This window comes from Sphingobacterium micropteri, from assembly GCF_014692515.1.
Taxonomy (GTDB): domain Bacteria; phylum Bacteroidota; class Bacteroidia; order Sphingobacteriales; family Sphingobacteriaceae; genus Sphingobacterium; species Sphingobacterium micropteri.
Genome location: NZ_JACOIK010000006.1, coordinates 173,015 through 288,357 on the forward strand (window position 1 = coordinate 173,015; position 115,343 = coordinate 288,357).

General features: G+C 42.8%; 77 protein-coding genes (2 of these 77 running past the window's edge). 32 read left to right on the forward strand and 45 right to left on the reverse strand.

Annotation, left to right across the window (positions count from 1 at the left end; genetic code table 11):
* The 3 genes from H8B06_RS09855 to H8B06_RS09865 form a co-directional block, all read right to left on the reverse strand.
* Nucleotides 1-507 carry the 5' portion of a rhomboid family intramembrane serine protease gene (locus H8B06_RS09855; protein WP_190994114.1) on the reverse strand. 216 nt of this gene lie to the left of the window's left edge, so only the first 507 of its 723 coding nucleotides appear in the window; the start codon lies at nucleotides 505-507; its stop codon lies off the left edge, out of view.
* A gap of 25 nt (nucleotides 508-532) precedes the next feature.
* Nucleotides 533-2,425 carry a DNA mismatch repair endonuclease MutL gene (gene mutL / locus H8B06_RS09860; RefSeq protein ID WP_190994115.1) on the reverse strand — a complete coding sequence of 631 codons (1,893 nt, stop codon included), beginning with the start codon at nucleotides 2,423-2,425 and terminating at the stop codon, nucleotides 533-535.
* A 129-nt stretch (nucleotides 2,426-2,554) separates the two neighbouring features.
* Nucleotides 2,555-3,175, reverse strand: a complete 621-nt coding sequence (locus tag H8B06_RS09865) for a DKNYY domain-containing protein (RefSeq protein WP_190994116.1) — start codon at nucleotides 3,173-3,175, stop codon at nucleotides 2,555-2,557.
* A gap of 134 nt (nucleotides 3,176-3,309) precedes the next feature.
* Here H8B06_RS09865 and H8B06_RS09870 point away from each other — a divergent pair, with 134 nt between their 5' ends.
* Nucleotides 3,310-4,887, forward strand: a complete 1,578-nt coding sequence (locus H8B06_RS09870) for a TPM domain-containing protein (RefSeq protein WP_190994117.1) — start codon at nucleotides 3,310-3,312, stop codon at nucleotides 4,885-4,887.
* Nucleotides 4,888-4,904: 17 nt separating this feature from the next.
* On the opposite strand, the gene H8B06_RS09875 is transcribed toward H8B06_RS09870, so the two are convergent.
* The 6 genes from H8B06_RS09875 to H8B06_RS09900 are packed head-to-tail and all read right to left on the reverse strand — an operon-like array spanning nucleotide 4,905 to nucleotide 13,908.
* Entirely contained in the window at nucleotides 4,905-9,734 is a 4,830-nt protein-coding gene (locus tag H8B06_RS09875; RefSeq protein ID WP_190994118.1) for a DNA repair ATPase, read from the reverse strand.
* A gap of 4 nt (nucleotides 9,735-9,738) precedes the next feature.
* Entirely contained in the window at nucleotides 9,739-11,859 is a 2,121-nt protein-coding gene (locus H8B06_RS09880; protein ID WP_190994119.1) for a flotillin family protein, read from the reverse strand.
* Nucleotides 11,860-11,871: 12 nt separating this feature from the next.
* Nucleotides 11,872-12,555, reverse strand: a complete 684-nt coding sequence (locus H8B06_RS09885; RefSeq protein WP_190994120.1) for an OB-fold-containig protein — start codon at nucleotides 12,553-12,555, stop codon at nucleotides 11,872-11,874.
* Complete coding sequence (locus H8B06_RS09890) at nucleotides 12,548-12,805, reverse strand: PLDc N-terminal domain-containing protein (protein WP_190994121.1); 258 nt, start codon at nucleotides 12,803-12,805, stop codon at nucleotides 12,548-12,550. The genes H8B06_RS09885 and H8B06_RS09890 overlap by 8 nt, the downstream gene beginning before the upstream one ends.
* Nucleotides 12,806-12,809: 4 nt before the next feature.
* Entirely contained in the window at nucleotides 12,810-13,505 is a 696-nt protein-coding gene (locus H8B06_RS09895) for a PspA/IM30 family protein (RefSeq protein ID WP_190994122.1), read from the reverse strand.
* Nucleotides 13,506-13,518: 13 nt separating this feature from the next.
* The gene (locus tag H8B06_RS09900) at nucleotides 13,519-13,908 is read right to left on the reverse strand and encodes a type III secretion system chaperone family protein (RefSeq protein ID WP_190994123.1); all 390 of its coding nucleotides are present in this window, start codon (nucleotides 13,906-13,908) and stop codon (nucleotides 13,519-13,521) included.
* 90 nt (nucleotides 13,909-13,998) lie between these two features.
* Here H8B06_RS09900 and H8B06_RS09905 point away from each other — a divergent pair, with 90 nt between their 5' ends.
* Nucleotides 13,999-14,658 (forward strand): helix-turn-helix domain-containing protein, encoded by a 660-nt coding sequence (locus H8B06_RS09905; RefSeq protein WP_190994124.1) that lies wholly within the window; start codon nucleotides 13,999-14,001, stop codon nucleotides 14,656-14,658.
* A 41-nt stretch (nucleotides 14,659-14,699) separates the two neighbouring features.
* Here H8B06_RS09905 and uvrA read toward each other — a convergent pair whose 3' ends face one another.
* On the reverse strand, nucleotides 14,700-17,549 hold the full coding sequence (uvrA, locus tag H8B06_RS09910; RefSeq protein WP_190994125.1) for an excinuclease ABC subunit UvrA: 2,850 nt from the start codon (nucleotides 17,547-17,549) through the stop codon (nucleotides 14,700-14,702).
* A 145-nt stretch (nucleotides 17,550-17,694) separates the two neighbouring features.
* Between uvrA and H8B06_RS09915 the strand changes: the two genes are divergently transcribed.
* A complete protein-coding gene (locus tag H8B06_RS09915; RefSeq protein ID WP_190994126.1) occupies nucleotides 17,695-18,735 on the forward strand; it encodes a DUF2157 domain-containing protein in 1,041 nt (346 codons plus the stop codon).
* Between the two features lie 206 nt (nucleotides 18,736-18,941).
* The gene (locus H8B06_RS09920; protein ID WP_190994127.1) at nucleotides 18,942-19,772 is read left to right on the forward strand and encodes a hypothetical protein; all 831 of its coding nucleotides are present in this window, start codon (nucleotides 18,942-18,944) and stop codon (nucleotides 19,770-19,772) included.
* A gap of 62 nt (nucleotides 19,773-19,834) precedes the next feature.
* On the opposite strand, the gene H8B06_RS09925 is transcribed toward H8B06_RS09920, so the two are convergent.
* The 3 genes from H8B06_RS09925 to H8B06_RS09935 form a co-directional block, all read right to left on the reverse strand.
* Nucleotides 19,835-20,251: an OsmC family protein gene (locus H8B06_RS09925; protein ID WP_190994128.1), complete on the reverse strand. Its 417-nt coding sequence runs from the start codon at nucleotides 20,249-20,251 to the stop codon at nucleotides 19,835-19,837.
* A 67-nt stretch (nucleotides 20,252-20,318) separates the two neighbouring features.
* A complete protein-coding gene (locus H8B06_RS09930; protein WP_190994129.1) occupies nucleotides 20,319-21,620 on the reverse strand; it encodes an SGNH/GDSL hydrolase family protein in 1,302 nt (433 codons plus the stop codon).
* Nucleotides 21,621-21,622: 2 nt separating this feature from the next.
* The gene (locus H8B06_RS09935; protein ID WP_223857594.1) at nucleotides 21,623-22,849 is read right to left on the reverse strand and encodes an OmpP1/FadL family transporter; all 1,227 of its coding nucleotides are present in this window, start codon (nucleotides 22,847-22,849) and stop codon (nucleotides 21,623-21,625) included.
* A gap of 127 nt (nucleotides 22,850-22,976) precedes the next feature.
* Between H8B06_RS09935 and H8B06_RS09940 the strand changes: the two genes are divergently transcribed.
* On the forward strand, nucleotides 22,977-24,152 hold the full coding sequence (locus tag H8B06_RS09940) for a trans-sulfuration enzyme family protein (RefSeq protein WP_190994130.1): 1,176 nt from the start codon (nucleotides 22,977-22,979) through the stop codon (nucleotides 24,150-24,152).
* 68 nt (nucleotides 24,153-24,220) lie between these two features.
* On the opposite strand, the gene tpx is transcribed toward H8B06_RS09940, so the two are convergent.
* Nucleotides 24,221-24,718: a thiol peroxidase gene (tpx, locus tag H8B06_RS09945; protein ID WP_190994131.1), complete on the reverse strand. Its 498-nt coding sequence runs from the start codon at nucleotides 24,716-24,718 to the stop codon at nucleotides 24,221-24,223.
* 115 nt (nucleotides 24,719-24,833) lie between these two features.
* On the opposite strand from tpx, the gene H8B06_RS09950 reads away from it, so the two are divergent.
* Nucleotides 24,834-26,732, forward strand: a complete 1,899-nt coding sequence (locus H8B06_RS09950) for an alpha-L-fucosidase (protein WP_190994132.1) — start codon at nucleotides 24,834-24,836, stop codon at nucleotides 26,730-26,732.
* A 116-nt stretch (nucleotides 26,733-26,848) separates the two neighbouring features.
* On the forward strand, nucleotides 26,849-28,324 hold the full coding sequence (locus H8B06_RS09955) for a hypothetical protein (protein WP_190994133.1): 1,476 nt from the start codon (nucleotides 26,849-26,851) through the stop codon (nucleotides 28,322-28,324).
* A 73-nt stretch (nucleotides 28,325-28,397) separates the two neighbouring features.
* On the opposite strand, the gene H8B06_RS09960 is transcribed toward H8B06_RS09955, so the two are convergent.
* From H8B06_RS09960 to H8B06_RS09980, 5 genes are read right to left on the reverse strand one after another with little or no spacing between them, the layout of a single operon-like run.
* Nucleotides 28,398-29,357 carry a D-2-hydroxyacid dehydrogenase gene (locus tag H8B06_RS09960; RefSeq protein ID WP_190994134.1) on the reverse strand — a complete coding sequence of 320 codons (960 nt, stop codon included), beginning with the start codon at nucleotides 29,355-29,357 and terminating at the stop codon, nucleotides 28,398-28,400.
* A gap of 16 nt (nucleotides 29,358-29,373) precedes the next feature.
* Nucleotides 29,374-30,843 carry a glycine--tRNA ligase gene (locus H8B06_RS09965; RefSeq protein ID WP_190994135.1) on the reverse strand — a complete coding sequence of 490 codons (1,470 nt, stop codon included), beginning with the start codon at nucleotides 30,841-30,843 and terminating at the stop codon, nucleotides 29,374-29,376.
* Nucleotides 30,844-30,901: 58 nt separating this feature from the next.
* A complete protein-coding gene (bcp, locus tag H8B06_RS09970; protein ID WP_190994136.1) occupies nucleotides 30,902-31,369 on the reverse strand; it encodes a thioredoxin-dependent thiol peroxidase in 468 nt (155 codons plus the stop codon).
* 45 nt (nucleotides 31,370-31,414) lie between these two features.
* Nucleotides 31,415-33,148, reverse strand: a complete 1,734-nt coding sequence (locus H8B06_RS09975; RefSeq protein ID WP_223857595.1) for a M23 family metallopeptidase — start codon at nucleotides 33,146-33,148, stop codon at nucleotides 31,415-31,417.
* A gap of 10 nt (nucleotides 33,149-33,158) precedes the next feature.
* Nucleotides 33,159-33,770, reverse strand: coding sequence for a fumarylacetoacetate hydrolase family protein (locus tag H8B06_RS09980; protein WP_190994137.1), 612 nt, complete (start codon nucleotides 33,768-33,770; stop codon nucleotides 33,159-33,161).
* Between the two features lie 250 nt (nucleotides 33,771-34,020).
* Here H8B06_RS09980 and H8B06_RS09985 point away from each other — a divergent pair, with 250 nt between their 5' ends.
* The gene (locus H8B06_RS09985) at nucleotides 34,021-34,659 is read left to right on the forward strand and encodes a DUF6266 family protein (protein WP_190994138.1); all 639 of its coding nucleotides are present in this window, start codon (nucleotides 34,021-34,023) and stop codon (nucleotides 34,657-34,659) included.
* 82 nt (nucleotides 34,660-34,741) lie between these two features.
* On the opposite strand, the gene nrdF is transcribed toward H8B06_RS09985, so the two are convergent.
* The 4 genes from nrdF to H8B06_RS10005 form a co-directional block, all read right to left on the reverse strand.
* Entirely contained in the window at nucleotides 34,742-35,725 is a 984-nt protein-coding gene (gene nrdF, locus H8B06_RS09990) for a class 1b ribonucleoside-diphosphate reductase subunit beta (RefSeq protein ID WP_190994139.1), read from the reverse strand.
* Nucleotides 35,726-35,862: 137 nt separating this feature from the next.
* Nucleotides 35,863-37,968, reverse strand: coding sequence for a class 1b ribonucleoside-diphosphate reductase subunit alpha (gene nrdE, locus H8B06_RS09995; RefSeq protein ID WP_190994140.1), 2,106 nt, complete (start codon nucleotides 37,966-37,968; stop codon nucleotides 35,863-35,865).
* The gene (gene nrdI, locus H8B06_RS10000) at nucleotides 37,928-38,335 is read right to left on the reverse strand and encodes a class Ib ribonucleoside-diphosphate reductase assembly flavoprotein NrdI (protein ID WP_130141868.1); all 408 of its coding nucleotides are present in this window, start codon (nucleotides 38,333-38,335) and stop codon (nucleotides 37,928-37,930) included. The genes nrdE and nrdI overlap by 41 nt, the downstream gene beginning before the upstream one ends.
* A gap of 26 nt (nucleotides 38,336-38,361) precedes the next feature.
* Nucleotides 38,362-38,595: a glutaredoxin family protein gene (locus H8B06_RS10005; protein WP_130141867.1), complete on the reverse strand. Its 234-nt coding sequence runs from the start codon at nucleotides 38,593-38,595 to the stop codon at nucleotides 38,362-38,364.
* A gap of 631 nt (nucleotides 38,596-39,226) precedes the next feature.
* Here H8B06_RS10005 and H8B06_RS10010 point away from each other — a divergent pair.
* From H8B06_RS10010 to H8B06_RS10085, 16 genes are all read left to right on the forward strand, one after another.
* Entirely contained in the window at nucleotides 39,227-40,777 is a 1,551-nt protein-coding gene (locus H8B06_RS10010; RefSeq protein WP_223857596.1) for a DUF6377 domain-containing protein, read from the forward strand.
* Nucleotides 40,778-41,091: 314 nt separating this feature from the next.
* Nucleotides 41,092-42,981 carry an RICIN domain-containing protein gene (locus H8B06_RS10015; RefSeq protein WP_223857597.1) on the forward strand — a complete coding sequence of 630 codons (1,890 nt, stop codon included), beginning with the start codon at nucleotides 41,092-41,094 and terminating at the stop codon, nucleotides 42,979-42,981.
* A 9-nt stretch (nucleotides 42,982-42,990) separates the two neighbouring features.
* Nucleotides 42,991-45,351, forward strand: coding sequence for an alpha-L-rhamnosidase-related protein (locus H8B06_RS10020; RefSeq protein WP_190994142.1), 2,361 nt, complete (start codon nucleotides 42,991-42,993; stop codon nucleotides 45,349-45,351).
* A 63-nt stretch (nucleotides 45,352-45,414) separates the two neighbouring features.
* Complete coding sequence (locus H8B06_RS10025; protein WP_190994143.1) at nucleotides 45,415-46,797, forward strand: SGNH/GDSL hydrolase family protein; 1,383 nt, start codon at nucleotides 45,415-45,417, stop codon at nucleotides 46,795-46,797.
* Between the two features lie 19 nt (nucleotides 46,798-46,816).
* Nucleotides 46,817-49,366, forward strand: coding sequence for a glycoside hydrolase family 38 N-terminal domain-containing protein (locus H8B06_RS10030; protein WP_223857598.1), 2,550 nt, complete (start codon nucleotides 46,817-46,819; stop codon nucleotides 49,364-49,366).
* A 20-nt stretch (nucleotides 49,367-49,386) separates the two neighbouring features.
* A complete protein-coding gene (locus H8B06_RS10035; protein WP_190994145.1) occupies nucleotides 49,387-51,729 on the forward strand; it encodes a GH92 family glycosyl hydrolase in 2,343 nt (780 codons plus the stop codon).
* Nucleotides 51,730-51,736: 7 nt separating this feature from the next.
* The gene (locus H8B06_RS10040) at nucleotides 51,737-54,433 is read left to right on the forward strand and encodes a glycoside hydrolase family 2 protein (RefSeq protein ID WP_223857599.1); all 2,697 of its coding nucleotides are present in this window, start codon (nucleotides 51,737-51,739) and stop codon (nucleotides 54,431-54,433) included.
* A gap of 4 nt (nucleotides 54,434-54,437) precedes the next feature.
* Nucleotides 54,438-56,723 (forward strand): GH92 family glycosyl hydrolase, encoded by a 2,286-nt coding sequence (locus H8B06_RS10045; protein WP_190994146.1) that lies wholly within the window; start codon nucleotides 54,438-54,440, stop codon nucleotides 56,721-56,723.
* 31 nt (nucleotides 56,724-56,754) lie between these two features.
* Nucleotides 56,755-58,482 carry a RagB/SusD family nutrient uptake outer membrane protein gene (locus H8B06_RS10050; RefSeq protein WP_190994147.1) on the forward strand — a complete coding sequence of 576 codons (1,728 nt, stop codon included), beginning with the start codon at nucleotides 56,755-56,757 and terminating at the stop codon, nucleotides 58,480-58,482.
* A 13-nt stretch (nucleotides 58,483-58,495) separates the two neighbouring features.
* Nucleotides 58,496-58,939, forward strand: coding sequence for a DUF5004 domain-containing protein (locus H8B06_RS10055; protein ID WP_190994148.1), 444 nt, complete (start codon nucleotides 58,496-58,498; stop codon nucleotides 58,937-58,939).
* 5 nt (nucleotides 58,940-58,944) lie between these two features.
* Nucleotides 58,945-59,934, forward strand: a complete 990-nt coding sequence (locus tag H8B06_RS10060) for a DUF4961 domain-containing protein (protein ID WP_190994149.1) — start codon at nucleotides 58,945-58,947, stop codon at nucleotides 59,932-59,934.
* A 46-nt stretch (nucleotides 59,935-59,980) separates the two neighbouring features.
* Nucleotides 59,981-63,061: a SusC/RagA family TonB-linked outer membrane protein gene (locus H8B06_RS10065; protein WP_223857600.1), complete on the forward strand. Its 3,081-nt coding sequence runs from the start codon at nucleotides 59,981-59,983 to the stop codon at nucleotides 63,059-63,061.
* Nucleotides 63,062-63,080: 19 nt separating this feature from the next.
* The gene (locus H8B06_RS10070) at nucleotides 63,081-64,766 is read left to right on the forward strand and encodes a RagB/SusD family nutrient uptake outer membrane protein (RefSeq protein WP_190994150.1); all 1,686 of its coding nucleotides are present in this window, start codon (nucleotides 63,081-63,083) and stop codon (nucleotides 64,764-64,766) included.
* A 27-nt stretch (nucleotides 64,767-64,793) separates the two neighbouring features.
* Nucleotides 64,794-67,838, forward strand: a complete 3,045-nt coding sequence (locus H8B06_RS10075; protein WP_190994151.1) for a SusC/RagA family TonB-linked outer membrane protein — start codon at nucleotides 64,794-64,796, stop codon at nucleotides 67,836-67,838.
* Between the two features lie 61 nt (nucleotides 67,839-67,899).
* Complete coding sequence (locus H8B06_RS10080; RefSeq protein ID WP_190994152.1) at nucleotides 67,900-69,051, forward strand: prolipoprotein diacylglyceryl transferase; 1,152 nt, start codon at nucleotides 67,900-67,902, stop codon at nucleotides 69,049-69,051.
* Between the two features lie 11 nt (nucleotides 69,052-69,062).
* Nucleotides 69,063-70,616, forward strand: coding sequence for a S41 family peptidase (locus tag H8B06_RS10085; RefSeq protein ID WP_190994153.1), 1,554 nt, complete (start codon nucleotides 69,063-69,065; stop codon nucleotides 70,614-70,616).
* Nucleotides 70,617-70,722: 106 nt separating this feature from the next.
* Here H8B06_RS10085 and H8B06_RS10090 read toward each other — a convergent pair whose 3' ends face one another.
* The 21 genes from H8B06_RS10090 to H8B06_RS10190 form a co-directional block, all read right to left on the reverse strand.
* Nucleotides 70,723-71,028, reverse strand: a complete 306-nt coding sequence (locus H8B06_RS10090) for a helix-turn-helix transcriptional regulator (RefSeq protein ID WP_190994154.1) — start codon at nucleotides 71,026-71,028, stop codon at nucleotides 70,723-70,725.
* Complete coding sequence (locus H8B06_RS10095) at nucleotides 71,000-71,374, reverse strand: type II toxin-antitoxin system RelE/ParE family toxin (RefSeq protein WP_190994155.1); 375 nt, start codon at nucleotides 71,372-71,374, stop codon at nucleotides 71,000-71,002. The genes H8B06_RS10090 and H8B06_RS10095 overlap by 29 nt, the downstream gene beginning before the upstream one ends.
* 75 nt (nucleotides 71,375-71,449) lie before the next feature.
* Nucleotides 71,450-72,688: a threonine ammonia-lyase IlvA gene (gene ilvA / locus H8B06_RS10100; protein ID WP_190994156.1), complete on the reverse strand. Its 1,239-nt coding sequence runs from the start codon at nucleotides 72,686-72,688 to the stop codon at nucleotides 71,450-71,452.
* Nucleotides 72,689-72,694: 6 nt separating this feature from the next.
* The gene (locus tag H8B06_RS10105) at nucleotides 72,695-73,060 is read right to left on the reverse strand and encodes a YraN family protein (RefSeq protein ID WP_190994157.1); all 366 of its coding nucleotides are present in this window, start codon (nucleotides 73,058-73,060) and stop codon (nucleotides 72,695-72,697) included.
* A gap of 3 nt (nucleotides 73,061-73,063) precedes the next feature.
* Entirely contained in the window at nucleotides 73,064-74,218 is a 1,155-nt protein-coding gene (locus tag H8B06_RS10110; protein ID WP_190994158.1) for a 2-isopropylmalate synthase, read from the reverse strand.
* Between the two features lie 38 nt (nucleotides 74,219-74,256).
* Nucleotides 74,257-75,330 (reverse strand): 3-isopropylmalate dehydrogenase, encoded by a 1,074-nt coding sequence (leuB, locus tag H8B06_RS10115; RefSeq protein WP_190994159.1) that lies wholly within the window; start codon nucleotides 75,328-75,330, stop codon nucleotides 74,257-74,259.
* 14 nt (nucleotides 75,331-75,344) lie between these two features.
* The gene (locus H8B06_RS10120) at nucleotides 75,345-76,802 is read right to left on the reverse strand and encodes an ATP-binding cassette domain-containing protein (protein ID WP_190994160.1); all 1,458 of its coding nucleotides are present in this window, start codon (nucleotides 76,800-76,802) and stop codon (nucleotides 75,345-75,347) included.
* A gap of 5 nt (nucleotides 76,803-76,807) precedes the next feature.
* Nucleotides 76,808-77,410: a 3-isopropylmalate dehydratase small subunit gene (leuD, locus tag H8B06_RS10125; protein ID WP_190994161.1), complete on the reverse strand. Its 603-nt coding sequence runs from the start codon at nucleotides 77,408-77,410 to the stop codon at nucleotides 76,808-76,810.
* A 10-nt stretch (nucleotides 77,411-77,420) separates the two neighbouring features.
* Nucleotides 77,421-78,818 carry a 3-isopropylmalate dehydratase large subunit gene (gene leuC, locus H8B06_RS10130; RefSeq protein WP_190994162.1) on the reverse strand — a complete coding sequence of 466 codons (1,398 nt, stop codon included), beginning with the start codon at nucleotides 78,816-78,818 and terminating at the stop codon, nucleotides 77,421-77,423.
* Between the two features lie 94 nt (nucleotides 78,819-78,912).
* On the reverse strand, nucleotides 78,913-80,394 hold the full coding sequence (ilvC, locus tag H8B06_RS10135; protein ID WP_190994163.1) for a ketol-acid reductoisomerase: 1,482 nt from the start codon (nucleotides 80,392-80,394) through the stop codon (nucleotides 78,913-78,915).
* A gap of 37 nt (nucleotides 80,395-80,431) precedes the next feature.
* Nucleotides 80,432-80,899, reverse strand: a complete 468-nt coding sequence (locus H8B06_RS10140; RefSeq protein WP_190994164.1) for a DinB family protein — start codon at nucleotides 80,897-80,899, stop codon at nucleotides 80,432-80,434.
* A 14-nt stretch (nucleotides 80,900-80,913) separates the two neighbouring features.
* Nucleotides 80,914-81,504 carry an acetolactate synthase small subunit gene (ilvN, locus tag H8B06_RS10145; RefSeq protein WP_130141845.1) on the reverse strand — a complete coding sequence of 197 codons (591 nt, stop codon included), beginning with the start codon at nucleotides 81,502-81,504 and terminating at the stop codon, nucleotides 80,914-80,916.
* Nucleotides 81,505-81,515: 11 nt separating this feature from the next.
* Nucleotides 81,516-83,258 carry a biosynthetic-type acetolactate synthase large subunit gene (gene ilvB, locus H8B06_RS10150; protein WP_190994165.1) on the reverse strand — a complete coding sequence of 581 codons (1,743 nt, stop codon included), beginning with the start codon at nucleotides 83,256-83,258 and terminating at the stop codon, nucleotides 81,516-81,518.
* Between the two features lie 24 nt (nucleotides 83,259-83,282).
* Nucleotides 83,283-84,983 (reverse strand): dihydroxy-acid dehydratase, encoded by a 1,701-nt coding sequence (gene ilvD, locus H8B06_RS10155; protein WP_190994166.1) that lies wholly within the window; start codon nucleotides 84,981-84,983, stop codon nucleotides 83,283-83,285.
* Nucleotides 84,967-85,857 carry a branched-chain amino acid transaminase gene (locus tag H8B06_RS10160; protein ID WP_190994167.1) on the reverse strand — a complete coding sequence of 297 codons (891 nt, stop codon included), beginning with the start codon at nucleotides 85,855-85,857 and terminating at the stop codon, nucleotides 84,967-84,969. The genes ilvD and H8B06_RS10160 overlap by 17 nt, the downstream gene beginning before the upstream one ends.
* Before the next feature lie 320 nt (nucleotides 85,858-86,177).
* Entirely contained in the window at nucleotides 86,178-86,426 is a 249-nt protein-coding gene (gene atpC / locus H8B06_RS10165) for an ATP synthase F1 subunit epsilon (protein ID WP_130141841.1), read from the reverse strand.
* 13 nt (nucleotides 86,427-86,439) lie between these two features.
* The gene (atpD, locus tag H8B06_RS10170) at nucleotides 86,440-87,942 is read right to left on the reverse strand and encodes a F0F1 ATP synthase subunit beta (protein ID WP_130141840.1); all 1,503 of its coding nucleotides are present in this window, start codon (nucleotides 87,940-87,942) and stop codon (nucleotides 86,440-86,442) included.
* Nucleotides 87,943-88,085: 143 nt separating this feature from the next.
* Nucleotides 88,086-90,578 (reverse strand): phosphocholine-specific phospholipase C, encoded by a 2,493-nt coding sequence (locus H8B06_RS10175; RefSeq protein ID WP_317170884.1) that lies wholly within the window; start codon nucleotides 90,576-90,578, stop codon nucleotides 88,086-88,088.
* A 34-nt stretch (nucleotides 90,579-90,612) separates the two neighbouring features.
* Nucleotides 90,613-92,076 (reverse strand): SusD/RagB family nutrient-binding outer membrane lipoprotein, encoded by a 1,464-nt coding sequence (locus tag H8B06_RS10180; protein ID WP_190994168.1) that lies wholly within the window; start codon nucleotides 92,074-92,076, stop codon nucleotides 90,613-90,615.
* 31 nt (nucleotides 92,077-92,107) lie between these two features.
* The gene (locus H8B06_RS10185) at nucleotides 92,108-95,353 is read right to left on the reverse strand and encodes a SusC/RagA family TonB-linked outer membrane protein (protein ID WP_223857601.1); all 3,246 of its coding nucleotides are present in this window, start codon (nucleotides 95,351-95,353) and stop codon (nucleotides 92,108-92,110) included.
* Nucleotides 95,354-95,786: 433 nt separating this feature from the next.
* The gene (locus H8B06_RS10190; RefSeq protein ID WP_190994169.1) at nucleotides 95,787-96,383 is read right to left on the reverse strand and encodes a hypothetical protein; all 597 of its coding nucleotides are present in this window, start codon (nucleotides 96,381-96,383) and stop codon (nucleotides 95,787-95,789) included.
* A 328-nt stretch (nucleotides 96,384-96,711) separates the two neighbouring features.
* Here H8B06_RS10190 and H8B06_RS10195 point away from each other — a divergent pair, with 328 nt between their 5' ends.
* From H8B06_RS10195 to H8B06_RS10215, 5 genes are read left to right on the forward strand one after another with little or no spacing between them, the layout of a single operon-like run.
* Nucleotides 96,712-99,462: an alpha-d-galacturonidase gene (locus tag H8B06_RS10195; RefSeq protein ID WP_190994170.1), complete on the forward strand. Its 2,751-nt coding sequence runs from the start codon at nucleotides 96,712-96,714 to the stop codon at nucleotides 99,460-99,462.
* A 10-nt stretch (nucleotides 99,463-99,472) separates the two neighbouring features.
* Complete coding sequence (locus H8B06_RS10200; protein WP_223857602.1) at nucleotides 99,473-101,011, forward strand: MGH1-like glycoside hydrolase domain-containing protein; 1,539 nt, start codon at nucleotides 99,473-99,475, stop codon at nucleotides 101,009-101,011.
* A complete protein-coding gene (locus H8B06_RS10205) occupies nucleotides 101,008-102,591 on the forward strand; it encodes a glycoside hydrolase family 28 protein (RefSeq protein ID WP_190994171.1) in 1,584 nt (527 codons plus the stop codon). The genes H8B06_RS10200 and H8B06_RS10205 overlap by 4 nt, the downstream gene beginning before the upstream one ends.
* 4 nt (nucleotides 102,592-102,595) lie before the next feature.
* Complete coding sequence (locus H8B06_RS10210; RefSeq protein ID WP_190994172.1) at nucleotides 102,596-105,388, forward strand: glycoside hydrolase family 95 protein; 2,793 nt, start codon at nucleotides 102,596-102,598, stop codon at nucleotides 105,386-105,388.
* Between the two features lie 18 nt (nucleotides 105,389-105,406).
* Nucleotides 105,407-108,901 carry a malectin domain-containing carbohydrate-binding protein gene (locus H8B06_RS10215; RefSeq protein WP_190994173.1) on the forward strand — a complete coding sequence of 1,165 codons (3,495 nt, stop codon included), beginning with the start codon at nucleotides 105,407-105,409 and terminating at the stop codon, nucleotides 108,899-108,901.
* A 347-nt stretch (nucleotides 108,902-109,248) separates the two neighbouring features.
* Here H8B06_RS10215 and H8B06_RS10220 read toward each other — a convergent pair whose 3' ends face one another.
* Entirely contained in the window at nucleotides 109,249-110,124 is an 876-nt protein-coding gene (locus H8B06_RS10220) for an AraC family transcriptional regulator (protein WP_165293483.1), read from the reverse strand.
* Between the two features lie 536 nt (nucleotides 110,125-110,660).
* Between H8B06_RS10220 and H8B06_RS10225 the strand changes: the two genes are divergently transcribed.
* The 3 genes from H8B06_RS10225 to H8B06_RS10235 all read left to right on the forward strand — a co-directional run.
* Nucleotides 110,661-111,332: a DUF3826 domain-containing protein gene (locus tag H8B06_RS10225; protein ID WP_190994174.1), complete on the forward strand. Its 672-nt coding sequence runs from the start codon at nucleotides 110,661-110,663 to the stop codon at nucleotides 111,330-111,332.
* 79 nt (nucleotides 111,333-111,411) lie between these two features.
* Nucleotides 111,412-114,657 (forward strand): SusC/RagA family TonB-linked outer membrane protein, encoded by a 3,246-nt coding sequence (locus tag H8B06_RS10230; protein WP_223857603.1) that lies wholly within the window; start codon nucleotides 111,412-111,414, stop codon nucleotides 114,655-114,657.
* Between the two features lie 21 nt (nucleotides 114,658-114,678).
* A protein-coding gene (locus H8B06_RS10235; protein WP_190994176.1) for a RagB/SusD family nutrient uptake outer membrane protein crosses the window boundary here: on the forward strand, nucleotides 114,679-115,343 show its start. 1,348 nt of this gene lie beyond the right edge of the window; the window shows 665 of its 2,013 coding nt (coding positions 1-665); its start codon is at nucleotides 114,679-114,681; the stop codon falls past the right edge of the window.

Consider the following 115,343-nt stretch of genomic DNA (forward strand, 5'->3'; position numbering starts at 1 on the left):
CGCTAGGAGTAATCCGTATATGGCACCGGATGCACCGACTAATGGTGTTCTATAAATAGAAGCCAGTGTCTGGAGTTCACTCTGGGTGATGTCGAGATTTGTACTCACATATCCACTTACCATATCAAATCGCAGGTGGTCCGCCACGCGTATCGTTCCGGCTATATTATATACTTCGGCTGCCTGTACACCATATTGGAGGATGAGGGCTCCGAAGCCACAAATCAAATAAAAGTTTAGAAAGCGTTTAGATCCCAATACCTGTTCGATAATCGGTCCGAACATCACCAAGGAAAACATGTTAAAAAAAATATGCGCAAACCCTTGGTTGTCGTGCATAAACATGTACGTAACAACTTGCCAAATCTCAAAGAACGGAGAATCAGGATAATACACGCCAAACAGCAGAGGTGCCTGCGCGAAAATAAGGGAGCCAATAAAACACACCACGTTGATGATGAGCAAGTTTTTGACGACGGGTGTTAAATTCGATAAGATGTTATTCATATACTATACTATAGGTCGTAAATGTTTAGTTTTTATTAAATCGTTCCAGGAGTTCCTGTAATGTAATCGTCACGACAATCGGCTTGCCGTGTATCGATATACTCGGTGATTGGGTCGCGAAGAGCTTATCTATCAACTCAGACATCTCTTGGTTGTTCAATGCTGTTCCCGGTTTGATAGCCGCATTTTTTGCAAGGCTACGTGCTAAGTTTTCTCTTTTATTAAGTTGTAATTCGTCCTTATTGTTTTTGAAATCTTCCAAAAGCTGCTCCAAAATTTTTGTTTCATTGATGCCCTGTCCTAAATCGGCAGGAATACCATCGACAATAAAGGTTGTCTTCCCGAAAGGCCGAACTTGAAAACCTAGTGTTTGGATTTCAGGCAAAATATCTTCCATCAGTGCAAAATCTGCTGGGCTTAACTCTACTGTTTGTGGGAACAAACTCTGTTGACTACTACCTTGGTTATTTTCCAACTGCTCCATGTAGTGCTCAAATAGGATGCGTTCATGTGCTGCCTGCTGATCTATCAGCATGAAACCTGAATGAATCTGTGAGACGATAAAACGGTTGTGCAACTGGTAAAATTGCTTAACGCCGTCTTGGGAAGTCGAAGACGACACCTCGCGTTCTGTTGAAGGTCTGTCTAAAGATGGTTGTTCGTCCTGATGTAGCGATAATTGTTCCGCTGTATCTCGTTGGGTAATTTGATATAAGGAGTCCCAGTTCTGCGGGATCCCAATTTTTTTCTCCAGACCGGCCGCGTAATTGGAGGCACGGGAACTGCTCGAAGAAGATGACTTCGTATCTTCGAAAGGATTGAAGTTGGGGTTAAAAGAAATAGTCGGTACTTGAATCTCTTCGAGCGGTTTATTGGTGATGAGATTAGTAAAGCTTGTTTCTTGATTGAAATCTAATGTCGGCGTAATGTTATAACGGCCTAACGAGCGCTTAACTGTCGACCGCAAAATCGCATACATCGCTTTGTCATCCTCGTATTTAATTTCTGTTTTCGTTGGGTGGACGTTGATGTCGATTTTGGAAGGGTCTATCTCGATAAACAATACATACAATGGATAAGTATCTGCTGGAAGTATATCCTCGTAGGCATTCATCAACGCATGATGGAGGTAAGGGTCTTTGACAAAACGCTTATTGACAAAGAAAAACTGTTCACCACGGGTCTTCTTTGCAAATTCTGGTTTGCCAATAAATCCGTTAACCGTAATGATGGTGGTGTCCTCTTCCACGGGCACAAGACGTTGATTATAGTTGTTCCCGAAAAGGTGGACTATACGTTGTTTTAAGGTCTCCGATGGCAAATGAAAGAGTTCATTGCCATCACTATGTAGACTGAAAAATATTTTCGGATGCGCTAAGGCTATACGTTGAAATTCGTCTATGATATGGCGCATTTCAACAGAATTGCTTTTCAGAAAATTTCGACGGGCAGGGATGTTATAAAAAAGATTCTTTACCGAGATACTCGTTCCCGCAGGTAGCGCTTCAGGTTGTTGGCTGATCACTTTCGAGCCCTCTATTTGTATAATCGTACCCAATTCATCTTCCACACGTCGGCTTTTCAGCTCTACCTGTGCAATGGCGGCAATCGAAGCCAGGGCTTCTCCACGAAAACCCATTGTTCTGATTGCGAATAAATCTTCTGCTTGGCGTATTTTGGATGTTGCATGCCTTTCAAAACAAAGGCGGGCATCCGTGATGCTCATGCCACAGCCATTGTCGATTACTTGTATGAGGGATTTTCCAGCGTCCTTGACAATAAGTTTAATTTTATCCGCTCCCGCATCGATTGCATTTTCAATAAGTTCTTTTACCGCAGAAGCTGGGCGTTGCACCACTTCTCCTGCAGCAATCTGATTGGCAACCGAATCCGGCAGTAACTGTATAATATCTGACATACAAGAGCAAAGTTACAAAAATTTTGTGTGTCATGACCCGACGAGGACGTCTCAAAAGGTAATAAATCGTTAAAAAAAGCGTCATACTTTCTCGCAATGAAGGTGATCGCCTACTTTTGATATGCCGTCTTAATCTTTAATCACGCTGCCCCGATAATATGTATTCCAATTATCTTTTGCGTAACCATCTTTCATAACAGTAAACGAAGATGCCGTTGCATCTTTTAAAGGGATGCCCCTATAAAACACTGTCCAGTTATCTTTTGCATATCCTCCACCGAGAATTTTGAAGGAAGAAGCTGAAGCTTCTTTGATTTTTTTACCGTCGTAAAAAACGGACCACGCGTCTTTGGTATATCCACCGCCCAATTTGGTGTAAGTCGATGGCGAAATATCGTCTACCTCCCGCCCCCGTCGATAGATCCGCCAAGAATCCTTGCCATATCCATCCTTCGTATATTGAAAGGAACTAGCGGAGGCATTTTCCAATAACATTCCTCTGTAATACACGCGCCAATTGTCCTTGGCATAACCTCCACCGAGATATTTGAAGGAAGAAGCGGAGGCGTCTTTGACAACTTTTCCTCGATAATATACACGCCAGTTGTCCTTGGCATAACCTCCTCCTAATATACCGTTTTTTTGTGTGTAAGAAACGATGTGAAAGAAGTTAGTCGAAACTTCTGTCTCTATGGCAATAGCGTTGTTAAAAAAAAGATATAATGGTAAAAGAGTAAACAGTTGTTTCATAATAAGTCAACGTTAAATGAGTTGTTACTGTGATAGACAGAAAGATTGGGCTAGGGTTTAATATATTTCCGTATTAATATAATCTTTGGTTTCTGTCAAAATTTTTAACATATTCGAAATAAATATACAGATCTATGAAACGTTATACCTCGTTGTGTCGGCGGCATATTTCTCTTTTACTTTTAGCCGTATTTTTTGTGTCGAGCGGTTTGGGCCAGCATTTATATACGGTCGAGACATTGCCCAGTCCGAAGGAAGTTGGACAAGATTTTTATGTCAGCAATCCAGACGGCATGCTATCTTCTGCAACGGTAGACCAATTAAATAGACTTTCTACCGATATAGAACATGCTTCGGGCGCGGAGTATGCGGTGGTAGTGGTCAATGATTTTGAAGGATACGATGTGTTTGAATTTGCACTGAAACTATTCAATACGTGGGGGATAGGCAAGCACGGACAAAATAATGGTCTGCTATTATTTATTGCCAAGGATCGAAGAGAATACCGCTTTATTTCCGGATATGGCATGGAAGCCATCTTTCCAGATGTCTATTTACATCGTATCGGTGAGAAATATCTTGTTCCTCATTTTAAGGCAGGGGATTATGATCAAGGCGTGTTGGATGCATCCCAAGCGATTCAACAAGCATTGACGGCTCCTGATGTACGGGCTGAACTACAACGCATGATGCCGGAAGCAACGCCGTTTTTCAGCAGACGAAATCCCTATTTTGTCAATTCCATGGGGATTATACTACTATATGTAGCACTGTATTATTGGGTGCATCGTGCTGGGCGGACGGGATTGAGAAAGGAATGGATGCATTCGCAAGATGACAAAACGAAGTTTAAGGCCAAATTTAGTAAAAAAGGAAAGGGTGGGTGTAGTAACTGGTTTGCCTATTTAGCCTTAGGTGGTTTGGCAACAATATTCACGATGTTGTTTGTCATGATGATTTTTGCTTTTGTGATAGGAGATATCGAAAGTATGTTTCAACCGGCTACTCTTCCTTATGTTTTTGCTATTTGGGGAAGTTATACGGTGGCATTTAAGATCTGGGAAGCGCGTAAGGTTATTAAGGAAAGCTATCAAGATGAGGAGAATAAACTCAAAGCGTTACAGCATTTTCAGCTACGTACATTGATCCCATACGTGGCAAGTCCGTTGATGTTGTTTAGCTTTTTTATGTTTCGACAGAAGTGGAAAGATAGCCGGGTACGTTTTGTGCCGCCGGATGATTCCGGTGATTGGAAACGTGTAGATCGCGATGAGGTGGTATGGAAGGTATGGAAAAGCTATCTGAGTGAAGGACAGTTAAAGGAAGAGAGCTTAGGTTCTCGTGCTTACGAAGTATGGATCAACAAAAAGACCAAAGAGAAAAAAGTATTAGGTTGGCCAGGGAAAAATGCAAAAACTTACGCAAAATGCCCTTCTTGTGGATTCTATATGTATGAAAAAAATAAAAGGGGCAAAATATTGAAAGTAGCAACGTATAATGCCAGCGGGCTACAGGAGGTGTATGACCAATGTCGGCATTGTAAACGCAAAGAGGATAAACGCCCCCGTGTGATTCCGAAGTTAGTGCGAAGCTCCGGCGGCGGTAGCTCCAGCTCTGGTGGAGGCGGTTTTAGTGGCGGCTCCTCTAGTGGCGGTAGTGGTAGTTTTGGAGGCGGTTCATCGGGAGGCGGTGGTGCAGGGGGTAGGTGGTAGAGATAGAATGGCAGAGGTTAACCCCTGCCGTTTTGTATAGCCTTAATGATCCCTTCTAGGTTCTCATTAAATTCTAAAAGTTGTGCAAAAACCTTATCGTCCTTTGCCAGTCCACCATGCTTGTTGTTCTTGCGGAATATTTCCTTGATGTCTTCCCAACGTTTCTGCTCGTCGGGGCGAATCAATCCGGCGAGTTCTTTTAATTTCAGCAGATTGCTCTCGGTGTCGCTCGTCAGCGTTTGTGATTCACTTTCATAGTGTGCCAATAACGTTTGGTTGATCTCTTCATTGTTCATCATGGGGATGATCTGTGCCACCAATTTGCTCATATTTCGGTAAGAACCCTGTATCTTGAAAGGAGGCTCGGTGCGGTAGTTATCCTGCATCGCTGCACTTTGGATATAGCTTTTGTTGACCTTGATTACGGTATCGCGAATTTTTATCACGTGGCGTAGCACGGTGATGAAATCGTCGATTTCTTGTTTCAGATAAACCCCTTCCAACTCCGGAATCTGCTCGGCACCGGATTGTACGTAGTCAACAAGCGCATAAAAATCCGGGAACGATTTTCCGGCAATCTTCGCCAGATAGCTATTTTCAATAGCCGCATTTTCCACCAAGCTTAGATTGAACAAGTGTTCCGTATCACCAATAACATCACCGAGATTATACACATCTGCCCGGTTGGCAAGCATGTCGGGAATCTGAAATTTAGAACCACTCTCCGTATAGGGATTACCCGCCATAACAATGCAGAAGCGCTTGCCACGCAGGTCGTAGGTTTTGCTTTCACCATCAAAAATACCGTCGATCTTACGTTGCCCATCTGCCAATGAGATGAATTTCTGTAGAAATTCCGCACTTAAATGCTGTATGTCATCCAGGTACAACATCACGTTGTCCGCCATCTCAAAAGACAAGTTTATTTTTTTAAGTTCCTCGCGCTCGCCCGATGTCTTGGCTTCTACAGGATCAATAGAGCTGATCGAATGTCCGATCGTCGGGCCGTTTACTTTTACAAAATGTAAGCCCATCGTTTTGGCGAGGTATTCCATCAATGTCGTCTTACCATAGCCCGGCGGAGAGATCAGCAAAAGCATGCCCATACGTGCGGTGCGTTTGTTGTCTCCCGCTGCGCCTAATTGTTTTGCCAGATTGTTGCCAATGAGTGGGAAATAGACGTCGTTAATGAGTTTGTTCCTAACGAAAGACGTCAACACCTTCGGTTCAAATTCGTTTATTTTCAATTCTTTTTCATACGATTTGCTGATTTGTTCTTTCAGTTGGGAAAAAGCTACGAAGCGAGGGACGTCTACGGTTACGAAAACACGCATTTTTTGCATAAAGGCATGATAGTTTAGGTGTAATGAACCATCCTCCAACAAGACATGGTTACCTTTCAGTTGTTCCAATGTTACGCTAAATTGTCCGAATACAAGATAATAATCATCTTGCGGGAACAGTAACGCAGCGGCGGTTTCTTCCATTATCGGTTGATATGCCTCAGGTTTTTCAGTTTGGTCTACGAAAGCGTGTAGCCAGTTTAGTATAAGTAGATAACGATCGGTATTGTCGAAATGTTCGTTTTGAAAATCTTGTTCAAAATCAGCATATATTTTTTTGTTTTCCAAATCACGGACAAACTCCTGCCGGAGATGATCAGCTTGTTCACTTAACGTCAGTTTACCATAAGTGGTGAATGTCTGAAAGAGATAAGTGGCAACCATATGTGGTGCATAAACGGATAGATCGAGATATGTTTCCCATGATGAAAATTGCGCAGCAATCTCATCGATAATAGATTGGTAGTGATTAGAAGTAGGGAAAGCTTTCCGTATAGCTCGCCCCGATTGGATGAGGTATTGTAGCCGCTCCCGCTTGTCTTTTGATAAGCTGTGCCAAAACAACTGCGCAATCGCACGCAATGGGCTCTCAAAACATAATAATTCGAGTTTATCGTCTAATTGCTGGACGGCTTTGAAAATTTCTAATGCGTCGGTATTATGAACGCCTTTGATGTAGCCCTCCGAATAGTTTCGTTCGATATGGTTTGCAATATGGGCTTCTGCATTAAATTGTCCGGTAGTTTGCGATGTTAAGAAGGCTTGGTATGCAAGGTATTCGGCGCGATAAACGCGTTTGTTCTCCGATAAGAGTTCCTGTTCCCAGATGTCGTGATAATCTTGCAGTTCGTTATTTTTTACCTTTTGATAGAAGCTGGTGCCGGTTAGGTGGAAATAGAGTTCCTCGTTGCGACGAACAAGCGTAAGGCTGAGCGATTGCTTATTGACCGTGAATTTGTGTGTGCCGAGCGCAATGATGTTATCGCCGTCCACATACAGTTCGGTTTTATCCCGCAATGTCCGCAAGGCATCTTCCTGTGATTTTTTTAACAGGTTTTCCAGGTTTTCGGCTTTAGAAATATCGTTTAGGCTTTTTAGCTCAGCAACAAGCTGCCTAACCTTGTCTATCATGAGGTCGGCTGCATAAAAGCTCTGTATTTCTGCCCGGCTCTGAAAGGTAGCCGATTTGTTTTCGATATTTTTTAATACACGTAGACCGATCTGCTCTAAAGAACCTGTTCGTTTATTGATCTGCTCGACTAATTGCTCGCGCCGGATATTGAAGGCCTTGATAACATCATCCCGTTTATCGGCTATTTTTAAGGCAAAATCATCGAAATCAGCAAATTTGCTTTCCAGTTCTTCCAATTGAACTAGTATTTTGCTATAATATTCTTCTACCTTATCAGCGGAAGTCGACAATTCCAAATAATTCGTGACCGATTGCTCCAACAGAGTCATTTGTGCTGAAAACTCGGCGATAGCTTCTTTGCCCTGCAACGATTGGAGTTTGCGTGTCAGTTGTGCACGCACTTCGTTTAAAGAAGCGAAGATAATCGATATTTTTTCTACTATCTGTGTGGTTTGTGTCGCGTCTTCGATCTTGAGGCTATGCAGAATATCGATCAAAAGCTCCAGCTCGTTGGCAATAGTCAAGTTACCTTCTTCAATGGGTTTCGCGTCAAACGCTTTTTCTATGGCCGTGACCTGTTGTTTTTGTCCTTCTACACGTTGTTCGTACGGGCTGAGCGCTTCTTTACGTAACAGGAAAGCGACCGTATTTTGTGAAAGCTCGTCGGTTATTTGATGTAGTGCTTCCTGTAATGCTTCGACGCGATCTAAGGCAATGTATTTGACATTTTTAAGTTCAATGGCTTCGCCGAGCAAGCGTCGAGCGTCTGCTAATTGATGTACCAACTGATCCAATTGTTCTACGACCGTGCTGTTGATGCCAAATTGCAGCTGCTCAAGTTTTTCTTCCAGCGCCTGTATGCGCTCTTCCGCGTGTTTGCGCTGCGCTTGCACTTTTACAAACTCATCGATCGCGGTATTGGCAATTTCTTTTATTTCTGTCAGCGGCGTGCCAAGACTGGCCAACGCTTCGTCCTGAATCCAGAAATACGAGTCCAGTAGGTTGCTGGATTTTTTGAGGATATCTTCGTATAGACCCTCGTAGCTATCTTCTTTATGGACTAATTGGATGACTTCCTGTGCCTCTGCCATGGCCTGCACGACCTGTTTGTTGCCGACTTTATATAATGGATGGTTCTTTTTTGCTTCGTTTTCCTGAAGCATTTCCATATAAGGCGTTTCCCATATTTGCACCTGGTGATGACGTGTAGCTTCGGCTTCCGTTCGGAAATAGATGAGGCTCCCGTCGTTAAAGATCGTAAATCCGTTGCAGATAATAGGCGTTTCCACGGCCTGCTGGATGATGTTGTACGATAGCAGTATAAAGGTGTTCGTTTCTTTCTGACTAAAGATATACAGGAAATCTTCACCATTTGGTGAAGCGATTTTCCGCAGAAAAGTCATATTGTCTGCGTTGCCCTCAAAGATTTTGTGGGTGCCATTTTGGAGGTAATATCCGTTGGAGAAAATCAGTCCTTGGTTATCGGGCAATAGGATGGCGGACTCATTCAGCGATTTGAGGTTGACGACTTCCTTGGTACGCTGGTTGAACACGTAAGCTCGGAAATCTTCTTGATAAGGTTTTATCCGTATAGCAATGAGGTTGCCCAGGTCGGCATAATAGTACTCGGCATCATCGAGTTGCTGGTCGAGATTTGTTACTTTTTCAGCATAAATTCCCTTCCCGCTGTCGGTATTATCTTCTATTTTAAACGTGATATCACCATGCAGGGCTTCGATAAACACTTTATCTAAAATGGAAATATGTGGGAATTTACCTAAACGACGATCTTCCGACGTAGTTCTTGTCCAATCAAATTCAAACTGATCAGGCAGCCGTACGTCATGTATACTCCTGTCGTCTTGATAGTGGAGTTTTCCATCTTTGATGAGCCACTTGAATGCTTTCAGATCGGAAGCTTTCTTGCTGGTTTGGAATATCATGTAGAGATAATTCTCCGTACGGCGGAATCGCGCGAAGATAGCATCTCGATAGTATTTGTACAGATTTTGATAATCGACGACGAAGTTCGGGTCGTTAATCAAATCTAAAGGTTGTGGAATGAACTGATTGTTTTCAAAAAGGTAGATACTGAAAACATCTTCCAGCTTGATTTCTGTGCGTAAGCCGAAATGTACATTGTAGCCGAAGATACATACCTCGTCGATAGCGACGATGCCACGTGCAGCACAGGTGTTATCCGTCGTAATCCGTTGGTTGGCTTTTAATGTAAAGGATGTGGCACTGAACACCTCCCGACGGGAGTCATTTAGTGCCTGCAATCTTTTGATAAGGTCTTCCTTTTGCGTCTGTAGACGCTTCCGGATGATTTCATACGCGCCTTGGTCAAGGCTGTTTTGTTGTTCCTGCATAAAACTAACCGTTCAGTTTCTTATTCGATACCCCTAAGTTTTTCGCCAATCCGAACAGCGAATTGATAAAACCTGTGTCTTCCTCTTCGCCTTCGGCTTTAGCAGCTTGTTGTAATTTAATCAATGCAGCAGATACGGTTAGGTTTTTGATGTCGTTGGAAGAGACACCATATTTATCAGCAAGTCCACGAATTTTCTCTGCTAAATCACCATTGCCATTCACGCCTATCAATGAATCTTTGATATCTGTAGCATGTTTGGAGTTGTTGATCAGATGGTCAAAGCCTTTTGCGTTTGATACTTGGCGAACAATATTTTCGAAGAACATCGTTTCACCGCCGACGATGTCAATCTTCGCTGTTTTCAAAGCTTCTGACAGTACACCTGCCTGTGCTGTGGCGATATCTTTTTGGATGTTGATATGGGCCAATTCTACGTCACGTTCTTTTTGTAATTGTAATTTGAACTCTTCATGCTCTTTACCGATACCGTCTAATTGTTTCATCGCAGCCGCTTTCTCTTCGATACCTTTTGCTTCTGCCAATGCTTTTTCGCGGACAACTTCGGCTTGAGCCAATCCTTCTTTACGTAACGCCTCTGCTTTTTTCTCGATAACGTTGGCTTCTTTGGTGCCTTGAATTTCTTCCGCCTCTGCTTTTGCGACCATGACCTCTGCTTCTGAAAGACCAAGTGCAGCCTCTTCTTTCGCCTGTGCTTCGGCTATAATTTTGCGCGCTTCGGCTTCTTTTGCAGAAGCTTCTTTCTTCGCTTCGGCTTCAATCAGCAACTCCTGTGCTTTTTTCTCCGCAATTTTACGGGCAGCTTCGGCATCGATGACTTTTTTCTCTGCTTCTTGCTCTGCTGCAATCTTAGCAGCTTCCGCTGCTTTTACAGTCGCGATCAGACGTTCCTCGGCTTCCTGTGAAGCTGCAATGACACCTGCTTGTTTCTTACGTTCTACATCGCGGAACACCTCCAGGTCTTTAACAGCTTGTTGCTCTTCAATAACGCCTTTCTCCAGTTGTACGCGCTCTTTGATAACACCTTGGATACTTTTTTGTTCCGTTTCGATCGACCGCTGTTTGTCGATTTGGGCTAAGGTCACAATGCGTTCCCGCTCGGTTGCTTCCAATGCCCGGTCTTTTTCCACGCGTTCGGTTTCAATGGCATCCGTACGGAGTTTATTCTTCTCCGCGATGATGATCTGGCGACGCTTGTTTTCTTCTTGAATCGCCAGTTGTTCTTCGGTGGTGATGCGTACTGTTTCGGATTTTAGTCGCTCTTCTTCCCGTACTTTTACGATTTCTGCCTCTTCGCGTGCTTTGATGTTATCGACTTCCCTGCGCTGTTTTTCTTCTTTTTCAGCCAACTGGCGTTCGAGTTCCAGGATGGCCTCCCGTGCTTCCACGTCTTGTTTCTTGATGACCTTCTCTTCCTCCCGACGGATCAGGTTAGCGTTCATATTCTGTTTGGCGGTCAGTTCCGTTATTTTTTTAATCCCTTCGGAGTCTAGAATGTTATCGGGACTTAAGAACTTCAGCTCGGTTTGTTCCAGATAGTCAATGGCACAATCGTCCAAGATATAACCATTGAGATCTGTACCGATAATGTTTAAAATTTCTTCCCTAAACTCGCGCCGGGCTTCATAGAGTTCGATGAAATCGAATTTTTTACCCACGGTTTTCAATGCTTCTGAAAATTTAGATTCGAAGATGCTCTTCAGTGTTTCGGGATCGCTCGCGCGGACACAACCGAGGTTTTGAGCGACGTTGACCACATCATCGACGGATTTATTCACCCTTACGAAGAAAGCGACTTTAATGTCTGCGCGGATATTATCCCTACAAATCAACCCATCGTGCTGCATTCTGGCTATTTCGATTTTCTTTACCGAAATGTCCATGATTTCCATCCGGTGGAATACCGGAACGACGTACATTCCTTTGTTGAAGGCGACTTTGGTACCGCCTACACCGCTACGTACAATGGCTTTTCCTTGTGGAATCTTTTTGTAGAACATGCTGAGCACGACAAAAAAAGCAAGGATAAAGAAAACAACGGCACCTACGGCAATTAAAATGACACCAGTCAGCCCGTCTACAAATAATAATGTGTTGCTTGTCATTGGTTTATATAATTATAATGAAATATTCTCGAGTGTAATTTCTTTTTTTACATAATAGAATTTTTTGTCGACTCCTTCGTCCACGACAACCGCCTGTTCACCATACGCGATCTTCTCTCCATGTTGACTTTTTACGTTAAGTTGGATGATGTCGCTTCCAATAACGATTTCCAGCCAACCCAAACGTTCACCTTCGATGGTAGAGCGCATTTTGCCTGAGCGTCCTAAAAAGTCGTGTGCCTCTTCTCCTGTGTAACCGACTTTTTTGTACAATTTTACCAAAGGAATGGTAACGTAGTGCATCAAGAAGAAAGTGAGTAATAGGACGGGAATAAGCACTAAAACGGATTTCCAGCCAAATTGCGTGAGATTGAACAGGAGCGATGATGCAATCGTGATGATCCAGCCGATGAATTTAAATAACGTGACGATGACCATAAACGGCGCCTTACCCACGTTGATAAAATCCATCGCTTTTGTTAAAAAGGAAGGTTCTGCGTCTGTTTCTATATCCGCATCGTCTGGTATATCGACTTCGTGGACATCAGCACCTTGAAACGCGACATCAGCCTCACCAAAGTCAAATCCGTCACCCAGTAACATGGTGAAGAGCCAATAGAACAGAGAAATGCCCGTCAACACGGTCATGATAGCGTTGGGGAGCGGATGGAATAGAAGGTTTAAAATATCAGTCATGTTTCCATTGTGCTTTATGTTTTAAAGGATAATTTTTTCTTAGTACCAAGTAATAGATCATCGATCCGATAAGGGGTGCCAATATAATTAACAGAATTAATAGTATTTTATCAGTTGTTTTGTTGCCAAATTCTCTTTTGAATAAATCAACCAATGCGATGATTGCAAATATTAAAGGGGCTATCCCCGCAATAGCAAAGACGAGCAAGAAAATGGCTTCTTGTGTGCCTATAAATAATAAGATGTCCATGTTGTTATTGTTTTTTTAGTTCTCGTTTCAAGTTTTCCAGTTCTTCCTCCGCCGACTTTTCTTTACTTTTTATATCTTCCACTTCATTTATCATGTTCTGTTGTGCGATTTCGGCGTATGCTTGGGCCAGGTCTTCATCGTCTTCTGCTTTCGTCTTCATGCGTTTCAGCATATCGATTGTTCCGTGGGCATCCATCGTGGCGATATGACGGTTAGCTAGTTCCGACGCCTGGGTCACTTTCTGTTTTGCCTTTAAAATTGTTAATTCTTTTTCCCATCTGGAAATGTTATAGCGCAAAATTTCCAATTGTTGGGCAATTTTTTCCACTGCTTGCCCCCGGCTTTCGATTTGATCTTGTAATGTGTCCAGTTCTGCCACCAAATCTTGCTTGTTTAACAAAGCTTCTTTAGCCAGTCGGTTGGCCACATCAGTTTCCAATTTACCCGCATGGTATTTCAGCAATATCGTCTTGGCTTTCTCTTCCATCTGTTCGGCACGTTCACGATTTTGTTCCGCTTTGTTTTCCAAACGTATTTTAGATGCCTTAGCCTGTGCCAGCTTTTCTATAACCTCAGCAAGTTCTTCCTTCAAGTCCCGAATACCTTGTTCAATCATGTGGATAGGATCTTCCATTCTGTCGACCAATGCGTGGATTTCCGATTGCCCTATCTTTAAAAGTCTCTTGAAAATGTTCATCATATTACTTATTCGTTTAATTCTTTGAAAATGCTATCAACTGTTCATAATACTCACTGAGCAATAAAGAGAGCGAATTGATTGCTGCGTCAAATTCATTCTGATCAATGTTGTGTGCCTGCAGCGTGTAGCGGAATATCACTTTTTTGCCATCTTCCGTAAGGGCAAATCCTCCATGTATAATATCCCTGTTTTTCATGAGCAATGCCTTGAAAGTCGCCAGATTGTCAGACTGCAATGTGAACAGGTACTGCTCGAAAATAATCACTGGTGGCGCAACGCCGATGATTAGATTACGGATGCCATCCGTCTCACTTTCGACAATGAAAAAACCTTCTTGTTCACTGTTTTTGCAGATCGTGAATCCAATATCTTCTATATATTTTTTTATTTTTCGAAACAGCATAGCCGATTAAATTGTATATTTGCTCATAAACTTTGCATAAATATAATGAATGCAAAAATATTTTGCAAATAAAAAATAAAAAAAAGTTAAATGAGTCAGATTGGAAGTAACATAAAAAAGCTTAGGAAAGTGAAGGGGTTAAGTCAGCAAGCTTTTGCAGACTTGTTTGGTCTGACACGTGGGAATATCTCTTCGTATGAAGAGCGAAGAGCCGAACCAAAAATTGAGATTATTTTACAGATTGCAAAATATTTTGGCATACCCGTGGCGGAATTGCTGCAAAAGCAGCTTACTGTAAATGAGATTTTGAACTTCGAGGACTATTTTGAAGACAGTACGCTGCCGGTGGCAGCTAAAAATATGAGTGCTGTACCCTTTATAGGTCGGGAAAGTTTTCTACATGCCGATCAAAAAATAGACGTGGCTACTTTGCCGCAGATCTATTTTCCAATATATCATAAACAAAAGTTCCTCGCGGTGGAGAACTGCTCTTTTATTCCCAAGCCACTCGTATTTCCATTTGAAGAGAATGCCATTCTGTTTTTTGAACCGGTAGAAATCGCAATTCTGCACACACTTGATCAGCATTATGGCGTTTATTGGGGTGCTGATGAACTCTTTTTTGGCCAATATCAAGCCAATGGCAAAGATATTGAACTGATATTAAACGACTGGATGAAAACGATATTCACCGAGGAAAAGAAATCTTATTTCTGGAAGCTTTACGGTAAGTTTGAAAAAGTTGTTTAGTCTTTTTCTTTTTTCATCAAAGGAAAGAATAAAGATAAAGATCACATCATTTCTTCCTTCAAAAACCTGGCTGTTTCATTCCCTTTCTGTTTGATGAGATCTTCCGGCAACCCGGCAAACATTAATTGTCCGCCATTTTTACCGCCTTCGGGACCCATATCAATAACCCAGTCCGCGGTTTTGACGACGTCTAGATTATGCTCAATGATCAATACGGTGTTTCCGCGATCTACCAAACGGTTGATAACGCCCAATAGAACATTGACATCCTCAAAATGTAGGCCGGTAGTCGGTTCATCCAAAATGTAGAATGTATTGCCCGTATCCTTTTTGGATAATTCGGTAGCCAGCTTTACACGTTGCGCTTCTCCTCCCGAAAGGGTAGTAGACGATTGACCTAAGGTGATGTACCCTAATCCTACATCTTGTAGCGTTTTGATCTTTCGATAAATGGAAGGGATGTTTTCAAAAAAATCTACAGCTTCGTCAATACTCATATCCAGTACATCAGAAATTGATTTTCCACGGTAACGGACTTCCAATGTTTCGCGGTTATATCGCTTTCCGTGGCAAGTTTCGCATGGAACTTGTACATCGGGTAAGAAATTCATTTCGATGATCTTCATGCCCGCCCCCTGACAAGTTTCGCAGCGTCCGCCTTTAACGTTAAAAGAAAAACGACCAGGCTTGTAGCCTCGTATTTTTGCTTCTGGCAATTGTACAAATAACGTGCGGATATCCGAGAACACACCGGTATAAGTCGATGGGTTGGAGCGTGGTGTACGTCCTATCGGACTTTGGTTGATTTCGATAACCTTGTCTATATGTTCTAGTCCTTCTACCTTTTTATAGGGTAGCGGTGTGCTTTTCGCACGGAAAAAATGTTTGTTTAAAATAGGGTAGAGCGTACCTGTGATCAGACTGGATTTTCCCGAACCGGACACACCTGTGACCAAAATTAATTTACCCAAAGGAAAGTCGACCTGGACATTCCGCAGATTATTTCCAGAGGCACCTTTTAGCGTTAATGTTTTGCCATTGCCTGGACGTCGTGTGGTCGGGATAGCGACTTCTTTCTGCCCGTTGAGATAACTAGCGGTCAACGTATCCGCTTTCATGATCTCTTTCGGGGTGCCCTGTGCTACTACACTTCCGCCGTGTATACCTGCTTCCGGTCCCATATCGATTACGTAATCAGCTTGAAGAATCATGTCTTTATCATGCTCCACCACCAATACCGAGTTCCCGATATCACGTAAATTTTTCAGCGAATTAATCAGTCGTTCGTTATCCCGTTGATGTAAACCGATGCTCGGTTCGTCCAGAATATATAACACATTCACAAGTTGAGAACCTATTTGTGTTGCCAGTCTTATACGTTGAGCTTCACCACCAGAAAGTGTTTTGGAAGAACGATCTAAAGTGAGGTAACTTAATCCAACGTCCAGCAGGAAACCGATTCTAGCGCGAATTTCCTTCAGGATTTCGGCAGCAATGGTGTTTTGGCGTTCGTTAAGGCGGCCTTCTAGACCATCAAACCAATCGTGTAACGCGGTGATATCCATGCTGGCCAGCTCGTGGATATTCTTTTGATCTATTTTGAAATGTAATGACTCTTTTTTCAGTCGAGCACCTTCGCATGCGGGACATACGACTTTCGTTCGGAAATCTTCTAAGATAGGCGCGTCGTCTGAACCTCTACCATTAATTTCTTCCAACATATCGAAGATACCTGTAAACTGTATCTTGTATTCGCGCGCACCATAGCTGCCGTAAGACACCGTAAGGCTTAAGGGTTCTTCACCTCCAAAAAGAAGGGTGTCCAGTTGCTCCGTGCTTAGCTTTTCAATGGGGCTGGTCAACGAAAAGTCTAGTTTTTTGGCTACTGCTTTTACAACTTGGAATGTCCAAGAGTCACGGGATGGACCTAAAGGCAGAATCGCACCCTTTTGTATACTCCCTTTTTTATCGGGAATAACAATGTCTTTGTCTATTTCGAATATATAACCGAGTCCATCACATTTTGGACACGCGCCATACGGAGAGTTGAAAGAAAAAGTGTTCGGCTGTGGTTCATCGTAAGAGATGCCCGATTCTGCATCCATCAGGTAGCGACTGAAAAAATGCTCCCGTCCGTCCTTGTTCGCAATCTTGATAATACCTTTGGCTACTTTCATAGCTTGCATAACAGATGCATATAGCCTTTTTTTATCTCCTTCGCTTGCGTATAGCCGATCTACAACCGTTTCAATATCGTGAATTTTATAGCGGTCGACCTGCATTTTGGGCACGAGGTCTAGAATTTCACCATCTACGCGCACCTTCGTGTAACCTTGTTTGCGAATTTGTTCAAAAAGCTCACGATAGTGTCCTTTTCGTCCTTTTACAACAGGAGCTAGAATATATATAGGTTCATCACGGAATTCGACTAATATCCTGTCGACAATCTGTTCTTCCGACATGCGCTGCATGAGTTTGCCAGTCACGTAAGAATAAGCCTCGCTTGCCCTTGCATACAGTAATCGAAGGAAATCGTATATCTCCGTGATCGTTCCAACGGTTGAGCGTGGATTCTTGTTTGTCGTTTTCTGTTCGATGGATATCACAGGGCTTAGGCCCGATATTTTATCCACATCTGGGCGTTCCATCCCTCCTAAAAACTGTCGGCTATAAGCCGAAAAAGTTTCCATATAACGACGTTGTCCTTCTGCGTAAATCGTATCGAATGCCAAAGAAGATTTACCGCTGCCGCTTAGCCCGGTAATCACGACTAATTCATTACGAGGGAAACTGACGTCGATATTGCGGAGATTATGGACGCGTGCGCCAAATACCTCAATTTCACGTTGTTCACCTAAATCTATAGGATTGTGCTGCTTGGTGGAGCTCATCTTGTATTGTCCTGAATTTTGCAAGGTACAAAGGTACGGAATTTTTAGTCAGGAATGAGTGGTCAGCCATCAGTGGTGAAATTAGATAACATAACTTTTTTTGGCTGGTAATTTGTACTTTGGTTGTATAAAAACAAAGCAGCGCGTGAAAAAACTGGATTTGACAAAACAGGAACGAGAAGTCGTTGAAAATGCACTTGACCACTGGCGGGAGTCAAATTTACTCGAAGTTGACAAAGTAGAAGAGTTAAAGCAAACCATTGACGAAAGAGGATTCGAATGGAAGCATTTAGCGCGATACGCGTTCTGGATAGCCTTGGTGTCCCTCATTTTTGCGGTATTTTCACTTTTTGCGGACGATGCGTTGATCCGGTTTGTGGAGCGCTTTTATGAAACACCAAATATTGTTTTCTGCCTGTTTTTTGCTGCGCTCGCGGTGCTTTTTTATTTTTTGGGTTTCCGAAATAAAAAGCGGTATCCGGAGAAAACGTTTTCCAATGAAACCCTTATGCTCGCAGGTTCTTTTGCAACAGCCGCCTGTATAGGTTTCCTCGGTCAGGTACTAGATCGAACGACAAGCCATTATACGCTTCTCTTCCTGCTGTCGATTGCTATATATGGTACGCTATCGGTCAAACTTAATTCAAAGTTGATATGGGTATTTACGTTGGTAGCTCTTGGTATCTGGTTTGCTACAGAAACAGCGTATCACAGCAATTGGGGATTCAAGTTTTGGGGGATGAATTATCCGCTACGCTTTACACTGTTTGGATTACTTTTAACCACTTTCGCCTTGTGGGGACAGGATAAGATACAACCACTGCAATCTTTTCAATCCACAAGCTATATCGTGGGGCTATTATATACGATGATTGCCCTGTGGTGCCTCTCCATCTTCGGGAATTATAGTGATTTCGATGCTTGGACACAAGTCCGCCAATACCATATCCTGTATTGGGGAATCTTGGCTATCGTGCTTTCGTTGGGATTAGCTTTATATGGCATGAAGACAAAGGACCATGCCTCCCGCGATATAGGCTTTGTGTTCTTCATCCTTAACCTCTATACCCGTTTTGTGGAATATCTATGGGATAACATCAATCGTACGATTTTCTTTCTCCTATTGGCGGGATCATTTTGGTTTGTGGGCAGATGGGCTGAACGGATATGGCGTAAAGAGAAGTGACCTAATCATTAAAAAATATTATTTCTTATTGTTCCTTGGATCCCAAAGGGTGGCCAAACGCACTTTTTGTTTAACTCCAGAAAAATATTCATTTTTTTTCTGAAAGAGGGGTAACATTTCGGAAAAGCCTGTGATTTATCTACAAAGCACAAAAAAAGGCGGATTCCGAAAAGCCTAAAATGAGTAGGAGAACTTTAGAAATAAGAATGATGAAAAATTTACTTAACACAATCGCGATCGCGTTAATCGGGCTCTTCATGTTCACCTCATGTGACAAAGCAGACGAAATATCTGTTGAGCAACAAGAAAGAGAAATCTCAAACGCACAAATGCAAAATTCCAAAAATCCGTACGACAAAGAAGGGGAATTGCATAATGCTTTCCTTGACTATTTTATTGCCAAAGCAGACGGCAGCAAGGAAATGAACCGGGAGAAGATGTTAGTGATTTACGCCGATTTCTATGCCGCTCATAAAATGGAGTTTGGGGAGGAACAAATTGCCGGCTATCAGCAATTGTTCGACATATACGGTGAAATGAATGAGGGCGAGCGCCACTGGTCATTCCCTCCCCAGTTATGCCGTTGGTTTCCGGCACTATGTTTTGTTTTGACGCCTTCGCCTACTTTTCCGCATTTCCTTCCGGTGGGTTTGTTGGAAGAAGGCAATGGCGCCACCTCTACCGAGCGTACGCTAAAATTTATTGACGCGGTCAAAGAAAATGAAGCGAATATACTAGCTGATAAAGAGCTGAGCGAGGAACAGCGAAAAGCCTTGTTAAACCAACATGCCATTGCCCGCTATTCTTCCGGCTACTGGCACAATGTTTCGGCTATTCAACAGGGTAAAAGTGGTTACTATGAAGCTTTTCAAGAAGCAGATGCTGCAAAAGTTTGTCATACCTGCGACGTCGTAGGTGCTGATGCCGCCGGTGCAGCTGTTGGAGCATTGGTTGGTGGTGTTGGCGCAGGTCCGGGAGCCGGTATCGCTAGTGGAGCTGTCCTACTCGAAAAAGCATGGAATTGGTTCTGGAACTAGTCGTTTGAAACGTATGATAAAAACGAGGAGGGAATAATCGGTTTTTCCTCCTCGTTTTTTATTTAAATAAATTTCAAGCTGTACGTAATCTCCACTCCTCCAGCAGCAAGCATATCATGGACAGAGCAATATTTCTTTACAGCCAATTCTGCTGCTTTATGTACTTTCGCTTCGTCAAGCTGCCCCTTTAATACAAAAGTAATGTGAATGTGGGTAAAAATATTCGGAACTTCTTCCCGGCGTTTTCCCTCCACTTCGACTCGGATATCTTCTATGACCTGACGTTGCTTCTTTAGTATGCTGGATAGATCAAACACACTACAAGAGCCTAAGGCCATGAGTACCAATTCCATTGGTCGTATACCTTTTCCTTCGCCACCAATACTTTCAGCACCGTCGATGTGAATTTTTATGTCAGAAAGCTCACTAGAACCTTCAAAATGAACTGCTTCGTTTTTTCGTTGTAATTGGACTTTCATGGAAATAAATTGTTTCTACCAAATTTTTCAAAAATAAGCTTTCCAATCCATTTAATGTATTTTTTGATTAAGGAAATTTCACGCCTCGATATTTTGAGGCATCCACTTTCGGAATTCTACTGCGGTATTGTTTATTGATGGCTTCAATAAAAAGGTTGGCTATAAGAGCATTGCCCATCGGCGTGAGATGCACGCCATCGAGCGAAAACGCATTTCCGGTAATAAACGATGCGTTGATTGCCACCCCATTGTAAACAATACCCGGATTTTTAACACGGTTGAGATAAGCATGAGCATCAGCCAAAGCCAGGCTCTTTTCTTCCGCAATGTCTTTAATGATGCTATTAAACGCCTTTACACGTGCCTGAATAGCGGTTACCTCATCGCTGTCCAGCACATATTTGCTTTCGACAGGGTTATTCGGGTGTAAACCATACGGGAAAGGATTTTCTGTTGACGTGTTACCTAATAATCCTGCTGATGCAAACGGTAGTACAAATAAGTCATTATCTGAGGCTGCTCTAGGTATACCTGTTCCGGTTTCGATATAAATGTCCTGTACGTCTTGACCGCTCTCAGCTTTTACTGCCGCGATCAGCGCTGCCCGTGTTACCGTGGTAAAAAAAGGAATAGCTGTTACATCCGGAATAGTCGCCACTACACCTTTCCGATCGTTGGTTGTCAATGCCTCAATAAAGCTTCTGTATACTTGTTCAAATGTTGCTGTTTCTGTCAATACCGTTGTGGGATCGCCCGGATTGGTTACGGCACCATTCATGGCGTTACCTAGAACATCGTTGTTTCCCAGCCAAAAACTGAAAAACGTATGATTTTTTTCTGTAGCAAATTGTACGTAAGTTTTTGTTCCGACATCAGCATCTGGCAATAGCCTCTCAAAATACATGTTCAAACCACCAAACCACGCTTGGGTAGAAAGGTCTAATCGCATACCCGGGACACCTAAGTTTTCGATATCTTCCGTGTATTTGCTGAGTTTTCCCTCTGCACGATACGCCAAATTATCCGTGACGTTTTCCATAATAGGCTGCCCGTCTACTAAAGCTTGGAGCTGTATATAGCCTGATCCGTTACGTTCATTTTCAGAAAAAAACGGACTTCTAAAATTAGTATTCCCCACCTGTTGCAATTGTTCTGCGATTAAATTAGGAAATGCTACTTTTTGTCCTTCTAGATATAACCCACCATCGGCAAAACCTGCGGTCAATGAGTTTCCAACTGCAATATATTTAGAAAAATCTGCTTGTCCAGGTGACGTCTGTAGGCCTTCGATTTCAGGTTTGCAGGAAGAGGCGAAAATAGTGGACAGGATACCAATGTATAACGCTATATTTTTAAATACTTTTTTCATCACTACCATTTATAAGTTAAGGAAATGCCTGGGGCATGAATATTTGTTTTGTATGCACCAGAAAGTCCAGTGTTGGCACTTGTTACTGTCCGCTCTAACAGATGTTGGAAAACATATGCACCCGTAAGATCCCAACGGTCGTTAATATCGTACGTAAATCCTACAGATCCCATTATACGGTTATTGTCTGGCGTCTCTGGGGATACATAAGGGCCTCGCACAGGGGTATATACATAACCGACACCTGCGCGCAGATCCAGCTTTTCCGATGCTTCGACATTGAGACCGGTTTTTACCGAAAATGCATTTTCATAATTCTTAATTTGTTTAGTGTCTTCGAGGACAGGCGTGTTATCTTTATAGTCGAAAACGAGTTCCCGGTATACACTATAGCCGATGAACGTTGCATCTGCTGCAATATCTACCCGTTCGCCTGCAGGGAATGTTACACCTACATTAAAGGAACTCGGCAATGGAAGTTCTGCATCGAATGTGGTATTTGGAAAGGACGCTGCCAATGCAGGAGGCACGGTAAATTGCGCATCGCCATCTTTAAGCTTGGTGATAACTTGGGAGCGATAGCTTAGTGAGATTGCAAAATCGTCTTCTAAATTATAATGCACCCCCACATTAAAGCCCATGCCTGTACCTACCCCCGATAGTTCTGCTCTTCCGGGTGTACCATCAGCCGAAGCTGTGGGAATGGAGCGTGAAAGATCGACCATTCCTACATTATATACGAAGCCCCCGCCAATACCGAAGTTTTCCGTTAGTTTGAAACTTAATGTTGGCTGGATATATATGGCACGCATTTGCAGGTGGTTCAATTCATACCGACCGGGCCATTGATCACCCCAGTCTACAGAACCTCCAAAAGGTGTATAGATGCCTAAACCGGCTTTCCACCACGAATTCTGAGGGCCAAATGTTGCAAAAGCGGAGAATGGTGGGGAGATCTTAAATTTGGTGTGGTGCACATCATTGCTATTAAATTCCCGAAAGGCCGCGCGGTACATAACGGCACTGGCGCCAATAGATACGGCATTGTGATCCATTTTAGCAACGGCGCCAGGATTATAGAAAATGGAAGTCTCGTCTACGAATAATGCTGATCCGGCACCAGCCATACCAACAGCTTTTTGGCTTTGCGTGTTTACCTGCGATCCCTGTGCCCATACGGCCGCAGGACTGGCGAGTAATAATCCTAATATGAGTCTTTTTATTTGCATAAATTGTTCGTTTTAGCTAAAATGTATGAATAGGCTTATAAACTCCTAAACAAAAGATAGCAAACTATATGCCAGCATAATATTTTATATCTGTGAAATTTGGAAAAAATTTTAACTTTGCTTCGTTATGGACAAAGATCAATCTAAAATCATACGAGAACAAGCACCTCGATCTGCAACCCGTGAGCATTCTGTTCCACTATATCTAACATCAAGTTTTATTTTTGATAGCGCAGAACAAGGTCGTGCTGTTTTTGCAGGCGAAGAAGAAGGTACGATATATTCACGTTACTCCAATCCGAATACCACCGAATTTATCAATAAGGTATGTATCATGGAAGGAGCAGAAGATGGTTTAGCCTTTTCATCCGGAATGGCAGCTGTTTTTGCTTCTTTTGCAGGTTTTGTACGAAGTGGCGATCATATTGTTTCTGCTGGTGCTATCTTTGGTTCTACCCACCAATTGTTTACAGAATTGTTTCCGCGCTGGGGAATCACGACCAGCTATGTGAATGCGGTAGACAATGATGCTTGGGAGAGAGCTATACAACCTAATACAAAGATTGTTTTCTTAGAATCGCCTTCTAATCCAGGGTTAGAGCTTGCGGATCTGGAATTTTTGGGTAGTTTAAAGAAGAGATATCCACAAATCATCTTTATCATTGACAATTGTTTTGCAACACCTTATTTGCAGAGGCCATTAGCATATGGTTTTGATCTTTCGTTGCATTCGGCGACCAAATATATGGATGGCCAGGGTAGAGTATTGGGGGGTGTTATTGTCGGAAAACAAGATTTAATTGATGAATTGATGTTTTTTATCCGTCATACTGGACCTGCCATGTCTGCATTTAATGCCTGGACCCTATCGAAGAGCTTGGATACGCTTGCCCTTCGGATGGACAGACATTGCAGCAACGCTTTGGCTTTGGCTGAAACATTAGAAAAGCGTCCTGAAATTGTACAGGTAAAATATCCATTCCTACCTTCTCATCCACAGTATAACTTGGCGAAGAAGCAGATGAAAGCCGGGGGTGGTATCGTCACTTTTGAGGTTAAAGGGGGGAGGGAAAGGGCCTTTCGTTTTTTAGACAAGCTAGAAATGATTCTTTACACGTCAAACTTGGGTGATGTGCGTTCCATTGCGACACATCCGGCTTCCACGACACACGCCAAACTTACAGAAGAGGAAAGACTAAACTTAGGCATTATGCCGGGTACCGTACGTATATCTGTAGGCTTGGAAGACAAAGAAGATATTATAGGAGATATTTTGCAAGCTTTGGAAGCTTCCGAAGGATAAAAAAAGAGCAAAGATAGTTGGTATACATAATCTTTGCTCTTTTTATTCGTTATCTTTTTTTCGAAATATTATAAGGCTGCCAAAGCTTTGTCATAATCCGGTTCTTCCGTTGTTTCTGCAACTTGCTCGGTATAAGAAACTTTACCTTCTTCATCAATAACGACTACTGAACGGCTCAATAGTCCAGTCAATGGGCCGTCTACAAACTTTACCTGGTAAGCATCCGAAAAATTATTGTCTTTATATTCCGAAAGGGTAACAACATTTTCTAAGTTTTCTGCAGCACAGAAGCGTCCTTGTGCAAAAGGAAGGTCTCGTGAAATACATAATACAACGGTATTTTCCAATCCAGAGGCTTTTTCGTTAAATTTACGAACAGACGTAGCACAGGTACCCGTGTCTATGCTCGGAAAGATATTTAAGACCACTTTTTTTCCTTTAAAGTCACCTAGACTTTTCTCTGATAAATCGCCTGCGGTCAAATTGAAGTCAGGAGCAGGAGATCCAACTGCGGGTATATCACCTTGCGTATGTACTGCTGTTCCTTTGAATGTAATTTTAGCCATGATTTCTAATTTTAAATAAGATTATTAAGATACGAAATTTTAAATAACTTTTTGCCTTACAGCGTGTCGAATTAAATTATTATTTTCACTCAGTATAGTACAAAATACGAAGTTCATGAAAAAATCAAGATTACTCTTACTATCTTTTATTTTGCCGGTAACAGCATGTATGCAAGAGGTAGCTGAACCGGAACCTTACGGGGTTTTACCGACAGAACGCCAATTGCGTTGGCATGAAATGGAGATGTATTCTTTAATTCATTATACGCCCACAACTTTTCAGAATAAAGAGTGGGGGTTTGGGGATGCTGATCCTCAGATCTTCAATCCGCAGCATTTTGATGCGCAGCAGATTGCAGCAGCAGCTGCCTCGGCTGGTTTTAAAGGGTTGATTTCTGTAGCTAAGCATCACGATGGCTTTTGTCTATGGCCTACGGAAACGACAAATTACAGCATAGCTGCATCACCTTGGAAAGACGGAAAGGGGGATATGGTGAAGGAGTTTATGCAAGCCACCCACGATCAGGGGATGAAGTTTGGCGTATACCTGTCTGCTTGGGATAGAAACGACACGCGTTATGGTTCTCCGGCCTATGCAGAAGCTTATCGCGAGCAGCTGATGGAATTGATGACCCAATATGGTGAATTATTTACATCGTGGCATGATGGAGCAAACGGTGGCGATGGCTATTATGGTGGTAAAAACGAGAAGCGTATTATCGATCGTACGACATACTACGAATGGCATGAGAAAACTTGGCCTATTGTGCGCGAAAAGCAACCGATGGCGATGATCTTTTCAGATGTAGGACCAGACATGCGCTGGGTCGGAAACGAAAAAGGCTTCGCAGCTGAAACAAGTTGGGCCACCTATACGCCAAGAGGAATCGATGGAGGCCCCGCGTTGCCGGGGGCTTCGGACTACAGTGAGTCCGAGACAGGCACACGCCATGGCGAACACTGGATTCCGGCAGAATGTGATGTGCCCCATCGACCGGGTTGGTTCTACCATCCTGATCAAGACAGCCAAGTGAAAACACCGGATGAACTATTTGAGATCTATCTAAAGTCGGTGGGACGCGGTGCTAATATGAACTTGGGACTAGCGCCGATGCCGGCCGGTTATTTGCATGCTAACGATGTGAAATCGTTAGGAGCATTTGGTCGGAAAGTAGAAAAAACCTTCGAAACGAATCTTGCAGAAGGGGCACAGGTCAAAGCTTCCAATGTACGGGGCAATTCCAACAAGTTTGAAACAAAATGGATACTGGACAATGACCGCTATACTTATTACGCTTCAGACGACGATGTATTAGAGCCGGAACTAGAGGTTACATTAACCTCGGAACAAGAGTTTGATATCATTCGCCTACGTGAAAATATCAAGTTGGGACAGCGATTGGACAGCGTGTCCGTATCCATCTTCCATGATAAGGAATGGGTGCCTCTGGCATCGGCAACGAGTATCGGTGCCAATCGGCTTATCTATTTGGATAAACCGGTAAAGGCTACGAAGCTAAAGATGAAGTTATATGCGCCGGTAGCACCGACATTGAGTGATTTCGGCTTGTTCAAAGAGTTTAAGGAGCCGTTCACATTTGGTGAAGATGTCAAAGACGGACAGATGGCACTAACTGCAAATGACTTTACCATACGAACAGGCAATGGTCTGTCAAAGAGTATAGATAATGACCCGACGACTTTCGAAACTCTTTCCGAAATTGGCGATGGCGTGGTTTTTGAATTGAAAAAAATAGTTTCAGCAATAGGCTATTTGCCACGCCAAGACGGACAAAAAGAAGGTATTGCGTTGAAGTATGAAATTGCGACTAGTGCTGACGGTAAAAACTGGAAAAATATGAAGACCGGAGAATTTTCAAATATTCAGGCAAATCCGATCGAGCAGATCATTGCGTTGGATACACCGATTCAAGATAAATATATACGGTTTGTTCCTGTAGAAACCGTGGGTAAAACATTCTCTGTCGCATCGTTTACGCTGTTTGGTAAATAGCGTAAGATAAGGGTGAATGATATCGCAAGCGTAAGAAAACCAAAACCTTCGTTGGTTTTCTTACGCTTATTTCTTATATTTGGTTATCAATTAAATTATAACTTGATAACTGAACTATGATGAAAAGACCAATCCATTCGGTTTGGTATAGCTTTTCCATCTTGTTTATCATGCTTAATATGACTTCCTGCAAGAAAAATGCAGCGGAACCAAATGATGCTCAAGAAGGCTATACCATTGGATTCAGATTCCAGGAATTTGAACAACATGCTTCCACTTTGGGAGCAAAACGAGCGACAAATGGCAAAAACCGTACTGTCGCCAACACCACCACACAAAACGTGTATGAAGGCCACATCTATTATTGGTCGTTTAATGCGGAAACCTTGCTTCCGGATATTTATCCGAGTACGCACTGGAGTATTACGTATAACCAAGGGCAAACTCCGGATGAGTATGGAATAGGCTGGGCGTATGAAGACCATGCTGCCGGCAGGGCATTATCTATAAAAGGCTTGAACGAGTTGATTTTCAAAATGCCGTTGACGAATGTATCGGCATTGCAGGAATTAGCTTTTGATGTGAGTTCTTCGGGCACAGGACCAAAAAGCTTTTCGCTCTCTTTTTCCCAAGATGGGGAAAATTATACAGTAATTGAAGAAAATAACCAGTTTACAAACACGAATACCCCACAGGCAAAAAATACGTTTAGCTTTGTGCTAGAGGATCAATTACTGGATTTTTCAAGAGATTTGTATATTAAATTAATGCCAAAAGCGGGAAATAGAGGAAGTGCAAGCGATTATAATGAAACGACAGGCACCATGCGCATTGATAATTTCCGCGTGTCGGGAATTGCAGATAAAGTCGCGGATGCCAATGTCCGTCGGGTGCACTACCATGTTTTTGATGCCACAACGAGAAATCTGATGCTATCTGGAGCAGATCATTTTCGCGAAGGGGCACTGTCTGATTTTGCGCTAACTCTTCCGGCTGGGGATTATATTGCTTCCTTTGTAGCGAATGTATCTAATGCGGAGTTAAATATTCCAGAAACCGGCGACGCATTAACGTACTTTATCGCCAACACTTTTTCGAATAGTAAAGCAGAGATATTTGGTGTTTTGGACACGTTTTCTGTGCAGGGGGATATGCAAAAGGATATTGAACTGAACCGCTACTATAGTGAGATTCGGTTTGCATTTACCGATGTGGGGGATTTGTCAGAGGTGGCGAAGCTGATTGTAAAAAGAGAACACGACGTGAATTTTTATGCACCATTCCATCCTACGATGGACAATCCCATAGAAGATAGTTCGGAAATTGTTCTTCTTCCTCAATTCGATGAAGCTAATCGAGAGGTGTTTTTTAACCAATTTATTGGAAACACACCGATTCCCGTTCCACTGAAATATACGGTAGACGTGTATGATGCCTCCGACGAGTTGATACGGACATTTCAGGTAGAAAGTGAAATCCGCAATAATATACAATTACTATTTCGTGGGAAATTATTAGATGCCCCAAACGGGCAGTTTGTAGTTCGCCTAAATGAAAATTGGGATGGCGAAAAACAAGTCGATTTTAATTAAATAACTGATTTTTTATAATAACCAAGTTGTAATTTAATCTGATATGGAGACGCGATTTTTATCGCGTCTCTTTTTATGATATCACGTTAACCGATTGTCCGTTTAAGAAGGATTTGATGTTGCCGACAACAACATCCATGAGTCGAAGTCTGGACTCTTTCGTTGCCCAAGCTATGTGTGGGGTAACTAAACAATTTTTGGCGTTAAAAAGCGGGTTATCAATGGGAGGCGGTTCGATGGCCAACACATCTATACCGGCACCACTAATACGTTCTTCGTTTAGCGCATCTGCAAGTGCTTGTGCATCTATCAAGCCGCCTCTGGAGGTGTTGATGATAACAGCAGAAGGCTTCATGATAGAAAGCGTGTCAACGTTGATAAGATTTTCCGTTTGAGGAGTCAACGGACAATGTAGGCTGACGATATCTGCTTGCGCTAAGAGTTCTTCTTGTTCCGTAGCCCACCGGAAGTTCTTACGGTGGGATTGATCGGTTTTTGTACGACTATAAGCTAAAATTGACATACCAAAAGCCGCACCTACATCGGCTACTTTTTGTCCAATACTCCCAAATCCTATTATGCCAAGTGTCTTTCCAGATAATTCGGTTAGGGGATAGTCCCAAAAACAAAAATCGGGATTGGCTGTCCATTTACCTTTCATCACGGCGTCACTATGACGTTGCGTGTGGTAACATAGTTCTAGGAGAAGGGAAAAAGTCAGTTGGACGACCGAAGGTGTACTGTAACCGGGGACATTAGTGACGACAATACCCTGCTTATTAGCACAATCCATATCGATCATATTGTAGCCGGTGGCCATGACGCCAATGTACTTTAATGCAGGAAGAGCTTCTATGATGTGCGCTGGAAGAGAAACCTTGTTGGTGAGCACAATTTCGGCGCCTTTTGCCCGTTCAAGAATATCTTTTTCGGAGGAGCGATCATAAACCACTACTTCTCCCAGCTCTTGTAGCCCATCCCAGGTTAAATCTCCCGGATTCATGGCGTAACCATCTAAAACTACAATTTTCATCTCCTTATTATTTTTTTTATACTAACTGCTCCAATAGATTATTCCAACTAACAAGCTCTCCGATAATGTTGCGAAGATCAGTGGCCGGAACACGTTCTTGCTCCATGCTGTCGCGGTGCCGTATCGTTACGGTATTATCTTCTAATGTTTGGTAATCCACCGTGATACAGAAAGGCGTACCGATCGCATCTTGGCGACGGTAGCGTTTTCCGATCGCATCTTTCTCGTCATATTGGACGTTGAAATCTAATTTCAGCTTTGCCATAATCTCCCGTGCTTTGTCCGGTAATCCGTCTTTTTTAGTGAGCGGTAAGATAGCCGCTTTGACAGGAGCAATAGTGGGGTGGAATTTCAACACGACACGTGAATCTTTCTTTTCTTCGGTTGACAGATCTTCTTCCACTAAGGAATTTGCCAACACTGTTAAAAACAAGCGATCTAAACCGATGGAAGTTTCTACCACATAGGGAACGTAATTCTGATTAATTTCCGGATCAAAGTACTGCATTTTCTTTTTAGAATACTCTTGATGCTGCTTTAGGTCAAAGTCTGTACGGGAGTGTATCCCTTCAACTTCTTTGAAACCAAACGGAAATTGATATTCGATATCGACGGCTGCATTAGCATAATGTGCTGGTTTCACATGGTCGTGATAACGATATTTTGCCGCATCTGCCCCTAACGCTAAATGCCATTTCAAGCGAGTTGCTTTCCATTTTTCGTACCAGTCCATCTCTGTGCCCGGACGGATGAAGAATTGCAATTCCATCTGTTCAAATTCTCGCATACGCATGATAAATTGACGGGCGATAACCTCGTTTCGAAAAGCCTTACCGATTTGTGCTATTCCGAATGGAATCTTCATGCGGCCGGTCTTCTGTACGTTTAAGAAGTTCACAAAGATACCCTGAGCGGTTTCCGGACGGAGGTATACTTTCTCTGCTTCTTCCGCCATGGCTCCCATTTGCGTAGCAAACATGAGGTTGAACTGGCGTACGTCTGTCCAGTTTTTGGTGCCCGAAATCGGACACACAATATTATGTTCTTCAATAATCGCTTTGAGACGAGCCAGATCGTCTGCTGTGATCGCATCATCAAGATCCTTTTGAAGTTGTGCCGCTTTCTCCGTCTTTCCGTCTTTTTCGTAGCGATCTATCTTATCCTCAATCAACTGGTCGGCACGGTAGCGTTTCTTTGAATCTTTATTATCGATCATAGGATCGTTGAACCCGTCAACGTGACCGGATGCTTTCCAAGTGGTAGGGTGCATGAAGATGGCGGCGTCTATACCGACAATATTTTCATGCAACTGTACCATCGATTTCCACCAATAGGTCTTGAGGTTGTTCTTTAGTTCTGAACCCATCTGACCATAATCGTACACAGCACTTAGGCCGTCGTAAATCTCGCTAGAAGGAAATACAAATCCGTATTCCTTCGCATGTGATATGATATTCTTGAAAAAATCGTCTGTTTGCTTGCTCATAAGGGCAAATATAGATAAAAGAACAAAGATTAAAGATAAAGGACAAAGAAATAAGAGCTTAACGCTTACCGGCTAAATCGCGGATCTGTTGTGACGCATTTTTATTATCCACTTTCTTAATGATATGTTGGATAATCCCATCCTCGTCTATTACAAATGTGGTGCGTGCCGTACCCATATATTTGCGGCCATACATATTCTTCTCTACCCATACACCGTAGTCGTTAACTATTTTCTGATCGTCATCAGCCAGTAGATTAAAGGGCAAATCAAATTTGCTAATAAACTTTTGGTGTGATTGCTCGTTATCAATACTCACGCCGATTACTTCAAAACCGTCTTTTACGAGCGATTGATAATTGTCACGAAAATTACAGGCCTCCGTCGTACATCCGGGGGTATTATCTTTGGGATAGAAGTACAGAATAACCTTCTTGCCCTTAAAATCGGACAATTTAATGGTTTCTCCGGATTGATTTTTTGCTTCGATTGCTGGGGCTTTATCGCCTATTTCTAGTTTTTTCATTGTTTGTTTTGTTTAAAAATTGTTAGAAAGTAAGATCACTCCTTACTATTTCACAAATTTTGCTTCGTATACTTTTTCATTGTCTTTCCAATCGATTACCATCAATTTAAAAGTATGTTGTCCTTTAGGAAGAGCCGGATCGAACGTATGCCACAAATGTCGGTTTTTCGGGTCGTATTCCATCAGCACCCATTTGCCGTCGATATAGCCGTTAAAAGACTGTATGCCGGAGAAATTGTCTTGAATCGTAAAGTCGATTTTCGCCTGCGCACTTACATTTTTTCCATTACTCAAATTCCGTGGCGTGATAGTAGGAGCTATAGTGTCTACCGCGACGTAAAAACGTCCGAAGTTGCGTGTATTGACGCTAACCCAACCATCTTCAAACTTACCGCCTTCTGAACCGTTTTCTACCGAGGCTAGGAGAGCCTTGCTTTCCAGATGCGCCGGCAAATTGGTTGGCTTAATACGCAAATTATAGGTGCTAAATAAGGGGATCAAGTTATTGTGTACGTGATGGACTGGAGAATATCCGCCGACGGGTGGAGAAGCGGTCTCGTATGTAAAGTCCAAATCACCATACAATACGCCTTTTGGCATATTTAACTTCATATCTTTGTTTTCGAACGTATTCTCGGTATTGTATTTGAACAGTTGAAGACCGTAGCGTTTTTGTGAAGCGCGCTGTGTTGTAGCACTATTTTGTATCTTAAAGTTCAGTTCACTGCAATTCCCTGCGACATCTTTTACAACATATTTCGCATCGTATATTTGATTATCAGGTAGTGATAGGACACCCTCGTTTTTTAAGGTTTTAAATATTTCGATAGGGTTACCCGGGTCTTTGAAACTTTTTTGAACTTTCGCTTTTGTTTTGCGCCAATAAGGATAGTCAATATAAGCATGTATACCACGGGAAGTGTTGAAATCCAATTCTTCGAAGACAACAGTGGAAACTGCTTTTCCATCAATGAAGAGCTCAATCGAATAAACACCATTCTGAAAACCTCCCGACCGATGTCGATCTATGCTGTTGATACCCAATCCGAATTTTCCGCTTACTTTAATGGGCGTATTTTGTGCTAATGTATACACGCCATTTCCGACAGCTTTTACCTGCATAGCCCGTCGCGGTGTATGTTCATTAAACAGATCATCGTTTAGGTCGTAAACCATAATATTGTTGATCGTAGGGAGAAAACGATCGTTGAAACGTAATCCGAACAATTGTGGGTTAAGCGGACGCTGCGTTTTGGTGTCACGAATTTCGAAATGGAGGTGGGGGCCTCCCGAGGCACCGGTATTGCCTGTATTGCCGATATATTGTCCTTTCGTCAGTTTTACCATTCCAGATTCTACGTTGACATCCACATCAAAACGTTGCTGTTTGTACTGCTCAGCCCTTACAATGTTTGTAAGCGCATCGTTGAACTTATCCATGTGGAGATATACGGTGGTATAGCCGTTAGGATGGTCGATATAAACCGAATTCCCTCCGCCGCCTATCTGTACGCGGACACGCGAAACCTCTCCTTCCGCAGCTGCATGCAACGGCAAGCCGATACGTTGCTGTGTACGGTAATCGTCGCCCGCATGGAAGTGAGTGGAACGAAGTTCCCCAAAGGTGCCGGAAGCATCCATGGTTATATTAAGTGGGTTACGAAAATAGCCCTGCGGATAATCACGGGAGGTAATGATGTCTTTATGTTGTGCCTGTACTTGAATGCTGCTCATGGCAAGTCCTAGGCATATATATAATAATCTGTACTTATTCATCATATCGGAATCTCTATTTTATCTGGCAACTGAACACAGGGTTATCCTGTATAAAACCCTCAAATTTGTCGCCTACGGCGATGGGACCTACTCCTACAGGTGTTCCCGTATAGATAAGATCTCCTTTGCGTAATGTAATATATTTTGAAATGAAGACAATCAAGCTATCGATATCGAAAATCATATCTTTTGTATTTCCGGATTGTACGATTTCGTTATTTTTCCTTAAAGAGAAAGCTATGTTCTTTAGATCAGGGAATTCTTCTTTGGGAAAAAGCGGACTGATAACAGCAGAATGGTCAAATGATTTTGCCAACTCCCATGGTAACCCTTTTTCTTTATGGATAGATTGGATATCACGGGCAGTGAAGTCAATGCCTAAACCTATAGCATCAATATATTTGTGTGCAAACTTAGGAGAAACGTGCTTCCCCTCGTTGCAGATGCGGAACACCAGTTCGACTTCGTAATGCACGTCCTGAGAAAACTCAGGGTAGTAAAAATCTTTATTGTCCTTTAATAAGGCAGTATCTGGTTTCATAAAGATAACCGGCTTATCGGGAACAGGATTATTTAACTCTTTAGCGTGATCGATATAATTTCTGCCTATGGCGATGATCTTCATGTATATATTATCGTGTTTGATAACAAATATAAGGAAATTGTTATAGGAGACAAGCTAACTTCAGCGTTGTCTGCCTGTATATTTCTTATTTATTTATAGGGATTTAACAGGGGGTTAGTAGGGGTATAATAGGGGTTTAATATAGGTATTTACCCTATTATTACCCTGTAATTCCCCTATAGAATTGCATTTAAGAGATAATGTGTGTATATTGACTACTAAAGGTGTTCACTAATAATAGATGCTGATTATGGCTATACAGAAAGACGGGCCAAACGGGGCTTATATCGGAAAAGTAGGAAGTGTTTACGGTTATGTACTCAATGGTCAGAACATTATCCGGGGAAAGCGGAAACCATCTACGAAAAAGCCAACGGAGGGCATGTTATTAAATCGGGAAAAAATGAAGGTTGCCAGTAGTTTTTCTACCGTGTTAGTTCCTTGTTTACGTTACGGATATAGGGAACTAGCTCCCAAAGGTAGCCGGGTAGGAGCCGTACAATTAGCACAATCACATGTTTTCAAAGAATGTTTGGAGATTGATGAGAAAGGTAAACCATTTGTCAATCCGGAAAAAGTACGTGTGTTTCGCGGAAACTTGAATCCGCCGAAGGACTGTTTGGTTTGGCGGGAAAATGATAGGTTGCATTTTAAATGGAGCTATGAAGCCGAGCGGGGTAGTGAAACCTACAGAATTAATATTTTAATTTACGACATTGATCATGAGTTCCGATTTAATGTTGCTGAGGAGGATGTGCATAAAGGTGAGTACAGTATGTTATGTACGTTATTAGCATATAAAAAAGGACCACTACATGTGTATATAGGGGTTGTTGATGTGTATACGGAGGAGTTGTCGGACTCGGTTTATGTTGGGTTAGTTGAGTAGAACAGCAGTTTCCATTAAAAGGAATAAGCCTTTTTCGATTTCGAAAAAGGCTTATTAAAATAGATACGGTTTGTTAAACTCTTTATACCTCTACAGCAATGTCCATTTTAAAATCGTCATCTTTTAGATGTACAATTTCCATAGCTTTCTCGTAGTTCGTAGATTTTTTTGAAAAGAAATCGTGCTGTGTGGTTTCGGTATTCAATCCATTCAACACAATTGGGTTCACTTGTTTAACTTCAAAAATAGGATCAAAGCCGAGGTTCATTAACGCTTTATTTCCGTTGTAGCGTACGTATTCTTTCACTTCTGCAGTTAAGCCCACGACGGTGTACAATTCTTCAGTATACTTAATCTCGTTTTCATAAAGCTCATTCAACAAGTTCAAAAAACGTGCTTTTACTTCTTCTTTGTTTGGAAGCTTCGCAAATACTTCCTGTGCAATTAGACCGACAAATACGCCGTGGATAGATTCGTCTGCAACGATTTTTTTAATGATATCTGCAGAAGCGACCATTTGTCCTTGGCCACATAACCAAAGAGGCAAGAAGAAGCCCGAGTAGAATAAGAAAGATTCTAATAACACCGATGCCCCAAGCGCCATAAAGAGCTCTTCATCCGATACTTTTTCTTTGTCGATAGCCCGGTAATATTTATCGATAGTTGCAGCTTTGTATTGCAGGAACTTGTTCTCCTTCACCCAACCAAATACATCGTTGATTTCATTTGTCGTTGATACGGTGGTGAAAATAGTAGAATATGATTTTGCATGTATAGCTTCCATCATACACATATACGACAATACGGCTTTATTCTGCAAAGAGTCTATATGATCGATGATTTTGGGCATACCCGTATGGCTTTGCAGCGTATCTAATAACGTTAGTCCGCCTAATGCCTTCTTATAACACTCTTTCATATCCCAGCTCAGTCCTTTCCAACTGTCGATGTCTTTGGAAGGGATATATTCCGTGTCGATCCAGAATTGTTTGATATTCTGTTCCCAAAACATCAACACATAGTCGTTTTCAGGGGTGTTCCAGTTTACCGCTTTATATTGTTTCATTTTTAATAGTCTTCAGTTATTAGTGGACCGTTGTCAGTGCTTACGCTTTGTTCCTTTTGTCTTTATACCTTCATTATCTTCGGTGAGCCCTTCGGGGTTCGTGACTAGTTTCGAATCACGAGTAACGAACCGCCGGATTACGCGGAGCAGGAAATACATTCCTCTACCGTTGATTTACGTGTCCGCGTATAGTACAGCGATTTCAAACCAAGTTTATGCCCATAGATGTAGTATTTTGCTAAATCTCGTGTGGTGTCCTTGGAATTGGTATGGAGAATCGTGGATACCCCTTGGTCAATGTGACGTTGGATAACGGAGATTAACTTCAGTACCTTGAATTGATCCATATCGTATGCCGACTTGAAATAGAAATAATTGTCGTTCGTTAAATAAGGCATCGGATAATACGTGGTGCTGTCACCGTATTCCCGCACTTCAATGATATCCACAACCGGCATAACGGATGCTGTTGCATTCATGATATAGGAAGTGGATTGATTTGGTGCGATAGCCATGCGGTAAGCATGGTAAATACCATGTTCTTGTACCTGCGCTTTCAGGTTTTCCCAATCTTGTGTTGTTGGCACGTGGACGCCTTCAAACAATTCTTTAACCTTATCCGTCGTTGGTAAATAGTCTTGTGACGTATATTTGTCGAAATAGGTGCCGTCTGCGTAAGCCGATTTCTCAAATCCAACGAATGTTTTACCACGCTCTTTGGCAATTTCCATCGACGCCTCCAAGGAGTAGTAATTCATCATCATGAAGAATGTATTGGCAAAGTCTAAAGCTTCGGTAGATTCATACATAATAAAGCTTTTTGCCAGATAGCCATGGAGGTTCATTGCACCAAGTCCTACAGAATGCAGCTCTCTATTGGCTTTCGCGATAGAAGGTACCATTTCGATATCGGTCACGTCGGTCACGACCGTCAGGGCACGTGTTGCGGTTTTCACAGCTTCTTTAATACGCTTGTTGTCCATCACGGTCGCGATATTGAGTGACCCAAGGTTACAGGATATACCATAGCGGATGGTGTCCTCCTTGCCATATATTTCGATATCCGAAACTTCCGAAACCTGCATAATTTCGGTACATAAGTTCGAGAATTTCACGTTACCGATACCATTCAAGGCATGCCCTCTATTTGCATTCTCTTTGAAGAAGATATAAGGGTAGCCGGACTCTTTTTGTATCTGTGCAATACGTACCAATAAATGGCGCGCATTAATTTTTTTCTTCTTGACGTTAGGATTGGTAATCAATTCATCATACATTTCATCCATGTCCATGTCGTCCAGGTATTTACCATATTCCTGCATCACCGTATGTGGATAGATCAGGTAGCAAGGCTCGTCTTTTTCGGCCATCTCCATAAATTTATCTGGAACGATGATACCTATAGAAAGTGATTTGATACGTACCTTCTCATCCACATTGATTTTTTTACAATCAAGAAACTCTTCGATGTCGGCGTGGAAGATGTTAAGGTATACTGCTCCTGCACCTGGGCGTTGACCCAATTGGTTGGCATAGGAGAACGTATCTTCCATGATTTTCATAATCGGAAGGACACCTCCGGCGCGGCCATCCACACCTTTGATAGCTTCTCCGCGAGCCCGGATTTTGGAAATATTAAACGAAACACCACCACCAATAGAAGATAGTTTCATAGCGGAGTCGACCGCATAGCCGATACCGTTCAAGTTGTCACCAATCTCATCTAAGAAACAAGATACCAATTCGCCTGAGCGTTTTTTTCCAGCGTTCAAGAATGTCGGGGTAGCAGGCTGATATTCTTGATTGATCATGATTTCGGCATACTCGATAGCTTTTTGTATACCTTCTTCTCGAGCAAGGAAAAGTGACACGGCCACCACACGGTCTTCATAGCGCTCCAAGAATTTTTCTCCAGAGTCATCACGTAATGCGTAGCTCTGGAAGAATTTAAATGCAGCCATAAACGATTGGAAGCGGAATTTCTTGGCATGAACGTAGTTATACACTTGCTCCATTTCTTCGAAGGTGAACCATTCGTAGAAATTGATATAGTAATTATGCTCGATTAGGTAATCGATCTTTTCTTTTAACGTGTAAAAGAAAACCGTGTTCTTGTTCACGTGTTCCAAGAAATAGGCACGTACAGCTTCTTTGTCTTTATGCAAGCTGTACTCCTCATCATGCTTAATCATGATTTCGTTATTAAGCAATATCCAATTTTTTGCTACCTCGTTTGCTATCATTGTATTGGTGTTTTATAATTTCAATAAATTGATTGATATCTTCCATGGTGCCAGAAAGCTCGAATTTCATGGCCAGTGGAATATCGTAATCTTCTGATACTTTGTCGGCTGCTAACCCAAAGTTTCTACCCCAGTTTCTGTTACCGCTAGAGGTTACAGAATAAATCTTTTCGGCGTGGTTATCCATAAACAGCTTCGTTTTCTCCGGCATACAGCCTATCTTCGTCGTATAAGTGATTAAATGTCCGGATGCTTGGATTTCCAGACCATCTTCAATCTTATGTGCATGCCATCCTGTAATTTGGATAACTTTGTTGATAAAGCGTTGGACATTTCCTGTTTTTGAATCGTAATATAGATGAACCATATCTCGCTCCGTTAAGGGTGAAACAATTAAAGGGCTATAGACGCTAATTCCTCGGGTTTAAAACCGATGATGCGTTGCTGTACTTCTTCGTTGTTTAGTACAAGGACCGTAGGAACCGTTCTGATTTTAAACTTAGCAGCTAAATCAGGTTGGTCGAACGGGTTGATAGTTTCGTATGTGATCCCTCTGTTGTCTAAGAAGGCGGACACTTGTGCGCATGGCGCACAGTCATTTTTTTCGAATTTAATGATTCTTGCCATGTTGTTGTAAGTTTAAATTTGCGGAGATGTTAGCCATCTCCAAGAAGTTAAAACACGAGACTTGAGGCGGGTCTGCATCTCAAGCATAACAAATATCCAACATTTTAATTCTGGGCGGTAGTGATACTTTTCCACATGCTAGACAAACGGAGAGAATAAACCACGTTCTACGCTTGTTTTTCTGTGTAAAACGTTGATCTATAACTATTGATCAGAATGTTGATAACTTTAAAATCAATTTTTCCGACTAAAATTTACACAAATTTTCCATAAAAATTGTATAGGTAATATGTGGTAAAACTGACTAAATTTTGACTTTTTTTTCCTCAGCTCTGTGTTTGAATCAGTTGGCTTTTTAGGCTATTATAGCATGTGGACAATTTGTGAATTTATATTTTTTTGAAGCAGTTTATAAATAGGACTGGTAATTTCTTTTTTTACAGAAAGATACAGATATAGGGGGACGATGCGCATTGGAATATGCCCACAATATTTGGTTTGTCTACGCATTTAACTTATATTGTGCCGCCTTTCAATAAAGTGGCCTTTAGTTATTATTACATATTTAGATGTGAAAAAGACATTACTAACCGTATTTTTCTTCTTATTTTCTATAGCAAACATTTACAGTATGAGTGAGGTTGACTCACTATTAGGTATCTTGGATAAGATGATTATTAATCGTCGGGAATACACCACAAAAAAAGAAGCGCATATCGAAGGCATCAAAAAGAAACTCCATAACACAATTGCTTTAGAAGACCGGTTTCATCTCAATGATGAAATTATATCGGAATACCAGTCTTTTAAATGTGATTCCGCCTTAGCTTATGTGGATCGGAACATTTCGGTCGCACAAGCTTTAGGAAATGAAGAATATCTCCAGAATAGTAGACTAAAACAGGCATTTGTATTATCATTGTCCGGTTTATTTTCTCCTGCGCGAGAGGTTCTGGAATCTATTGACTATCAGAAACTGCCCTCTTATCTAAAGGTATCATACTGTTGGGGCTATATCCGCTACAACGAAAACCTGATAAAGTACATGGATAACCGTACTTATGAAAAATTGTATCTTTCGGAGAATAAACGTTACAGAGATTCGCTGATGAACTTGTTAGGTCAAGGTAGTGACATGTACCTTAAAGAAAAGTCTTTCAAGTTGAAAGCAGAGGAAGCGTACCAAGAGTCAGCAGAGATACAACTGAAACTGTTTACAAAAGTAGCACCTAATACGCATGGATACGCTATGTCTGCTATGGGCTTGGCTATGGTATTTAAAGAACTGGGGAATGTAGAACTGGAAGAAAAATACCTGCTCTTAGCCGCGATAACAGATGTACAATTGGCGGTGAAGGAAAATGAATCTTTATTGGCTTTAGCTATTTGTCAGTACAACAAGGGAGATGTAGATCGGGCGTTTAATTACATACAAGCGTCTTTGGAAGATGCTAATTTTTATAATTCGCGTTTTAGAAATGCAGTTATTGCCAAGGTTCATCCTATTATAGAAGCAACTTATTTGGCTAAAATTGAGCAACAAAAGAAGAATCTACGATTGTATGCACTTACAATTAGTGTTTTTGTTGTCGTTTTGATCGTTACGCTTTATTTCTTGTATAAACAGGTGAGAATTGTGTCTAAAGCCAGAAAAAATCTGAAAAGTATTAACAATCAACTTGTATCTGTCAATCAAAGACTGGATGAGGCTAATCTTATACGTGAGCGCTATATAGGATATTATATTAATCAGTGTGCCGTTTATTTAGATAAATTGGAAGAGTATAGAAAATATGTTCATCGAAAAATAAAGGCAGGGCAAATAGAAGATTTACAAAAATTAAGTTCATCAAATCTTGTTTTTGAACGGGATACCGAAGCTTTATATTATGATTTTGATAAAACATTTTTTGAGGTTTATCCTAATTTTGTAGAGGAATTTAATAATCTCCTGAAAGAGGACGAGCGTTATGATCTAAAGAGAAATCAGTTGAATACTGAACTTCGTATTTTTGCACTTATACGTTTGGGGATAACAGACGTAAATCAAATAGCGACTTTTCTTCGTTATTCTATGCAAACTATTTATAACTATAAGAGTAAAGTAAAGGGGAAAGCACTTATGGATGGTGATAGTTTTGAAGAAAAGGTAAAGAAAATAGGAGGTTTTACACAAGGATAAATTCTATCCGATTTACCAAGCGAACGATTTGAATTTTCTTAAGTAGTTTTGTTATAGCTATTTATATTTTTTTTGCTTGCCAAACATTTACCAATACGCCTACCTGTACATACAGGTAGGCGTATTGGTTTATAAATTTGTGAGAAGTAAGACGAGGATGCGCTATCATGTCACTTGAGTAGCATCGGAGGAATGCTTAACCATTTAAAATTATAAACGCACATATATAAAAATCTATTTTTTTACACCATAGCATTACAAGCGCATAAAATAGTTTATACGATGTGTGGGATGATTAATCAATTTTAAATTATATGAAAAAACTACTAACTTTTATGCTTTTTGTCCTCTTCTTTGGGTGTGAAAAGCAACACGATCTTCCCGCTAGTCCAGGACGGATGATTAAAGATTTTAAGTTGGAAACCGGGCAGTATGGTAATGCAACTATCTATCAGGACGGTGATGCTTTTAAAATACTGGTAAGACTCGTCCAGGGCACCGATCTCACGAAGGTTGTGCCAATCTTCACGTTATCGGACGGCGCCAATAGTAGTCCAGCTTCCGGCCAAGCGATTGATATATCTACGGGGAATACGGTCATTTTTACCGTTACGGCCGCATCGGGGGAGGTCAGGCAATGGGAGGTCGAATTTAGAGCGTATGACTCCAGTATTTCCGATTATGATACGTATAGTATATCGGTGAACGATGGGTCAGCTGTTATGCAGGTACAGGGCGACCTGACTTTCAATGAAAAATATCTTGACAATGCCATAATCAATACCGCAACAGCGGAGGCAGCAGAAGGTGAAAATCTCAAAAGATGGCAAGAGTGGGATATCATCTATCATTCTTCGGAAGGAGATACTAAATATTATCAGCTACGGAACCTACATAGCGGTATGTTCCTGAACGGTGTTTCTGATGGTGGACAGCTGAAACAAAACTGGGAATTAAAAAACAATGCGGATCTACAGTTGTGGAGCATCGAAGAGTCAGTGGAGACTGGCAAATTTGAATTATCCAACAAAGCTAACGGACTATACTTGACATTGAGCGGGGATGGAGCTATTTTGGCGGGGGCTAAACAGGATAATGAGGCGCAGCGCTGGGCGATCACCAAATTGCCCAGGGACAGTTACCGGGATGGCGATGTGACGAATTTCTTTAGTCGGACGACAGGCTCTGTGGCGTTTGATCAGGGAACGAGCATACCGCTTTCGGATGGGCGTGTGCTTTGGGTTACACAGGATGCCTGGCACCATGGGTCAATGGCCCCTAACGGAAATCTGTATGGAAACCACTTTATCTCTTATACCAATTCCATCATTATACAACCCTCCATTGACGATTGGGATCCAAACGCACCGATGATGACCAGACAGGGGGCGCACCACAATATTGGTAATATATGCCCTATTCCATCGGGAGCTAGCCGGAATTGGGTTGGTCCCGGTGTCGAGCTGGGTGATTATGTATATATCCACGGTGGAGAAGGATATGGTCTTGATGACACGGATCAGGCGGTGTACAGACTGAAGAAAGAGTCCGGCAACGAATGGAATCAAGTCGAAAGACTGGCGATCGCGAACATGACCGGTCAGCTTGATATCAGGTATAAGGATGGTATGGTCAAATCCGATGACGGTTATGTCTACGTGTACGGAGAACGCACGGCACCGGAAACATTTGGATTTAACACCCTTTTGTACGTAGCGCGGTTTTCGCACGATGAGCCGACTGAATGGTCTTTTTGGGACGGATCAACATGGGGGCATACGCCTTTAGTCGCCTCCTCCGCGGTAATTGCCGAAGGCAACGGAACCAATAACTTTGGTTATTTAAATGGTAAATTTCTTCACTTAACCATGGATCAAGGTTTTTATTGCGGCATTCCTTCCATCAATATGTACATCGCTACGTCCAGCAGCCCTACAGGGCCGTTTACTTCAAGAAAGCTGGTATACCACTTTACCGAATTTTATAAAGGGTATAATGCGCGCATATATACGCCAATTATCCATACAATAGCACAAAATGGTAGGGATGAACTTCTGTTGACATACAGCATTAACTATGGCGCTTGTGAAGAAAACAGTGAAAATGTGGTCAAGGAAGACGACGGCAATTTTGATCCCTACTATTACCGGGTAAAAGGTGTACGTATTCCGTACGAGATGATCGGCTTAAATAATGGTAAATAAGAATATCTGATGATAAAGTATCTGTCTATCCTTTGCCTATTGTCCGGCTTCTTGTCAAAAACTGCTTTTTCGCATGGCTATATCCAGAACAGCAGGCTTTGGAACGCAAAATGGATTTCAGAGGAGAGTGATGAGGGGCTGACATACGGTGTTTACCATTTTAGGAAAAGTATCGAACTCGCTGGAAAACCGGAAAGTTTCGTTATACATGTTTCGGCAGATAACCGCTATAAGTTATATGTCAACGGTCAAGTTGTATCGATGGGTCCAGCGCGTGGTGACCTTCATTTTTGGAACTATGAAACGGTAGACATCGCCCCTTATCTGGTTTTTGGACAAAATGTAGTTTCGGCGTTGGTGTGGAATGAAGCTGAATACAGGCCGGAAGCGCAGATCAGTTTGCGGACAGCCTTTATTGTACAAGGGCGTTCAGCATCCGAGGAAATATTGAATACGAACGGAAGCTGGAAATGCGTGAAAAGCCTTGGACATCAGCCTATTCCCGGGTTTTTCTTTGCGGCGAGTAAAGGAGAGCTGGTTGAGATGAACCAGACTATCAAAGGTGATTGGCATGCCGTGCATTATGATGATAATAGCTGGTCATCCGCTCGGGAACTTTCTGACGGAAAAACCAAGGGGACTTCCGATGGCTGGACCTGGCAACTTGTGCCTTCTCCTTTGCCACAAATGGAACTGACCTACGAACGTCTTGTCAAACTACGGGCGGTCAGCGGCATGGAAGCACCGGTTTCCTTTCCGGCAAAGAAAGAAAACCTCACTATTCCGGCCAACCGTACCGTTACCTTGTTACTCGACCAGACCTATATGACCAATGCTTATGTTACACTTCTTTTTAGCAAAGGTAAGGGAGCAGGCATTTCTTTGGGATACGCCGAAACATTGTACGACCAGCACGAAGGTAATGAGCTCCGGAAAAGCAACCGTAATGAAGTAGAAAGCAAAATATTTGTCGGCAGAATTGACAGCCTATTGGCGGATGGGACGGAGAACCAAACGTTTACTACGCTAAACTATCGTACTTACCGTTATCTGCGATTGATTGTCAGTACAAGCGACGAGCCACTAATCATCAATGACCTGTACGGCACTTTTACAGGTTACCCTTTTAAACAAAATTATGTGCTTAACACGGGCAATAGCGAAATAGACCAAATATTGGATATCGGTTGGCGGACTGCCCGGCTAAATGCTTGGGAAACCTATATGGATTGCCCGTATTACGAACAGTTGCAGTATATTGGTGATACGCGCATACAGGCTATGATTTCATACTACAACAGTGGCGATGACAGGCTTGCCCGTTATGCGCTTGACCTGATGGATCGCTCACGCTTGACGGAAGGAGTCACCATGAGCCGCTATCCTACGCGCGGAACCCAGATTATATCTACGTTCTCTCTTTGGTATATCGGGATGTTGCATGATTATTGGATGTACCGTCCCGACAGCGATTTCATCAAGGAAAAACTGACCGGGCAACGGGCTATACTCGAATTTTTTGAAAAACTACAGCAACCGGATGGTTCTATCAAAGATTTGCCTTACTGGCGGTTTGTGGATTGGGTGGGCGATATGGGGTGGGGGCCTATGGGGCCGGACGGGAGCGCAGCCATCTATGATCTGCAGCTGCTGTTGGCATACCAATGGGCTTCAGAAATGGAAGCCGCGTTTGGACTAGCCCACTTTGCCACCTATTACGGAGAAAAAGCCGCCCAATTGAAAGCTACTATAAAAAATAAATATTGGGATGCCGAAAAGAAACTATTTGCCGACACCAAGGAAAAGAAAGGATTCTCGCAACATGCCAATTCGTTGGCTATCCTAGCTGGATTGATCGACGAACAAGATATGACTACGGTGGGTAACAGCTTGCTCCAAAACACCGAATTAACGCCCTGCACCATATACTTCAAGTATTATCTCCATCAGGCATTGGCAAAAGCCGGATTGGGCGATGATTATATGAACTGGCTGGGTATCTGGCGCGAAAATATACAAATGGGATTAAGTACCTGGGCAGAAGACTCCCGCTTGCAAACTGTTCGGTCGGAATGCCATGCCTGGGGAGCCAGTCCGAATATTGAATTTTTCAGAATCGTATTAGGGATCGATACGGATGCTCCGGGGTTTGCCCATGTAAAAATTGAACCGCGTTTGGGTACAATGACCGATGTGCGTGGTGAAATACCCCATCCGAACGGAAAAATTTCAGTCCATTATAAACAGCAAAAGAATAAATGGAAAATCAGCGTAAACCTTCCGGAAAAAGCGACCGGAAAATTCATTTGGAAAGGTCGGGTTTACGCACTGGAAGCCGGCCCCAATATATTGTCGCTAGGCGTAAAGTGAAATTAGAAAAGCTATATTAATTGTATACGTGTTGATTATAAAACCCAAAAATAAGTATTATCCATGAGGAGATTTTTTATAGGAATTTTAGTGCTTGCTCTCGGAGCGAATCCGTTGTTGGCTCAACAAATAGCACCATTTAAGGAAAATGATCGTGTCGTTTTTTTAGGCAATAGCATCACGGACGGTGGGCATTACCACGCGTATGTATGGCTCTATTACATGACGCGTTTCCCAACAATGAACCTAACGATTCTCAATGCCGGTATCGGCGGAGACCGTGTAGGGGATATGCTCAAACGCCTAGACGGAGATGTGTTCAGCAAACAGCCTACCGTGCTGTTTACCACCTTTGGTATGAATGATTCCGGATACTTTGAATACAACGGATCAGAGCCGGAGAAATTTGCTGACGAGAAAGTGGAAGAGTCCCACAACGGCTATAAACAGATGGAGGAAAGGTATAAAGGACTCGTGGGCACCAGGATCGTCTTATTGGGAAGTTCGCCTTATGACGAAGATGTGGTTATTCCGGATAACACTTCGTTGAAAAATAAAAATAAAGCGATGCTGCGCATCGTCGATTTTCAAAGAGCATCGGCAACAGCCAATAAATGGGAGTTTCTTGATTTTAATGAACCTATGACAGCCATTAGTAAGCGTGTTCAGAAAGAAGATCCATCCTTTACATTATCTGGAAATGACCGTGTGCATCCAGACTTGGATGGCCATATGGTTATGGCGTATCTTCTGTTAAAAGCACAAGGATTTAGTGGACAGAAGGTGGCCGAAATGGAAATTGACGCGTCTAACCAAAAGGTAATAAATACTTCGAACTGTAACCTGTCTGATATCGTGAAAACAGGTACGGGTTGGAGTTTTGATTATCATGCAAACGCTCTTCCTTATCCGTTGGATACAGTGGCAAGAGGCTGGGGGAGCAAGAAGAGTGCCTTCGATGCACTTGCTGTGGTACCATTTATGGAGGAAATGAACCAAGAACTTTTGATCGTAAAAGGTTTGAAAGGAAATTATAAACTTCTTATCGATGGAGAAGAGATCGGCAAATGGTCGGCCGCAGACTTCGCAAAAGGTATAAACCTCGCTACTTTGGATAACACACCTCAATATCAGCAGGCACTCCGTATTATGCACCTCAACGAAGAAAGATGGGAAATAGAACGCCGTTTCAGAGAGTATGCTTGGGTACAGTATAATTTTTTCCAACCAAAAGGGTTATTGGATGCCAATAACCGACGGGCCATCGAAGTGCTCGACCAGTTCAAAGAAAAGGATGGGTGGCTACGTGCCAAAAGAGATCTTTATAGCAAAGCGATGTTTCCCGAAGTGAGACAGGCTTGGCAGCATGAAATAGACGTATTGTTGCAGACGATCAAACAGGTTAGCATACCAAAAACAAGAAAAATTAGCCTTGTTCGTAATTAATGCCATAATCCGACATATTATGAAGATGAAGATATTAACCCTTTTATTTCTTTTACTATCGTCGTTCGCCGTTTATGCACAGAAACCCTATTTTGTGGATGGATATCACGGCGGGGTGTATGGGCATTATCCGATGTGGGTGACTCAATTTATGGTGGATAAGTTGGCTGCTCACCCCGAATGGAAATTGGGTTTGGAGATAGAACCTGAAACATGGGACACGGTAAAACGAAACGAACCAACGGCCTATGCACAATTTTCCAATATTGTGCGAGATAAGCGAATTGAATTTACAAATCCCACGTATGCACAGCCCTACTGTTACAATATTTCAGGAGAAAGTATTATACGGCAATTTGAATACGGTATGCGCAAGATGCGTGAACATTTTCCAGATATTACGTATACGACCTACGCTGTTGAAGAACCCTGTTTTACAAGTAGTTTGCCTCAAATACTAAAGCAATTTGGTTTTAAATATGCTGTATTGAAATGTCCAAACACGTGTTGGGGTGGTTACACTACCGGATATGGAGGAGAACTGGTGAATTGGATCGGACCGGAAGGAACGTCTATATTAACCGTGCCACGATACGCATCGGAAGATTTAGAAGAAAATTCTACATGGCAAACGACAGCGTGGAATAACTCGACTGCTTTTATACAAGCGGCCTACAAACAGGGAATTGATAATCCCGTAGGCATGTGTTATCAGGATGCAGGCTGGAAAAACGGCCCTTGGCTTGGTTACGGTAAGCATATCAAGAACAATTCTACTTATGTAACTTGGACAGCGTACATCGAAGATATATCGTCTAGACAAACGGACGATAGCTGGCACTTTTCGCAGGAAGATGTTTTGGTCAACCTGATGTGGGGAAGCCAAGCATTGCAACGTATAGCACAGGATGTCCGGAAATCAGAAAATAATAGGGTGATTGCCGAGAAAATCAGTGCGATGGCTTATTTGGATAATAACTACCAACCATTAGCTGACGACGAAGATGAAGCATGGCGGACCTTGATGATGGCGCAGCATCATGATTCTTGGATTGTTCCCTATAATCGTCTGGACAAACAGCAAACATGGGAACAGGCGGTTCGTTCCTGGACGAATACAACCGATAGCTTGTCCGGAAAGATGATACATGGGGCGGTTGCCAGTTATATAGCGGGCACATCGGCAAAAGGAGAAGATTTGGGTTATGTCCGGGTTTTTAACACGGTTGCTGCAAAGCGATCAGCGGTTGTTCGTGTAAAATTACCGGCAGCCTGGAAGCAGCGAGATGTGATGCTTCATGATCGTAAAGGAGAAGAGTTGGCTTGTGTTATAGAGGAGAAGGATAATGCTTTATGGATCGTTTTTAAACCAAACGTGACAACCTTGGGTTATGTAACCTATGCGTTGCGAAAAAATGATCAACCTCTCAACAAAACAGCGCAACAGGTTCGTTTTGATGCAGCGGGAAATTGTATCATAGAGAACGATATGTATAAGATAACGCTCGACAAATCTAAAGGGGGCGTAATCACTAGTCTTTTAGCTAAGCATATCGATAATAGGCAATTTGTTGATCCCTACGGACCTTACGGTTTAGGGGAGATAGCGGGCCATTTTTATGAGGAAGGAAAATTTCATTCGTCAAAGGACAATCAGGCCACAATAACTGTTTTGGAGGATAATCCGTTTATCGTAAAGGTAAGGATAGCGGGCTATATCGCTTCGCATCCTATGGTTCAGGTGATCACGCTTGAGGCGGGCCAACGACGGATAGACTTTGAGCTAACGGTTGATTGGCAGCGAAATGTGGGCATCGGTGAATATAAACAAGAGCATGACTGGACAGACAATAGGCGCGCATACACAGATGACAGATACAAACTTAAAGTGATGTTTCCCAATAATCTCCAAAGCACTAAGTTATACAAAAATGCACCTTTTGATGTATGTGAGAGTCGAAATGAAAATACGTTTTTCGGGAATTGGGACGAAATCAAGCACAATGTGATTCTTCATTGGGTAGATCTGGTGGAAGAAGACCAGGAATATGGCCTGGCGCTCCTGTCCGATCATACCACATCCTATCTCCATGGTTCGGATTACCCCTTGAGCCTTACCGCACAATATTCGGGCGTGGGGCTGTGGGGTGTGGACTATAAGATAACGGAAGCCTTAAAAATGCACTACGCTTTGATCCCCCATGCGGGCAGTTGGGACAGGGCGCAGATTGCTACAGAAAGCAACTGCTGGAATGAGCCCTTACTTGGAATATATGGAGGGGATTTAGTATGCGAGGACAGACAGTTTGTTGCATCTAATCAAGCTGGAATAGAGATATCGGCTATGAAACTTGATAAAGGGGACCTATTGCTTAGGCTTTTTAATGCGGAAGGCTTATCCGGCGTGCAACATATTATGCTTGATTTTCCGGTAGAAGGTATAGAAGAGGTTTTGTTGAATGGTGAAAAGGTAAGTGCGCTACAAGTAGCGGATCATATGGGCAAACCAACCTTTTCCATGGATATACCTCGCTTTGGAATAAAAACAGTTCGAATAAAGAAAAAATAGATATAGCTAATTAGACATCGATGTTAAGGAGTATACAATTATTGGGGAGCCTTGTATCCTGTATCCTGTTATTAAAATCCTGTGCGGTGGGTGATGCAACAGCATCCTCGTCTCCGGCGGATTATGTAAATCCCTTTATAGGGGCCAGTACAAGTGTGGGGATTGCTGAAGTTTATCATGGTTTAGGGAAGACGTTTCCGGGAGCTACTACACCCTATGGTATGGTGCAGGTCAGCCCCAATACCATTACGGGAGGGGATAATAGTCCGGGGTATAGTTACGAGCATCAGACTATAGAAGGATTCGCTTTTACACAGATGAGTGGGGTCGGCTGGTTTGGGGATTTAGGAAATTTTCTGGTGATGCCTACGACAGGAAAGCTGAAGCTTATTGCAGGGAAAGAAGATGGCAGTATCGAAGGGTACCGTTCGCACTATAATAAGCAAACGGAAACAGCAAAGGCAGGTTATTATGCCGTGGATTTAACAGATTATAATATCAAAGTGGAGACGACGGCTGCCGCGCATAGCGGAATGATCCGTTTCACGTTCCCGGAACATAAAGAATCGCGCATACAGATCGATCTTGCTCGTCGGGTAGGAGGGACAGCTATAAAACAGTATATCCATAAGGTGGATGAGCACACGATTAGGGGATGGACGTTGTGCACACCGGATGGCGGTGGATGGGGAAACGGTGAAGGGAATGCTGATTATACAGTTTACTTCTATGCACGATTCAGTAAACCCTTGGAAAATTATGGTTTCTGGACAGCTGATATTCCCGACAGTTGGAAGCGAAAAAGAGATGAAGTTGTTAGCGTCCCTTATTTAAGAGCGGTGGAAAAGGCCACCATTATACGGGACGAAGAAACCTTAGAAGGAAAGCACTTGGGTTTTTTCTCTGACTTTGAAACAAGCGAAAATGAGGAGGTTACTTTGCAGGTGGGTATTTCTTTTGTTGATATGGCCGGTGCAGAAAATAATTTTAGGAAGGAAATAGAAGGGAAGTCTTTTGATCAAATTCGGGAGGAAGCGTATGACTTATGGAATCAAGAACTGGATAGAGTGCATATCCAAGGTGGGACGGATGATCAGAAAACAATCTTCTATACCGCGCTTTATCATACGATGATTGACCCTCGAACATATACGGATGTAGACGGACGTTATATAGGTGGAGACAAGCAGGTACACCAAGAAAGCGGGTTTACAAAACGGACGATGTTCAGTGGTTGGGATGTTTTCCGAAGCCAGTTTCCGTTACAAACCATTATAAATCCAAGATTGGTTGATGACCAACTTAATTCGTTGATTACACTTGCTGAGGAATCTGGGCGTGGATATTACGAGCGGTGGGAGATTATGAACGCCTATTCCGGATGCATGATTGGGAATCCGGCTTTATCTGTGCTGGCCGATGCCTATGTAAAAGGTATCCGTGGATACGATGTGGAAAAAGCCTATGAATTTGCCGTCAATACGTCTGAAAAATTCGGAAACGATTCTTTGGGTTATACAGCGGCGCCGTTCAGTATTTCAAATACGTTGGAATATGCCTATACAGATTGGTGCATCGCACAATTGGCAAACAGGCTTGGAAAACAAGAAGATGAACAGCTTTTCTTAGAAAAATCACAAGCATACAGGAATATCTTTGATGCTGAAAAAGGCTGGTTCCGGCCTAGAAATACAGATGGTTCTTGGGAAATATGGCCGGAGGGAGCGAGAACAAAAGAGTGGTATGGAACTGTTGAATGTAATCCCTACCAACAAGGTTGGTTTGTTCCGCATGATATTCCGGGGATGATACAGCTCATGGGAGGAAGGGAGAGCGTATTGGAAGATTTGACAAGTTTTTTTGAACAGACACCGGACCATATGCTGTGGAATGATTATTATAACCATGCTAATGAACCTGTTCATCTCGTACCATTCTTATTTAATCACCTCGACGCACCTTGGGATACCCAGAAATGGACACGTCATATCTGTGACAAGGCGTATAAAAATTCCGTAGAAGGTATTGTGGGAAACGAGGATGTAGGACAAATGTCTGCTTGGTATGTATTGGCTTCCAGTGGTCTGCATCCCTCCTGTCCGGGAAGTACCCGTTTGGAGATAACCAGTCCACTATTTGATGAAGTTAAATTCCGTTTGGATAATGATTATTATTCGGGAACGCATTTCACGATTAAGACCCATAATAATACAGCTAAAAATATATATATCCAGAAAGCACTGTTAAATGGAAATCCCTATGATAAATGCTATATCGATTTTCAGGAGATCGCTGCAGGTGGAAAACTTGAGTTGTTCATGGGAGAACAGCCGAACAAGAAATGGGGTGTAGAAAGTAATTAAAAAGACAATGGGTATAATCAAGAAGATATTGTTTACCATGTTATCCTTGCTATTGGTTTCTGTTGCATGTAACGGACAGCTTCAGCAGCTATCGTTAAACAGTACCAATCCGGATATAACATGGTGGGTACAACCAAAAACAGAGGGTTCACCGTCGGGGTTTGAGATTTCAACTTCAGGTTATCGGATGAAAGATGCCGTCAAAGGCATAGTTCCTGGCGTGGTGTTTACCGCTTACGTAGAGGCGGACGAAGTGCCTGATCCTAACTATTCGGATAATATCCACGATGTTGATGCGGCTTTTTTTAATCGCCCTTTTTGGTATCGCACAAGCTTTAAACTGCCTGCCTCGGTAAAACGGGGACAACAAATCTGGTTGCAGTTCGACAATACGAACCGGTATGCAGATTTTTATATGAATGGTGTAAAATTATCGGGAACACGGGAATCTACGAAAGATGTCAGTGGGCATATGCTACGTACCAAATATGAGGTTAGCCATTTGGTTAGCCATGATCAGGAGAATGTCGTCGCGGTGTTGATTACCGATGCTGACCAAAAGAAGACAAGGGATGCCAAGGATCAATTTGGCGTAGTAGCCAGTCCGACCTATTTATCGGCCGCAAGTTGGGACTGGATGCCTTATGTACCCGGACGATTGGCCGGTATAACGGGAAATGTATCGTTAAATTTTACCGGTGATGTGACCATGGAAGATCCTTGGGTAAGATCTGAACTGGAATCGAATGACATTGCCTACTTATTTGTTTCAACGGAGTTGAAGAATGCTTCCAATCAGGCAAAAGAGGTCCTGCTATCAGGACGTATTCAACCGGGTAATATACAGTTCTCAAAGCAAGTACACTTGGAGGCCAATACGTCGAAGAAGATATATATGGACCGTAAAGAAATGGAGGCCCTCATTGTAAAGCAACCCAAGCTTTGGTGGCCTAATGGTTATGGAGAGCCGCATTTATATACGTGCACGTTGCGAAGTGAGATTGATGGTGAGGTATCCGATCAAAAGGAAATCACTTTTGGCATACGTCAGTATGAATACCAATATAGTCGAAACAATGCGGGATGGCCTGTTCTCCAGTTCTTTATCAACGGACAGCGTGTATTTTTGAAAGGTGGCAATTGGGGTATGAGTGAATATTTGTTGCGGTGTTCCAGAGAAGAATACGAGACGAAGATAAAATTGCACAAAGACATGAATTATAATATGATTCGTCTCTGGACGGGTTGTGTTACAGATGATGCTTTTTATGATTACTGTGACCGTTATGGTATCATGGTCTGGGATGACTTCTGGCTTTATGTGGCTTATAATGATGTCGCAAATGATGAGGATTTTAAAGCAAATGCGTTGGATAAAGTGAAAAGATTAAGGAATCATCCGAGTATTGCACTATGGTGTGGCGCGAATGAAACACATCCTAAGCCAGAGTTGGATGGCTATCTCCGAAGCATTGTTGCTTTGGAAGACCATAATGACCGGATGTACAAGTCCAGTTCTAATCAAGATGGGCTATCTGGTAGTGGTTGGTGGGGCAATCAGCCGCCGAAGCATCATTTCGAAAACTCGGGGAGTAACCTGGCGTGGAATAATCCGCCTTATCCGTATGGTTCGGACCGGGGTTACGGATTGCGAACAGAAATTGGTACAGCGACTTTCCCGAATTATGAAAGTGTGAAAGAATTTATGCCGGCCGAGTCATTGTGGCCTTTGCCTACAGACGAGCAACTGGAAAAGGATGATGACAATGTGTGGAACAAGCATTATTTCGGAAAAGAGGCATCTAACGCAAGCCCGATTAATTATAAACGAGCGGTAAATACCCAATTTGGAGAGTCAGATAACCTGATTGCTTTTTGCGAAAAGGCACAATACCTCAATATAGAAGTGATGAAAGGGATATATGAAGCTTGGAATGATAAGATGTGGGAAGATGCATCGGGGTTATTGCTCTGGATGAGCCAATCGGCGTACCCTTCATTTGTATGGCAAACGTATGATTACTATCATGACGCGACCGGGGCTTATTGGGGCGCTAAATATGCCTGTGAACCTTTACATATACAATGGAACGCCGCTAATAATAGTGTGAAAGCGATAAATACTACATCCGAAGATCTGAAGGATGCAGTGGCGACTACGAAGGTTTTCACTTTGGATGGCAAAGAATTAGCTAAGTATGGTCGCAGTGAAAAAGTGAACGTATTGGCAAGCAACAAAAATGAGGTTTACCGTTTAAATTTCGATTCCTGCAAAGTGGATTACAACGCTGAACTTACACCTTTACATTTTATAAAACTGGAGCTAAAGGACAGTTCGGGAAATATGCTCTCCGAGAATTTTTATTGGCGGAACGGTGAAAAAGACCTTGACTATAGAGCCTTAAATAACCTGCCTGCTGCAGATCTGACGTTTACATTATTGGACAAAGCAGGTGATGGAAAGCAGATCTTACTTAAAAATCAAGGAAAGAGTGTGGCTTTTGGTAATCGACTCCGGCTTGTCCGACATGATACGCAGGAGCGGGTATTGCCTGTATTGTTTTCTGATAATTATTTCACCTTGATGCCGGGTGAGGAGAAAATCGTACAGATTTCGGATTTAGAAACAGGTCAATTTGATCTACTGTGGAAGCAATATGGATATAAAGAGGAACATGTTTTAGTAGTGAAGAAAAAAAAATAAACGGATGAAAATAAAAAAATTAGTTTGGGTTGTTCTTTTTTCGCTTGGGATAACGCTTGGTTATGCACAGGAGAAGGACTTGGTAAAGTATGTGAATACGTTGCAGGGGACAGATTCCGAATGGGCGTTGTCCTATGGGAATACCTACCCTACGGTAGGCTTGCCTTTTGCGATGCATTTTTTTTCTGCACAGACAGGAAAGAATGGTGATGGTTGGAAATACACCTATAAGGCGAATACGATCCGTGGTTTTCAGCAAGTACACCAATGTAGTCCTTGGATGGGTGATTATGCGGTTTTTTCCCTGATGCCAGGAAAGGGAAACCTCATTGTCAATGAAGATGAAAGGGCTTTGCCTTTTAACCATGATAATGAAATTGCTAAACCACATTATTATTCCGTAAAGTTTGATAACGGGATACAAGCAGAGATCAGTCCGGTAGAGCGTGGTGCGCACATGCGGTTCTCCTTTCCGAAAAAGGAAAAGGCTTATTTGATCTTAGACGGCTTTCTGAAGAATAGTCAAGTAAAGATCATTCCGGAAGAGCGCAAAATTATCGGCTATGTTAATAATGGTCGGTTCGTTCCCGAAAACTTCCGTAATTATTTTGTACTGGTTTTTAATCAGGATTTTAAGAGCTATGGCACGTGGGAAAATAGAGCGAATAAAATCTCTTCGGGAAATAGAGCGGATGAAGGAGAAGGCATTGGTGCTTACCTGGAATTTAAACCGGGTACACGTGTAGAAGTGAAAATGGCATCTTCCTATATTGATCCCGATCAAGCATCACGGAATTTAAAACAGGAGCTGGACGGAAATAAAAATTTTGAAACGACCAAAACCGAAGCGTTCGATGTTTGGAATGCATGGTTAAACCGTATTGTAGTAGAAGGGGGAACAGAAGAAGAAAAAGCAACCTTCTACTCTTGTCTGTTTCGTGCCAATCTTTTTTCCCGTAAGTTCTATGAAATTGATCCAGCGGGTAATCCCTATTATTTCAGCCCGTATGACGGAAAAATTCACCCAGGCTATATGTATACGGATAATGGCTTTTGGGATACTTTTCGTTCACAATTTCCATTGAGTAATATCCTACATCGTGAAATGCAGGGGCGCTATATGCAGTCTTTATTGGATGCGCAGCAACAGGCAGGCTTTCTTCCAACTTGGTCTAATCCAGGCATGTCTGGCGTTATGATCGGAAACCACGCGATTTCATTACTAACGGATGCCTGGGTAAAAGGCGTGCATACTTTTAATCCCGATAGTGCTTTGCACGCCTATTATCACGAGGTAACCAATAAAGGTTTTTATGGAGGTTCAAATGGTAGACATGGTTGGGAAGAGTACTTTATCAAAGGATATATTCCTTATCAAGATGATTTGCATGAAAGCACCGCCAAAACATTAGAGTATGCTTATGATGATTTTTGTGCTTATCAACTGGCAAAAATGACGGGTAATAAATTCTACGAAAATATATTTGCCCGCCAGATGTATAATTACGTCAACGTTTTTGATAAAGACAGCAAATTTATGCGCGGACGATTGGCAAATGGCGAATGGATGCCGGATTTTGATCCGGTGGAATGGGGTGGTGCTTTTACCGAGGCCAATGCTTGGCAATATACGTGGTCAGTGATGCACGACATAAACGGACTGATTAATCTCATCGGCGGAGTAGATCGTTTCAACGCGAAATTAGATTCTTTATTCACGATGGAGCAGACGATCAAGTATGGCAGCTATAAACAGGAAATACACGAGATGCGGGAAATGCTCTTGGCCAAAATGGGACAATATGCACATGGTAATCAACCGGTACAGCATGTTGCGTATTTATACAATTTCAGCGGCCAACCTTGGAAATCGCAGGAGCGGACGCGTAAAGTAATGTCCCAACTGTACAATGCTTCGAAAAGAGGTTTTCCGGGAGATGAAGATCAAGGCGGAATGTCCTCTTGGTATGTGTTAAGCGCGTTGGGAATTTACAGCGTATGTCCGGGAACGGACGAGTATGTTTTTGGCAGTCCGGTCTTTGAGAAAGCTACTGTGAAGTTGGAAAACGGGAAGGAGTTTGTGGTGATTGCCAAGAATAACAGCCCGAAAAATATCTATATACAGTCGGCGCAGTTGAATGGTGTTCCTTACGATCGGAATTTCATCCGGTATGAGGACATCATACAAGGCGGAAAACTAGAATTTGTGATGGGGGATGCTCCGAATATGAACAGGGGAGTTTCGAAAGAATCCCGGCCATTTTCGTTGAGCCAGCTAGATGGAGAGTAGCAAATAATTATAATACATTATAAATTAAATTATGAACAAGGAATATTTGATTTACGCAGTATGTGCCATGCTGGCATTTGTGTCGTGCGAAAAACAGGGTTTTTTGGATTCGACACAGTCGACTGATCTGAACGAGCAAGTTGTTTTTTCGGATAGTGCCTACACGATTAATTTTCTTTCGGGGATATATGAAAATATAGGTTTTGCCACGGCACCTAAGCGCTTTGGTGGTGGCGGATTAGACGCCAGTACCGACGAAGCGGAAGGAGCAGGACTGGGCACGATTAACACGTTCATCCAATTTGCGACAGGCACGGTCAACGCGAATATGATCACAACGGACGCTTGGTCTACCTGTTATACGAACATCCGCAGATCCAACATTATGCTTAAAAATTTGCCGGATGCTAAGTTTGCTAACGATATCAAGGTGCGGGCTACTGCGGAAACACGGTTTTTGAGAGCGTATTATTATTTTATTCTTATAGAGCATTACGGGGGTGTTCCGTTAATGGGGGATAGTGTTTACCGTGCTGATGATGTCATCCCTTTTACGCGGAATACCTTTGCGCAATGTGTGGATTATATTGTGCAGGAGTGTGATGCCGCTGCTGAAGATCTACCATGGGTACATAATGGCGAAAATTATGGCCGTGTCAATAAGGCCGCTTGCTATGGTCTGAAATCGCGGGTATTGCTTTATGCCGCCAGTCCATTGTTTAATGGAGGAGGATTGGCTACAGAAGAACCGCTACGTAGTATCGTAGGTTATCCTAATGCAGATCAATCCAGATGGGAACAGGCAGAAGCGGCAGCGGAACAGGTGATAGCATCTGGTGAATATAATTTACACTTGGACAACACCACCGAGCCCGGCTATGGTTTTTATGAAGTTTTCCATCTGCGTAAAAACAGCGAATACCTGTTGGCGAGGATGCAAGGCGGCAACCGAGAACTGGAAGCAATTTGGAATCCACCTACTTTTGGGGTGGACAATCCCGGCGCTTACCCTTATTTGGAAATCGTTAACGCTTTTGGTATGCGAAATGGTTTACCTATAGATGACCCCAATTCGGGTTATGATCCGGCACGCCCCTATAACGGGAGGGACCCGAGGTTGGCGAATACGATTACCCGAGATCAGTCCCTGGTTTTTCATCGAGATGGCTTAGCACGTCGTCCTGTCAATATTTTTATCGATAAAACCAATCCCAACAACGTTAGTTCAGGACAGGAAGCAATCTATAAGGGTACGCCGACGGGTTTTTATGTCTATAAGATGATGCACCGGTTTGTGGTGGTGGACCAGTTCAATACCGAAACACCGCGCTGCCGGCCGATTATCCGGTATGCAGAGATCCTGCTGAACTATGCCGAAGCGCGTAATGAACACCTTGCTGCACCGGATGTGAAGGTCTATGAGGCTGTGGAAGCCGTACGCCAGCGGGCTGGGCTTTCTCCCTATACCTTGCCGACGGGCCTTTCTCAGGCAGATATGCGCGCAATTATCCAAAACGAAAGACAAAAAGAACTGGCGTTCGAGGGCCATCGTTTTTTCGATGTGCGTCGTTGGAAGATTGCTGAAACGATGGAGAACCGCCAGCTACATGGTACCGAACCTGTACGCGTAGCAGGTGTTACTACCTACAATACGATCGATGTGCGAAAACGCGTGTTTAACCAGCGCATGTATCTCTGGCCAATTCCGCAATCGGAAGTTGCGAAATCTGTTGACCTATTACAAAATCCTGGATATTAAAAGAAAAGAAGAGATGAAAATCAAGCAATTATTACTATTTGCCTTCGTTGCATTTGGCTATTTATTTCATGCCTCTTGTGAGGATGAGATGGCAAATGTCGTTACGGATGAGCCCGTTAAAAACATAACCGGAAGTTGGAAAGTTGTCCAGTTGACGAGAAATGGCGAAGATTTGAGCCAAAGATTAAATTTGACCGATTTTCGTATAGATTTCAAAGAGGACGGGAGCTATATCTTAGCAAATGAATTACCATTTGTATTAGTGGGATCCGGAGCCTACACATTGAATGATCCGCAGTATCCTTTCAGTGTACTGATGACTGCTGATGGAGAATCGGAACAGATTGCCGTGAAACTTCAGTATCCGGTGGTGAATGGAAAAAGACAGTTAAGTCTTTCATTCAGTCTGGGATGTGCCGGCAATACCTACCAATATAATTTTGAACGTGAAAACTAACAACCATGAAAAGACCATTTCAAAACCTAGTGTATTTATATATTCTGGCAGGACTGTCTTTGACCATCTTTTTAGTTCACTGTGGGCTAAAAGCATTGACGGTTACTGTCCCGGCACAAGCGCAGGTCGATGAACGCGTGACCTTTGTGATGCACAGTGGTGCGGAACCTCGTATAGAGGAACCGGGAACGTATACTACCCAACTGCTCGCGGGGATTATGGTTCCGAAAAGCTGGAATGCAAGAGAACAGGCCGTACTGACCTATACAAGCCCAAAAGGGAATGGAACATTGCGCATGATACCGGATTCGGAAATAGAGCCGGTGTCGGGTGTGAGCTGGCACCAGGCGGCCAAGAATATGTTTGGTATCGGTCCAAACCTCGTGGACGATTTCGAGTGGATTATCTACAGGAGTACGCAATCGTATACGTTTTCCAACAATGAAGACATAGACTTCAATGTGCAGGTTGCATGTAATGTAGGATCTGAAAATATGCTGGTCCGTTTAGGCTTCTATGTGGGGTCTTCTATCGAAAATTTACGCCCTGAGGACGATCAGTATAAGAAATTCACTTTTTCGGATGTCTTTGAGGTAAGCGGTGGTGAAGGTGATGTGCAAGACTTTGTCAACCCGCAATTGGGCACCATCCAGCCGGTAAGAAGTCTGGACAACGATATCATTACCCTTGTTTTTAATGGGGGGGTGATGAACACGGTGCTGGATGGGCTGAATGAGGTTTACCTGCGCGCGCAGGCGTTTGACAGCGATGGCCAGCTGATCGCAGAGGTGATGGAGCAGAACGACAAGACAAAAATGGGTAGCATAGGCGGCAGACAGTTTCGTATTGATATATGGCCGAGAGGGTTCTTTGCGATTGAAAAAGGAAAGCAAATTGCCCGTTTGGAATATTTTTTTACCAACGCCGATGGTACAAAAACGGTGGGGTATGGCAATACGGAAGAGCCTTTTCGATATACTTTCCGCTGTGAATAAGTTATCGGAGCAATCAAGGAATATGAATCAAAAAATTATCTGAAATATGATGAATCAGTATATAAAAATCAGTTTAATAGCTATGTTGTTTCTTTTTGTCGGACACCATAGTGTTTTGGCTCGCTCTTTCCGACAAAGTGTGAAGGGGCTTCCGGTGAACGTTGTTGACGAATACGGAAAACCGCTGTTGGGAGCAAAGGTATACTCCTTAGCGGATGAGCTAATTGGAGAGACCAGCGAAACGGGAGATGTGCGTGTAGAGGTGGTCGCCGGGACAGAGATTATTGTCCGGCATCCGGCATATTACCCCAAAACGATCGTGGTGGCGTCCGGCATCCGGATAGCGATGGTGGCCAATTATCTAAAACAAGAAGAAATACGGGAAGTGCTTTATGATCAAAAAACAGCTAAAAATCTGTTAGGAGCTGTATCTAGCGTATATAATAGCCAGCTCAAGACAACACCGACGCCGCTTTACTTAAATGCGTTAACAGGTAGACTCGCCGGGTTCTATACGCAGGAAATCAGTGGTTTCCGATCGGCACGGTCAACGGCCATTACCTATGGTGATCTTGCGGGTTCCTTGCCTACGGAAGGGACAAAATACAGTTCCGCGCTCAGCGATAATAGTGAGGTCTTCTTTCAATTGAGAGGGCAGCAACCCGTCACGATTATTGATGGCGTGCAACGGGAGATCTATTCCATTGATCCGGAAAGCATTGAATCCATTACCGTTGCGAAAGATGCGCTATCCTCCATTTTGTTAGGACAGCGCAGTTCAAGAGGCGTATTGCAGATCACCACCAAAAAGGGTTTGGCAGGTCCTCCCCGGATCTCGTTTACAGCGCAGACAGGTATGCAGGAAGCGTTGAAGGTGCCAGAACCGTTAAATGCTTATCAATATGCTTATCTCTACAACGAAGCCTTGGCGAATGCCGGGCGGCTACCGGCCTATTCGCAAGAAGAATTTGAGCTCTTCCGGAATGGAAACTCGCCCCTGTTGTATCCGGATGTAAATTGGTATGATGCGGTGTTGCGGAACAATAGTCCCATTACAAAGTACAATTTGGGGGTAAACGGAGGTATCCGCAATGCCCGATATGCGCTTTCGCTCAGTTATCTAAACCAGGAAGGGATGTTTAGGGAGTCTGATGAATTTGATTATGCTACCAATGTGAGTCAAAAACGTTACTTGATAAATAGTTCTATTGATGTCGATGTTACGAAAGATTTCACGATTGGATTGCAGCTTTTCGGCCGTATTCAGGATGGTAGACAGCCGGGAGCTGGAACGTCAAACATTATGAATGCTCTTTTTGCTACGCCTAATAATGCTTATCCTATCTTTAATGATAATGGTTCCTACGGAGGTTCTCCTCAGTTCAGAACGAATATTTATCAGCAAGTAATGGGTTCAGGTTACTTGATCGATAACACAAGGGACGTTTTTGCAAATCTGGATTTCAACTATAAATTTGACCAATGGCTACCGGGTTTATATGCTAAGGGAAAGGTGAATGTATCGGCAACTTCCTCTAGTCTCATTAACCGATATCGGCAGCAACCGGTTTTTGATGTGCAATATAATGATGCAGGGGAATTGACCTATATACGTTATGGAAACATCGCGGATCAACCCAATTCATTTTCGACCACTTCTACGGCAAATTTCGTTTATTTTCAGGGGGCAATCGGATATGACGGACAAATTGCCGATAACCACCAGATAGGCGGAAAGCTATTTGTCGATCAGCAGACGGCTAACTACCAGTTTGATCTGCCGGCCATCCATACCAATTTTGCCGCAACGGGTAACTACGCTTATAGGCAAAAATACTATGCCGAACTGGCGGTAAACTATTCCGGTTTCAATCGCTTTCAGCCGGGCAGGAAATACGGAACGTTTTATGCACTTGGCGTAGGCTGGGACTTGGCAAAGGAATCATTTTTATCTACACAGACAGATTGGTTGAACCAATTGAAATTAAGAGCTACCTATGGAAAAACGGGTAACACCAACGAAGGTGCGTTAGGTTATTACAGTTGGCGCGCTGCTTATGGTCAGGGAGGTATCAATGGTTACGAATTTGGTTCGGAGTACTCGTATATCAATAGTTTGGAGGAGAGGGGGTTAGCCAATGTGAACGCCACTTGGGAGAAAGGCAATAAATTCAATATTGGCTTGGATGCCTCTTTATGGAATTCGATGTTCCGACTGACGGCCGAATACTACCGGGATCGTTATTATGACTTGCTTCAACAGCGAGGATCGACAATAGAGATGATCGGTATAGGCTATCCAAATGAAAATATCGGTGAAAATCTGTTCGAAGGACAGGAAATTGACCTGACTTATCAAAACAATGTGGGGAAGTTTAACTATTTTATTTCGGCCAATGCCTCGCGTATGCGCACGGAAGTACTTTATATGAACGAAGTGCATCGCGATTATTCTTGGAATTATCGTACGGGTATGCCGGTCGGCCAAACTTTTGGATATTTGGCAAACGGACTCATACAGACACAAGCAGAGGCTGATGCAGCACCGTTATTGGGTGGTAATGCGGTACGTCCGGGCGATGTAAAGCTGGTCGACCTTAATAATGATGGAATCATCAATATACACGACCAAACGGCGATCGGCAACACGAAACCTATGATCTACTATGGTGCTACGCTTGGGTTTAGCATCTCCGGTTTTGATTTTAGTGTGCTTTTACAAGGAGTTGCGAACCGGACTTACCAACAAATGGATTACTCCTTTGGCAACAATGGCGATAGCCAGGGCTATTCGTATATGATGGGACGCTGGACGCCGGAGACAGCCGAAATAGCGACTTACCCTCGTCTTACGGTTGGCTTTGATCCGACAAACACGCCTTATCTCAATACCTCCAGCTACTGGACACGCTCTGGAGAGTACCTACGGGTCAGAAATGTAGATATAGGCTATACGATCCCTGCCTCTCTAAGCCGCAGGATTAACCTTTCTGCATTTCGTATTTTTGCCAACGCGCAAAACCTTTTCACCTTTACGTCCTATGACCGACTCGATCCGGAGATCTACGGAAATACCGCTTATCCAGCGCAACGGACTATCGTTTTTGGTGTGAATATCAAATTATAAACCTAAGACAGATACCGCTATGAGATATATAGAATTAAAATGGACTTTATGGGTTGCAGTTGCAATCTACGCATTCTCTTCTTGTAAGAGCGATTTGGAAAACGTGCCTATCGAGACACAAACCTTGGAGCAGGTTTTCGATACGAATGATTCAGCAGGTACTAATGCGAATCGCTTTTTGACAGATTGTTACCGTTATCTTCCCAATACGGGAAATAGGGTCGGTGGCGATTTCCTAGACTCGGGTACGGACGACGCTGTATCCTCCAACCCTACCAATACTTCGGTACAGCAGTTGGCTTTAGGCACTTACACGGACGATAGTTATCCGGACAATCGTTGGTCAGATTTCTATAAGGGGATTCGCATTGCCAGTATTTTTATCCAGAATATCGATCGGGTTCCGTTGAAAGGCCAATTGTCAAACGGCACACCGTTAAAACGTGTATGGAAAGCCGAAGCACGCTTTCTGCGGGCGATGTTTTATTTTGAACTGGTGAGACGGCATGGTGGCATCCCTCTACTGGGAGACAAGGTCTATCAACTGAGCGATGACATAGAGTTGCCACGTAATAGCTTTCAGGAATGTGTGGATTTTATCGTCGCTGAATGTGATGCGATAAAGGATAGCTTGCGGGTCGATCCGTTTGACCTTCCTAACTACGGACGGCCTACGAAGGCGGCAGCGCTCGCTTTGAAATCGCGCATCTTGCTATACGCGGCAAGCCCCCTGTACAATGGTGGGAATATCGGCGGACAGAATCCACTGACGGGTTATGCCGATTTTTCGGTAGCTAGGTGGCAGGCGGCAGAGCATGCTGCCAAAGAAATCATGGATCTTAACTTGTTCCAATTGGAGCCAGAGTTTAAGCAGGTATTCATTACCCGCAACAAGGAGCGGATATTTTCGAAGCAGGGCGGAAATAATACCAGTATAGAGAATAACAACGGACCTATAGGGTATGCCGCAGGTGTCAATAACGGAAGAACCAGTCCTACGCAGGAATTTGTGGAGACATTCGGTATGATAAATGGTTTGGACATTACGGATCCCAATTCGGGATATAATGAGGACGATCCGTACAGCGGCCGTGATAAGCGTTTCTATGCCACTGTTTTTTATAACGGAGCGATGTGGTTGAGTCGAGCCGTTCAGACGTTTGAAGGTGGGGCAGACAAGCCTGGCGGAACAAGGCAACAGACCAAGACGGGGTATTACCTGCGAAAATTCATGGGCAACTTTGAAGAGTCTGTCAATTACAGCGGTGTAAACCATGATCATATCCTGTTTCGTTATGCGGAGACGTTGTTGAACTATGCCGAAGCGCGAAACGAACGGCTGAGCGTGCCAGACCAAGCGGTTTATCAGGCGGTTGAAAATATTCGGAGACGTGCGGGTTTAAGTCCTTTTGAGCTTCCTCCCGGATTGAGTCAAGAGCAGATGCGGTCGCTTATTCACAACGAACGCCGTAAGGAACTTGCTTTTGAGGAGCATCGTTTTTACGATGTGCGCAGGTGGAAAATTGCCGAACAGGAATTTAATAAAGAACTACATGCGATGGTTATTTACGAAACGGGCACAGGTACTATTCGTCAACCTGTTCCCATCTTGAAGATGAATTTTGAAAAGAGAATGTATCTGGCACCGATTCCATTCAATGAGGTCATTAAAAACCCGAATATGGAACAAAATCCGGAGTGGTAGTCCAATTTAATCTTATAAGCTATTGTGATGAAAAGAGCATTATATAACGTCATAATAATGGTTTTTGTGCCATTTTTAACCTTTGCACAATCGACCGTTACGGGGATTGTAAAAAACAGTGCCGGCCCCTTGTCCGGTGTAACCATCTCGGAAAAGGGGGGCAACTCTGTACAAACGGATCGGAACGGACGATTCAGTTTGTCGTTAACCCGAAATAAAGAATTGATATTTACAAGTGTGGGGTATGTCTCGCAGGAAAGAACGGTAAAAGGCGGGGAAGATTTAGAAATTATCCTCCAATCAAGTAGTCAGGATATTAATGAGGTCGTTGTTATTGGATTTGGTACGACCAAGAAATTGACCAATACAGGAGCCGTTAGTTCCATAAAAGGAACCGAGATTCGCAATGTACCTACTTCCAGTGTGCAGAATGCGCTTACCGGTAGACTACCTGGTTTTGTTTCCGTCCAACGTTCTGGTCAGCCAGGACGGGATGCTTCCGATTTTTATATCCGGGGTGTGAGTTCACTGAACTCGGATGGAAATCAACCCTTGATTATCGTGGACGATATTGAATATACGTACGAACAATTGTCCCAGATCAATGTGAATGAGATCGAAAGTATATCTATCCTGAAAGATGCATCTACTACAGCTGTATTTGGTATCAAAGGCGCAAATGGGGTACTTGTGGTAAAAACACGTCGGGGAGAGTCGGGGACACCTCGGATTAATTTCCGTGCGGAATCGGGGATGCAGAGTCCGGTGACAAGACTGAATTTTTTAAATGCCTATGAAAGTGCATTGCTATGGAATGAAGCCATCGCGAATACAGATGGAGATAATACCAACCAACCTTTTAGTGCCGAGTCACTGGAGCGCTTTCGCTTGGGCGATGATCCTTATGGTCATCCGGATATCAACTGGTATGAACGTATTTTTAAACCGGTAAGCTTTCAATATAATACCAATGTGGATATTTCGGGAGGTAGCGAAAGCATTCGATATTTTATTTCAGGAGGTGCATTTTCGCAGGATGGGAACTTATATACCTTTTCCAATGAAGGTGATCAGATCAATAATAATTACTATTATAGACGATATAACCTTCGATCCAACTTGGATGTACAGGCTACTAAAAGCTTAAAATTACGGTTGGATTTCAGGACAAACTTTGGTAATATCAATTCTCCTAGGGCAGGTAATATCGTTGGTGAGGTGTTTGATTTCAATAAAATACGTCCATGGTCGGCTCCTTTCCTTAACCCGAATGGTTCATATACGTATGCTAACGATACGCAGGATCTTTTGCCAACTGTTAATGCACGCTTAGCCACCGCTGGATATAACCTAGATAGGCGGAATGATATTAATATTTTATTTGGCGGTACGCAGGAATTGGACGTGGTGACGACAGGCTTGTCTTTCTCGACACGTATAGCCTACGCCAGCGTGGAGTCTAACGTGCGGGAGCAGGCTAGGGACGAGATACCTGTGTATCGGTATTACCCATACACCGATAGTTATCTTCTGAAAGGTGGATCGCCTTATGTTTTAGGTAATTATACGTTGCGTGCTTACCAAGGTGATTACAATAACCGCATGAATTTTCAGGCTAATTTTAATTACGATAGAACTTTTGGTATGCATCACGTTAATTCTCTTTTATTATACAACAGGGAATCTTATAAAACCAAAGGTGATAAGAGTACGAACTGGATTCCGCAGAATTTCCAGGGTTTTACTTGGCGTACCGGCTATAATTACAGCGAGAAATATTTGGTGGATCTGACTTTGGCCTATAATGGTTCGGATCGTTTCCAATCGGATAAACGTTATGGTCTTTTTCCTGCTGTTTCTGTGGGATATAACCTGTCTCAGGAAAATTTCTTTAAAGAGGCATTCCATTTTGTAGACCTGTTTAAACTCCGAGCCTCTTATGGCGTTGTCGGCTCAGACAAAGTAGCGGGAGATCGGTATCTTTTTCAACAGGTCTACAACGGAGGAGGGGGATATTCCTTCGGAGAAACGCATCAATCCTCGGGTACGATCTATGAGGGGAATTTAGGAAATCCACGTGTGACTTGGGAAAAGCAGCGCTCGTTTGATGTGGGATTGGAAATGAACGTATTAAACAACAAATTCTCCTTAGTCGTGGACTATTTCAACAATATTCGCTATGATCAATTGGTTACATCACAATCGTTGCCTATCCATATCGGTGTAGGAGTTTCTCCAACGAATATAGCTCGTGTTCGCAACCGCGGTGTGGAATTTGAATTGAACTATAATGACCACATCGGTGCGTTCAATTATAATATAAAGGGTGTATTGACCTATTTCAAGAATAAAATCTTATTCCAGGATGAGCCTATGCCTGCTTATCCCTGGTTAAAGCTGACAGGCCACCAGATCAATCAGCCTATTGGTTATCTATTTGATGGATTTTACACGGAAGAGAATATGCCGGATAGTCCAAAGCCTACTGGAGGGTATATTGTACAACCCGGTGATCTGCGTTACAAGGACCTCAATGGCGATGGTATCATTGACGACTACGACAGAACAACGATAGGCCGACCGAACATCCCCAATACCAGTTTTGGTTTAACGCTTGGGGGAAGCTATAAAGGTTTCAGTTTTAGTGCGTTGTTGCAGGGAACGACCGGCTACAGCTTTAGCGTACAGGGAAGTGGTATCGAGCCTTTCCAAAGCCAGTTCCAGCCTATACACCAAGAACGTTGGACGCCTGAAACAGCTTCAACGGCGATGTTTCCTCGTCTAACCACTAACCCTACAACGATTAGTAGCCCTTCCTCGTATATGTCGGATTTCTGGTTAATTGACGCGACTTATCTTCGGTTAAAAACAGTGGAATTGGGCTATCAGTTGCCGGATCGTTGGTTGCCTTTCAAGATCAATAATGCGCGGGCTTATGTAAGCGGATATAATCTATTTACTTGGACAAACTATTCCTTGTATCAGCAAGATCCGGAGGTAACTTCTAATACGGCAGGGGATGCTTATCAAAACCAACGTGTGATTAATTTGGGTATTCAAATAGGGCTTTAATACAAAAAATACAGTGCTTGGAATAAATCTTTATTTTTGAGCACTGTATTATATTGAAATTATGTTTCCTACATTCTCCTCATTAATCAATTACATATTTGGTACAGATTTTTCCTGGCCGATCCCGACCTTTGGCTTTTTTGTCACGTTGGCTTTTATACTTTCCTATCTGGTGTTTAAAAGTGAATTTGAAAGGAAAGAAAAACGGGGAGAATTTAAAGCTTTCAAAGAGTACATGCGTTGGGGAACAAAGGCTACAACCTTTCTTTTTTTAGGGTATGGTTTTTTGGGGTTTTTCGTTGGATATAAGGGGGTTGGAGCTTTATTAGACCCCGATATATTTTCCCGTAATCCCCTTCGCTTTATCTTTTCGATACAAGGAAACTGGACCGCCGGAGTGTTGTTGGCATTGATCTCTTGTGTGCTAATAGGTCTTTTGTATAGAAAATGGATTTTCTTAAAGAACACGACGGAAACGAGATGGGTAAGACCGAAAGAGTTACTGCCTATTATGTTATTATGGGCGGGAATAACGGGATTTATTGGATCCAAAGTCTTTAATATTTTTGAGGACGGAAATTTACATCACGCCCATTCCATTTTTGAAATCTTGGATTTCAGTGGCCTTACATTTTGGGGTGGCCTTATTTTTGGGGCAACCAGCTATCTTTATATTGGTATGCGGAAGGGGATGGGATGGCGACATTTGGCAGATGTAGGATCGCTGGGTATGTTGGTCGCTTATGGTGTCGGGAGGATCGGATGTCATCTTTCCGGAGATGGAGACTGGGGCGTAGTGAACACGGCAGAAAAGCCGCTTTCTTGGCTGCCGGATTGGATGTGGTCTTTCCGCTTTCCCCATAATGTTATTGGACAGGGAGAACATATTTCGGGATGTGAGGGCAAATATTGTTATATACTTCCAAACGGTGTATTTCCTACTTCATTTTATGAAGCCGTCGTTATATTACTTGTTTTTGCGGTTCTTTGGAAGATAAGAGGACGTATCAAAACGCCGGGGATACTATTTGTTATTTATCTGTTTATTGCTGGAACAGAACGTGTTTTAATTGAATTTATACGTGTAAATTATAAATTTAACGTGTTTGGACTCTATTTATCTGAAGCCCAATTGGTCGGTTTTTTTATGGTAGTGCTTGCTTTTCTATTAGGTGGATATCTAAAAAATAACTATTATCTTAGCAACCGATAAATAGACAGTTAATGAACCTACATAAGTATTTGTTATTATTACTCTGTTTGGGGCTTTTATTCGCCTGTAAAAAGGAGATCAAGAACCCACCGAATCCTGAACCGGAAGAGCCGACGGAGCAAGAACGTTTACGAGCGAGTATATATGACTATTTTAATAAGTATTCGTTGTGGACAACAAATATTCCGGATCTCGATGAGAATGGACGGTTAGATTTTGTGAAGAAATATTCTTCTAATCAAAGTCTTCTGACAGCTTTAAAAAACATGACACCTTTTTATCAGTTCAGAACTTATGAAACATTGAATATCGCGGTTGGCAATCGTTACGACCGCTATTCTTACCTGTACGAACCACAGGGTGGAGGTAATGCAAGTCGCGCTGGCGGTTTTCGGATGGATACGAATGAGGGGTATGGTCTTCACATTTTTTGGGGTGTGGTAACCGAGGAATCGGTAGCGTGGGCTCGTCCTGTTGTCTATTTTGTAGAGGGAGGCTCTCCCGGACATCAAGCCGGTGTTAAGCGAGGGGCAATTGTAATGGAGATTGATAATAAGCAAACACGTGTTCCTGTGTTTAAAGGAGAGGATGATGAGTATTATTTAAGCGATCAACCGTTAGCTAATACAATATTTAGAGCTTGGTACGATGGAGTGGAAAAACCGACATTAGCATTGAAGTTGAAGCTGAACGGGAGGGAAGATGTTGTCACGAAGCTCCCCTTAGAACGTGCAGCAGAATATGAAATAAAGCCTATTATAGCACATTCCGTTTATACTTATTCGGAAAAAAATATTGGGTATTTCGCGTATTCTTCCTTTGAACAAACGGATGATGGAACCCATATAGGCAATACAAATAAGGAAGAGATAGACGTTGTTTTCCAGACTTTCGGAACGGCTAATATAAAAGATTTGATTTTAGATTTGCGCTATAACACCGGCGGTTATGTTGATGCTGCGGTGTATCTAGCAAATAAAATAATTAACAGGCATGGTGACGGACAGCTGATGTTTTCCTATGAAACAAATGAATACCTCGCTCGGACGCAAGCCAATAGTTTTAAGGATGTATTCTTTAAGAAAAACAATGGGACGTTGGAACTGGAAAAAGTATTTTTTCTTGTCACTGAACAGACAGCCTCTGCTGCGGAGCTTCTTATCAGTGTGTTGAAACCTTACATGGAGATTGAACTTGTCGGTGACCAGCCTCGAACTTACGGAAAGCCGGTAGGCTTTTTCGGAGAGGATGTGGGTGATGATGTGGAGCTGTGGGCGGCCTCGTTTAAGACGATAAACAACGCAAAAAAAGAGGAAGATGAAAAATTCCGAGATTATTGGGATGGGTTGACCGTAAAGGGAGATAATATAGCAGTAGACCGTATCTCTTATGATTTTGGTGACCGTGAAGAAGATATGATTGCAAGAGCACTGGTGCTGGCGGGGATTTCTCCGCCAAGCGGCTTGCAGGCTTCCACCCGCAAAAACGTATCTACACAAGGAGGTATTAAGATTGGAATCATCAATAAACCAAGAGAACGAAATTTGTTGAAAACAAAAGATTAATAGCTGGTATTACAATGGCCTTCCTAACATATTGCTGCTAACTCTTCTATTTGTGATACAAAAACTATACAAATAGCTCAACGTTGTTTGTTAGGGCGACTAATCACTATCCGAAGATCAAATTCACACGTTTTCCAAGTCCGAACTCGAAAATCCTGTAAAGTGTAGAAAGCTGAATATCACATTTGCCGTTTTCAAGCCTTGAGATATAGCTTTTTTTAGTCCCGACTTTTTCAGCAAGCTGTTGCTGTGTCATATTAGCTTCTTTTCGAGCTTGTTTTAGCATTTCGCTGATGACGAAATATTGTGCTTTCTCTTCAAATCGGTCTCGTATTTCAGAACCTATTTTCCCGTATTTAATGTCTAATAACTCGTCGAAGTTTTTAGCGTTTCTGATTGTTTCCTTGTTCATTACTCTCCTCTTTTGAGTTAAAATATTCGTTTTTCAATCTCAGTGCCAACTGAATTTCTTTCTTTGGCGTTTTCTGTGTTTTCTTTTGGAACGCATTAAACAATACTACCAAATTCCCTTTGTCAAAACAGCAAAAAATCCTGTAAATGTTGCTTTCAAATTCTATACGAATTTCATAAAGCCCGTCAGTCCCCGTCAAATGGTCAAGAAATTTTTTTGGCACATTCTGAACGGTACGAATAACCTTAAAAACATACTCGATTTTTTCCTGTACTTTTTCGCTTTGCTCTATATAGAACTCCACAAAATAGTGTTCGTGAAAAATGATTTGTCTTTGTTTATTCATCACACAAAGTTAACTTAAAAGTTATCAATGAGCAAATTCGTAACGGATTTTTTTGAGCTTCTTCTTCTTTTGTCTTTAAACCAAATATTCAAATAATGTCTGATCTTTATTGACTTCGATGAAATCGAATTTATAAGATTTCATTCTTTCGATAAAAGAAGTATAATCTTTCGGGTCGTTTAGTTCTATACCAATTAATGCTGGCCCTCTTTCGCGTTCTGTCTTCTTAATATATTCAAATCGGGTAATATCATCCTTTGGCCCAAGTACTTCGGTTACAAGTAAGCGCAAAGCGCCAGGACGCTGCGGGAATCGAACGATAAAGTAATGCTTAAAGCCTTCGTAGAGTAACGACATTTCTTTAATTTCGCTCATACGGTCAATATCGTTGTTACCTCCGGAGACTATACAAACGACTTTTTTGCCTTTTATTTCTTCTTTGTGAAAATCTAAGGCAGCGATAGATAATGCGCCGGCTGGCTCCGCCACAATGGCGTCCTTATTGTAAAGTTGTAAAATGGTTGTGCAGATTTTACCCTCGGGTATAGGCTTCACGCTATCGAGCAGCTTGCTGCTAATCTCATAGGTTAAAGCGCCTATTTTTTTCACTGCAGCGCCGTCCACAAATTTATTGATATGTTCCAGCTCTATCGGGCCATTATTCCGCATCGCGGCAATCATGGAAGGTGCCCCTTCCGGCTCTACGCCATACAGTTTAACGTGAGAGGCATGTTTTTTCATGTGATAGCTCAGTCCTGACGATAGTCCGCCTCCTCCTATAGGGATAATAATGGCGTCTACATCCGGAAGATCTTGCAATATTTCTACGGCTACCGTACCCTGCCCCTCGATGATCTTTTCGTCATCGAAAGGAGGAATGAACGTCATATTATGTTCTTTTGTGTATTCCACTGCTGCTTTTTGACAATCATCGAACGTATCGCCGGTTAATACGATTTCAATATTGCCGTTGCCCCACATCTCCGTTTGGGTAATTTTTTGACGTGGTGTAGGACCCGGCATAAAAATGACACCTTTAATATCTAGTTTTTTACAGGAAAGGGCCACACCTTGCGCGTGATTACCCGCACTAGCACACGTAACGCCACGGTTTTTTTCTTCTTCTGACAGACTTACAATTTTGTTGTATGCACCACGTAGTTTATACGAACGCACCACTTGCAGGTCTTCCCGTTTTAAATATACCTCCGCATCATATTTTTCGGAAAGGTGTATATTATATTGCAGAGGCGTACGGTTTACAACGCCTTTTATGCGTTCTGCCGCTTGCAATGAATCTATGTTTAAGGTCATATTGTTTTAAGAATAACTGCCCCAAAAAGCGTCTTTAACAAGTGAAATGTCTTTTTTGCCGTTATGGCTATAAATGGAAACAATATCAAATCTGATATCGCCCCGATGGTTGATTCGTTTTAAAAAAACACCGGCTGCCTTGATGAGGTTTTTTTGCTTTTTTAAATCAACAAACTGAAACGGCTCGCCAAATTGCGTTGAACTTCGGCTTTTTACTTCTATAAAAGCCAGGATATCACCCTCTTTAGCAATGATATCTACTTCCCACCACTTATATCGCCAATTTAATTGTAGAATTTGGTAGCCTTGCGTACGTAGAAACTCTTGTGCTTCCCGTTCCCCCTGCTGGCCAAATTCTAAATGTTTAGCCATGTTTTATTTTAACAACGTATGCAGATCCTCATCGTTGATATCTTTTTTTGCATCAGCCATGATAAGAAACTTTTCATAGATTACGGCGAGGTTATCTTTGTCTAACTGATAGCCCAAGCGCTCCAAATGGTGTTTTAATGCATGGCGACCAGAACGAGCCGTCAAAATAATATCCGCTTCCGCTAATCCCACATCTTCCGGACGAATAATCTCGTAATTTTCACGATGCTTTAGGAAACCATCTTGATGTATGCCCGAACTGTGTGCAAAAGCATTTTTTCCAACAATGGCTTTGTTTGGTTGCACCGGCATACGCATCATGGAACTTACTTTACGAGAAATATGCGTGAACATTTTGCTGTTAATGCTGGAGGATAGGCCTGGAAATTGATTGGCGTGCACTTGCATAATCATAGCAACCTCTTCCAGTGAAGTATTTCCTGCGCGTTCACCGATGCCATTGATCGTACACTCAACCTGGCGAGCTCCGTTTTGAACAGCGGCAATGGAATTGGCTGTCGCTAATCCTAAATCATTGTGACAATGTGCTGAAATGATAGCCTCATCGATGTTTTTTACATTTTCTTTTAGGTACTTGATTTTGGCACCGTATTGATCGGGCAAGCAATATCCGTTGGTGTCCGGAATGTTGACAACAGTCGCTCCAGCAGCAATCACAGCCTCTACCATTTTGGCTAGATAGGCTAGATCAGCGCGACCAGCATCTTCCGCATAAAATTCGACATCTTCTACATATGATTTAGCATGTTTTACGGCAGCAACGGCACGTTCTAGAATTTCTTCGCGCGTCGAATTGAATTTGTATTGTATATGCATGTCCGATGAGCCGATTCCAGTGTGGATACGTGGACGTTTTGCATATTTCAACGCATCAGCAGCAACATCAATATCGTTCTTATTCGCGCGTGTAAGCGCACAGATAATAACGTTGTCCACTGCTTTCGATAATTCAACCACGGATTGGAAATCCCCTGGACTCGATACCGGGAATCCCGCTTCGATGATATCGACACCCAAAAGCTCTAAATCTTTGGCAATATCTATTTTTTCTGATGTCGTTAATTGACAACCAGGAACTTGTTCACCATCACGTAGGGTCGTATCGAAAATATATAAATGATTAGGATCGTGTAGCATAGTCTTAAAAATTATCTAAAATTAACAAATCTTTTTCCTTATCTCAAATATTCCAATACTTTGGCTCCCATCTCGTTTGTGCCTAATATATGTGTAGCAGATGTGTTCGCGTTAGCGATATCACCCGTTCTCCAACCTGCTTTTAGCGTATCTGCGACAGCTTGTGTTACCGCTTTGGCTTCTTCCTGTAGCCCGAATGCAATATCAAGCATTAATGCTGCTGATAGAATAGAAGCCAATGGATTCGCTTTGTTTTGTCCGGCAATGTCATGTGCCGACCCGTGAATAGGTTCGAAAAATCCTGTTCCATCACCTATAGATGCAGACGCCAACATACCCATCGAACCCGCAATTTGTGAAGCCTCGTCTGTTAAGATATCTCCAAACAGATTGGCTGTTAATACGACATCGAACTTTTTAGGGTTTTTCACCAATTGCATCGCCGCATTATCGATAAACATATGTTCCGTTTCTACATCTGGATATTCACGTGCGATTTCCTGTACAACATCGCGCCATAAGCGTGACGTTTCCAATACGTTTGCTTTATCAACGGAGCATAGCTTTTTGTTACGCGTACGAGCCGCCTCATACGCTTTACGTGCAATGCGTTCTACTTCATAGCGGTGATAATTCATTAAATCTGAAGCGAAGGTGTTATCATCGCTACGTGTTTTTTCGCCAAAATATACATCGCCAGTCAACTCGCGGAAAAATAAAATATCTGTTCCACGTAGGACTTCCGGCTTTAGGCTGGATGCCTCTAGCAATTCATCAAATAATAATATAGGACGAAGGTTGGCATATAACCCTAACTCTTTCCGTATTTTCAGTAAGCCTTGTTCGGGTCTTACTTTCGCCGACGGATCATTATCGTATTTAGCATGTCCAATAGCGCCGAAAAGAATAGCATCCGATGCTTTTGCTTTTTCTAGCGTTTCATCGGGTAGCGGATTGCCGGTCGCTTCAATAGCCGTATGTCCCATAATAGCTTCATCGAAGCTAAATACATGGCCGTATTTTCTAGCAACTGCTTCTAACGCTTGTTTTCCCCATGTCGTTACTTCTTGCCCAATACCATCTCCGGGGATGATTAAAATATTTTTGTTCATTTGTATATAATTATTTATATCGTTACTTCCTGTAACACCTCACCTTTTTCCAAGATAAATTTATGTTCTATGCAAGACGGTAATTGTGATTCATAATGACCGACGTAAATTAGTGTATTGCCATGTGCACACAGCTCATCTACCACGGCATTGAAATGTATAGTTTGTGCGACATCCAGTCCTTGGCATGGCTCATCTAGTATCAGTAATGGTGGGTTTTTGATAATGGTTCTTGCCAAAAGAGCCAAGCGCTGCTTTCCTAACGGAAGCGTGTGAAGCAATTGGTCTTTATAGGGCAACAGATCAAAGAAATCCAATAGCTGCTCCATACGTTTTTTTTCTTCGTACTTCACATCCATAAACCAACCGATACTATCGTAAAACCCCGATGCCACGGTATGCCATACGGTAGCATTTCGGTCAAAATACCAATGCATCTCTGGTGAGATAATGCCAACCTTTTCTTTAATGTCCCAAATGCTCTCGCCTGAACCGCGTTTCGTTCCAAACAACCAAATGTCTGAAGCATAGGCTTGCGGGTGATCACCGTTCAATAGGCTTAATAAAGTGGATTTACCCGAACCATTTGGTCCCTGCAACAACCACTTTTCGCCGGCCTTTACTTTCCAACTTACATTTTTTAATACGACTTTGTCACCGTAGCGAACAGACACGTTTTTCAGCTCAACTATATTTTGGCTGGTGGTCTCTGGTTCTTGCTGCAGAAAATAGGGGAGAGGCTTCTTTTCGCGAACATTATCTTTAGATAAATCCTTCACCTGTTCTACCACTTTAAGCCGGCCGTTTTCGATCTCTGCAAAACGATTGATGCAAGAAGGGAGTTGTGAATCGTTCGTTATGAGGATCAATGTTGTTCCTTTATCAGCAATTTCATTGAAAAGATCCAGAAGGTTAGCTCTCGACTGTTTGTCAAGCCCTGTGAAGGGCTCGTCAATGATTAAAAGTTGTGGATTAAGCCAGAGCGCCTGTACCAATTGCAATTTTTTATGCTCACCACTAGACAGCTCAATCAGCTGTGTATCTTTACAGTTTTCGAAACCCAGTGCGTACAAAATAGGCTCGGCGTCCGCATAACGAAGATCGTTTTTCTGACCGAAATGGATGAGGTCAGCGTAGACAGTGAGCGTGTCGTTTTTCTGGAACTTATTATAGCGTTGTTGATAATAGAAGTTCCGGTCTCCTTCCAGGTTGGTAAATTGATACCAGTTGGAAACGTAATAAGCGCGTGGCGGGCACGCGCTATGTTCATTAAAATGAAAGGTAATCTCTCCTGTGGCTTTCTCTTCTCCCACGATCACTTTAGCCAAAGAAGTTTTCCCTGTTCCACTTTTACCTCCGATAACCCAATTTTCACCCGGATATACCGCCCAATTGAAATCTGACAACACCGCCTGACCGGCGTATTGGACATTCAAATGCGTTATATGGACGACAGGATTATGGTGAATCATTATAATTAACGATAAAATGAAAAAGGTCTTATTCTTTCAAATTCTTCGATTTCTGCTGTATGGCTCAAGATGTAGTCGATATCATCATAGCCGTTAATTAAACAAGATTTTTTGTACGGGTTGATTTCAAATGTAAAGCTGTCCCCCGTAGCATTGATAGTTACGGTTTGTGCCTCTAAATCAACGGTTAGTTCCGCATTCGGATTCGCAAAAACGACATCAAATATTTTCTCTAAAAATTCATCGGGAACAGTAATGGGTAAGACCGCATTGTTTAGTGCATTGCCTTTGAAAATATCGGCAAAGAATGAACTGATGACGACGTCGAAACCATAATCTTGGATGGCCCATGCAGCATGTTCGCGAGAAGAGCCACAACCGAAATTTTTACCAGCTACCAATATTTTTCCGCTGTATGTTGGATTGTTCATCACGAAGTCCGCTTTTGGTTGTCCGTCACTATCATAGCGCCAGTCGCGGAATAAGTTATCACCAAACCCCTCTCTTGTGGTCGCTTTCAAAAAGCGTGCAGGGATAATCTGATCGGTGTCGACATTCTCGATAGGTAACGGTACTACCGAGGATGTTAATTTTTCAAATTTTTTCATTTCAGCCTTCTTAAATCAATTCTCGAATATCCACAATCTTTCCGCTTACAGCAGCAGCAGCAGCAGTCAGTGGGCTAGCAAGCATGGTGCGTGCATTCGGACCCTGCCGGCCTTCAAAGTTTCTGTTAGAAGTCGAAACACAATATTTTCCCGCTGGGATTTTATCCTCGTTCATCCCCAAACAAGCTGAACAACCTGGTTCGCGAAGCATAAAGCCTGCTTCCTCAAATATTTTGTCTATGCCTTCTTCTTTCGCCTGCGCTTCTACCTGTTTAGAGCCTGGAACAATCCATACCTCTACATTATCAGCCTTTTTCTTGCCTTGTACAAAAGAAGCAACAGCCCGTAGATCCTCAATACGGGAGTTCGTACAAGAACCGATGAAAACATAATCTACAGGATGTCCCAATAATGTTTCATTATCCTGGAAGCCCATGTAATCCAATGCTTTTTTGTAAGATGGGCGTTCTGACTCGGGTTGATCGGCAGTTGCCGGAATGGCGTTCGAAATGCCAATTCCCATTCCCGGATTTGTCCCGTAAGTGATCATAGGTTGAATGTCGGCCGCATCAAATTCTAATACGACATCGAATTGGGCATCTTCATCGGAATATAATGTTTGCCAATAGGCAAGAGCCTTATCCCAGTCTTCGCCTTTAGGAGCAAATTCCCGACCATGAACGTAGTCGAATGTGGTTTGGTCCGGCGCAATAAGTCCACCGCGGGCACCCATTTCTATACTCATGTTACAAACTGTCATCCGGCCTTCCATACTTAACGAGCGAATGGCTGAACCTGCAAATTCGACGAAATACCCTGTGCCGCCAGCAGCCGTTGTTTTAGATATAATATACAATACGATATCTTTTGCACCAACGCCCTTTGCCAATTCGCCATTGACTTCGATTTTCATCGTTTTTGGCTTTTGTTGCAATAGACATTGGGTAGCAAATACCTGCTCTACCTGCGATGTTCCAATTCCAAATGCAATAGCACCAAAAGCACCGTGCGTAGAAGTATGACTGTCTCCACATACCATTGTTTTTCCGGGTTGGGTAATACCTAACTCCGGACCGATAACGTGGACGATACCTTGATAAGGGTGTCCCAGGCCATATAGTTCAACGCCGAACTCTTTACAGTTTTTGGTCAACATATCCACTTGATAGCGCGAAAGTTCCTCCTGAATGGGGAGATGTTGATTAAGTGTAGGCACGTTATGATCGGCAGTGGCTACTGTTTGATTGGGGCGAAAAACGGGTATTCCTCTTTTCCGTAATCCGTCGAATGCTTGAGGCGAAGTTACCTCATGAATCAAATGTGTATCGATGTACAAAATATCAGGGAAGCCCTCTTGACGTTTGACAACGTGCGCATCCCAAATCTTCTCTACTAATGTTTTTCCCATTTCTCTCTTCTTTAAGTAACAAAGTAATCAGTGACCAGTAACTATAGGCTACTAACTTTTACGCATCACTGATTACTCATCACTCCTCACTTAATTATACAGTTTTTATGGCCTTCATCGCCGTCATCGCTTTACGTAATCTAACGCCTACGGTTTCTACAGGGTGGTTACGTAAGATCTCGTTAACTTGTACAAGCTGAACATTATCTACGGATCCGTCTTTACCGTCGTTGAAGTTTTTGCCAACGATATCTGTATCTACTTTTTTCATGAAATCAGCTAATAACGGTTTACACGCCTGATCGAATAAGTAACAGCCATATTCCGCCGTGTCTGAAATGACACGATTCATTTCGAATAATTTTTTACGAGCAATCGTATTTGCAATCAAAGGTGTTTCATGTAGGGATTCGTAGTAGGCTGATTCCGGTTTAATGCCCGCTTCCACCATGGTTTCAAATGCTAACTCTACCCCTGCTCTTACGAAAGCAACCATGAGTAAATAATTGTCAAAGTATTCCTGTTCGTTGATTTTTACATCACCAGCAGGTGTTTTTTCAAAAGCAGTTTCACCTGTTTCTGCTCTCCATTTTAATAGATTAGCATCTCCGTTTGCCCAGTCTTCCATCATGGTTTTGCTAAATTCGCCCGACATGATATCGTCTTGGTGTTTTTGGAATAATGGACGCATGATATCTTTTAGTTCTTCAGATATTTGGAAAGCTTTGATTTTTGCTGGGTTGGACAGACGATCGAGCATGCCACTTACGCCACCATGTTTCAAGGCTTCTGTGATAACCTCTACACCATATTGTACTAATTTCGAAGCGTAACCTGGATCGATGCCTTTCTCTACCATTTTATCAAAGGATAGAATGGAACCGGTTTGCAACAAACCACAAAGGATAGTTTGCTCACCCATCAAGTCAGACTTAACTTCGGCTACGAATGAAGACTTCAATACACCCGCACGGTGTCCACCAGTACCTACACAATATGCTTTTGCATACGGCCATCCCTTGCCTTCTGGATCATTTTCTGGGTGTACCGCAATTAAAGTAGGAACACCGAAACCTCTTAAATATTCCGCACGGACTTCAGAACCCGGACATTTAGGCGCTACCATGAGAACCGTAATGTCTTTACGTATCTGCATACCTTCTTCCACGATATTGAAGCCGTGTGAATAGGATAGAGCAGCTCCCTCTTTCATCAATGGCTGAACAGCATTGATAACCGATGTATGTTGTTTATCAGGTGTTAAGTTAATTACTAAATCTGCCGATGGAATCAATTCTTCGTAGGTTCCTACGTTGAAGTTGTTATCCGTGGCATTTTTCCAAGAATCTCTTTTTTGTTCAATAGCTTCTTTACGTAATGCATAAGAAACGTCTAATCCGCTATCTCTAAGGTTTAAGCCTTGGTTCAAGCCCTGCGCACCACAACCTACGATTACGATTTTTTTACCTTTTAAAGCATTAACGCCATCTGAAAATTCATTTGAATCCATAAATTCAGCGTGTCCTAATTGATTTAACTGCTCTCTAAGAGGTAATGTGTTAAAATAATTTGCCATTGTTTTTGTTATTATAATACGTTTGTTTTTGATTGATTTATTTTTTAATTGTTCTCCGTTGAGCTATTGCGTAACCGAAGTGTGTATTGTCATGGCCCACAGTTGTGATTAGAAGCTCTTCGATATTGTTTATGAGCACACCAAAGGTGGATGTGTCAAACGGCACAATTTTTTCGAAAATCCCTTTTTGGTAATCTTCCTGCAGCTTTTGAATACTCGAAATAGCCAGTTGCTTAAGCTCGGTTACTTCTTCTGCCGAGACAAAATAGGTAGGCTTGGAGCCTTTTTTATAAGCGTCTAAATACTTGACAGTTGACGTGTCGGAATGGATACCTGTCCGTATATAGCACAGGGTTTGTGTACTCACGACGATATGCCCAAAGTTCCAGATGATATTGTTATTAAAGCCTTCCGGAATTTGATTCAGTTCGTCTAAAGTGAGTTCATCTAATAAGCGGATAAAAGCGTTACGGCTATCTATAATAAATTTAAATGTTTCTGTCATTTTCTTTCCCATTTCTACATCGTAAACACTTTCTCCTGCTGATCGAGATATTCATTTTCCACGATTTCCGGAGCAGGTTCTTCGCGTTCAAACTGTTTTATTTTTGTATGGAATCCAGCACTATCCTTGATGATGGCAATACGAGCACCGCGTACAAATTCGATGAGGCCGTATTCACCTAGGGCTGCTGTCAGACGGTCGATTTCTTCCCGATGGCCTGCGGTTTCAAATACCGTGTAATCATGCCGGATGACCACGGCAGAAGCACCATATTCCCGAAGCAAGCGTTCCACAGATGCTTTCTCTGCAATGATTTCTGTTGGAACTTTGTAAAGGGCTTGTTCTTGCCAGATTAATTCTTCGTCCGTATTGTAATAGGCTTTTAAAACTTCTACTTGTTTTTCGATCTGCCGACACAATTTGCGGACCACATCTTCGCTCTCATTAATTAAAATGGTGAAACGGTGGATGCCTTCTACCTCTGATGGTGAGGTGTTCAAGCTTTCTACATTGATTTTTCTTCTGGAAAAGATACCAGAGATGCGCCCTATCATACCGATAGAATTCTCTGTGTATAACGTAATCGTATATTCTTGTTTTTCCATTTTTTTACTTTTTACTTTAAACGTATTTCCGATACAGATGCACCCTGTGGAACCATAGGGAAAACATTGTTTTCCTTGCCCACCATAATCTCCAATAAGTAAGATCCATCATGGTCAAGCATAGTTTTCAATGCATTGTGTAGATCTTTACGTTCGGAAATTTTGTTTCCTTCAATATGGTATCCGTTTGCTACGGCTACAAAATCTGGACTCGTGATGTTGACAAAAGAATAACGTTTGTCGTTAAATAACTGCTGCCATTGACGTACCATACCTAGAAACTCATTGTTGAGAATAAGGATTTTGACCTTTGCACCGAATTGCATGATCGTTCCTAGTTCTTGGATTGTCATTTGAATTCCACCGTCACCAATGATCGCAACGACATCACGCTCGGGGGCTCCATACCATGCGCCAATAGCGGCAGGTAACCCAAATCCCATCGTGCCTAATCCGCCAGATGTGACATTCGACTTTGATTTATTGAATTTTGCATAGCGACAAGTAACCATTTGGTGTTGCCCCACATCGGTTACGATAATCGCGTCACCCCCGGTTAATTCATTCAAAACCTTAATCACTTCTCCCATCGTCATGATATCTGACGTCGGGTTCAATTCATCCTGGATGACTTCTTTAACTTCCTTTTTCGCTAATTCACGAAATTCCGCTAACCAAGCACTATGATCATGTTTTTCGATCAGCTGCGTCAACATCGGAAGGGTCTCTTTACAATCACCCCATACGGGCACGGCTGCGGTCACATTTTTGTCGATTTCGGCTGGATCAATATCCAAATGAACGATTTTTGCCTGCTTGGCATATTTGTCCAATCGACCGGTTACGCGGTCGTCAAAACGCATCCCAACGGCGATCAATACATCACATTCATTGGTCATGACATTAGGCGCATAGTTTCCATGCATACCCAGCATACCAACATGCAATGGATGATCCGTTTCCAATGCACTTAATCCCATGACGGTTGTTGCTGCCGGAAAACCACCCTTTTCGATAAAGTCTTTAAAATCTTGTTCTGCCTTGCCTAAAATGACACCTTGCCCGAACAAAACGAAAGGTTTCTTTGCATTGTTAATAAGCTCGGCTGCCTTTTCTACATATTCTTTGCGTACAATCGGCTTGGGTCTGTAGCTACGAACGTGATCGCATTTTTCATAACCCTTATAATCAAACAATTGTATCTGTGCATTTTTGGTAATATCAATTAAAACGGGTCCGGGACGTCCGGTTTTTGCGATATAGAATGCTTTTGCCAATACACTTGGAATTTCCGTAGCATCAGTAACTTGATAATTCCATTTCGTGACCGGCGTTGTGATATTAATAACATCCGTTTCCTGGAAGGCATCCGTTCCCAACAAGGAAGCAAAAACTTGTCCCGTAATACATACGATAGGATTACTGTCAATCATGGCGTCAGCTAGTCCGGTAACTAAATTAGTTGCGCCTGGGCCACTAGTTGCGAAAGCGACACCGACGCGTCCAGACGTGCGGGCATAACCTTGAGCCGCATGAATTCCACCTTGCTCATGGCGCACCAAGATATGATTAAGCTTATCGTTATAATCGTATAACGCATCGTATATAGGCATAATTGCCCCACCTGGATAACCAAATATGGTATCTACCCCTTCCTGAATCAAAGCCTCCAATACAGCTTGAGACCCACTTAATTGGGTTTTCGGAGCTGTTGACTCTTGTGGCTTCGATAGCGTTTTTTCCAGTGTACTCATTTTAATAGTATTGAGGTTTTTGATTTACAAATCTGTTACGCAGCCCTGTGAAGCATTGGCTACGGTTTTCGCATATTTATATAATACACCTTTGTTTACTTTTAATGCCGGTTGTTTCCAGTTTGCCCGACGAGTAGCAATCTCTTCATCCGAGAGATTTACATTGATGGTATTGTTTACGGCATCAATTTCAATGATGTCATCGTCATGAACGAGGCCGATAAGACCGCCTTCATAGGCTTCCGGTGTGATATGTCCTACGACGAACCCGTGCGTACCGCCAGAAAAACGACCATCTGTGATCAGAGCGACGGATTTTCCAAGACCTGCCCCGATGATCAAAGCGGTTGGTTTCAACATTTCTGGCATGCCGGGAGCACCTTTCGGTCCCTCATTTTTAATGACAATGACGTCACCCGGTTTAACGCGTCCGGAAGCAACGCCTTTTGCTAAATCTTGTTCGCCATCAAACACGCGAGCCGTACCGGTAAATTTTTCTCCTTCCTTACCGGAAATTTTAGCGACCGAACCTTGTTCTGCTAAGTTTCCGTACAAGATTTGTAGGTGTCCCGTAGCTTTAATCGGCTTATCCAATGGCTGTACAATAGCTTGATCATATTCCATAATCGATTTAACATCCGCTAAATTCTCCGCTATAGTTTTTCCCGTAACCGTCAAACAATCGCCATGTAATAACCCTTCATCTAATAGGTATTTCATGACGGCAGGCGTACCACCGTACTGTTGTAAATCTTGCATTAAGAATTTGCCCGAGGGCTTGAAATCTGCTAATACAGGCGTTTCGTCAGACATCCTTTGGAAATCATCCGGTGTGATATCGACACCTACTGCTTTACCTATAGCAATAAAGTGCAATACCGCATTTGTCGATCCGCCCATAACAACAATCACACGCATCGCATTTTCGAAAGCTTTGCGGGTCATAATATCAGTAGGTCTGATGTCTTTTTCCAAAAGCCTATGCATGTATTTTCCTACTTCCAGACATTCCTTCTTTTTCTCCTCTGATATAGCCGGATTAGAAGAGGAATACGGTAAGCTCATGCCCAAGGCCTCAATAGCAGACGCCATCGTGTTAGCGGTGTACATCCCGCCACAGGCGCCTGCGCCGGGACAAGTATGGCGGATAACACCGTCGTAATCCTCGTCCGAAATTGTGCCCGCGATCTTTTTACCCAAGGCTTCGAAAGCGGATACAATATTTAATTCTTCACCTTTATAATGACCCGGTGCAATCGTTCCCCCATACACCATAATAGCCGGACGGTTTAATCTACCCATTGCCATAATAGCTCCAGGCATATTCTTGTCACAGCCAGGAATAGCGACCACACCATCATAATATTGGCCACCACAGATGGTTTCGATACTGTCTGCAATAACATCACGCGATACCAACGAATAGCGCATTCCTTCGGTACCGTTGCTCATACCATCACTTACACCGATTGTTCCGAATGTAAGCCCAACTAAATCGCTGCCCCAAATACCTTGTTTTACCAATTGGGCCAGATCGTTCAAGTGCATATTACAGGTGTTTCCGTCGTATCCCATACTAGCAATCCCGACTTGTGCTTTGTCCATATCGGCATCGGTAAGCCCTATGCCATATAACATGGCCTTCGCTGCAGGTTGCGTTTCATCTTGTGTAAAAATACGACTGTACTTGTTCATGACACTTTTCTTGTCAGATGATGACTTCATAATTCTCTTCTTCTAAAACTAATTTTTTATATTTCCGCTGTATGGAAGCTCCGATAGTGTGCTCCCAGTCTTCTTTATAGATAATACCATCCACTTCCTTAATGCCGATGATTTCGGCTGCAGTACCGCATAGGAATGCACTATCCGCTTCATGGACGTCTTGAATGGTGAGTTTTTTTTCTACTACGTCAATATTTAAACCTTTGCACAATTCTATCACTGTTTGCCGTGTAATGCCCGGAAATATATTTCCTAAGGGCGGCGTATAGAGCTTCAGATCTTTTTCAATAAATAGATTTTCACTCGATGCTTGGGCTAAAAAACCATCATGGTCCAGCATAAGTGCCTCATCATATCCTTCACGTATAGCTTCACTTGATGCTAAAATGGCATTGATGTATTGGCCCGAAACCTTGGCTTCGATATGAAAAGACTTGGGATGAAGACGCTGAACTTTAGATGTGCAAACACGAAGGAGATTTTGCCCCAAATAAGGTCCCCATTCCCATGCTGCAATCATGATATGCGCATCTTTTGCTGAAGTAAGATGCATATTCGAGCCGGAAAACACAAGGGGACGTATATAGGCAGATCGCAGATTATTGGCTTCCAATAAGGCGTACGATTTTTCTATCAATACTTGATTATCCCAGGGGTAGGGGAGGTTGATGGCTTCACAAGAACGTTGTAGACGTATGAAATGTTCTTCTGCTTTGAAAATTCTGATACCATGGTGTGTGCTGTATGCTCTCAATCCTTCGAAAGCGCCATACCCGTAATGCAACGATTGACCGAATAAATCTATTCCAGCATCTGTGGCTTTCACAAAATCGCCGTCCAAATAAATGTAAGTCTCCTGATTATAATACTGCATAGTGTCTCCCTCAATTTCACTAAGGTCAAGGTAGCGCTATTAAAAATTCTTTACAATAGCAAAACAAAGAATTTTAAAAAAGTTTATTGTTTTGTTAACTGGGTAATGTTAAAATATTATTTCAATAAATATTATATTTTCGATACTTAATTTTTGTCTTTGTAGACTAAAATTAAAATCGGTATAGTTTCTTAAAATAGGGTTTTTGCCGAAAAAGTATAAAATTCTTCTTAAAATAGGTAAAAGTAGGCGGAAAGTTGAAAAAAATAGCCCACAGTTTATACCGTGGGCTATATTATTAAATGTTATTTTTTAGTTTATTATTCTTCGATGATTCCTTCTGCTAAGACCGTAATATTATTGTCTTTTGCTTCGACGACACCGCCTTTGATAATGAAAACCGTATGGCCTTGTGCATTCCGAATAATAACTTTTCCGTCTTCCAAAGTAGATACGATAGGTGCGTGGTCTTGCAAAATTTGAAAGGATCCAGCACTGCCAGGTACCGTTACAGCCGTAGCGTCACCGTCGTATGCTAATTTATCTGGAGTAATAATCGTTAATTTCATTCTATCTCATCTATTAAACGGCTTCTGCTAATAATTTTTTGCCTTTTTCGATAGCCTCTTCGATGTTACCTACTAAGTTAAATGCAGCTTCCGGATATTCGTCTACTTCACCGTCAATAATCATATTGAAACCTTTAATCGTATCTTTGATATCAACAAGCACACCTTTTAAACCAGTAAATTGTTCTGCTACATGGAATGGTTGGGATAAGAAACGTTGTACACGACGTGCGCGGTGAACCGTTAGCTTATCTTCTTCCGATAACTCGTCCATACCGAGGATAGCGATGATATCTTGAAGTTCTTTATAACGTTGCAAAATTTCTTTTACGCGTTGTGCGGTATTATAATGTTCGTCACCTAATACTGCTGGGGACAAGATACGAGAAGTGGAGTCCAATGGGTCAACTGCAGGGTAAATACCTAACTCCGCAATTTTACGAGATAATACGGTTGTTGCATCCAAGTGGGCGAAAGTTGTCGCCGGTGCAGGGTCAGTTAAGTCATCGGCAGGTACATATACGGCTTGCACTGACGTAATGGATCCGTTTTTAGTAGACGTAATACGTTCTTGCATTAGACCCATCTCTGTTGCTAGCGTCGGTTGGTAACCTACGGCTGATGGCATACGACCTAAAAGTGCAGATACTTCAGAACCCGCTTGTGTAAAACGGAAGATGTTGTCGATAAAGAAAAGTACATCACGTCCTTGTCCTTGTCCATCTCCGTCACGGAAATATTCGGCTACTGTTAGTCCCGATAATGCCACGCGAGCACGCGCCCCAGGAGGCTCATTCATCTGACCAAAAACGAATGTACATTTTGAATCTTTAAGTAATTCATTATCTACTTTGTCTAACGGCCATTCACCCTTTTCCATGCCCTCCATGAAATGCTCACCATATTTAATAATGCCTGATTCAAGCATTTCTCGCAATAGGTCATTTCCCTCACGTGTACGCTCTCCAACACCTGCGAATACGGAAAGACCACCATGGCCTTTAGCGATATTATTGATCAATTCTTGAATCAATACTGTTTTACCTACTCCGGCACCACCGAATAAACCGATTTTACCACCTTTAGCGTATGGTTCTAGTAGGTCAATTACTTTAATACCTGTAAATAATACTTCTGTTTCGGTAGATAGTTCATCGAATTTAGGCGGTTCGTTGTGGATAGGACGTCCATTTGTTGTGTCCAAATCTTGGATACCATCGATGGCGCCACCAACGACGTTGAATACACGACCTTTGATTTCTTCGCCAACAGGCATTTTGATCGGAGCACCCGTGTCAACGACTTTCATTCCGCGTACCAAACCTTCCGTTGCGTCCATTGCGATGGTACGGACACGGTCCTCACCTAAGTGTTGTTGAACTTCCAAAACGATGCGTTGACCATTGTCTTTTTCAATATACAAGGCATCATAAATTTTAGGAAGATTGTCATTGTCGGCGAAGTTGACGTCAACTACTGGGCCGATAATCTGCGCTATTTTACCAATATTGGGCATATTATAGGGACTAAATAATTATTAATCAATTTACAGCGAATGGTTTTATACATCCGCATTTTGGAATGCAAAAATAAACTATATCTTATTAAAAGCAAAACGCTTATTGATAATATTTTTCTTTTATAGCGTATTTAGTTAATTTATACTTGCGCGATCTGGGGATCTGTATATCCTAAATGTCCAGTTTCAACACGTCCGGCGTAGGCCCATAGAAAATCTGGATAGCCGTTTGCCGTTATCTCAAAGTCGTACCAATGCTGACTAGCTTGTAAGTCGATAAGTTCCACAAGCCGCTTTCCAGCTGCTACATGTAGCGTTCTCGTTTTTTGTCCATAACCTTTATCTTGGATATAAATTTGTATTGTTTGCTGTGACTTGTTTTCCAATGATAATTGGATCCTTCCTGTAAAATTTTTAGCCTCGCGTTCATAATCCAATGATGTAGATATAGGTGCAGGATGATGTTTGTCCTTAAAACGTCGAAAAAAGCCATTAGGACCATGTACGTGTAGATCCATCCCCTGTTTTGGTGCATAGACAAACCTATCGGAGAGGCTGTCGCCAGCCTTAACAGCATAATGACGTATGGTTCCGGCTGCATATACCGTAAAAGGAGAGCCGGCGCTTCTATCGCCAAAAATGGTGTTGTCGACACGGAACTCCAGATCAAAAGCACCTTCTGTTATTTTTCCTTCCACGTATAGCTCGTAAGGTAAAGAACAGGAACGACGTATTCCCTGTTCTTGCTTCGGCATAAGGTCGACATGATGTGGGCGATCTTTGCCTTTTGCTATATCTTTTGCTGTAAGCAGACCAAAGGTCGGTAGCGCTTTATATTGTGTCTGGTGAATGTTTTCTAAATAGGAATTGCGCTTTATGAATGGAAGTTCATCATTTGCTTTCGGGTTGTCAGCGGGGTTGAATATAGCTGTTAAATCCCCACAAATCGTCCGTCGCCAATCGCTGATTTGATCCGATGCGATACGACAATTATATTTATGGCTCAAGAATTTTTCCAGAAATTGTAACGTGGATGTATGGTCGAAAACCTGTGAGCAAACTTTCCCTCCTTTGCTCCAAGGCGATGCAACTATTAGTGGAACCCGGTATCCGAGTCCTATCGGGCCTGTACGGACTGTTTTTTTACTTCTCCCTTCGGCGAGTTCTTGTTCTGCGGTGATATACTCTATTGCTGGATCTATTCCCGCCGAGCATTTTCCACTATTCGCCACATAAGGGTTGGGAGGTGTAAAAGGAGGAATATGATCAAAATACCCATCATTTTCATCATATGTCAAAATAAAGATAGTCTTCTGCCAAACCTTGGGGTTTTGTGTGAGAATATCGATGATTTCCGAAATATACCAAGAGCCATACCACGGTGAACTGGGATGATCTGAATAGCGTTGTGCTGGGATTAACCAAGACACCGCCGGTAACGCTCCGTCTTGTACATCTTGCCTAAACTGGTGGAGGATATCCCCTTTGGGAATATCCATTTCTTGTTTTTTGCCTTTATGGTCTGTATATTGAAGTTTATCCAAGCGGCGGTAATCCGGATCATTTTTATTGGTGATAAATGCTTTTTGGTAGAGATTTTTTTCGTGTTGAGGAAGCTTGCTAAAGTTAGACGGCGACCAGGTTTCTAACGCTTGTTCTGCAGTTTGTAAAACCTTTTTCTTTTGTTTCAGGGCATCCTGTACCTTATGATATTGTTTGTCCTCGCGCGACATCTTCTGTAGCTGTTCTTCGAGGACTGCAATTTCTTTGGGTAGCTGATCAACCTGTATTTCTAGGTTCGTAATATAGCGGTCCGAAAACTGCACATTATATTTCTGAAATCGTTCCAGCGGGTTGCAGCTAAAGCTCGCGAGCCAAGAACGTTCCTCTCCACTGAAGCCGCCCCCACAGCTTACATCGTTTTGATAAATTTTCCATGGAATTCCGGTATCCTCAAGCAGCTCGGGGAACGTCGGCCATTTCCCAGCCCCAAAAGGTAATTCGTTCCGCATTTCGGCTTTAGCATTTTTATTCTGTGCTGCTCTGACCGTGCCTGTCCAAAAGAAAAAGCGATTGGGCCAGGTGCTGGACATCGCTGAACAAAAATGTTGGTCGCAGATTGTAAACGCATCCGCTAACGCATAATTGAACGGGATATCCTGTCTATTGTAATACCCCATGGTTAGGGGTATATTTGCATAGTCCTTTCCAACGCGTTTTGCTTCGATCCACCCGTCATAGTGTCCGTCATTAAACGCATCCACCTGGCTGTGTCGGGAATGCGGTACGGCCCCCATCCATGTCGATTTGGAATCCATTAGATTTAGGCGGAATGGAGCATAAGTGTTCCCTTGCCTGTCGGGTTGGAACCAAATGGGGTTTCCATTGGGAAGCTTTATGTACCGCGGGTCATTAAAGCCCCTGATGCCATTTAATGATCCAAATCCATGATCAAACGATCGATTTTCCTGCATGAGGATAACAATATGTTCCGCATCCATAAAGGAGCTTCCCGGCATTGGTTCAATGGCTAAAGCCCGCTGGATGGCTGCCGGAATCGTCTGTTCGATTCCAGCCATCCCGGTGAGTAATAGTGCTTTTTTTAAAAAATCTCTTCGTTGGTTGTTCATCATCTTTTGGTTTATCGCGGACCCTATCGTATGTTAACTATTTTTCCCACCATACACGCGAGAGAGGAGAGTCTCCGTGCTCCAGCTTGTCAGACGCGATTTTGTAGTTTTCGGGATTAGTTATCGATAGCCTGTCGTGGTACATAAACCGTTTAGGCATTTCACCCCCATGCAGCATGTACTCCGTTTTTGGAAGTACTGGAAATCCTGTCCTCCGATATTCAAACCATTGCTGATAATCACACATATACAGCGCAAGATATTTCTGGTTCATAATGCGTTCTAAAGTACCATTAAATGCCGTGAGCGGATTGTCGAAATAGGTTTCACCCGGAGACGATATGCCTACCCATTGGGTAATGCCGGCTATGGTGCCTTTTTTATACGCTTCCTCCGCATTCTCCAAATCCCCGAAGTGAAGATACACTTCACTTTTTATAAACTCCACTTCAGCATAAGGCATAATAATTTCATGGATGACGGTTCCCAGTGTTGCCGGAATCATAAGATCTGGATTGGGAATACTGGGTGTAAAATTGAATGTAGCCGCAGGATCATGAGCGGCCGGGATTCCTTTGTACCCAAGATTTGTTCCGGGAGGAATAGAATTGGCTTCACTCATAAAGAAGGGTCTTCTGGGGTCTTCATAATCGTTCAACATATCTACAAAGAACTCCGCCTTTGTTATGGTTAGCGTATAATCTTGACGTCTGTTCCAGGCATATTCAAAGGGGCTTAGGCCATTTATCTTCAATATCGCAGCCTCTGCATTACTTTCGAACACGGGGTATTTAGTCTGATCGTCTATCATCTGTTTCAGGCGATCATAACTGTTCATTTCCGTTCTTTTGCTAGCACGTAAAAGCAGTCGCATTAACAAAGCGTTATTGAATTTTCGCCAATTCTCTTTATTGTTATTGAACAAGATGTCGCCACCTGACATTTCGCTATCTGTGGATGCGTAGATATCGTTCGCTTCTTCCAAGCCATCGATCAATACCCGGTATATCTCTGGCTGTTCATCAAACTTAGGTGTAGAGATTCCTTCGTCCAATTTGATCGCTTCACTGAAAGGAACATCACCAAAAGCATCCGTAAGCATGCCTACGCTGTACGCTTGCAGCGTTTTGGCAATGGCTTGATAAACAGGTTGGTCTACAGCGATCGCAGCCGCTTCCATTTCTCTAATGCTGCGTAGCCAGTTATAGCTATTATTCCAAGTACCATTTCCGGCTGTGGGGGTAATGTCATACCGGTGTACCCCCGTTGCCGTTGCGGGATAGGGGAAGCCAACCTGCATAAGCTGCCAAGTGAAGTCGTAGTTCCGGTTGCTGCTAAATGTGCCCATATCATACAGCAATGGGTTCATTAAACTGTTAGGGACAACGACGTCTATATTGTTGGGGTCTATATTCATTTCTTCGAAATGGCTACAGGACGTTGTTGTCAAGGTCGCGCCTAGGATAACCGGAAGAATATAGGTGTTGATAATATTTTTCATGATGTATACATTTAAATGCTGTAGTGCCTAATTATAGCGTCAAATTTAGATTAAAACCAAAGGTACGGGGAGTGGGAAGTTGTCCCATTTCCACACCAGGCATAATGGTAGATCCGTTAAGAGCCGCTGTCTCGGGGTCAAATATAGGAAACTTCGATATCAGCAAAAGATCTCGACCGTAAAGCGCGACAGATAACCCTGATAAACGCATGCGCTCGGTAATCTCGCGCGGGAAAGTATACTGTAGACGAACCTCACGTAGTTTCAGATAAGAGGCATCCAAGCTGTTTGTCTCAATATTTGCCCTGCGGTAATAATCGGCATAATAGGACTGTACGGGCACTTCCTTGGTGTTTGGTGAATAACTGCCGTCCGCATTTTGGATAACGCCATCACCGATGATGAAGCCTTCGTCGCGCCCCTTTAAGGTGTGTTGCAACTTACCCTGTTCCGTCATTTTATGGTGCGTCTGCGAGTATATGATGCCGCCATACTGACCGTCAACTAAAGCACTGAGCATGTAGTTTTTGTAGCGGAACTCATTATGGAATCCGCCGCGCCAAGCTGGATAGGCGTTCCCAATATATTTTATCGGGGATCTAACAGAATGCCCTGAGTTGGCATCATAAATGGTTTGACCGTCCTCATTTTTGACCAGGCCAGCTCCCCATATGTCGCCTGTCGTTCCTCCTTTTACGGCAATAATAGATGCCGTTCCACTCCTCATAATCTCTTGTTGTTCAAGCTCAAATTCGTCACTAAGACTTAGTATTTTATTGTTGTTTTTCGCCCAGGTGATGGTCGGCGTCCAACTGAAATCACCACGTATCGGTTGTCCCGTTAGCATAATTTCTACACCTTGATTACGAATGTTACCCCCGTTGATAAAGGCGTAGCTATATCCTGTCGTGATATCAACCGGAACGCGCAACACCTGATTGATGGTCGTACTGTAATAATAATTGACGTCTGCCGTTACCCTGTTCTTGAATAGAGAGAAATTAATCCCTGATTCAAAGGAATTAGAGGTTTCTGGCTTGAGTTCGGCGTTATTTCTCGTGCTAGGCGGCGTAACCGAGCCGGGGAACATACTTTGGCTGTATACTTTGTAAAGACGATAAGGGGAGGTGTCGTTCCCTACTTTCGCAAAAGACAGCCGAAGTTTTGCGAAAGATATGTGTTGTGGCAACTGGAAAATATCCGATAGGATAAAACTGGACGTGATAGAAGGATAGAAATAAGAACGATTATCTTTAGGCAGGGTAGACGACCAGTCGTTTCTTGCAGTCAGATCAACAAATATCTTATCATCAAACGAGAAGTTCGCTAATCCATATATACCATTTACTTGCTTTTCAGATTTGGCATGCTCCACATATAAATTGTTTAGCGCGTTGGATAGTTTAAATATACCTGGAAGCATTAAACCATTTGCCGACGTGCTTTTTGCGCGACCTTCTTCTTTCCGTATATTTCCTCCTGCGCCAAGTGTCATCTTGATCCTGTCATTCAGCTGTTCGCGGTAATTGACTAAAAAATCCGTGTTATGTTCCATCCACATGGCATCTTGCTCTTTATAGTAACCCTGAACAAATTGGGCAGTGTTCCACGGCCGCTTCATATCCCGAAAGTCTTGTCGGTAGTTTAGCCCCGAGCGGATCATGGCATCCCATTTGTCATTGAATTGATAATTCAATTGCACATTCCCTTCAATATTATGGTTTTTCAAACCATTGGTCATCTCATGGGCGATAATGAAAGGGTTGTCAATAAAGGAGCTAAAGGGATGTATCTGTTGAATCTGTTCCTGTCCGGGTTGCCATCTGGGTCTATATACGTCAAGATCAATATTTGGATTTTGGAAGATCATGAAATAGGAAATCGACTGATTGTTATATCCTGTTGCGGGTAGATTGTCGCTGAACTTATTCGTATAAGATATTCTAGATGATACCGATAACTTTTCCGTTACTTCAAACCGATTGTTGGCTGATACAACGATACGCTCAAACCCTGTATTCGGCATAATCCATTCATTTTTGGTATGTCCCAAAGAAAATCTTCCGGTATATTTGTCTGTTCCCGCTTCCATGGCGACACTGTTCATCGCGGTGAATCCTGTTCTCCAAAATCCTTTGATATTATCTTTGTACGGCACCCATGGTAATCGAGTGGCGGATTGTTCACCTGTTGCGGGGTCGTATTGGTAGTATGATTGACCTGCGAATTTCGGTCCGAAAGCACTGGAAGTGCTACCGGTGTTAGGGCCGTCTTCCGATGGTTGGAAAGAGTAGAATAATTCGCCATCCGCATTTCGCTGGTTTGTACCCTGTCCATATTCGTATTGAAATTCGGGCCAACGCAAAACATCATTAAAACTTGTGTTTGAATTGACGCTAATACCTAGTCCTTTTTTTGTTTTACCTGATTTCGTCGTTATGATCAATGCTCCATTGGCAGCCCGACTTCCATATAGTGCCGTCGCAGCCGCTCCTTTTAGGACCGAGACGGACTCGATATCATCGGGGTTTATATCACTTAGGCCGTTGCCGAAATCGATTGGAACATCGGCACCCCCTACACCATAGGCATCGCTCACGCCTGAACTCAATTGTCCGTTAACCATTGGGATACCGTCGATGACGATCATTGCCTCGTTATTCCCCGACAGTGAGCGATCGCCTCTTAAATTAATACGTGTGGAATTGATCGGTCCGGAACTAGCCTGTGTTAGATTTAATCCAGCTACTTTTCCTTTCAATCCGTCACTCCAATTGTTACTGACCGCATTTGTCAGTTCATCTCCTTTGATAGACGATATTGCATACCCCAAACCTTTGGCCTCCCGTTCAATACCGAGTGCCGTTACCACCACTTCTTCTACTTCGCGTGAGCTGGCGGTTAGCTGTATTGTACGTGTACCTCCATTATTAATCTGTTCGGAGTGGGAATTATAACCGATTAACGCAAAAGTAACATTCGCTCCCCGGTTTACTTGGATAGAGAAAGCACCCGATTCGTTCGTTGCGCCTAAGGACCTTCCCTGGCTAGAGATGGTCACACCAGATAGTGGCGAACCCGTTTCTCGATCACGAACTGTTCCCTGAACCGACACTTGTTCCTGGCTTTGTTGACTAATGTATGTCCGCTCGATATTATTTGCGCCCGCCGATCCAATCGGGGCGAATAGCAAGATCGCGGATAGCTTTAGCATACAACTTCTTGTAGAAGCTAAATAGCCGCGTCTTTCTTTTGGATAGGGTAAAGTTTTCATCATGCTATGGGATTTAGGGTCATAGAAAATGTTTTGAAAGTCTGTTGTTTTCACAAGATAATAGATGTGTTTTTTATTGTTTCTGATAAAGTTTATAAAACTAGGGTTGCGCATACAATGTTAAACATAAAAAACTATTCAAACAAGAAAAACGTAAATAAATAGTTATTAATCGTAGCTAAACGAAAGTTTTGTGGTGTGTTTGATGGGGTTGATCGTAATAACATGATTGCAAAATGATTGTTTTAGAAATCAGATGCAATATTAGGTGTGTTGTGTTAGCGTTATGTTAACAGGGTGTTATTAAAAGATAAAGTATTTTGATTGAAGGGGGATAAAAGGGTATAAAAAATGAGGTGCATTTTTTTGTACCTCATTTTAAGAAGCTGGCCTACAACAGCGAGCTCATTGAAAAATAGCTGTAGAAGAAACGAGACTACGAATTCCGCTTCATCTGTTCGTCGAGCAATTGTCGTTTTAGTTGCTGTTCTTTTTCCAACGATTTCTTGCGTAATGTTTGTAGTTCTTCCTGTAGTTGTTCTGCCGTTTTCTTGTGTTCGTCTGTATCCACTTTTGCTTTTCTAAAAGAAGCTAGTGTTACCAAGAATGCCAATACGAAAACGATTATAATGCTCCACACTACCGTATGGTACGATCCTTTTGAAAAATCGATTCCGAGAAAAGAAATGCTATTCGTTTTATGTTGCTCCGTCTGTAATGCGGCATCCAATGTGGTTACCGAATCCCGCAACGTGTTGATGGTGCCTGTAGACGAAGAAGAATTTGCCTTGAGTGTGGTGATTTCTTTTTGGTAAAGTGAGATGGAATCCAATACATTTTTTCGTATGATTTCCAGATTTGTTTTTCGAATAAGTTTAAAATCTACATCCTGCGATCTGGACAGGTTACTAAGGTTATTAAATTGTTCATTCAACGTTCCTTCTTGAATGGCATACGGCAACATCCGTTTATTTTGTCCGAAAAGAGTAGTTGACGATACGATAAAAGCGAAAAACAAGAGTTTTTTAAACATAAGTTTTGAAATAACTAAAAATATATTACCTCCTCGATGGAAAAGTTAAAGTTGGAAAATAAATAAGGGATTTGCAAAAAAAATAAATAAATATACGTCAGGAAGCGGTTAATTTTAATGTGTTTACTGTAGTATTTTGGCTTCTTTTCTATGTAACGTACGTGTTATAAAAGGTTGTGATGATAATATTGTGTAATAATAAGATAATTATACAGAGGAAAAATACCATTTTTAATTGTTGTTTTGGATAACCCATATAGACGGGCGTTTGTGTTTAGATTATTCCGTCTATAAAATGATGGAATTAAACGCAATAAAAAATAAGACGATGAAGATTTTTTTTAGGTATATTTTAGTGCTTTGCTTATGCGGATTGGCGGGGTGGACAGATGTAATTGCCAGGCCTCTCCGTGTCCTCTATGCCCGAGAGGCTGTAACCAATGAACAGCGCTTGCAATATGCAATAGATAAAATGGTGGCTGCTATAGGTCAGCCATCTGCCGTATTTCATTTTGAAGAGGCTTCCATACAAAAAGATGATGTTATACTCGGACTGCTTGGGACATCAGGGGACTGGGAAAAGTTTGTGCCGGCGACGTTATTGAAAAACCTGAAAGCCAACGAATCGTTTATTGTTTACAGAAAAGACGCTGTATCTCCGTTGGTTATTGTAGGGAAAGAAGAAACAGGATTGCTTTATGGTTGCGAAGAAGTCCTAAAAAACGCATTTTACGAAAATAAACCTGTTTCCTATACGGACGCACCGGAGATGGTGCTCCGTGGTACGGCTATCGGTTTGCAGAAAACGGAATATCTACCAGGCCGTGATGTATACGAATACCCTTATACGGAAGACTTGTTTCCCTGGTTCTATGATAAAGAACTTTGGATACAATATTTAGACATGATGCTCGAAAACCGATACAATAGTTTGTATCTATGGAACGGACATCCCTTTTCCTCCCTGGTGAAACTAAAGGATTATCCTTATGCGCTAGAAGTCGACGAGAAAACATTTGCAAAGAATGAAGAAATCTATCGTTTTCTGACAGAAGAAGCGAACAAACGTGGAATCTGGGTTATTCAGATGTTCTACAATATTTTGTTGCCTGAGCCCTTTGCCGATAAACACGGTCTGAAAACACAAGAAAGAAACCGGGTTATAACACCGTTAATTTCAGATTATACCCGTAAATCCATTGCTGCATTTGTAGAGAAATATCCCAATGTTGGACTGCTGGTTACGTTAGGAGAAGCCATGGAAGGTGTTGGGCAAGATGATATTGATTGGTTTACAAAAACGATTATTCCGGGTGTAAAAGATGGTCTCCGTGCCATCCATAGCGAGCTAGAACCGCCTATTATCTTACGGGCACATGATACGGATGCGCCAGCTGTAATGAAAGCTGCATTACCGATCTATCAGAATTTATATACCTCCGCAAAATTTAATGGAGAAGCATTGACCACGTATGAAACGCGTGGGAAATGGGCAGAATTGCATCAGACCCTAGGAAGTATCGGTACCGTGCATATACAGAACGTACATATTCTGGCGAATCTCGAGCCGTTTCGTTATGCTGCACCCGATTTTATACAAAAATCGGTTAAATCGATGCATGATATCCATTTTTCTAACGGTCTTCATCTATATCCGCAAGCATCTTATTGGGACTGGCCCTATGCCGCAGATAAGACAGATAAACGTTTATTACAAGTGGAAAGAGACTGGATTTGGTATAAAGCGTGGGCTCGTTATGCGTGGAAAGCAGCCCGCCCCGAAAAGGAGGAAAAAATATACTGGTCGTCGCTGTTAAGTGACTATTATGGACTCTCCGAGAAAGATGCAATGAACCTCCTTGTAGCACTGGACGAAGTTGGTGAAATATCACCTAAGATTCTTCGGCGCTTTGGTATTACGGACGGTAACCGACAGACTTCCTCGTTGGGTATGCTGATGACACAACTGATTAACCCCTATCGTTACGGACTTTTCACCTTGCTGTACGAATCAGAAGCACCCGAAGGTGAAATGATTATCGACTATGCCGAAAAACAGTTTAAAGGTGAGCAGCATATTGGTGAAACGCCCATGCGTGTGGCCGATGAGATTGTTGCCCATGCCAACAAGGCTGTACAGGCAATACAAAGCATACAGCAATCCGCGCATAAAAATCCTGCGGAGTTTCAGCGTTTGATCAATGATGTTTATATCCACCAGGCACTTGCCGAACACTACAGCTTCAAGGTAAAGGCCGCGATTCAACTATTGGAATACAAATATACGCAAGATGTAGAATCCCTCCGGAAAGCACTCCCTGATTTTGAGAAAAGTGTACACGCCTATAAAAAGCTGACAGCGTTGACCACGGATAGCTATCTATATGCCAACAGCATGCAAACGAAGCAGCGTAAAATTCCTATGCGGGGCGTAGATGCCACTTTTAAACATTGGACGGAGATGCTGCCGGTTTTCGAAACGGAACTGCACAACTTTCAGCAGGCAATAGATTCTATCGAATCTTCAACTGGTCAGCCTAAACAAGAACGTATGTTCCTTAACGAAAAGGAAGTTGCGGTCAAGGCAGATGTCCAATACGCCGTTTTGAAAAAAGGAGCAAAATTGCATGTAGATCAGGAACTGGTGGTGACACATCTGGCAAATGAACTGGAAGGAATGAAAGCCGTGATGATTAATTCGGAAGAACAAAAGCTACACGGTACGACACTGGAATTTGAAAGTGATCAACAGGTAAAAGTTTTAGTCGGGTATTTTAATAATGCAGATAAAGTATTTGCACCTAAGCCTGTACTGGAAATAGATGCTTCTGCCAACGATTATGGACAAGCCGAAGCGAAGATCCGTAACGCCTTGCGCATACAATATATGCCGATGTTGGATATCCACACGTATTCGTTCCCCAAAGGAAAAAACGAGTTGAAAATACCAAAGGGCGAAGCATTGATTCTTGGATTTGTTGCGGATGATGAGCTTCAACACGCCTACAATGCCGATGTTGATAACCAGGGTGATGATATGGACGACCTTTTTGGTTATTATGAGGAAACTAAACTGTAATAGAATAACAATGACGATAAATAAACTCGCAGGTATGCTCCTGTTCCTCTTGCCAGGAACGTTAGCTGCACAGGAAGACCTGAACACGAAGCTTAAAAACTATGTTGATCGATTTAATAGCCAAGACAACGAGGCGGTTATTAACAAGATTGACAACAAAAGCTCGGCAGCATGGATGGAAGACAATATCCCGCTGTTTGCCTGTCCGGACAGTGCCATAGAAGAAACCTATTATTTCCGCTGGTGGTCTTATCGAAAGCACATTAAAGAAACCCCGCTGGGAACGATTGTAACCGAATTCATTGAGCCTGTATCACACGCTGGTAAATACAACTCTATCAGCTGTGCTTTGGGGCATCATATCTATGAAGGGAGATGGTTGCGGAACAGCGATTTTCTGAAGGAGTATGTAGACTTTTTTATGTACCATGCCGATGAAGGCGAAAAAAGACCTCGCTTCCATCAATTCAGTTCTTGGGTGCCAGATGCCTTGTTAGCCTATTATATGGTAGATAATGATAAAACATACCTTCTTGATCGATTGCAGGATCTGGATAAAGATTATTTGAAATGGGAAGAGGAACGTCAGGTTTCTAGCGGTATGTTTTGGCAACACGACGTCAAAGACGGCATGGAAGAATCCGTATCGGGTGGCCGGCATGTCGAAAATCGGCGCCCGACCATTAACAGCTATATGTACGCGAACGCGCGCGCATTATCCACTATAGCCAAGATGGCCGGTAATGATAGCTTGAAACGGAATTACGACTTGAAAGCCGAACGCCTACAAGCCCTCCTATTGGATTCCCTATGGGATAAAGAAGATCAGTTCTTCAAAACCCGTTTGGAAAATGGGGAGCTGCATTCCGCTCGCGAGGCGATAGGATTTATTCCTTGGGGCTTTCATGCCGTACCGGATCAACGAAGCTATGCTGGAGCTTGGACGCAGGTGATCGATACCGCCGGATTTAAAGCTCCTTGGGGTCTGACGACTGCCGAACGCAGAGAGCCTACCTTCCGGACGCGTGGATCTGGACACAGCTGTGAATGGGATGGGGCGATATGGCCATTTGCCAGCAGCCAGACCCTGCGCGGGATGGCCAATTTCCTGGCGGACTATAAACACGGGAAACAGATCACAAAAACTGATTTTTATGAAGCCGTACAGCAGTATGCAGCATCCCATGTGATGGATGGTAAAGCGTATATCGGCGAGTACCAAGATGAGGTGACTGGATTTTGGTTGAAAGGGGACAATCCACGTAGCAAATTCTATAATCACTCGACTTTTGCAGACGTTATCATTCAAGATCTTATTGGCTTTAAGCCACAGCTCGGCAACAGTTTCGAATTGAAGCCCCTTATTCCACAAGAACAATGGGCATATTTTACCCTGCAGGGGGTGCCTTATAAAAACAAATCTGTGGATATCTATTGGGATGTAGATGGAACGCAGTACGGAAAAGGAAAAGGACTGACCGTCTACGTTGACGGCAAACGTATTGCTAAATCAAAAAAATTAAAATCGATAAAAGTTAACTTGAAATGATAAAACAAGGAATTATTGTATTATGGCTGTTTGTAGCCACGATGGGGATGTCCGTACAGGCACAACAGTTCTACAATGTATTAGACTACGGTGGAAGCAATGATAGCACTGGGTTAAACACGGAGGCTATTGCGAAAGCCATTGATGCTGCTGCAAACAAGGGCGGTGGAACGGTGTATTTCCCTGCTGGGAAATATATTACCGGACCGATACATTTTAAAAGTAACATCACCCTTTTTATTGATGCTGGAGCAGAATTGCATTTCAGTGACGACTTTGACCATTATTTACCGATGGTGGAATCGCGTTGGGAAGGTACGGAAGTGACCAACTTCTCCCCATTGATTTATGGAACAGATCTCGAAAACATCGCTATTGTTGGTCGTGGGTTGATTGACGGTCACGGAAAGAAATGGTGGGGTTATTCCGAAGTAACCATCCGAAATCAAAAAGAAGGTGAGCAAACGAAATGGCAAACGGAATTTAAACGGTTAAACAAAGACGTACTGGCGCCAGATTTGCCAGGCTGGGTGGAGCGCGGCTTCTTGCGCCCGCCATTTATTCAATTTCTTCGGTGCGAAAACGTACAAATCAAAGATATCAAGATACAGAATTCTCCGTTTTGGACAGTGAACCCGCAATATTGTGATAACGTGACGATCGATGGCGTAACGATTGACAATCCGCCGTCTCCAAATACAGATGGTATTAACCCCGAGTCTTGTCGCAATGTGCATATTGCCAATTGCCATATCTCGGTGGGAGATGATTGTATCACCATCAAATCGGGTAAAGATCGCTCAGGTCGTAAAGTCAATATCCCGGCAGAAAACTATACCATTACCAATTGTACAATGTTACGTGGGCATGGCGGTGTGGTCATTGGTAGTGAGATGTCAGGAGGTGTGAAGAATATCGTCATTTCAAATTGTATATTTGATGGTACTGATCGGGGTATCCGTCTAAAAACAGCTCGCGGTCGCGGTGGGGTGGTTGAAAATATCCGGGTAAGTAATATCGTGATGCGCAATATTCGCGATCAAGCGATCGTATTGAATACGCAATATGCTAAGACCGACGTAGAGCCTGTATCCGAACGCACACCCCAGTTCAAAAATGTTTATATCAGCGATATGGCCGGAACAACGAATCGTGTAGGCTTGATACTCGGACTGGAGGAGATGCCTGTCGAGAATGTAAGCTTCAACAATATTAATATGCAATCGAACGCTGGATTTTCCGTGACCAACGCAAAAAACATAACCTTTCATAACGTTCAGGTCGATGTGGCCAATGAACCTTTGATCAAAGTAAAAAACGTGGATGGGCTGCATATTACTGGTGTACAGAACAATACACCCAAAGCAGATAACCCCATGTTAATCTTGGAGAATGTAGAACACGCCAATATTCAACAGAATTACCCTAGCGTAGGTACTAACACGTTCTTAGAACTTGTTGGTGATGAAAACAAGGGAATTTATCTGCATGGGAATAATTTTATGAATGTACAAAATACCGTTGTAGGTTCTACAACAGCTGTTGTTTTAACGAACAACATCGAAGCACAAAAGAAATAGTCATATGCGGTTAACGTTTTTCTTTCTTTCTCTTTATACAACATGTGCCATAATGGTGCAGGGGCAAAACAGGCTTTGGTATAATGCGCCCGCCCGCGAATGGGAAGAAGCTTTACCTATTGGAAATGGACGGATGGGAGCCATGATATTCGGCGGCGATACGTTAGAAGAAGTGCAATTTAATGAAGAAACACTTTGGACAGGTCAGCCGCGGAATTATAATAAGAAAGGAGCGCATCAGTATCTGGATACCATCCGGCTCTTGTTAGAACAGGGAAAGCAACGCGAGGCGGAAGAACTCGCGATGAACGAATTCATGGGTGTGAAAAGCCAGACGGAAGACAATGGTCCGTGGCTGGAAAGCGTAGGTGCGGAGAGAAAGAAAAAGGACGGCGCGTATACATACGATTATGATGATACCGGTTGGTCCACTATCCTAGTGCCTTCCTATGAAGGTTGGGAAGAAGTAGGTCTGGAAGGGCTTGACGGAGCCGTTTGGTTTCGGACAACTTTCGAGTTAACGGCCGATGATTTACATCGTGATTGGGAGCTCGATCTGAATCGGGTTCGACAGTACGATTATACCTATGTTAATGGCCATTTGATAGGTCATGAACAGGGAGACGGAACAAAGCGTTTATACACGATTCCAAAAGAAATCCTTCGGAAAGGAAAGAATGTAATTGCAGTACAGGTGATTAACCTAGCGGGCAAAGGTGGAATCTCTGGATACAAAGATACGAGCAATCCGATCGGATTAAGAGATACCGCCGGGAAGTTTATCTCCATTGTTGGTGAATGGAAATACTGGGTCCAAGACTCGGAGGCTCCTAAAGTAGGTTCATTTCAAGCATCTTACCAACCTTTCGGTAGCTTGAAATTCCGTTTTCCAACAGGAGAAACCCAGCAATATGAGCGCAGTTTAGATTTGGAAACAGGTCTTGCCGAGGTAACCTATAAAAGAGGAGATGTCCAGTTTTCCCGAACCTATTTTGCCAGTTATCCAGATAATATGATCGGCATCGGCTTGACTGCTGATAAACCTGGTCAAGTTTCTTTCGACTTGGCGATGGAAACTAAACATGAAAAACATCGGATATGGAAGGTAGATGCACATACTTTGGCGATGACTGTACATGTCAAAGGAGGTGCGTTGGAAGGGACGTCGTTTCTAACAGTTAAACTAGATGGTGGTACAATAACAGCACAAGATGGGCAGTTGCACGTGAAAAATGCGCATGCTGCCACTGTATATCTGACAGGTGCGACCAATTATGGAGACTATAAAACACTTGTCCCAGGCTATATCGCTCCAGCGCAGGCGCATCACCAAAAGATAAAGAAAAAGACGTTCTCCAAGCTGCTCCAGGTACACCAAGAAGATTACCACAAGCTGTTTAACCGATTCCGTATAGACTTGGGTGGGGAAGCGCAACGGACAATTCCAACAAACGAAAGACTCAAAAAGTTTGAATCGGCAGCAGACCCCGATTTGGTTGCATTATACGTGCAGTTTGGGCGTTATTTGCAAATTGCGAGCGCGCGGGAGGGAACGCACCCAGCCAATTTGCAGGGGTTATGGAATCCTTGGTTAGAGCCATCATGGGGAAGCAAGTACACGACCAATATTAATCTGGAGATGAATTATTGGGCAACGGAGATGCTTAACCTCAGTGAGCTGCATAATTCATTGTTTCAGATGATTCGGGAGCTGAGCGAGGCCGGTGAAGAAACAGCACGTCAATATTATAATGCAAGAGGTTGGGTGTTGCATCACAATACCGATGTGTGGCGTGGAACCGCTCCAATCAACAATTCCAATCATGGTATATGGCCGACTGGTGGTGCCTGGTTGGTGACCCACCTTTGGGAGCATTATTTATTTAATCAAGATCCCAAAATTATTGCAGAGTATTATGATATCATTAAGGGAGCGACGCTTTTCTTTAAAGATGTTTTAGTGAAGGACAAAAAAACTGGTTGGTTAGTCAGTACACCTTCTAATTCTCCGGAAAACGGTGGATTGGTGAAAGGACCAACGATGGATCACCAAATTATCCGTGCCTTGTTCGGCGTGTTTACCGAATCCGCTACGTTAATGGGAAGAGATGCCGCGCTACGTGACTCGATCCAAACCATGTTGCCACAGATTGCGCCAAACCAAATTGGTCGATACGGGCAGTTGCAAGAATGGATGGAAGATATCGATGATCCTGATAATAAGCATCGACATGTGTCGCATTTGTGGGGTTTATACCCGGGCCATGAAATTAACACGGATGATACGCCAGAGTTGGTGGAAGCCGCCAAACAGTCCTTGCGCATGCGCGGTGATGACGGTACTGGCTGGAGTTTGGCTTGGAAGATCAATTTCTGGGCCCGGTTGAAGGATGCTCAACATACGTATACGATGATCAAGATGTTGCTGCGTCCGGCTAGTAAAGCCGGAGGATCTTATCCGAACCTATTTGATGCACATCCCCCTTTTCAGATTGATGGGAATTTTGGTGGTGCAGCAGGTATCGGCGAGATGCTGCTCCAGAGCCATACCGGCTTTGTCGATATCTTACCGGCGTTGCCCAAAGAACTTTCTCAGGGAAAAGTCTCCGGACTAAAGGCACGGGGTAATTTTGAAATAGACCTTGCTTGGGACAAGCACAAATTGACTCAGGTCTCTGTACGATCACACGCAGGCAAGCCGTTAAAGCTTCGCTATAACGGTCAAGTCGTCGAGCTCCCAACCAAAAAGAATAAAACATATACCTTCGATACAGCACTTAATCTCGTTAAGCGATAAAAAAGAAAGATATAACTAATGCATCGTATAATTCTCCATATTTCTATTTTTTTTATAGGTATCCATTCCGTTTTTGCGCAAGGGCCACGTCAGATGATGTCGTTGGACGCAGGCTGGCAAACTGTTATGGACGAGAAGGACTCGCTCCGTTATCAAGGGTTTGAACAAGCATCGTTTGTAGAGAACGGCGATTGGAAATCGGTCCATGTACCCCATAGTTGGGATCAATATGGTGGATATCGGCGCTTGCTCCGGGGAAACCAATTCGGATACGCTTGGTATCGCAAAGCATTTACAATCCAGCAGAAACCAGAGGGAAAACGTTTTTATCTCTTTTTTGAAGGCGTAGGATCTTATGCTACGGTTTGGTTGAACGGAGAACAGGTGGGATATCATGCCGGAGGTCGGACGACTTTCACCCTAGATGTAACCGACGCCATCTATACCGATGGACGGTCTAACTTATTGGCTGTTCGGGCAGACCATCCCGCACTGATTCGGGATTTACCTTGGGTAGACGGGGGAGGTTCGGCCGAGCGTGGATTTTCCGAGGGATCGCAGCCTATGGGTATCTTTCGGCCCGTTAGCCTTGTGGTGAAGAATGAGGTCAATATCACACCCTTTGGTGTACATTATTGGAACGATGAAACCGCGGATGAAACCGGCGCGGAAATACGGCAGACGGTAGAGATTGTAAATACATCGGCTAAAGTCCGACGGTTAACCATCGTGACAAACATGCGCGATGCAAGTGGTAAAAAAATATATGACAGCAAAGATGTGCAACAAATTGAGGCACATACGACGGGCGAGTTTTCCCTGTCGAGCATCCAAGTGATGGAGCCAAACCTGTGGGATACGGAGAATCCTTATTTGTATACGATGGAAACGATTATACAAGAGGGTAGAAAAGTATTGGATCGGATCGAAACACCCTATGGGATACGCGCGATACGCTGGCCCAAAGGGATAAAGCCGGTTGGAACAAACCAACTGCTTGTAAACGGGAAACCGGTGTTCATCCATGGTATTGCCGAATATGAACATAAATTAGGCGGTTCGCATGCTTTTACTACTGAAGAGATCTCCGCACGGGTTCGGGATATGAAAGCCTTGGGTTTCAATTCATTCCGGGATGCCCACCAGCCGCACAATCTTCGTTATCAGCAGTTTTGGAATGAAAATGGCATCTTGCTGTGGACGCAGATGGCTGCACATATCTGGTTCGACAACGAAGCGTTTCGGTCGAATTTCAAGAATCTGCTCCGCGATTGGGTAAAAGAACGTAGAAACAGCCCCTCTGTTTTTCTGTGGGGGATAGAAAACGAAAGCACGCTACCGGAAGATTTTGCCAGAGAATGCATGGAGATTATCCGCTCGCTTGATCCGACAGCGTCTATCCAACGCTTAGTGACCACCTGTAATGGCGGCAGCGGTACGGACTGGGATGTGCCACAGAATTGGACAGGAACCTATGGAGGAGATCACCATACTTACGGAGAAGATTTAAAACGCCAACTATTGGTGGGGGAATATGGCGCATGGCGTACTTTGGAGTTGCACGCCGAGCCTCCCTATCTCCCAAATCATCCGGTCTATAGCGAAGCACGTTTCACCGAGATTCTCGAGACCAAATTGCGCTTGGCAGACTCCGTGAAAAACGAGGTTATCGGCCACTATCAGTGGTTGTGGAACTCCCACGATAATCCCGGTCGCATACAGGGAGGAGAGGGGCTTCGTGACCTCGATAAGATCGGTCCGGTCAACTATAAAGGACTGTTGACCCCTTGGGGTGAACCTACGGACGCCTATTATATGTACCGGGCGCATTATAGCGATAAAAAGAATGACCCCATGGTGCATATCGCATCCCATACCTGGCCTAACCGTTGGTTGGAACCGGGCGTGAAAGATGCGATTCGTATCTTCTCCAACTGTGAAGAAGTGGAACTCTTCAATGATCTGGAAAATATTTCCTTAGGCGTGCAAAAGCATCCAGGGTTTGGTAAACCCTTCGAATTTAATGGGGTGGATATCCAATATAATGTACTCTATGCAGAAGGAAGGAATGATGGGGAAACGGTGGTTCGGGATACTATTATCCTGTTCAACTTACCGCAGAGTCCAAATTTCGAACAGATGCGTGATACGGGGTCTACATTATTAAAAGGTAAAAAAGGTCTTCACTACCTATATAGGGTAAATAGTGGGGGATCTGACTACACGGATACATTTGACCAATATTGGATGGCCGATCAGCCCTACACCACGGAAGCAGGTTGGGGATCGGTATCCTGGGCCGATAACTTTGACGATATCTCTTCCACTTTTGCCAGCCAACGTCGTGTCTTCGACCCCATTAAAGGGGTGGCCGATTGGACCTTATTCCAAACATTTCGTTATGGCCTGGATCAATTAGCTTATCGTTTTGACGTCCCTGACGGAACGTATCGTGTAGAATTGTACTTTGCCGAACCCTGGGTAGGTGGTGCCGGATTGAAAGATGGTACCGCGATGCGACTGTTTGATGTCGCGATCAACGAGGTTATCCAAGAGAAAAATATCGATATATGGAAAGAAGTAGGGCACGATACTGCACTGAAACGGGTCTATGAAGTAGTGGTGCAAGGCGGAGAGCTGAAAATTCATTTTCCTCATGTAGCAGCTGGACAGGCCATTATTCAAGGTATTGCTATTGCTTCAGCGGATGCACAGCTTGAAAATGATCAGAAATTCAACCATTTCAACCTGGAGGTCAAATCCGGAACAAGTCCTAAGATTGAACGTTGGATGGATATTGGTCAGACGTACGATTCGGTAAAGCAACTGTCTTTCTACAAATTACCCGGCTACCTATATGGATCAGACTATTTTTCGTTGGACGATACCAATGAAGATCTAACCTTAGTCTTCCGTCGCCTGACAAACTTTTATCTTCTCTCGAATGTGGCGCAGCCCGGATACGAATTTATGGGAGACTCGGTCATGAATAATAAAGGTACCTATTATCAGGTATATCGTAAGGTATTAGATAGCGGAGCAGAATGGTATCTACCTAAAGATATAAGCGCCGATCTTGTGGTGTTCCAACAGCAGAGCGGCTTGCAACCAGCATTTGACCTGAAAGAGTCGGCAAGCTACAAAGCAAATCAAGTCTCAAACTACAGAAATATGAAGAAAGTGGATTTCCAGAAAGGGGATCGACTGCAATATACTGACAACGAAGGTTGGATGGAGTTTGAAATAAAAGTGGGTGTTGCTGATGTATATGCGCTTATGTTAAAGTATCATAATGCGTCTAAAGAAACGAAAGAAGCTATGATAGAGTTGATCACGATGGACGATGTCGTGTTGAAACCAGCAGAAACCGTACGTTTGGAACCCACGCGAGAAGGTAAATGGAATTATATCGACACGGATACCGGCACCATGATTAATGCGGGAACGTATCGTGTTCGGATAACGTCAATTGACGCGAAGGATATTTATATTGATGCTGTAGAGGTGAAATAGTTTTTATTGTACTTTTTTTAGAAAAAAGTACGCAAAAAATCGCCGCTTCGGATGTTTTACATTTGGGATAGTACTAAAGATGAGTTTGTACAATTGTAAAACATCCGGATGCGGCATTTAATGTTAAGGATGGGTTTGTGCATTGTGTTAATTATGCCTTGTACTATCCCGTCCTTAAAGGTCAATGTCGCCTTAAAAACTTTGGCAACTGTAGAAATATTATTTTAGCACAATCCCCGATGCCAAAGATTTTCAGCGACGATTTATGAATTCGAGTGTATTTTGGTATTCATGAGCTCCCTTTGGTCGGTTTTTTGGTTCTTTTTTGAGGGAAAAAAGAAAATAAACTAATTGCGATTAAGATACCTCTTCTTATACTCCAACGGAGTTAACCCCATGACCTTTTTGAAATGGCGATAGAAATTCGATACATTGTTAAAACCACATTCGAAGCAGATCACCTCGGTTGGTAGCTTATTTTCAACTAACAGCCGGCAAGCATGGCTGATACGGATTTCCACTAGGAAGTCATAATACGTCTTGCGGGTCATCATTTTGAAGTACCGACAGAAAGATGTGATACTGAGGTTTGCGATATTGGCAACCTCCTCCAGTGTGATATCGTTTTTGTAATGTGTATGTGTGTAGTTGAAGATATTGTTCAAACGAATATTGTCCGCTTCATTGGACTGATGAAACGTGGTTTGCGTTTTAACGATGGTTTCACATTCGTCACTTTCCGCTAGCGTTTTCAATATCTGCAATAGACAGATCACCTTTCCGAGACCGCTCTCTTTGACGCAATCGTGCATCAATTGGGCAACCACTCGCTTTGTTTCGCCTTTAATCAGCAAACCGCTTTTGGCTTTTTCAAATAATTTTGGGATTAAGTAGGATTCGGGCAACTGAAGCAGCTGCTTACCCAGACAATCAGGCAGAAACTGCAACACGATAGCCTCAATATTGTAATCGGCATTGTTCTGAAAATATTCATCCTTACAACGCCATGCATGTGATAACTTTTCGCCGACCAATATAATTTCGTCTGGCGCAAATTGGCTGATATTATCCCCTATAAAACGGATGCCCTCACCGCGAATGGTGTAATGTAACTCTAGTTCAGCGTGATAATGCCATACATTTCCAAAATTGGGCATGATGTCATGTCTGGCTGAAAATGAGCTTTCTAACTCTGCAGGAAGTTTTCGATATAAAGGTTTCATAAATGAAACAAATTAATCCTTAAACAATGTATCCTTCTGATTAAGTTTTCGAAGATAATATTTTTATTCGGTTATAGATGATAATATGCTATAATGAAAAAAGATTGTTACAAGAGTCCTGAAGTCCTTCAGCACCTAATCAGTGTACCTTAGACGGATTTATCGAGAAAAAAACAATTTTTTTTCTCAAAAAAAGTTTATAGATGTCAATGCAATTTTTAAATATATCGATATGATAATATTGTATACTAAGTAGGTAAATTTGGACACTAACAGATACTGCATATTACGTTACTTTGAAGATTCGATTAAAATAATGTTAGATAATAGCAAGTCTTATCGTTAAAATAGGTTGTTTTTGAGCGTGTTGTATGCTGTGTGCTATTTGCTTACACAGCCATAAGAACTTTGATTTTTTATTGTATGTTTTTGACTTTGTTGTAAACGCTGAAAATGGGTTTTTCACGTTATTTTTTGGGGTGTTGGTTGTTGTGCTATTAATAAAAATAAAGAGGGAACAGATATAAATTTGAGACATGAAAACAAAAATGAATTGGTGTATGTGCTTGTTGTTGACCTTGTTGGTTAGTAACGGATTTGCGCAAACCGAGCAAGATGAGTATATGAAAGTAATCACCGAGCGATCCGACAAGATTATTGCGGAACTGGGGATCCTAGATTCCATAACCTATTATCAAGCACGAGCGCTCGTCGTAAACCAATATGCGGCAATCAATGCGCATCACGAAGCACGCGAGGCCGAGATTAAAAAAATCAAAGAGAAGTTCGCCGGACAGGAAGCGTTGCTTGACCAGACACGTGCGGCATACGAAGCCGAAGAAGATGCGAGGCTGCGGGTATTGCATGCAGCATTTATTAAGAAGTTGGAAGATGTGCTTGCGCCTATGCAGATTGAAGCCGTGAAGAACGGAATGACTTATGGCGTATTGCCCCTAACCTATCGCGCATTTCAAGAGATGATTCCGACATTGAAGAGCGAAGAGAAAGCTTGGATATTACTTTGGCTTACAGAAGCACGTGAGATGGCTATGGACGCACCGGATTCGAAGGGGAAACATCAGATTTTTGGTAAATACAAAGGACGTATTAATAACTACCTATCTAACAAGGGATACGATCTACAAAAAGAGGGGGACGCGTGGAAGGCGCGCCGGGAAGCAGCGAAAAAAAATGAAGGGAACAAATAAGCATTTTGTCGAGGAATATGGTTTACGAGCCATAATCATATATGCAGTTAATTAAACGATGAAGAAGCAATTTATTTTTATGAAGAAGCTATTATATAAAGGGGCACGGTTACTTAGCCCTCTGGTTGTTTTAGCGCCGATGCAATTCGCACAAGCAGTCGAAATAACACACGAAATAGCAGCGCATGCACCGCTTTTCGTAAACGTGACGGGGAAAGTGCTGGATCCGGAGGGAAATCCCGTAATTGGAGCCACCGTCGCTATAAAAGGGACAACGACAGGCACAAAAACAGATGTAGATGGTGTTTTTAGAATAAACCTGCCACAAGGAGATGAGATATTGGTGATTAGCTACGTGGGTTATAAAACCCAGGAGTATCCGGTAAATAACCAGAAGAACGTATCCGTGACTTTGGAGCCGGTTGATGCATTGGATGAAGTTGTGGTTGTGGGATACGGTACACAGAAAAAAGCCCACTTGACGGGTGCAGTAGAAACAGTGGACATGGAAGAAATAGAAGATCTTCCCGCTACTAATATCGGTGCGGCCTTAGCAGGTCGTCTTGTCGGAATAGACATTTCAGGAGGTGCCTCGCGGCCAGGCTCCAAGGCTACTATACGGGCGCGTGAGCCAGTGATGGCGGGGAAAGATGCCGGTACAGGAGAACCGTTGTACGTTATTGACGGTGTTATACAAGTTGATGCACAGAATAATCCCGAGTCGACACAATTTAACAATCTGGATCCTTCCGAGGTAGAAAGTATTTCGATTTTGAAAGATGGAGCAACGGCCGTATATGGTGTTCGGGGGGCAAATGGTGTTGTGTTAGTAACGACTAAGCGTGGTAAGGAGGGGAAGCCTCGGATTTCATACAACGGCTCGTACGCTGTCAACGACAGGACCTATCGCACCAAAATGATGAATGCATATGAGTTTGGTCAGTACTTCAATATTATGAATGGGAAATATGGTGCCAACGTTGATCCTAATAGTGAGTTATATCGTGATCGCATTTTTTCGCAAGACGAGTTGGAGCATTTTAAAGGGCTAGATTACAATTGGCTGGATGATGCGTGGAAAACATCGTACAATACCCGTCACGCTTTAAATCTCAGTGGTGGATCAGACCGTGCAACCTATTTTGCCGGTGTTGCCTACAGTAAACAAAATGGAAACCTCGGAACGCTTGATTATAACAAGTGGAATTTTCGGGCAGGAACGGACATTAAGGTTGCTTCCAATTTTAAAGTAGGTTTACAATTATCAGGAAACGAGGATCAGCTGGATAAAACTTTTAATAAGGTTTCTGGAGAGGGTGCGGAAGATGATTATCGAAATTTGCTGTTAGCTGCTCCATATGTTCCCGCCTATATAAATGGTTTGCCCGTCAAGCTTCCTGGCCGCCCAAATGATCTTTCCGCGTATCATTTTTATGAAATTGAGCGGTTGGGAAATTTAGCAGAGACGGATTCTAGATTTTTTTCGGTGAATATCTCCGCAGAGTATGAAGCACCATTTTTAGAGGGATTGAAAGCGCGGGCGACATATGCACGTAATATGCGGAATTCTGCGGGTAGTCAGATCGGAACCAAATACGAGTTATACGAATTTAGCAGACAAGGCGCGCATGGTCACATTTATGATGGTGCCACCAATCCGACTCCGTTAACAGTAAGCAACGGTAATCGCTTATATTTCTCCAACAGACGTGGAACAAATACACAGATTAATTTTTTTCTAACATATGACAAGCAAATCGGTAATCATCATCTCAGCGGTTTGTTCTCGGTAGAACGCGGGGAAGCGAACGGTAACCAAGAAGATGTATGGAAGGCAGACCCGTTGGAAACTACAAACGGACAATTCGGTTCGGCATTTGGAGCGGTGGACGGACGGACTTTTGCGTATGAATCGGGGACACTCGGTTACATCGGTCGAGTAAATTATCGTTACGGCGAAAAATATCTGGCAGAGTTTCTTTTTCGTACGGATGCATCGACTAAATTCGCTCCGGAAAACTATTGGGGTAAATTTTACTCTGCATCCGCTGGATGGGTATTGAGTGAGGAGAACTTTTTTAACGTAAAGGGGGTCGATTTTTTAAAATTACGTTACTCAATCGGATTGATGGGTAATGACCAATTTCCCGCTTGGTCTTGGCGACAACGTTATACTTATCAAGTTGGAAAGGGACCAGTGTTTGGAGGCAACGATCAGGCTGCCACGGGTATGAAAATGGAGCGTACACCCAATAGAGACGCCACGTGGAGCGATGAGTTTAAAAATAACTTCGGGGTAGATGCCCGTTTTATGAACCACAGACTCTCCATGACGTTGGATGGTTATTACAATAAAGCTTATAATATCTTATTAGAACGGATTGGGAATGTCCCTATCTCAGTAGGAGGTTCTGTGGCTCCAGAGAATTTTGGAAAAGTGGACACCTACGGTTACGAGGTCAGTGTGGGATGGGATGATAAGGTTGGTCGTGATTTTCGTTATGGAATAAAAACCCGGTTCTCTTGGTCTGATGTTCGAATCAAGCGACTGGAGTATTCTCCTATCGATGAAATGTATCCCTGGAAAAACAGAAATGGCACTTCGCAAGATATTGGCAAATGGGGATATGATAATCTGGGTATGTTCAAAACACAAGAAGATATCGATGCTTATGTGAGCGAATATAATATTCAGCAAGTATTCGGCAGGACCGTTGATCAGCTCCGTCCTGGTATGTTGTATTATCGCGATGTGCGCGGTCCTTTACAAGGCGATGGGACATTTGCTGAACCAGATGGTATTATTGATGAAAACGATTTGATACAATTAAGTAATCGCGAAAACAATCTTTATAACCTGGGCTTTACTTTAAAAGCGGGATATAAAAATTTCTCTGTAGAGACTGTAATCTCAGGAAGCTTTGGTGGATGGGCAGAGATCGGAGGGTCAGAGCGGAAGAAGCTAAACAACGATATTACCCGGGTATATAATAATCTTCCGGTTATTTGGAACGATATCTATGATCCTGAACTTAACCCTACGGGTACCATGCCGAATCCGAATTGGGAGGAAATGTATAGCGTGAGCTCCAATTTTTGGAAAGTGAGTGCTTTCCGCATGCGAATGACGAGTTTAAATTTCAATTATACATTACCAAAGGATCTGGTTTCAAAAATGAAATTATCGAATGCGCGCCTTTATTTTACAGCTATGAATCCTATGGGGTTATACCATGCTTTCAATTACAAAGACACGTATGGCACATCTTGGGATTCCTATCCGAACTTAAAGACATTTTCTTTTGGTCTTAACGTAACGTTGTAATATTCATAAAAAATTAGAAAAATGAAAAAGATCTTATATATACACTTATTGGTGTCTTCGCTTCTTACGTTATTCAGTTGTAGTGATAAGTTTTTGGAAGAGAAACGTGATATGACAGCTGTGAATGAAGAGGTCTTTCAAGATCCTGTTTTAGCCCAGGCTTATGTGGATTATGTATACGGATTATTCTTACCCGCAAATAATGGCACTGGATTTATATCGACTAATACAGCTTCTGAAAGTGGATCCTATAATAACATCTTTGCGCAAACTACTGATGAGTTGGCTGGGGAAACCGACTTCAACAAGGAATGGGCAGCTATTTCGTTTGTCAACAACCATGCTAATAAGTATTTCGGACAACGCATGTCTACAAACATCAACAACAATACGTGGACGCGGTTAAGGCAAATCAATTTATTTTTGTCAGAGATTGACAAGCATGGCATGGGAGACGATCTGAAGAACCCCTTGAAAGGACAGATGTATTTTTGGCGCGCTTGGCAATACTTTGAGCTAGTAAGGTTGTATGGAGGTGTGCCGTTAGTTTTAGTGCCGCAAAGCCCGTCTGTAGGTGACATTGAGGAAAATTCAGTTCCGCGTAGTTCTACTTCCGATTGTATTGAACAAATTTGTGCGGATCTTGATATGGCTGTGGAATTATTGCCCGGCAGTTGGAGCGGTGC

Excerpts from the sequence above, each read along its gene's own strand:
- mutL (WP_190994115.1), bottom strand. The coding sequence starts at position 2,425 with ATGTCAGATATTATACAGTTACTGCCGGATTCGGTTGCCAATCAGATT.
- H8B06_RS09865 (WP_190994116.1), bottom strand. The coding sequence starts at position 3,175 with ATGAAACAACTGTTTACTCTTTTACCATTATATCTTTTTTTTAACAAC.
- H8B06_RS09870 (WP_190994117.1), top strand. The coding sequence starts at position 3,310 with ATGAAACGTTATACCTCGTTGTGTCGGCGGCATATTTCTCTTTTACTT.
- H8B06_RS09875 (WP_190994118.1), bottom strand. The coding sequence starts at position 9,734 with ATGCAGGAACAACAAAACAGCCTTGACCAAGGCGCGTATGAAATCATC.
- H8B06_RS09880 (WP_190994119.1), bottom strand. The coding sequence starts at position 11,859 with ATGACAAGCAACACATTATTATTTGTAGACGGGCTGACTGGTGTCATT.
- H8B06_RS09885 (WP_190994120.1), bottom strand. The coding sequence starts at position 12,555 with ATGACTGATATTTTAAACCTTCTATTCCATCCGCTCCCCAACGCTATC.
- H8B06_RS09890 (WP_190994121.1), bottom strand. The coding sequence starts at position 12,805 with ATGGACATCTTATTATTTATAGGCACACAAGAAGCCATTTTCTTGCTC.
- H8B06_RS09895 (WP_190994122.1), bottom strand. The coding sequence starts at position 13,505 with ATGATGAACATTTTCAAGAGACTTTTAAAGATAGGGCAATCGGAAATC.
- H8B06_RS09900 (WP_190994123.1), bottom strand. The coding sequence starts at position 13,908 with ATGCTGTTTCGAAAAATAAAAAAATATATAGAAGATATTGGATTCACG.
- H8B06_RS09905 (WP_190994124.1), top strand. The coding sequence starts at position 13,999 with ATGAGTCAGATTGGAAGTAACATAAAAAAGCTTAGGAAAGTGAAGGGG.
- uvrA (WP_190994125.1), bottom strand. The coding sequence starts at position 17,549 with ATGAGCTCCACCAAGCAGCACAATCCTATAGATTTAGGTGAACAACGT.
- H8B06_RS09920 (WP_190994127.1), top strand. The coding sequence starts at position 18,942 with ATGATGAAAAATTTACTTAACACAATCGCGATCGCGTTAATCGGGCTC.
- H8B06_RS09925 (WP_190994128.1), bottom strand. The coding sequence starts at position 20,251 with ATGAAAGTCCAATTACAACGAAAAAACGAAGCAGTTCATTTTGAAGGT.
- H8B06_RS09930 (WP_190994129.1), bottom strand. The coding sequence starts at position 21,620 with ATGAAAAAAGTATTTAAAAATATAGCGTTATACATTGGTATCCTGTCC.
- H8B06_RS09935 (WP_223857594.1), bottom strand. The coding sequence starts at position 22,849 with ATGCAAATAAAAAGACTCATATTAGGATTATTACTCGCCAGTCCTGCG.
- H8B06_RS09940 (WP_190994130.1), top strand. The coding sequence starts at position 22,977 with ATGGACAAAGATCAATCTAAAATCATACGAGAACAAGCACCTCGATCT.
- tpx (WP_190994131.1), bottom strand. The coding sequence starts at position 24,718 with ATGGCTAAAATTACATTCAAAGGAACAGCAGTACATACGCAAGGTGAT.
- H8B06_RS09950 (WP_190994132.1), top strand. The coding sequence starts at position 24,834 with ATGAAAAAATCAAGATTACTCTTACTATCTTTTATTTTGCCGGTAACA.
- H8B06_RS09955 (WP_190994133.1), top strand. The coding sequence starts at position 26,849 with ATGATGAAAAGACCAATCCATTCGGTTTGGTATAGCTTTTCCATCTTG.
- H8B06_RS09960 (WP_190994134.1), bottom strand. The coding sequence starts at position 29,357 with ATGAAAATTGTAGTTTTAGATGGTTACGCCATGAATCCGGGAGATTTA.
- H8B06_RS09965 (WP_190994135.1), bottom strand. The coding sequence starts at position 30,843 with ATGAGCAAGCAAACAGACGATTTTTTCAAGAATATCATATCACATGCG.
- bcp (WP_190994136.1), bottom strand. The coding sequence starts at position 31,369 with ATGAAAAAACTAGAAATAGGCGATAAAGCCCCAGCAATCGAAGCAAAA.
- H8B06_RS09975 (WP_223857595.1), bottom strand. The coding sequence starts at position 33,148 with ATGATGAATAAGTACAGATTATTATATATATGCCTAGGACTTGCCATG.
- H8B06_RS09980 (WP_190994137.1), bottom strand. The coding sequence starts at position 33,770 with ATGAAGATCATCGCCATAGGCAGAAATTATATCGATCACGCTAAAGAG.
- H8B06_RS09985 (WP_190994138.1), top strand. The coding sequence starts at position 34,021 with ATGGCTATACAGAAAGACGGGCCAAACGGGGCTTATATCGGAAAAGTA.
- nrdF (WP_190994139.1), bottom strand. The coding sequence starts at position 35,725 with ATGAAACAATATAAAGCGGTAAACTGGAACACCCCTGAAAACGACTAT.
- nrdE (WP_190994140.1), bottom strand. The coding sequence starts at position 37,968 with ATGATAGCAAACGAGGTAGCAAAAAATTGGATATTGCTTAATAACGAA.
- nrdI (WP_130141868.1), bottom strand. The coding sequence starts at position 38,335 with ATGGTTCATCTATATTACGATTCAAAAACAGGAAATGTCCAACGCTTT.
- H8B06_RS10005 (WP_130141867.1), bottom strand. The coding sequence starts at position 38,595 with ATGGCAAGAATCATTAAATTCGAAAAAAATGACTGTGCGCCATGCGCA.
- H8B06_RS10010 (WP_223857596.1), top strand. The coding sequence starts at position 39,227 with ATGAGTGAGGTTGACTCACTATTAGGTATCTTGGATAAGATGATTATT.
- H8B06_RS10015 (WP_223857597.1), top strand. The coding sequence starts at position 41,092 with ATGAAAAAACTACTAACTTTTATGCTTTTTGTCCTCTTCTTTGGGTGT.
- H8B06_RS10020 (WP_190994142.1), top strand. The coding sequence starts at position 42,991 with ATGATAAAGTATCTGTCTATCCTTTGCCTATTGTCCGGCTTCTTGTCA.
- H8B06_RS10025 (WP_190994143.1), top strand. The coding sequence starts at position 45,415 with ATGAGGAGATTTTTTATAGGAATTTTAGTGCTTGCTCTCGGAGCGAAT.
- H8B06_RS10030 (WP_223857598.1), top strand. The coding sequence starts at position 46,817 with ATGAAGATGAAGATATTAACCCTTTTATTTCTTTTACTATCGTCGTTC.
- H8B06_RS10035 (WP_190994145.1), top strand. The coding sequence starts at position 49,387 with ATGTTAAGGAGTATACAATTATTGGGGAGCCTTGTATCCTGTATCCTG.
- H8B06_RS10040 (WP_223857599.1), top strand. The coding sequence starts at position 51,737 with ATGGGTATAATCAAGAAGATATTGTTTACCATGTTATCCTTGCTATTG.
- H8B06_RS10045 (WP_190994146.1), top strand. The coding sequence starts at position 54,438 with ATGAAAATAAAAAAATTAGTTTGGGTTGTTCTTTTTTCGCTTGGGATA.
- H8B06_RS10050 (WP_190994147.1), top strand. The coding sequence starts at position 56,755 with ATGAACAAGGAATATTTGATTTACGCAGTATGTGCCATGCTGGCATTT.
- H8B06_RS10055 (WP_190994148.1), top strand. The coding sequence starts at position 58,496 with ATGAAAATCAAGCAATTATTACTATTTGCCTTCGTTGCATTTGGCTAT.
- H8B06_RS10060 (WP_190994149.1), top strand. The coding sequence starts at position 58,945 with ATGAAAAGACCATTTCAAAACCTAGTGTATTTATATATTCTGGCAGGA.
- H8B06_RS10065 (WP_223857600.1), top strand. The coding sequence starts at position 59,981 with ATGATGAATCAGTATATAAAAATCAGTTTAATAGCTATGTTGTTTCTT.
- H8B06_RS10070 (WP_190994150.1), top strand. The coding sequence starts at position 63,081 with ATGAGATATATAGAATTAAAATGGACTTTATGGGTTGCAGTTGCAATC.
- H8B06_RS10075 (WP_190994151.1), top strand. The coding sequence starts at position 64,794 with ATGAAAAGAGCATTATATAACGTCATAATAATGGTTTTTGTGCCATTT.
- H8B06_RS10080 (WP_190994152.1), top strand. The coding sequence starts at position 67,900 with ATGTTTCCTACATTCTCCTCATTAATCAATTACATATTTGGTACAGAT.
- H8B06_RS10085 (WP_190994153.1), top strand. The coding sequence starts at position 69,063 with ATGAACCTACATAAGTATTTGTTATTATTACTCTGTTTGGGGCTTTTA.
- H8B06_RS10090 (WP_190994154.1), bottom strand. The coding sequence starts at position 71,028 with ATGAACAAGGAAACAATCAGAAACGCTAAAAACTTCGACGAGTTATTA.
- H8B06_RS10095 (WP_190994155.1), bottom strand. The coding sequence starts at position 71,374 with ATGAATAAACAAAGACAAATCATTTTTCACGAACACTATTTTGTGGAG.
- ilvA (WP_190994156.1), bottom strand. The coding sequence starts at position 72,688 with ATGACCTTAAACATAGATTCATTGCAAGCGGCAGAACGCATAAAAGGC.
- H8B06_RS10105 (WP_190994157.1), bottom strand. The coding sequence starts at position 73,060 with ATGGCTAAACATTTAGAATTTGGCCAGCAGGGGGAACGGGAAGCACAA.
- H8B06_RS10110 (WP_190994158.1), bottom strand. The coding sequence starts at position 74,218 with ATGCTACACGATCCTAATCATTTATATATTTTCGATACGACCCTACGT.
- leuB (WP_190994159.1), bottom strand. The coding sequence starts at position 75,330 with ATGAACAAAAATATTTTAATCATCCCCGGAGATGGTATTGGGCAAGAA.
- H8B06_RS10120 (WP_190994160.1), bottom strand. The coding sequence starts at position 76,802 with ATGATTCACCATAATCCTGTCGTCCATATAACGCATTTGAATGTCCAA.
- leuD (WP_190994161.1), bottom strand. The coding sequence starts at position 77,410 with ATGAAAAAATTTGAAAAATTAACATCCTCGGTAGTACCGTTACCTATC.
- leuC (WP_190994162.1), bottom strand. The coding sequence starts at position 78,818 with ATGGGAAAAACATTAGTAGAGAAGATTTGGGATGCGCACGTTGTCAAA.
- ilvC (WP_190994163.1), bottom strand. The coding sequence starts at position 80,394 with ATGGCAAATTATTTTAACACATTACCTCTTAGAGAGCAGTTAAATCAA.
- H8B06_RS10140 (WP_190994164.1), bottom strand. The coding sequence starts at position 80,899 with ATGACAGAAACATTTAAATTTATTATAGATAGCCGTAACGCTTTTATC.
- ilvN (WP_130141845.1), bottom strand. The coding sequence starts at position 81,504 with ATGGAAAAACAAGAATATACGATTACGTTATACACAGAGAATTCTATC.
- ilvB (WP_190994165.1), bottom strand. The coding sequence starts at position 83,258 with ATGAGTACACTGGAAAAAACGCTATCGAAGCCACAAGAGTCAACAGCT.
- ilvD (WP_190994166.1), bottom strand. The coding sequence starts at position 84,983 with ATGAAGTCATCATCTGACAAGAAAAGTGTCATGAACAAGTACAGTCGT.
- H8B06_RS10160 (WP_190994167.1), bottom strand. The coding sequence starts at position 85,857 with ATGCAGTATTATAATCAGGAGACTTACATTTATTTGGACGGCGATTTT.
- atpC (WP_130141841.1), bottom strand. The coding sequence starts at position 86,426 with ATGAAATTAACGATTATTACTCCAGATAAATTAGCATACGACGGTGAC.
- atpD (WP_130141840.1), bottom strand. The coding sequence starts at position 87,942 with ATGCCCAATATTGGTAAAATAGCGCAGATTATCGGCCCAGTAGTTGAC.
- H8B06_RS10175 (WP_317170884.1), bottom strand. The coding sequence starts at position 90,578 with ATGATGAACAACCAACGAAGAGATTTTTTAAAAAAAGCACTATTACTC.
- H8B06_RS10180 (WP_190994168.1), bottom strand. The coding sequence starts at position 92,076 with ATGAAAAATATTATCAACACCTATATTCTTCCGGTTATCCTAGGCGCG.
- H8B06_RS10185 (WP_223857601.1), bottom strand. The coding sequence starts at position 95,353 with ATGATGAAAACTTTACCCTATCCAAAAGAAAGACGCGGCTATTTAGCT.
- H8B06_RS10190 (WP_190994169.1), bottom strand. The coding sequence starts at position 96,383 with ATGTTTAAAAAACTCTTGTTTTTCGCTTTTATCGTATCGTCAACTACT.
- H8B06_RS10195 (WP_190994170.1), top strand. The coding sequence starts at position 96,712 with ATGAAGATTTTTTTTAGGTATATTTTAGTGCTTTGCTTATGCGGATTG.
- H8B06_RS10200 (WP_223857602.1), top strand. The coding sequence starts at position 99,473 with ATGACGATAAATAAACTCGCAGGTATGCTCCTGTTCCTCTTGCCAGGA.
- H8B06_RS10205 (WP_190994171.1), top strand. The coding sequence starts at position 101,008 with ATGATAAAACAAGGAATTATTGTATTATGGCTGTTTGTAGCCACGATG.
- H8B06_RS10210 (WP_190994172.1), top strand. The coding sequence starts at position 102,596 with ATGCGGTTAACGTTTTTCTTTCTTTCTCTTTATACAACATGTGCCATA.
- H8B06_RS10215 (WP_190994173.1), top strand. The coding sequence starts at position 105,407 with ATGCATCGTATAATTCTCCATATTTCTATTTTTTTTATAGGTATCCAT.
- H8B06_RS10220 (WP_165293483.1), bottom strand. The coding sequence starts at position 110,124 with ATGAAACCTTTATATCGAAAACTTCCTGCAGAGTTAGAAAGCTCATTT.
- H8B06_RS10225 (WP_190994174.1), top strand. The coding sequence starts at position 110,661 with ATGAAAACAAAAATGAATTGGTGTATGTGCTTGTTGTTGACCTTGTTG.
- H8B06_RS10230 (WP_223857603.1), top strand. The coding sequence starts at position 111,412 with ATGAAGAAGCTATTATATAAAGGGGCACGGTTACTTAGCCCTCTGGTT.